The 115,105-nt window shown below is 63.5% G+C and carries 105 protein-coding genes (2 of these 105 cut by a window edge); 59 read left to right on the top strand and 46 right to left on the bottom strand.

Translation table 11 applies throughout. From position 1 onward, the window contains the following. A protein-coding gene (locus BLS26_RS20070; protein WP_092518295.1) for an SDR family oxidoreductase crosses the window boundary here: on the top strand, positions 1-47 show its end. Its footprint begins 751 nt before the window's first position; 47 of the gene's 798 nt are visible here — the last part of the coding sequence; the start codon falls outside the window, past its left edge; the stop codon is at positions 45-47. Between the two features lie 126 nt (positions 48-173). On the opposite strand, the gene boxB is transcribed toward BLS26_RS20070, so the two are convergent. The 5 genes from boxB to BLS26_RS20045 form a co-directional block, all read right to left on the bottom strand. Further along, positions 174-1,610, bottom strand: a complete 1,437-nt coding sequence (gene boxB / locus BLS26_RS20065; protein WP_092518293.1) for a benzoyl-CoA 2,3-epoxidase subunit BoxB — start codon at positions 1,608-1,610, stop codon at positions 174-176. A 168-nt stretch (positions 1,611-1,778) separates the two neighbouring features. Further along, positions 1,779-3,467 (bottom strand): 2,3-epoxybenzoyl-CoA dihydrolase, encoded by a 1,689-nt coding sequence (gene boxC / locus BLS26_RS20060; protein WP_092513970.1) that lies wholly within the window; start codon positions 3,465-3,467, stop codon positions 1,779-1,781. 97 nt (positions 3,468-3,564) lie between these two features. Next, positions 3,565-4,077, bottom strand: coding sequence for a DUF309 domain-containing protein (locus BLS26_RS20055; RefSeq protein WP_092513968.1), 513 nt, complete (start codon positions 4,075-4,077; stop codon positions 3,565-3,567). A gap of 24 nt (positions 4,078-4,101) precedes the next feature. Next, complete coding sequence (locus BLS26_RS20050; RefSeq protein ID WP_172804642.1) at positions 4,102-4,917, bottom strand: alpha/beta fold hydrolase; 816 nt, start codon at positions 4,915-4,917, stop codon at positions 4,102-4,104. Between the two features lie 183 nt (positions 4,918-5,100). Next, complete coding sequence (locus BLS26_RS20045; protein WP_092513964.1) at positions 5,101-6,672, bottom strand: benzoate-CoA ligase family protein; 1,572 nt, start codon at positions 6,670-6,672, stop codon at positions 5,101-5,103. A 122-nt stretch (positions 6,673-6,794) separates the two neighbouring features. Here BLS26_RS20045 and BLS26_RS20040 point away from each other — a divergent pair, with 122 nt between their 5' ends. The 3 genes from BLS26_RS20040 (at position 6,795) to BLS26_RS20030 (ending at position 8,422) form a co-directional block, all read left to right on the top strand. Then, positions 6,795-7,703, top strand: coding sequence for a helix-turn-helix transcriptional regulator (locus tag BLS26_RS20040; RefSeq protein ID WP_092513962.1), 909 nt, complete (start codon positions 6,795-6,797; stop codon positions 7,701-7,703). Between the two features lie 113 nt (positions 7,704-7,816). Then, positions 7,817-8,176: a PilZ domain-containing protein gene (locus BLS26_RS20035; protein WP_092513960.1), complete on the top strand. Its 360-nt coding sequence runs from the start codon at positions 7,817-7,819 to the stop codon at positions 8,174-8,176. A gap of 24 nt (positions 8,177-8,200) precedes the next feature. Continuing rightward, complete coding sequence (locus tag BLS26_RS20030; RefSeq protein WP_092513958.1) at positions 8,201-8,422, top strand: hypothetical protein; 222 nt, start codon at positions 8,201-8,203, stop codon at positions 8,420-8,422. A 110-nt stretch (positions 8,423-8,532) separates the two neighbouring features. Here BLS26_RS20030 and BLS26_RS20025 read toward each other — a convergent pair whose 3' ends face one another. Both BLS26_RS20025 and BLS26_RS20020 read right to left on the bottom strand, forming a co-directional pair. Further along, a complete protein-coding gene (locus BLS26_RS20025) occupies positions 8,533-8,895 on the bottom strand; it encodes a hypothetical protein (RefSeq protein WP_210186242.1) in 363 nt (120 codons plus the stop codon). A 104-nt stretch (positions 8,896-8,999) separates the two neighbouring features. Further along, entirely contained in the window at positions 9,000-9,791 is a 792-nt protein-coding gene (locus BLS26_RS20020; protein WP_092513955.1) for an IclR family transcriptional regulator C-terminal domain-containing protein, read from the bottom strand. A 102-nt stretch (positions 9,792-9,893) separates the two neighbouring features. On the opposite strand from BLS26_RS20020, the gene BLS26_RS20015 reads away from it, so the two are divergent. Both BLS26_RS20015 and BLS26_RS20010 read left to right on the top strand, forming a co-directional pair. Continuing rightward, positions 9,894-11,252: an aromatic ring-hydroxylating dioxygenase subunit alpha gene (locus BLS26_RS20015; RefSeq protein ID WP_092513953.1), complete on the top strand. Its 1,359-nt coding sequence runs from the start codon at positions 9,894-9,896 to the stop codon at positions 11,250-11,252. A gap of 111 nt (positions 11,253-11,363) precedes the next feature. Further along, the gene (locus tag BLS26_RS20010; RefSeq protein ID WP_092513951.1) at positions 11,364-12,800 is read left to right on the top strand and encodes a glutamine synthetase family protein; all 1,437 of its coding nucleotides are present in this window, start codon (positions 11,364-11,366) and stop codon (positions 12,798-12,800) included. Positions 12,801-13,022: 222 nt separating this feature from the next. Here the strand turns inward: BLS26_RS20010 and BLS26_RS20005 are convergent, their stop codons facing one another. The 5 genes from BLS26_RS20005 to BLS26_RS19985 form a co-directional block, all read right to left on the bottom strand. Next, entirely contained in the window at positions 13,023-13,757 is a 735-nt protein-coding gene (locus BLS26_RS20005) for an ABC transporter ATP-binding protein (protein WP_172804641.1), read from the bottom strand. Next, positions 13,750-14,517: an ABC transporter ATP-binding protein gene (locus tag BLS26_RS20000; RefSeq protein ID WP_092518289.1), complete on the bottom strand. Its 768-nt coding sequence runs from the start codon at positions 14,515-14,517 to the stop codon at positions 13,750-13,752. The genes BLS26_RS20005 and BLS26_RS20000 overlap by 8 nt, the downstream gene beginning before the upstream one ends. Before the next feature lie 4 nt (positions 14,518-14,521). Beyond that, positions 14,522-15,469, bottom strand: coding sequence for a branched-chain amino acid ABC transporter permease (locus BLS26_RS19995; protein ID WP_092513949.1), 948 nt, complete (start codon positions 15,467-15,469; stop codon positions 14,522-14,524). Continuing rightward, positions 15,466-16,383 carry a branched-chain amino acid ABC transporter permease gene (locus tag BLS26_RS19990; RefSeq protein WP_092513947.1) on the bottom strand — a complete coding sequence of 306 codons (918 nt, stop codon included), beginning with the start codon at positions 16,381-16,383 and terminating at the stop codon, positions 15,466-15,468. Before BLS26_RS19990 ends, BLS26_RS19995 begins: the two co-directional genes overlap by 4 nt. Positions 16,384-16,648: 265 nt before the next feature. After that, positions 16,649-17,821, bottom strand: coding sequence for an ABC transporter substrate-binding protein (locus BLS26_RS19985; RefSeq protein WP_092513945.1), 1,173 nt, complete (start codon positions 17,819-17,821; stop codon positions 16,649-16,651). 423 nt (positions 17,822-18,244) lie between these two features. On the opposite strand from BLS26_RS19985, the gene BLS26_RS19980 reads away from it, so the two are divergent. Beyond that, positions 18,245-18,784 (top strand): hypothetical protein, encoded by a 540-nt coding sequence (locus BLS26_RS19980; RefSeq protein ID WP_092513943.1) that lies wholly within the window; start codon positions 18,245-18,247, stop codon positions 18,782-18,784. An 8-nt stretch (positions 18,785-18,792) separates the two neighbouring features. On the opposite strand, the gene BLS26_RS19975 is transcribed toward BLS26_RS19980, so the two are convergent. Together BLS26_RS19975 and BLS26_RS19970 are read right to left on the bottom strand one after the other, a co-directional pair. Continuing rightward, positions 18,793-19,692, bottom strand: a complete 900-nt coding sequence (locus BLS26_RS19975; RefSeq protein WP_092513941.1) for a sigma-70 family RNA polymerase sigma factor — start codon at positions 19,690-19,692, stop codon at positions 18,793-18,795. A gap of 22 nt (positions 19,693-19,714) precedes the next feature. Next, positions 19,715-20,023: a hypothetical protein gene (locus tag BLS26_RS19970; RefSeq protein ID WP_092513939.1), complete on the bottom strand. Its 309-nt coding sequence runs from the start codon at positions 20,021-20,023 to the stop codon at positions 19,715-19,717. Positions 20,024-20,196: 173 nt separating this feature from the next. On the opposite strand from BLS26_RS19970, the gene BLS26_RS19965 reads away from it, so the two are divergent. The 3 genes from BLS26_RS19965 (at position 20,197) to BLS26_RS19955 (ending at position 24,008) form a co-directional block, all read left to right on the top strand. Then, positions 20,197-21,603: a DHA2 family efflux MFS transporter permease subunit gene (locus BLS26_RS19965; protein ID WP_092513937.1), complete on the top strand. Its 1,407-nt coding sequence runs from the start codon at positions 20,197-20,199 to the stop codon at positions 21,601-21,603. Positions 21,604-21,742: 139 nt separating this feature from the next. Continuing rightward, on the top strand, positions 21,743-23,017 hold the full coding sequence (locus tag BLS26_RS19960; RefSeq protein ID WP_092513935.1) for an NAD(P)/FAD-dependent oxidoreductase: 1,275 nt from the start codon (positions 21,743-21,745) through the stop codon (positions 23,015-23,017). A 52-nt stretch (positions 23,018-23,069) separates the two neighbouring features. Then, complete coding sequence (locus BLS26_RS19955) at positions 23,070-24,008, top strand: Abi-alpha family protein (protein WP_092513933.1); 939 nt, start codon at positions 23,070-23,072, stop codon at positions 24,006-24,008. A 159-nt stretch (positions 24,009-24,167) separates the two neighbouring features. On the opposite strand, the gene BLS26_RS19950 is transcribed toward BLS26_RS19955, so the two are convergent. Both BLS26_RS19950 and BLS26_RS19945 read right to left on the bottom strand, forming a co-directional pair. Further along, positions 24,168-25,394, bottom strand: a complete 1,227-nt coding sequence (locus BLS26_RS19950) for an ABC transporter substrate-binding protein (protein ID WP_092513931.1) — start codon at positions 25,392-25,394, stop codon at positions 24,168-24,170. A gap of 23 nt (positions 25,395-25,417) precedes the next feature. Then, the gene (locus BLS26_RS19945) at positions 25,418-26,641 is read right to left on the bottom strand and encodes a cytochrome P450 (RefSeq protein WP_092513929.1); all 1,224 of its coding nucleotides are present in this window, start codon (positions 26,639-26,641) and stop codon (positions 25,418-25,420) included. Between the two features lie 101 nt (positions 26,642-26,742). Here BLS26_RS19945 and BLS26_RS19940 point away from each other — a divergent pair, with 101 nt between their 5' ends. Beyond that, positions 26,743-27,261, top strand: coding sequence for a MarR family winged helix-turn-helix transcriptional regulator (locus BLS26_RS19940; protein WP_092513927.1), 519 nt, complete (start codon positions 26,743-26,745; stop codon positions 27,259-27,261). Positions 27,262-27,455: 194 nt separating this feature from the next. Here the strand turns inward: BLS26_RS19940 and BLS26_RS19935 are convergent, their stop codons facing one another. Further along, complete coding sequence (locus tag BLS26_RS19935) at positions 27,456-29,318, bottom strand: feruloyl-CoA synthase (RefSeq protein ID WP_172804640.1); 1,863 nt, start codon at positions 29,316-29,318, stop codon at positions 27,456-27,458. 296 nt (positions 29,319-29,614) lie between these two features. Between BLS26_RS19935 and atzF the strand changes: the two genes are divergently transcribed. After that, a complete protein-coding gene (atzF, locus tag BLS26_RS19930; RefSeq protein ID WP_092513925.1) occupies positions 29,615-31,423 on the top strand; it encodes an allophanate hydrolase in 1,809 nt (602 codons plus the stop codon). A gap of 56 nt (positions 31,424-31,479) precedes the next feature. Here the strand turns inward: atzF and BLS26_RS19925 are convergent, their stop codons facing one another. From BLS26_RS19925 to BLS26_RS19880, 10 genes are all read right to left on the bottom strand, one after another. Beyond that, positions 31,480-32,424, bottom strand: a complete 945-nt coding sequence (locus tag BLS26_RS19925) for an IS110 family transposase (RefSeq protein ID WP_092513248.1) — start codon at positions 32,422-32,424, stop codon at positions 31,480-31,482. A gap of 237 nt (positions 32,425-32,661) precedes the next feature. Continuing rightward, complete coding sequence (locus tag BLS26_RS19920; protein ID WP_092513923.1) at positions 32,662-33,396, bottom strand: GntR family transcriptional regulator; 735 nt, start codon at positions 33,394-33,396, stop codon at positions 32,662-32,664. 2 nt (positions 33,397-33,398) lie between these two features. After that, positions 33,399-33,788: an oxalurate catabolism protein HpxZ gene (hpxZ, locus tag BLS26_RS19915; RefSeq protein ID WP_092513921.1), complete on the bottom strand. Its 390-nt coding sequence runs from the start codon at positions 33,786-33,788 to the stop codon at positions 33,399-33,401. 2 nt (positions 33,789-33,790) lie between these two features. Next, positions 33,791-35,167, bottom strand: coding sequence for an AtzE family amidohydrolase (locus tag BLS26_RS19910; protein ID WP_092518285.1), 1,377 nt, complete (start codon positions 35,165-35,167; stop codon positions 33,791-33,793). 28 nt (positions 35,168-35,195) lie between these two features. Next, on the bottom strand, positions 35,196-35,378 hold the full coding sequence (locus BLS26_RS19905) for a DUF4089 domain-containing protein (protein WP_092513919.1): 183 nt from the start codon (positions 35,376-35,378) through the stop codon (positions 35,196-35,198). A gap of 55 nt (positions 35,379-35,433) precedes the next feature. Then, a complete protein-coding gene (locus BLS26_RS19900; RefSeq protein WP_092513917.1) occupies positions 35,434-37,149 on the bottom strand; it encodes an ABC transporter ATP-binding protein in 1,716 nt (571 codons plus the stop codon). Between the two features lie 111 nt (positions 37,150-37,260). Beyond that, a complete protein-coding gene (locus BLS26_RS19895; protein ID WP_092513915.1) occupies positions 37,261-38,160 on the bottom strand; it encodes an ABC transporter permease in 900 nt (299 codons plus the stop codon). Positions 38,161-38,169: 9 nt separating this feature from the next. Beyond that, positions 38,170-39,183 (bottom strand): ABC transporter permease, encoded by a 1,014-nt coding sequence (locus BLS26_RS19890; protein ID WP_092513913.1) that lies wholly within the window; start codon positions 39,181-39,183, stop codon positions 38,170-38,172. Between the two features lie 192 nt (positions 39,184-39,375). Beyond that, positions 39,376-40,998 carry an ABC transporter substrate-binding protein gene (locus tag BLS26_RS19885; RefSeq protein ID WP_092513911.1) on the bottom strand — a complete coding sequence of 541 codons (1,623 nt, stop codon included), beginning with the start codon at positions 40,996-40,998 and terminating at the stop codon, positions 39,376-39,378. Positions 40,999-41,289: 291 nt separating this feature from the next. After that, positions 41,290-42,690 carry a caspase family protein gene (locus BLS26_RS19880; protein ID WP_244541631.1) on the bottom strand — a complete coding sequence of 467 codons (1,401 nt, stop codon included), beginning with the start codon at positions 42,688-42,690 and terminating at the stop codon, positions 41,290-41,292. Between the two features lie 211 nt (positions 42,691-42,901). Between BLS26_RS19880 and BLS26_RS19875 the strand changes: the two genes are divergently transcribed. Both BLS26_RS19875 and BLS26_RS19870 read left to right on the top strand, forming a co-directional pair. Beyond that, positions 42,902-43,504, top strand: a complete 603-nt coding sequence (locus BLS26_RS19875) for a hypothetical protein (protein ID WP_157676504.1) — start codon at positions 42,902-42,904, stop codon at positions 43,502-43,504. A 45-nt stretch (positions 43,505-43,549) separates the two neighbouring features. Next, complete coding sequence (locus BLS26_RS19870; protein ID WP_092513905.1) at positions 43,550-43,990, top strand: hypothetical protein; 441 nt, start codon at positions 43,550-43,552, stop codon at positions 43,988-43,990. Positions 43,991-44,018: 28 nt separating this feature from the next. Here BLS26_RS19870 and ugpB read toward each other — a convergent pair whose 3' ends face one another. Beyond that, positions 44,019-45,329 (bottom strand): sn-glycerol-3-phosphate ABC transporter substrate-binding protein UgpB, encoded by a 1,311-nt coding sequence (gene ugpB / locus BLS26_RS19865; RefSeq protein WP_371360650.1) that lies wholly within the window; start codon positions 45,327-45,329, stop codon positions 44,019-44,021. A gap of 271 nt (positions 45,330-45,600) precedes the next feature. On the opposite strand from ugpB, the gene BLS26_RS19860 reads away from it, so the two are divergent. The 13 genes from BLS26_RS19860 (at position 45,601) to BLS26_RS19800 (ending at position 59,233) form a co-directional block, all read left to right on the top strand. Next, the gene (locus BLS26_RS19860; protein WP_092513901.1) at positions 45,601-46,596 is read left to right on the top strand and encodes a TRAP transporter substrate-binding protein; all 996 of its coding nucleotides are present in this window, start codon (positions 45,601-45,603) and stop codon (positions 46,594-46,596) included. 94 nt (positions 46,597-46,690) lie between these two features. Further along, positions 46,691-48,682 (top strand): ATP-binding protein, encoded by a 1,992-nt coding sequence (locus BLS26_RS19855; RefSeq protein WP_092518283.1) that lies wholly within the window; start codon positions 46,691-46,693, stop codon positions 48,680-48,682. Then, complete coding sequence (locus BLS26_RS19850) at positions 48,652-50,397, top strand: DUF3369 domain-containing protein (protein ID WP_092513899.1); 1,746 nt, start codon at positions 48,652-48,654, stop codon at positions 50,395-50,397. Before BLS26_RS19855 ends, BLS26_RS19850 begins: the two co-directional genes overlap by 31 nt. After that, positions 50,394-51,128, top strand: coding sequence for a response regulator (locus BLS26_RS19845; protein WP_092513897.1), 735 nt, complete (start codon positions 50,394-50,396; stop codon positions 51,126-51,128). Before BLS26_RS19850 ends, BLS26_RS19845 begins: the two co-directional genes overlap by 4 nt. Positions 51,129-51,380: 252 nt before the next feature. Further along, positions 51,381-51,992, top strand: coding sequence for a sigma-70 family RNA polymerase sigma factor (locus BLS26_RS19840; protein ID WP_092513895.1), 612 nt, complete (start codon positions 51,381-51,383; stop codon positions 51,990-51,992). A 177-nt stretch (positions 51,993-52,169) separates the two neighbouring features. Then, complete coding sequence (locus BLS26_RS19835; protein WP_092513893.1) at positions 52,170-52,373, top strand: hypothetical protein; 204 nt, start codon at positions 52,170-52,172, stop codon at positions 52,371-52,373. Between the two features lie 248 nt (positions 52,374-52,621). Beyond that, complete coding sequence (locus BLS26_RS19830; RefSeq protein ID WP_157676503.1) at positions 52,622-53,596, top strand: hypothetical protein; 975 nt, start codon at positions 52,622-52,624, stop codon at positions 53,594-53,596. Positions 53,597-53,715: 119 nt separating this feature from the next. Further along, positions 53,716-54,699, top strand: coding sequence for a hypothetical protein (locus BLS26_RS19825; RefSeq protein WP_092513889.1), 984 nt, complete (start codon positions 53,716-53,718; stop codon positions 54,697-54,699). Between the two features lie 84 nt (positions 54,700-54,783). Further along, positions 54,784-56,193 (top strand): cytochrome ubiquinol oxidase subunit I, encoded by a 1,410-nt coding sequence (locus BLS26_RS19820; protein WP_092513887.1) that lies wholly within the window; start codon positions 54,784-54,786, stop codon positions 56,191-56,193. Continuing rightward, positions 56,190-57,200 (top strand): cytochrome d ubiquinol oxidase subunit II, encoded by a 1,011-nt coding sequence (gene cydB / locus BLS26_RS19815; RefSeq protein ID WP_092513885.1) that lies wholly within the window; start codon positions 56,190-56,192, stop codon positions 57,198-57,200. Before BLS26_RS19820 ends, cydB begins: the two co-directional genes overlap by 4 nt. Continuing rightward, a complete protein-coding gene (locus BLS26_RS19810) occupies positions 57,197-57,331 on the top strand; it encodes a DUF2474 domain-containing protein (protein ID WP_092513883.1) in 135 nt (44 codons plus the stop codon). The genes cydB and BLS26_RS19810 overlap by 4 nt, the downstream gene beginning before the upstream one ends. Before the next feature lie 178 nt (positions 57,332-57,509). Then, complete coding sequence (locus BLS26_RS19805; protein WP_092518281.1) at positions 57,510-58,109, top strand: L,D-transpeptidase; 600 nt, start codon at positions 57,510-57,512, stop codon at positions 58,107-58,109. An 83-nt stretch (positions 58,110-58,192) separates the two neighbouring features. Further along, positions 58,193-59,233, top strand: a complete 1,041-nt coding sequence (locus BLS26_RS19800) for an amino acid ABC transporter substrate-binding protein (protein ID WP_092513881.1) — start codon at positions 58,193-58,195, stop codon at positions 59,231-59,233. A 144-nt stretch (positions 59,234-59,377) separates the two neighbouring features. On the opposite strand, the gene BLS26_RS19795 is transcribed toward BLS26_RS19800, so the two are convergent. Further along, a complete protein-coding gene (locus BLS26_RS19795; protein ID WP_092513879.1) occupies positions 59,378-60,517 on the bottom strand; it encodes an acyl-CoA dehydrogenase family protein in 1,140 nt (379 codons plus the stop codon). Between the two features lie 129 nt (positions 60,518-60,646). Further along, positions 60,647-61,831, bottom strand: coding sequence for an acyl-CoA dehydrogenase family protein (locus BLS26_RS19790; RefSeq protein WP_092513877.1), 1,185 nt, complete (start codon positions 61,829-61,831; stop codon positions 60,647-60,649). 159 nt (positions 61,832-61,990) lie between these two features. Between BLS26_RS19790 and BLS26_RS19785 the strand changes: the two genes are divergently transcribed. Then, positions 61,991-62,536, top strand: a complete 546-nt coding sequence (locus BLS26_RS19785; protein WP_092513875.1) for a carboxymuconolactone decarboxylase family protein — start codon at positions 61,991-61,993, stop codon at positions 62,534-62,536. Between the two features lie 66 nt (positions 62,537-62,602). Further along, a complete protein-coding gene (locus BLS26_RS19780; protein WP_092513873.1) occupies positions 62,603-63,097 on the top strand; it encodes a VOC family protein in 495 nt (164 codons plus the stop codon). Positions 63,098-63,168: 71 nt separating this feature from the next. Here BLS26_RS19780 and BLS26_RS19775 read toward each other — a convergent pair whose 3' ends face one another. The 5 genes from BLS26_RS19775 to BLS26_RS19755 all read right to left on the bottom strand — a co-directional run bounded on the left by BLS26_RS19775 (position 63,169) and on the right by BLS26_RS19755 (position 67,532). After that, positions 63,169-64,404, bottom strand: coding sequence for an MFS transporter (locus BLS26_RS19775; RefSeq protein WP_092513871.1), 1,236 nt, complete (start codon positions 64,402-64,404; stop codon positions 63,169-63,171). 127 nt (positions 64,405-64,531) lie between these two features. Further along, complete coding sequence (locus tag BLS26_RS19770) at positions 64,532-64,900, bottom strand: nuclear transport factor 2 family protein (protein WP_092513869.1); 369 nt, start codon at positions 64,898-64,900, stop codon at positions 64,532-64,534. 77 nt (positions 64,901-64,977) lie between these two features. Continuing rightward, a complete protein-coding gene (locus tag BLS26_RS19765; RefSeq protein ID WP_172804639.1) occupies positions 64,978-66,225 on the bottom strand; it encodes an MFS transporter in 1,248 nt (415 codons plus the stop codon). Between the two features lie 176 nt (positions 66,226-66,401). Continuing rightward, positions 66,402-67,109, bottom strand: coding sequence for a DUF938 domain-containing protein (locus tag BLS26_RS19760; protein WP_092513865.1), 708 nt, complete (start codon positions 67,107-67,109; stop codon positions 66,402-66,404). A 60-nt stretch (positions 67,110-67,169) separates the two neighbouring features. Further along, positions 67,170-67,532 (bottom strand): helix-turn-helix transcriptional regulator, encoded by a 363-nt coding sequence (locus BLS26_RS19755; protein WP_092513863.1) that lies wholly within the window; start codon positions 67,530-67,532, stop codon positions 67,170-67,172. A gap of 154 nt (positions 67,533-67,686) precedes the next feature. Between BLS26_RS19755 and soxC the strand changes: the two genes are divergently transcribed. The 13 genes from soxC (at position 67,687) to BLS26_RS19690 (ending at position 77,062) form a co-directional block, all read left to right on the top strand. After that, positions 67,687-68,988: a sulfite dehydrogenase gene (soxC, locus tag BLS26_RS19750; RefSeq protein ID WP_092513861.1), complete on the top strand. Its 1,302-nt coding sequence runs from the start codon at positions 67,687-67,689 to the stop codon at positions 68,986-68,988. Further along, on the top strand, positions 68,972-69,670 hold the full coding sequence (locus BLS26_RS19745) for a c-type cytochrome (protein WP_092513859.1): 699 nt from the start codon (positions 68,972-68,974) through the stop codon (positions 69,668-69,670). The genes soxC and BLS26_RS19745 overlap by 17 nt, the downstream gene beginning before the upstream one ends. A 63-nt stretch (positions 69,671-69,733) precedes the next feature. Further along, positions 69,734-70,057, top strand: a complete 324-nt coding sequence (gene soxX, locus BLS26_RS19740; protein WP_092518280.1) for a sulfur oxidation c-type cytochrome SoxX — start codon at positions 69,734-69,736, stop codon at positions 70,055-70,057. A gap of 43 nt (positions 70,058-70,100) precedes the next feature. Next, positions 70,101-70,592 (top strand): thiosulfate oxidation carrier protein SoxY, encoded by a 492-nt coding sequence (gene soxY, locus BLS26_RS19735; protein ID WP_092513857.1) that lies wholly within the window; start codon positions 70,101-70,103, stop codon positions 70,590-70,592. 77 nt (positions 70,593-70,669) lie between these two features. Next, the gene (soxZ, locus tag BLS26_RS19730) at positions 70,670-70,981 is read left to right on the top strand and encodes a thiosulfate oxidation carrier complex protein SoxZ (RefSeq protein WP_092513855.1); all 312 of its coding nucleotides are present in this window, start codon (positions 70,670-70,672) and stop codon (positions 70,979-70,981) included. Beyond that, positions 70,978-71,838, top strand: a complete 861-nt coding sequence (soxA, locus tag BLS26_RS19725) for a sulfur oxidation c-type cytochrome SoxA (protein ID WP_092513853.1) — start codon at positions 70,978-70,980, stop codon at positions 71,836-71,838. The genes soxZ and soxA overlap by 4 nt, the downstream gene beginning before the upstream one ends. Beyond that, positions 71,835-72,143 (top strand): hypothetical protein, encoded by a 309-nt coding sequence (locus tag BLS26_RS19720; RefSeq protein WP_371360649.1) that lies wholly within the window; start codon positions 71,835-71,837, stop codon positions 72,141-72,143. The genes soxA and BLS26_RS19720 overlap by 4 nt, the downstream gene beginning before the upstream one ends. A 35-nt stretch (positions 72,144-72,178) precedes the next feature. Continuing rightward, positions 72,179-73,924: a thiosulfohydrolase SoxB gene (gene soxB / locus BLS26_RS19715; RefSeq protein WP_092513851.1), complete on the top strand. Its 1,746-nt coding sequence runs from the start codon at positions 72,179-72,181 to the stop codon at positions 73,922-73,924. A gap of 11 nt (positions 73,925-73,935) precedes the next feature. Then, the gene (locus BLS26_RS19710) at positions 73,936-74,382 is read left to right on the top strand and encodes a hypothetical protein (RefSeq protein ID WP_092518278.1); all 447 of its coding nucleotides are present in this window, start codon (positions 73,936-73,938) and stop codon (positions 74,380-74,382) included. A gap of 164 nt (positions 74,383-74,546) precedes the next feature. Beyond that, positions 74,547-74,993, top strand: coding sequence for a DsrE family protein (locus tag BLS26_RS19705; RefSeq protein WP_092513849.1), 447 nt, complete (start codon positions 74,547-74,549; stop codon positions 74,991-74,993). Positions 74,994-75,266: 273 nt separating this feature from the next. Next, positions 75,267-76,307: an MBL fold metallo-hydrolase gene (locus BLS26_RS19700; protein ID WP_092513847.1), complete on the top strand. Its 1,041-nt coding sequence runs from the start codon at positions 75,267-75,269 to the stop codon at positions 76,305-76,307. 210 nt (positions 76,308-76,517) lie between these two features. After that, positions 76,518-76,775 (top strand): hypothetical protein, encoded by a 258-nt coding sequence (locus BLS26_RS19695; RefSeq protein WP_092513845.1) that lies wholly within the window; start codon positions 76,518-76,520, stop codon positions 76,773-76,775. 5 nt (positions 76,776-76,780) lie between these two features. Next, the gene (locus tag BLS26_RS19690; RefSeq protein ID WP_244541630.1) at positions 76,781-77,062 is read left to right on the top strand and encodes a hypothetical protein; all 282 of its coding nucleotides are present in this window, start codon (positions 76,781-76,783) and stop codon (positions 77,060-77,062) included. Positions 77,063-77,102: 40 nt separating this feature from the next. Here the strand turns inward: BLS26_RS19690 and BLS26_RS19685 are convergent, their stop codons facing one another. Next, on the bottom strand, positions 77,103-77,357 hold the full coding sequence (locus BLS26_RS19685) for a hypothetical protein (protein WP_092513843.1): 255 nt from the start codon (positions 77,355-77,357) through the stop codon (positions 77,103-77,105). Between the two features lie 166 nt (positions 77,358-77,523). Between BLS26_RS19685 and BLS26_RS36320 the strand changes: the two genes are divergently transcribed. Then, positions 77,524-77,679, top strand: a complete 156-nt coding sequence (locus tag BLS26_RS36320; protein ID WP_092513841.1) for a hypothetical protein — start codon at positions 77,524-77,526, stop codon at positions 77,677-77,679. Between the two features lie 141 nt (positions 77,680-77,820). Here BLS26_RS36320 and BLS26_RS19675 read toward each other — a convergent pair whose 3' ends face one another. After that, positions 77,821-79,071: a hypothetical protein gene (locus BLS26_RS19675; protein WP_092513839.1), complete on the bottom strand. Its 1,251-nt coding sequence runs from the start codon at positions 79,069-79,071 to the stop codon at positions 77,821-77,823. 170 nt (positions 79,072-79,241) lie between these two features. Here BLS26_RS19675 and BLS26_RS19670 point away from each other — a divergent pair, with 170 nt between their 5' ends. Further along, positions 79,242-80,450 (top strand): MFS transporter, encoded by a 1,209-nt coding sequence (locus BLS26_RS19670; RefSeq protein WP_092513837.1) that lies wholly within the window; start codon positions 79,242-79,244, stop codon positions 80,448-80,450. Positions 80,451-80,485: 35 nt separating this feature from the next. On the opposite strand, the gene BLS26_RS19665 is transcribed toward BLS26_RS19670, so the two are convergent. Both BLS26_RS19665 and BLS26_RS19660 read right to left on the bottom strand, forming a co-directional pair. Beyond that, on the bottom strand, positions 80,486-81,460 hold the full coding sequence (locus tag BLS26_RS19665; protein WP_092513835.1) for a tripartite tricarboxylate transporter substrate binding protein: 975 nt from the start codon (positions 81,458-81,460) through the stop codon (positions 80,486-80,488). Between the two features lie 42 nt (positions 81,461-81,502). Then, a complete protein-coding gene (locus BLS26_RS19660; protein ID WP_092513833.1) occupies positions 81,503-82,705 on the bottom strand; it encodes an FAD-dependent monooxygenase in 1,203 nt (400 codons plus the stop codon). Between the two features lie 235 nt (positions 82,706-82,940). On the opposite strand from BLS26_RS19660, the gene BLS26_RS19655 reads away from it, so the two are divergent. After that, positions 82,941-84,683, top strand: a complete 1,743-nt coding sequence (locus tag BLS26_RS19655; RefSeq protein WP_092513832.1) for an amidohydrolase family protein — start codon at positions 82,941-82,943, stop codon at positions 84,681-84,683. 107 nt (positions 84,684-84,790) lie between these two features. On the opposite strand, the gene BLS26_RS19650 is transcribed toward BLS26_RS19655, so the two are convergent. Further along, positions 84,791-85,450, bottom strand: coding sequence for a glutathione S-transferase family protein (locus BLS26_RS19650; RefSeq protein ID WP_092513830.1), 660 nt, complete (start codon positions 85,448-85,450; stop codon positions 84,791-84,793). A 4-nt stretch (positions 85,451-85,454) separates the two neighbouring features. Beyond that, positions 85,455-86,732 carry an MFS transporter gene (locus BLS26_RS19645; protein ID WP_092513828.1) on the bottom strand — a complete coding sequence of 426 codons (1,278 nt, stop codon included), beginning with the start codon at positions 86,730-86,732 and terminating at the stop codon, positions 85,455-85,457. Between the two features lie 259 nt (positions 86,733-86,991). On the opposite strand from BLS26_RS19645, the gene BLS26_RS19640 reads away from it, so the two are divergent. The 6 genes from BLS26_RS19640 to BLS26_RS19615 all read left to right on the top strand — a co-directional run bounded on the left by BLS26_RS19640 (position 86,992) and on the right by BLS26_RS19615 (position 94,562). After that, positions 86,992-87,747 carry a class I SAM-dependent methyltransferase gene (locus tag BLS26_RS19640; protein WP_244541629.1) on the top strand — a complete coding sequence of 252 codons (756 nt, stop codon included), beginning with the start codon at positions 86,992-86,994 and terminating at the stop codon, positions 87,745-87,747. A gap of 39 nt (positions 87,748-87,786) precedes the next feature. Beyond that, positions 87,787-88,440 carry an ABC transporter ATP-binding protein gene (locus tag BLS26_RS19635; RefSeq protein ID WP_092518276.1) on the top strand — a complete coding sequence of 218 codons (654 nt, stop codon included), beginning with the start codon at positions 87,787-87,789 and terminating at the stop codon, positions 88,438-88,440. Next, entirely contained in the window at positions 88,437-90,899 is a 2,463-nt protein-coding gene (locus BLS26_RS19630; RefSeq protein WP_092513825.1) for an ABC transporter permease, read from the top strand. Before BLS26_RS19635 ends, BLS26_RS19630 begins: the two co-directional genes overlap by 4 nt. Then, complete coding sequence (locus tag BLS26_RS19625) at positions 90,889-91,974, top strand: lipocalin-like domain-containing protein (RefSeq protein WP_092513823.1); 1,086 nt, start codon at positions 90,889-90,891, stop codon at positions 91,972-91,974. The genes BLS26_RS19630 and BLS26_RS19625 overlap by 11 nt, the downstream gene beginning before the upstream one ends. Positions 91,975-92,101: 127 nt before the next feature. Then, positions 92,102-92,494, top strand: a complete 393-nt coding sequence (locus BLS26_RS19620) for an MAPEG family protein (protein WP_092513821.1) — start codon at positions 92,102-92,104, stop codon at positions 92,492-92,494. Positions 92,495-92,975: 481 nt separating this feature from the next. Continuing rightward, entirely contained in the window at positions 92,976-94,562 is a 1,587-nt protein-coding gene (locus tag BLS26_RS19615; protein ID WP_092513819.1) for a porin, read from the top strand. 102 nt (positions 94,563-94,664) lie between these two features. On the opposite strand, the gene BLS26_RS19610 is transcribed toward BLS26_RS19615, so the two are convergent. The 3 genes from BLS26_RS19610 to BLS26_RS19600 all read right to left on the bottom strand — a co-directional run bounded on the left by BLS26_RS19610 (position 94,665) and on the right by BLS26_RS19600 (position 100,442). Then, a complete protein-coding gene (locus BLS26_RS19610) occupies positions 94,665-95,858 on the bottom strand; it encodes an ABC transporter substrate-binding protein (RefSeq protein ID WP_092513817.1) in 1,194 nt (397 codons plus the stop codon). A 226-nt stretch (positions 95,859-96,084) separates the two neighbouring features. Beyond that, entirely contained in the window at positions 96,085-99,234 is a 3,150-nt protein-coding gene (locus BLS26_RS19605; protein WP_092513815.1) for an efflux RND transporter permease subunit, read from the bottom strand. Then, on the bottom strand, positions 99,231-100,442 hold the full coding sequence (locus BLS26_RS19600) for an efflux RND transporter periplasmic adaptor subunit (RefSeq protein WP_092513813.1): 1,212 nt from the start codon (positions 100,440-100,442) through the stop codon (positions 99,231-99,233). The genes BLS26_RS19605 and BLS26_RS19600 overlap by 4 nt, the downstream gene beginning before the upstream one ends. A gap of 774 nt (positions 100,443-101,216) precedes the next feature. On the opposite strand from BLS26_RS19600, the gene BLS26_RS19595 reads away from it, so the two are divergent. The 5 genes from BLS26_RS19595 (at position 101,217) to BLS26_RS19575 (ending at position 110,567) form a co-directional block, all read left to right on the top strand. Continuing rightward, complete coding sequence (locus BLS26_RS19595) at positions 101,217-108,230, top strand: cadherin domain-containing protein (protein WP_092513811.1); 7,014 nt, start codon at positions 101,217-101,219, stop codon at positions 108,228-108,230. A 223-nt stretch (positions 108,231-108,453) separates the two neighbouring features. Further along, on the top strand, positions 108,454-108,954 hold the full coding sequence (locus BLS26_RS19590) for a phage tail protein (RefSeq protein WP_092513809.1): 501 nt from the start codon (positions 108,454-108,456) through the stop codon (positions 108,952-108,954). A 12-nt stretch (positions 108,955-108,966) separates the two neighbouring features. Then, positions 108,967-109,470, top strand: a complete 504-nt coding sequence (locus BLS26_RS19585) for a phage tail protein (RefSeq protein WP_092513807.1) — start codon at positions 108,967-108,969, stop codon at positions 109,468-109,470. A gap of 9 nt (positions 109,471-109,479) precedes the next feature. Beyond that, positions 109,480-110,004, top strand: coding sequence for a phage tail protein (locus BLS26_RS19580; RefSeq protein ID WP_092513805.1), 525 nt, complete (start codon positions 109,480-109,482; stop codon positions 110,002-110,004). Between the two features lie 8 nt (positions 110,005-110,012). Beyond that, positions 110,013-110,567: a GNAT family N-acetyltransferase gene (locus BLS26_RS19575; RefSeq protein ID WP_092513803.1), complete on the top strand. Its 555-nt coding sequence runs from the start codon at positions 110,013-110,015 to the stop codon at positions 110,565-110,567. Here the strand turns inward: BLS26_RS19575 and BLS26_RS19570 are convergent. After that, the gene (locus tag BLS26_RS19570; protein ID WP_092513801.1) at positions 110,560-110,862 is read right to left on the bottom strand and encodes a hypothetical protein; all 303 of its coding nucleotides are present in this window, start codon (positions 110,860-110,862) and stop codon (positions 110,560-110,562) included. The genes BLS26_RS19575 and BLS26_RS19570 overlap by 8 nt on opposite strands. Positions 110,863-111,111: 249 nt before the next feature. On the opposite strand from BLS26_RS19570, the gene BLS26_RS19565 reads away from it, so the two are divergent. Next, positions 111,112-112,884: an acyl-CoA dehydrogenase family protein gene (locus BLS26_RS19565; RefSeq protein WP_092513799.1), complete on the top strand. Its 1,773-nt coding sequence runs from the start codon at positions 111,112-111,114 to the stop codon at positions 112,882-112,884. Between the two features lie 4 nt (positions 112,885-112,888). Here the strand turns inward: BLS26_RS19565 and BLS26_RS19560 are convergent, their stop codons facing one another. Then, the gene (locus BLS26_RS19560) at positions 112,889-113,551 is read right to left on the bottom strand and encodes a glutathione S-transferase family protein (protein ID WP_092513797.1); all 663 of its coding nucleotides are present in this window, start codon (positions 113,549-113,551) and stop codon (positions 112,889-112,891) included. 64 nt (positions 113,552-113,615) lie between these two features. Between BLS26_RS19560 and BLS26_RS19555 the strand changes: the two genes are divergently transcribed. Both BLS26_RS19555 and BLS26_RS19550 read left to right on the top strand, forming a co-directional pair. Next, on the top strand, positions 113,616-114,770 hold the full coding sequence (locus tag BLS26_RS19555) for an iron-containing alcohol dehydrogenase (protein WP_092513795.1): 1,155 nt from the start codon (positions 113,616-113,618) through the stop codon (positions 114,768-114,770). A gap of 16 nt (positions 114,771-114,786) precedes the next feature. Beyond that, positions 114,787-115,105, top strand: the start of a protein-coding gene (locus BLS26_RS19550) for an AMP-binding protein (RefSeq protein ID WP_092513793.1). It continues 1,232 nt past the right edge of the window; the window shows 319 of its 1,551 coding nt (coding positions 1-319); its start codon is at positions 114,787-114,789; the stop codon falls past the right edge of the window.

Here is a 115,105-nt window from a genome sequence, read left to right as displayed (position 1 = left end):
ATGGCGGCGTGGTGTACGCGAATGCCGGGATGGAGATTTCGGGTTAGTTCAAAGCTGTCATCACCCGCGAAGGCGGGTGATCCAGTAAACGCAGGCGCACATTAAAGAAACGCCGCGGCCAACTCACGCTGGCCGCGGCGTACTGGATACCCGCCTTCGCGGGTATGACAGCCTTAGGTATCTATCTTCACGTATTCGAAATCGCCGGGCTTGTTGTCGATGCCGACCTTGGGCGGCGAAATCCACGAAGCGTACTGACCGGTTTCGGTGACCGGCTTCATCAGCGAAGCGATGAAGTCACCGTCGGCGGATGACGGCAGCCATTCGCCCTTGCGCTTGTTCCAGGTGGCGTCGTCGATCAGCAGGCCCTCGGGCGTGGCGTGGATATCCCTGAACTCGCCGATCTGGCGATGGAACGCGACGTTCGGCAGCGTCAGCTTGAAGTGGAAGCCGGCCAGCGAAATGATCTTGTTCCAGCGCAGCATGCCCTTTGCGCAGTCCTGCGTGTAGTCGTCGCGCAGCCGCATGTTGAGCGCGGTCAGCGCCGGCTCGTCGACGCGCTTGATCACGCCGTCGACCAGCTTGAGCACCGGATAGGTCGCGCTCTTCAACTGATGATCGTCGTCGATCTGGGTTTCCTTGTAGCGGCCCTTGATGCCGGCATTGAAGGCGTTCGCCGCATTGGTCGAGACTTCCGAACCAAAGAGATCGAGTGACAGCGAGTAGTGCAGGTGCAGCTTCTTTTGAATCGTCGGCAGATCGATGACCCCCAACGCGCGGACCTTGGCGATATCGTTGGGATCCGTGATGCCGGCTTCCTTCATCGCCTCGCAGGTGCGCTGCACGACGCGGCTGATGCCAGTCTCGCCGACGAACATGTGATGCGCCTCTTCGGTCAACATGAAGCGGCAGGTGCGCGACAGCGGATCGAAGCCGGACTGCGCCAGCGAATGCAGCTGCATCTTGCCGTCGCGGTCGGTGAAGTAGGTGAACATGAAGAACGACAGCCAGTCCGGCGTCGCTTCGTTGAAGGCGCCGAGCATGCGCGGTGAATCCGCATCGCCCGAACGACGCCGCAACAAATCATCGGCTTCCTCGCGGCCGTCGCGGCCGAAATATTTCTGCAAGAGATAGACCATCGCCCAGAGATGGCGGCCTTCCTCGACATTGACCTGGAACAGGTTGCGCAGGTCGTAGAGCGAGGGCGCGGTCTTGCCGAGATGACGCTGCTGTTCGACCGAGGCCGGCTCGGTGTCGCCCTGGATCACGATCAGGCGGCGCAGCGTGGCGCGATGTTCACCCGGGACTTCCTGCCAGGCCGGCTTGCCGTAATTCTCGCCGAAGGGAATGACGCGGTTCTCTTCCTGGGGCGCCAGCAAAATGCCCCAGCGATATTCCGGCATCTTGACGTAGTCGAACTTGGCCCAGCCGCGCGGATCGACCGAATAGGCGGTGCGCAAATAGACCAGCGACTGCTGAAAACCTTCCGGCCCCATGTCGCTCCACCAGTCCATGTAGCCGGGATGCCAGCCCTCCAGCGCCTTCAGCACCTGGCGATCTTCACTGAGATTCACGTTGTTGGGAATCTTGGTTGAGTAGTCGACGTTCATGAAGTTCATGGCGTGCTCCTTGCTCGCTCTCGTGTCCCGGACGCGGTGCAGCGCGAAGCGTTGCGCCGCAGAGCCGGGACCTAGTTCTTCGTCGTTTCCTTGGTCGTCACGTGGGTCCCGGTTCTGCGAAGCAGCGCAAGCGCGCTGCATCGCGCCCGGGACACGAAATCACACCCGCGTCATATCGAACTGCGCCTTTTGCCCGGTGCCGTAGCGGCGCAGGGCGCCGTTTTCGCCGACCGCGTTGGGGCGCTGGAAGATCCAGTTCTGCCACGCCGTCAGGCGCGAGAAGATTTTCGATTCCATCGTTTCGGGCCCGACGAAGCGCAGATTGGCTTCCATGCCGGTGAGGCCGTCGGGCGAGAACGATGTGCGTTCTTCGAGGAACACCCGCACTTCGTCGTCCCAATCGATATCGTCGAGCGCGAAGGTGACGAGGCCGAGCTCCTCGGCCTCTTCGGCATCGAGGCTGGTGCCGATGGTGGCTTCGGCGCGGTCCATATCGGCGGGATCGGCCTGGAAACGCGACTGCAGCCGGGTCAGGCCATGGCTCATCGGATAGGGACCGAAATTCATCGCCGTGAGTTCGATCGACGGCGGTTCGCGGTTGTCGCCCTGCTTCTGGCCGATCAGCATGTAGGAGCGGTCGGCGGCGAACACGAGTTCGGCCAGCGTGCCGACAAAGCATGAACCGGGCTCGACCAGGGTCACCAGCGTGCGCGAGGTGACGTCGATGCGCTTCAGCACCCGCTTCCAGTACTGCCTGATCTCGTTGACCAGCCAGTGCGCCTTGTTGGCTTCCAGGAAGGCGTCGGCAGCGATGACATTGGCGCGATCGCCATGCGACTTGAACAGCAGCATCGCGATTTCGAGTTCGTTGATGCGCAAGTGAAGAATGGCGTCGTCAAGCTCGCGCGCGACCTGCAGCGGCCAGAACGCGGCCCCCTGCGCGATCAGGCCGTCGATATCGGCCGGGGGTGCGGCCTCCGGCGCCTTCATCGAAATGGTCGCGATCCGGGTCGCGCGATCGATGTCGACGCTGACGAAACCGTAGCGGATTGAGGTGTCGTCGATGATGCGATGAAGCGGCGTCAGCGCGATGCCCTTGCCGCTGCCGTTGCGCTTCGAGAGGCCGGCGAATTCTTTTACGCGTTCGGCGATTTTTGCCTCTAACTTGCTGTTCGGCGCGATCTCGTCGACGAGGCGCCATTGCACGGCGCGCTTGCCCTTGATGCCTTCCTCGATGGTGCAGAAGAAATCGGCATGGTCGCGGCGCACCTTGCGCTTGTCGACCACGCGGGTCAGCCCGCCGGTGCCCGGCAGCACTGCCAGCAGCGGCACTTCCGGCAGCGACACCGCGGCGGCGCCGTCGTCGGCGAGGATGATGTGATCGGTGGCGAGCGCCAGTTCGTAACCGCCGCCGGCCGCCGTGCCGTTGACCACGGTGATGAAGCGCTGTCCGGAATTCTCGCTAGAATCCTCCAGACCGTTGCGGGTCTCGTTGGTGAACTTGCAGAAATTGACTTTATGGGCGTGGGTGGAGCCGGCCAGCATGCGGATATTGGCGCCGGCGCAGAACACCCGGTTCTTGCCCGAGCGCATCACCACGACCTTCACGTCCGGATGTTCGAAGCGCAGCCGCTGCACGGCGTCGGCGAGTTCGATGTCGACGCCGAGATCGTAGGAATTCAGCTTGAGCTGATAGCCTTCGAACAACCCGGCATTCTCATCGACGTCCATGGTCAGCGTCGCTGTGTCGCCATCGACGGCGACCTTCCAGTGCCGGTAGCGCGACGGATCGGTTTGGAAATCGATAAATTTTGCGCCTCCCGCGAGGACGCGATCTTCGCCAGCCATTGGGCCACCCTGACGCTTTTGTTGGCTTATCTGATATGCACAATAATGCAGGTAATCGACCGCGTCCAGCCTAAAACGCGCCAACATGCATTTTATTTCATGTCCGGCTGAGGGCCGAAAAGGCCACCCAATCGGCCTTGGCGAGCAGCGGCTTCTCCAGTTTGGCCTTGATCAGGCCCGCCAGCACAGCCACCGGAAAGCCATCCGCAAAACCGTCGCCGCCGGCGCTGCGGCTGCCGAGGGCTGCGAGTTCGCCGAGCGCCTCGCGGAACAGCCGCGCCGCGGCGTGCGGTTTCTGCATGCGCAGCCGCAAATTCGCGGTCGCGATCAGGATGCAGGCGCGTAGCAAAATCCGCTCGCGGCCGCCCTGCGGCGCCGCCGCCCATACCGCTTCGAGGATCTCCTGCGATTCCCAGAAATAGCCACGGTCGTTCAGCGACATCGCATAACGCAGCGCCGGATGACGCGCCGGCACATAGCCCTGGAAGCGCGACGGCACCAGCAGGGTTACCTGCGCCAGCGTTTCGTAATCGGCATTGGCTTCGTCGGTTTCGCCGGGCACATAGGCCCATCGCGGCAGCGGCAGATTGGCGGCCGGCGATATCGTCATCAGGGCATAACCCCGATCAGCAGACTACGCGGCACGCCCCTGCGAACCGTGGACACGCAACACCGCGTTGGCGAATTCCGTGATCGCATCCAGCGTCGGCCCCGGCGCCTCCCGATGCGGCTGATGTCCCGCCCCCGGGATAACAGTCACATCGACAGGACAATAGCACTCTTCCTGGGCGATCTCGACCTGACGCATGGTCCCATACACGTCATCCACACCCTGCAGGATCGCTGTGGGCACGCGGATGTAAGCGAGATATTCGGAAATATCCCAGTTGCGGAAAGCCGGATCGAGCCAGGCCCCGTTCCAGCCGTAGAAAGCGTTGTCGACATCCTTGTGCCAGCGCGCCAGTTTGTCTTTCAGGTCGGTGGTCTCGTAGGCGGTCCTGATGGCGGCGATCGAGGCCACCGAAACGTCCTCGACGATGAAGTGCGGCGCGATCAGCGCGATGCCTTCGACCCGATGATCCTGGTGCGAACCGGCATAGATCGCCGCGATCGACGCGCCGTCGGAGTGACCGACCAAGAGGCCGCGGCGGAAGCCGATTTTATCGAGCAGTTTCGGCAGCACCTCGCGCGCCTCGATGTGCATGTAGTCGACCGGCCGCGGCAGCTTTGCGGGTGTCGAGGCGCCGTAGCCCGCGCGCGAATAGGCGAACACACCGGCACCGGTCGCAGCCTGAAGTTTTTCCGGAAAATCGCCCCACAGCCCGGCCGAGCCGAGCCCTTCATGCAGCATGATGATGGTGGGCGCGTCCGCCGGCTGCGGCCCGATCATGCGGTATTCGAGTTCGGAGGTGCCGACGGTAAGGAAGCCGGTGGGGGAGAGGGTTGTCATTGTAACCGCTCCCATCGCAACACGGCGCGGTGAGCTCTCTCCCCCCTTGCGGGGGAGAGTTGGAGAGAGGGGTAGCCACGGGCACCGCCGTTGCGGCTTACCCCTCTCCCTAACCCTCCCCCGCAAGGGGGGAGGGAACGAGCGTGTTTCATGGCGACACCTCGCATATCAACCACGCTCGCATCATGACTTGACCGTATCGCCATCCCGCAACTTGAACCGCTGAATCTTCCCGGTCGCCGTCATCGGCAATGAATCCACCACGTCGATCCAGCGCGGATATTTCCACGGCCCGATCGTCTGCTTGACGTGTTCCTTCAGCGCCTCATACAGGCCTTCGATCTTGCAATCCGGGCGCAGCACCACGAACGCCTTCGGTTTCAACAACCCCTCGGAATCGGCGTGCGGCACGACGGCGGCTTCCAGCACCGCAGGGTGCGCGATCAGCGCGCTCTCGACTTCGAACGGCGACACCCAGATGCCGGAAACCTTGAACATGTCGTCGGCGCGGCCGCGAAACGTGTACCGGCCGTCGGCGTCGCGGGTGTATTTGTCGCCGGTGTAGGTCCAGTGGCCCTGGAAGGTGCGACGGGTTTTGCTGCGCTGGTTCCAGTAGCCTTCAGCGGCCGAAGGCGCCTCGACCAGGAGCTCGCCGACCTCGCCGTCCGGCACGTCGCCGCCCTCGTCATCCACCAACCGCACCTTGTAGCCCGGCACGGCACGGCCGCAGGAGCCGTACTTGATGTCCCCGGGCGCATTCGACAGGAAGATGTGCAGCAGTTCCGTCGAACCGACACCGTCGAGGATGTCGACACCGAAACGCGCCTTCCAGGCATTGCCGACCGATTCCGGCAACGCTTCGCCGGCGGATGCGCAGATGCGCAGACGCGCGCCGGCGCGCTCGCTCTTCGCCGCCTCGTCGTTCAACATCGAGGCGAACAGCGTCGGCGCGCCATAGAAGATGGTCGGATTGTACTTGTTCAGGAGCCCGTACATCCGCGCCGAGGTCGGCCGCTCCGCATTCAGCACCGCGCTGGCGCCGACCGACATCGGGAAGGTCAACGCGTTACCAAGCCCGTAGGCAAAGTACAGCTTTGCCGCAGAGAGACACACGTCGCTCTCCCTGATGCCGAGCACCTGCTTGCCATAGGTTTCGGCGGTCGCCTGCAGATTGGAGTGCAGGTGGCGGACACCCTTGGGCATGCCGGTCGAGCCCGATGAGTAGAGCCAGAACGCAGGTTCCTCGGCATGCGTCGCCACCGTGGCGAAGGAATCGCTTTCCTTCGCAAGCTCCTCGGACAGCAGCCTGTGGCCGAACGCCTTTTCGCCGGACACCACAACGCATTCGAGGTCCGGCATCCGCCCGACGATGTCCTTGACGGTCGGATACAGCGCCTCGGAGACGAACAGAACCCGTGCGCGGCTGTCGGCCAGGACGTAGGCGTATTGATCGGTCGTCAGCATCGTGTTGAGCGGCACCGGCACGACGCCGGCGCGGATCGCGCCGAGGAACACGCAGGGGAAATCCACCGTGTCGAGCATGATCATCGCCACCCGCTCTTCGCGGCGGACGCCAAGCCGGCGCAGCATGTTGGCGACCCGGCAGGATTGCTTCTGCAAGTCGCCGTAGGTGAGTTCGGAGACGGTATCGGTGAAAGCGAGCTTGGCGCCGCGGCCTTCCTCGACATTGCGGTCGAGCAGCCACGTCACCGCATTGTAGGAACCGGCACTGTTGGAACCGGAGTTGCCACTCACGACGCTTCTCCCCAGATTTTAAGAATTATAATTCATATAAAGCCACTGTACGCGCTTGCTGTCAATCTTCTTCGGCACTATCCTTCCAAGACGTGCATATCCTTGGACGTTCTTGGGCGGAAATGACCGACACCAGCGATCCCGAAACCGGCTTTCTCGAAGCGCTCGGCCAGCGTGTCCGCACCATGCGCGCGCTGCGCGGCATGTCGCGCAAAGTGCTGGCGAAAGTATCGGGGATTTCAGAGCGCTATATCGCGCAACTCGAAGGCGGCAAGGGCAACGTCTCGATCGTGCTGTTGCGCCGGGTGTCGAATGCGATGGGCGCGCATCTGGAAGATCTCATTCCCGCGGCAGAACCGGCGCCGGACTGGGCCGTGATCCGCGATTTGCTGCGCAAGGCAACGCCGGCCCAGATCGCGCAGGCCAAAGACGCGCTCGCCGGCAGCAGCCATTCGACGCAACGGCGCAGCTCGTTCTCCGGCATCGCTTTGATCGGCCTGCGCGGCGCCGGCAAGTCGACGCTCGGCAAGATGCTGGCGAAGAAAATCGGCTGGAGCTTCGTCGAGCTCAACAAGGAAATCGAGGCGCAGAACGGCCTCTCCGTCGCCGAGATCATCGCGCTCTACGGCCAGGAAGGTTTTCGCCGCATGGAGCAGGCAGCACTTGGGCAATTGCTGTCGCGGAAAGAGCTGATGGTGCTGGCGACCGGCGGCGGCATCGTCTCCGAGCCTTTGACCTTCGATCTGATCCTGTCGTCGTTCTACACGATATGGGTGAAGGCCGATCCGGAAGAGCACATGGCGCGCGTGCGTCGCCAGGGCGACCTGCGCCCGATGGCCGACGATCGCTCGGCGATGGCCGAGTTGCGCAACATTCTGATCAGCCGCGAGCCGCTGTACGCACGCGCGTCCGCTGTGGTCGATACCGCAGGGCTGAGCGTGGACGCCGCGGCGGCGCGGCTTAGCGATGCGGTGGCACCGGTGCTGCGCAGCGACGCGCAGGCGTTCGGCCTGCGCAGCGCGGCTTCCTGATCAGATATCCGCGATCTGCCTGCCGTTAACCACCCGCCCAGATCGTGCGAGCGGTCGCAACAATGCAGCCTCAAATAGTGTTATCGAAACGTTAAGCGAACGGAGGACAGATCATGCTTGAGCGGCGTCGGCTGCCCCGAAGCCGTGTCTATTACGGCGGAATAATCGCATTTAACGGCCGTAACTCGACGCTTGCCTGCGTGGTGCGCAACTTCAGCACATCAGGCGCGAAGATCGAATTTGAAAACCCGGCCCTCGTCCCCGACGAGGTGGACTTCACCATCGCGCGCAAGGGGCTCGGGTGTCGGGCGCGCCTTGCCTGGCGTGATCGTGACTCGGCAGGCCTGGTGTTCTCCGATTTGCCCGAGGCCAACGGTGTCATTCCGCTGGAGTGGGCACGCAAGCTGCACGCTAGCGAGCGAATCAACCGACAACTGCAGTCACGTCTCGATCAGCTTCGCTCCGAACACTGAACAGCGGCAGGCGAAATTTCGCATATGAGCACCGTTGAAGACGAAGACGTTCTGTTGCTGACAGCCGCAAAGCCGCCGAAGGCGCGGCCGCGCCGTCTTCGCGCGATATTTCTGGCGGTAGCCACGGCGCAATACACGATTGTCGCGATCTGCGTCAGCCTGTCGGTCGCAGGCATCCTGCGCTATCTGGTGGCGCCGCAGATCGTCGCCAGGTTCGAAGCGATAGCAGCGGCACTCAAGCACTAGGGCCGCTTCGGTTCTGATTGAATCAGAACTGGACCCTACTCTTTTGTTTTGACGCGTTTTCTTTACGCGAACCGGCGTCCACTTCGCTCGAAAACGCTATAGGCGCCTGATCAGATATCCGCGATCCGGCAGACTTCCTCATGGAAGATCAGATAGCGCCGTGGCGCGATCAAATGCGGCGTGTTCTCGCGCCACCACATCGCGGCCTCGGGGCTCTTCACGCCGAGAATGCCGACCGCCGGAAGCGCCTCCACCGCATAGCCCGCAACCAGTTCGGCGCGGCCTCTGGCGACGGCGAACCATTGGCCGAGCCATGACCGCGGCATCGACAGCACGCCGAGCCCGAGAAACCTGCTTTGGCCGGAATAGCGCGCCACCGGCAAATCGAGGCCGACCCATTTCTGCCGCACCCATAATGGCGCTTCGCCGGGCGGCGCTGCGATAATACGGATGGTCCAGTCAGGTCTGTTCACGATGACTCCCACCAAGGGTGCATCGTCTTCGTGCACGCCGCGGGGAAATGCGTTCATGGCCTATCGAGAAAAATTCGGCGACAGGCCTCCGACCGAGGCAGGTCTCACACCAGCAACGATTTGACCGAGGCCGCCGCCTCGCGAAGTGGCGGCAGAAAGCGTTCGATCATTTCATCGGCGGAAACGCGATCAACATGGGCGCCCATGTTGATCGCGGCGACGATGGTGCCGTCATAGCGCCGCACCGGCACCGAGATCGAACGAAAGCCCGGCTCGGCCTCGCGATCGACCAGCGAATAGTCCTGCGCGCGATCGCTCTTGATGGCCTGCAGCAGGCGCTTCTTGTCGGTCACGGTGAACGGCGTCAGCGGCGCGAGATCCATCGCGTCCAGCGCCTTCGTGAGTTCATCGTCTGACAGTCGCGACAGCAGCACGCGGCCGACCGAGGTGCAGAAGGCCGGCAGCCGGTAGCCGATATCGATGCCGGAGGAGAACACCCGCGTCGGGCTGGCGCGCGCGATGAAGACGGCGTCAAAGCCGTCGAGGATCGCCATCGAACTGATTTCCTGCGCATCGGCAGACAGCTTGTCGAGCGCCGGCTGCAGCACCGACACGACATGGTTGGAGGCGAGATAGGCCGAGGCCAGCACCAGCACGCGCGGCGTCAGCCGGAACAGCTTGCCGTCGCTGGCGACGAAGCCGGCGCGCTCAAGCGTGAACAGAATCCGCCGCGCGGTGGCCCGCGGCAGATCGGCTGCCTTGGCGAGGTCGCTTAGGGTCATCGGCTGTTGGCCGTCGCCGAACAGTTCGAGCACGCGCAAGCCGCGGTCGAGGCTTTCGATGAAATCGGTCGCCCCGCGGTGGTCCGCCTCACCCTCGCGCTTCAGCTTTGGCATGCTCCGCCTCCAAAATCCGCTTGCCTAAAACCGAACATACGCTAAAATCGCCCATATGTTCAATAGGCGAACAAATTCCGCCATCATCGAGGATTTCACGCCATGATGAGCCAGGAAGCGAACGACCTGATCACCCGCACCGGGCCAAAGAATCCGTGCGGGAAACTGATGCGGATGTACTGGCAGCCGGCGGCGCTGGTCGACGAGTTGCAGGGGCCGCGCGCGGTCAAGGCCGTCAAGCTGCTCGGCGAAAATCTCGTGCTGTTCCGCGATGAGCAAGGCCGTTACGGCCTGATCGACCGCCATTGCGCGCATCGCGGCGCCGATCTGGCGTTCGGACGGCTCGAGAATGGTGGGTTGCGCTGCGCCTTCCATGGCTGGCTGTTCGACGTCTCCGGCCAGTGCCTGGAGACGCCGGCCGAGCCGAAGGATTCGAAGCTGTGCCAGGGCATCAAGCAGCGCTCCTATCCCGTGATCGAGAAGCGCGGCATCCTCTGGGCCTATCTCGGCGAAGGCGAACCGCCGGCCTTTCCGGAGATCGACTGCTTCGTCGCGCCCGACAGCCACACCTTCGCCTTCAAGGGCCACATCAACTGCAACTGGCTGCAGGCGCTGGAAGTCGGCATCGATCCGGCGCATGCGTCGTTCCTGCATCGCTTCTTCGAGGACGAGGACACTTCCACTGCCTACGGCAAGCAGTTCCGCGGTGCGTCTGCCGGCTCCGACATGCCGATGACCAAGATTTTGCGCGAATACGACAATCCGATCATCAATGTCGAGCATACCGAATACGGCATGCGGCTGATCGCGCTGCGCGAGATCGACGAGGAGCGCACCCATGTGCGCGTCACCAACCAGCTTTTCCCGCATGCTTTCGTGATTCCGATGAGCACGGAGATGACGATCACGCAGTGGCACGTGCCGGTCGATGACCAGAACTGCTACTGGTACGCGATCTTCACCAGCTATGCGGCGCCGGTCGACAAGAACAAGATGCGCGAGCAGCGGCTCGAACTCTACGAATTGCCCGACTACACCTCGCGCAAGAACAAGACCAACGATTACGGCTTCGATCCGCACGAGCAGGCGACCGAGACCTATACCGGCATGGGCAGCGACATCAACGTTCACGACCAGTGGGCGGTGGAATCGATGGGCCCGATCCAGGACCGCACCAACGAACATCTCGGCACCTCCGACAAGGCGATCGTGCAGTATCGCCGGCTGCTGCGGCAGGAGATCGAAAAGGTGGTGGGCGGCGAAAAACCGTTCATGTTCCTCGACGCGGCGCATGCGCGCTCGATCCAGGGCCCGGCGACGATGGACGGCATCGGGCCGACCCGCGGCTGGGAAATCTACTGGATGGAAGTCGACGTCAAGCGCCGCCGCGGCGCGCCCTGGGCCGCTCCGGTGCCGAGCGAGATCGCCGGCAAGATCCGGCATTTGTCGGCGGCGGAGTGATGGTGGCGACATCGTCATTCCGGGGCGATGCGCCAGCATCGAACCCGGAATCTCGAGGTTCCGGGTCTGGTCCTTCGGACCATCCCGGAACGACAGCGGGGGAATAACGCGTTGAGTTTCGTCGAACGTCACGGACTTTGGTCTGCAGAGCAGAAAGAGGCGGCGGGCCGCCTTCGGAAGATCGTCGAGGAAAAGAAGCTCGAAGTGATCCGGCTGTCGTTTCCCGACCAGCACGGCATTTTGCGCGGCAAGACCCTGGTCGCCAGTGAAGCGCTGGCTTCGCTGGAGAGCGGCTGCTCCATCACCACCACCATGCTCGCCAAGGACACTTCGCACCGCACGGTGTTTCCGGTGTTCACCTCCGGCGGCGGTTTCGGCATGAAGGAAATGGAGGGCGCCGCCGACGTGCTGATGGTCGCGGATCCCACCACGTTTCGCGTGCTGCCGTGGGCGCCGGAATCCGGCTGGCTGCTGTGCGACCTTTATTTCAGCGACGGCCGCCCGGTGCCGTTCGCGACCCGGCAGCTCTATCGCGGGGTGCTCGATCAGCTCGGAGCGCGCGGCTACGATTTTGTCGCAGGCCTCGAGGTCGAATTCCACATCTTCAAGCTGGAAGATGCGCGGATGGCGCCGGAGGATGCCGGCCAGCCCGGCACGCCGCCATCGGTGAGTCTCCTTTCGCACGGCTATCAGTACCTGACCGAGCAGCGCTACGACCAGATGGAGCCGGTGCTGGAGATCATCCGGCGCGACGTGCTGGCGCTCGGCCTGCCGTTGCGGTCGGTCGAGGTCGAGTTCGGCCCGAGCCAGTGCGAGTTCACGTTCGCTCCCACCAACGGTCTGACACCCGCCGACAACATGGTGCTGTTTCGTTCTGCGGTGAAGCAGATCGCGCGCCGACATGGTTTTCACGCCACCTTCATGTGCCGGCCGAAATTGCCCAATGTATTTGCCTCCGGCTGGCATCTGCATCAATCAATCGTATCGCGCACCAGCGGCGACAATGCCTTCATGGCGAGCGACAAGGGCGAAGCGCTGAGCTCGTTCGGCCGCGCCTACCTTGCCGGACTGTTGGCGCATGCCCGCGCGTCGACCGTGTTCACGACGCCGACCATCAACGGCTACAAGCGCTACCGCACCTATTCGCTGGCACCGGATCGCGCGATCTGGGGCCGCGACAACCGCGGCGTCATGATCCGCGTGCTCGGCAGCGCCGGCGATGCCGCCACACGACTGGAAAACCGCATCGGCGAACCCGCCGCCAATCCCTACCTCTACATGGCCTCGCAAATTCTCTCCGGCCTCGACGGCGTCGACCGCAAGCTCGATCCCGGCCCGTCGGCCGATACGCCGTATGAGACCAAGGCCGCGCTGCTACCGAAGAGTTTGCGCGAAGCGGTGTTCGCACTGCAGGACGATCCGTTCTTCCGGCAGGCGCTCGGCCCGGAGTTCGTCGACTATTACGTCCACATCAAGAACGCCGAGATCGAGCGGTTTCAGGCCGAGGTATCGGACTGGGAACATCGCGAATATTTCGAGATGTTTTGAGAGGTGATGCGGCACTCTCAGTTCGTCATGCCCGGGCTTGACCCGGGCATCCACGACTTTGCCCGACACAAACAAGGAAGACGTGGATGGCCGGGACAAGCCCGGCCATGACGGAGAAAAATCGCCGCCGTCATTGCGAGGAGCGAAGCGACGAAGCAATCCACACTTGAGCTTTCCGCACTATGGATTGCTTCGCGCGGAATGACGGTGGAGGAGCCTCGGTTAAATCCCCAGATACCGATGCTGCAGATCCGGCTCGGCGATCAACTGCGCTGAAGTGCCGCTCCATACCGTGCGGCCGCGTTCGATGATGTAGTGGCGGTCGGCGATGCGTGACAAATTGCCGACGTTTTTGTCGATGACCAGCACCGACTGTCCGCGTGCCTTCAGCATCGACAGGCAGTTCCATATTTCCTCGCGGATCAGCGGCGCCAGGCCTTCGGTGGCCTCGTCGAGAATCAAGAGTTTCGGATTGGTCATCAGCGCACGGCCGATTGCCAGCATCTGCTGTTCGCCGCCCGACAGCGTCACGCCCATGTTGCTGCCGCGCTCGGCGAGACGCGGAAACAGCGCGTGGATCTTTTCGATGGTCCAGGGATCGGATGCGCCCAGGCGATTGCCTGACGCCGCGACCAGATTTTCGCGCACGGTGAGATTGGGGAAAATCTGGCGGCCTTCCGGCACCAGGCCGATGCCGAGTTTTGCGATCTTGTACGACGGCAGGCTGCGCACTTCCTCGCCGCCGAAGCGGATGGTGCCGGCGCGCGCCCGCGTCATGCCGAGGATGGAGCGGATGGTCGTGGTCTTGCCCATGCCGTTGCGGCCCATCAGCGCGACCATTTCGCCTGATCGAACGGAGAGCGTCAAACCGAACAGCACCTGGCTCAGCCCATAGCAGGTCTCGATCCCATCGACTTCGAGCAGCGGCGCGGTTTCAACCAAATTCTTGTCAAGCATGGCTGGTCACCGCATGCTGGTCGCCGAGATAGGCGCGCTTGACCTCATCGTTGTTGCGGATCGCGTCGGGCAGACCTGACGCGATGACACGCCCGTAGACCAGAACCGTGATGCGGTCGGCGAGTGCGAACACCGCTTCCATGTCGTGCTCGACCAGCACGATCGTGACTTCGCGCCGCAATTCCTTCAACAGCGCCACCATGCGCGCGGATTCGGTGACGCCGAGGCCCGCCATCGGCTCGTCGAGCAGCAGCAATTGCGGCTTGGTCGCGAGCGCCACCGCCAGTTCGAGTTCGCGCTGCTCGCCATGGCTCAGCTCGGACACCGGCACGTCGGCGCGCTTTTCGAGGCCAACGCGCTTCAGCGCCGCCTGCGCGGCGTCGCGCAGCCTCGGCTCCTTGCGCGCGGCGCCCCAGAAGCGGAACGAGTGGCCGTCATGGGCTTGCGCAGCCAGCGCGACATTGTCGCAGGCAGTGAAATCCGGCAGCAGCGAGGTGATCTGGAACGAGCGCGCCAGCCCGAGCCGGCTGCGCTTGTAGGACGGCAGCTTGGTGACCTCGCGGCCGGCAAAATGAATAGCGCCGGAATTCGGCATCACTTGCCCGGTGAGCTGGCTGATCAGCGTGGTCTTGCCGGCGCCATTGGGGCCGATGATGGCGTGCAGTTCGCCAGGAAGGACATCGAGCGACAGGTTATCGGTCGCAACAATGCCGCCGTAACGGCGCACGAGATTCTCGACGCGGAGCAAGGGCTCAACCAAAGAATCAGCCACGGCTCATCCTCCCGAGCAGGCCCATGATGCCGCCGCGCGCGAACAGCACGATCAAGAGCAGCAGCGGCCCCATGATCAGCGCCCAGTATTCGGTGAATTGCGACAGCACTTCTTCCAGCACCAGATAGAGGATGGCGCCGATCACAGGCCCGAACAGCGAGCCCATGCCGCCGAGGATCACCATCACCATCAGGTCGCCGGAGCGGGTCCAGTACATCACGGCCGGGCTGATGAAGTCGGTATTGTTGGCGAGCAGCGCGCCGGCAAGGCCGCAGATGGTGCCGGAGATGACGAAGCAGACGAGTCGATAACGATTGGCGTGAAAGCCGATCGCCTGCATCCGTTGCTCGTTGGAGCGCACGCCCTGCACCACCATGCCGAAACGCGAATTGATGATGCGCCAGATCAGATAGAGGCCGCCGAACAGGCAGCCGAGGCACAGATAGTAGAATTGCACGCGGTTCGACAGGTTGATCAGGCCGCCGAAATCGCTGCGTTTGTAGATGGTGAGACCATCGTCGCCGCCATAGCGCGAAAGGCCCGAGGCGATGTAATAGGCCATCTGCGCAAAGGCCAGCGTGATCATGATGAAGTAGACGCCGCGGGTGCGCAGACTGAGCGCGCCGATCACCAGCCCGTAGAGCGCCGACACCGCGAGCGCGACCGGCCACTGAATGAAGCCGGAGCCGATACCCTCAAAAGCTGATATGCCGACCGCGTAGCCGCCGATGCCGAGATAGGCGGCGTGGCCAAAACTCATCATGCCGCCATAGCCCATGATGAGATTGAGGCTGGCGGCGGCAAGCGCGAAGATGACGATGCGGGTGAACAGCGTCAGGATGAAGATGTTGCCGGAGAGCGCGGAATAAAGCGGCAGCAGCGCCAGCCCGAGCAGGACCAGCGCCACCACGGCGTTGCGGGCGTTGAAGGAAAAATTCATCGCTTGGCGGCCGGAAACAGCCCCTCCGGCCGCACCACCAGCACGATCGCCATCAGGAGGTAAATCAGCATCGATGACAGAGCGGGCGCCGCGGTCGAGGCGGCGGCGGAACTCAGCACCTTGCGCAAGAGATCCGGCAGGAAGGCACGGCCGAGCGTATCGATCATGCCAACGAAGATCGCGGCCAGAAACGCGCCGCGGATCGAGCCGATGCCGCCGATGACGATGATGACGAAGGCGAGAATCAAAATGTTTTCACCCATGCCGATCTGCACGGTGAGGATCGGCGCTTGCATCAGCCCGGCAAGGCCGGCCAGTGCGGCGCCGAGGCCGAACACCAGCGTGAACAGCAGTTTGATGTTGATGCCGAGCGCGCCGATCATCTCGCGGTTGGAGGCGCCGGCGCGGATCAGCATGCCGATGCGGGTCCGCATCACCACCAGATAGAGCATCGCGGCGACCGCGAGCGCGACCGCGATGATCGCCAGCCGGTACGCCGGATAGGACACGCCGGGCATGATCTGCACCGGTACCGTGAGCCAGGGCGGCAGCGGCAGCGCCAGGCCGGCCGGGCCCCAGATCAGCCGCACGGCATCGTTGAAAAACAAAATCAGTCCGAAGGTCGCCAGCACCTGGTCGAGATGGTCGCGGCCGTAGAGATGTCTCAGCGCGACATATTCCAGCACAATGCCGAGCAGCAGAGTGGCGCCGAGCGCCAGCACGATGCCGAACACGAAGCTGCCGGTCCAGGCCACGAAGGTCGCGGCGAAATAGGCGCCCATCATGTAGAGTGAGCCGTGCGCCAGATTGACGAAATCCATGATGCCGAACACCAGCGTCAGCCCGGCCGCCAGCAAAAACAGCAGCAGCCCGAACTGCAATCCGTTCAGCGATTGTTCGACAAAGACCAGCATGGTTCCCCAACCCGGATCATGATCGCATCAAACGCAAGCGCGATCCACTCTATTTCTTTAAGCATAAAGTATTCGGAAAATCCGGATTATGCTGCTTATCTGGGCATCGCCGTGCCCAAAAAGCCGGATTCCCGTCTTCCGTTTCATACTTTGTTTGAGCAGATCTTCTGCGGAAAAACCGACTTCCAGTTTTCCGGATCATGCTCGGGCTTAAACAGAACAGCGGCAGCGCTGATGCACCGCCGCTGTACGTGTCACGCCTCGGTCACTTCATCGCGCACTTGTCGTGGAAGCGGTCCTGGTCGTCCTTGACGATGGTGGCCACCGTCTTCAGCGAGAGCTCGCCGTCGGGCCCCTTGACCACGTCCTGCAGGTAGAAGTTCTGCACCGGAATGTGGTTGTTGCCGTATTTGAACGGGCCGCGCAGCGACTTGAAGTTGGCCTTCTCCATCTCCGCCTTCATCGCGTCCTTCTTGTCGGTGTCGCCCTTGACCGCGACCACCGCGCTGTTGATCAGCTGGGCCGCGTCATAGGCTTGCGCGCCGTAATAGGTCGGGCGGAGGCCGGTGTACTTTTTGCGATAGTCTTCGACGAAGCGCTTGTTCTCGGCGTTCGGCAGGTCGTTGACCCATTCCTGCGCGCCGGGAATGCCGATCGCGTTGTCCTTCTGGAGCGGCAGCGACAATTCGTCGATGGTGAAGGCGGTGTAGAGCGGGATCTGCGCCTTGATGCCGGCCTGCGTGTACTGATTCAGAAACTGCACGCCGGCGGCGCCGGGATAGAACACGAAGATCGACTCGGCCTTGGAGTTCTTGGCTTTGGTCAGTTCGGCAGAGAAGTCGAGCTGGCTCGGCCACACCGTGTATTCCTCGCCGACCACCTCCCCCTTGAAGGTCGACTTGACGCCGGCCAGCATGTCCTTGCCGGCGGCATAGTTCGGGCCGATCAGGAACACCGACTTGACGCCCTTCTGGTTCATGTAGAGGCCCATCGCCTGCGGCGTCTGGTCGTTCTGCCAGGAAGTCGAGAACACGTAAGGCGAACACAGTTCGCCGGCGAGCTGCGACGGACCGGCATTGGCCGAAATCAGGAAGGTTTTGGCGTCGACCGCGGTTTTCAGCGAGGCCAGCAGCACGTTCGACCAGATATAGCCGGCGATGAAATCGACCTTGTCGGACTGAACAAGCTTTTCGGTCTTCTGCTTGCCGACATCCGGCTTCTGGCCGTCGTCCTCGTAGATTACTTCGACCGGCTTGCCGCCCATCTTGCGGCCGAGATGGTCGAGCGCCAGCTCGAACGAATTGCGCATGTCGTTGCCGATCACAGCGGTCGGGCCGCTGAAGGTCGAAACGAAGCCGATCTTGATGGTGTCGCCAGCCGACGCGGGCTGCGCCAGCGCCAAAGCGGTGACGCCCGCCAGCCAGAATGCCGTTTTCATATTCAATCCCCTCCTCAAATATTCGAACCAGTCCCGCCCAGCCGGGTGGCGGGCAGCGCTTGTCCCGCGCGCCTCTTATAGGTGAGGTGTTTTGTGCGCGAAATCGCAAGCCAGCAGCAAGCACGAACCGCCGGCCCCGTTTAGAACCTTCGGCTCATACCCCAGCGGCCTGCACCATAATTCGCTGATGGAGGGGATGGCAAGAATTATAGTTCAGGTTGGCGGGCCATGATTGTCGCAGAAGGCTGCCCGGGCCACGGCGGAGCCCAACCGAAGGTTCGGGCAGACTTACCCCCCGTGTTGCAGACAATTTTAGGGATCCCGTAAAGCGTGTGTAAGCCAGCATTCGCTATCGCCCCGCCAGATGCACCGCCCGGAAATCTTCCTGTGGCCAACTGCTCCCAAAACATGACCGGGTGTTCCATGCTGGGTTTCCTGTTCGGGTTCAATGCGCGCCTTGGCCGGCTGCATTTTTTCCTCGCCACGATCGCGGTCGCAATCCTGATGACGGCGATCTGCTTTGCGATCGCTGGTTACGCGATTCAGAACATGCCAAGGGGAACGCTCCCAAGCCTGGCCGCGTGGCCGGTCCTCGGCGCCGCAGTCCTGTTCGGGTGGCTAACCTTCACGCTGTACGCCATGCGGATCAGGGATATCGGCTGGGATCCGGTCTGCGTCATTCCCGGATGGTTCGCGGTCATGATCATCGACTACTTGATCGCCATGAAATTCCCGGCGATGTCGCTCGGACCCGGACATCATGGAACGGTCGTCGGCGGTCTCGTCAATCTCGCGCTCACGCTTGCGTTGCTGTTCTGGCCGAGCGGCCGTTACGAAGATCCGGCGCCGGGTTCCGGCGAGTCGTTTCGAAACCTTGAGAATCCCTTCCGGGGTCGCGAGACGGCATCGGTCACCACCTCGCGGATCGCGCGGGTGGCCAATGGAGAATTCGGCCGCCGGTGAGGCTTCGGTCAGACCTGATACTCCGCTCCCTCGATGACGTAAGACGCGTGGCGGAAATCCCGGATGGTTGCGATCTTGCCGGCCGCCCAGCCCAGCAGCATGAAATATTTCGGCCCCGCATCACGGTCGTTGGGATCGAATACCAGGATGGCGGGACGCCCCTCGAGCACGCCCGGCACCAGGTGCCAGTCGCTGATCTTTGAATAGTTGCCAAAGTAGCGCGACACCTCGGCCTTGCCGTTCAGGCGGGTCTTGCTGACGAGTTCGAGACGCACGTCGTCCGCGATCATGGCGCGGATGGCGTCGAAATCGCGTGCATTGAAATGGGCGACATAGACGCCGAGCCGCGCGCGATCGGCATCCGACAGCGACTGTTGCGGCGCATCTTCCGGCTCCTCGGCATAGGCGCGCAACTGCGTTCGCCCGCGGTGCAGCGCGGCCTTGGCTGCCGGCAGGCTGCACTCCATGACCTCGCAGACTTCGCGCAACGAGCAGCCGAGCACGTCCATCAGGATCACGCTGGAGCGTTGCGCCACCGGCAGCCGCATGAAGGTGCGCAGGCTGGCGGTGGCGATCTGACGGCTGGTCACGGCATCGAGCTGGTCCACGATCATCTCCACCTCCTCGGCCGACCGGAGCGCCTCCTGCCGGTTGCGCCGGCGCAGAAAATCCAGCGCGGTATTGTGCGCAATGCGAAACAGCCAGCCCTCAGGATTTTTAATGGGGTTGCCGATCTCACCGGCGGCGGCGTGCGCCTCCACCGCCTTGATCAGCGCATCCTGCAGCACGTCCTCGCCGTCGATCACCGAGCCGACCATGCGCGCGCAATAGCGATGCAGCTTTGGCCGCATCGCGACCAGAAGCGCAGCCATGTCGACGGTCGCTGCAGCCTGAGAGACCTCTGTCATTCTGCCTCCCGCATCCGAGCCCTTAAGTCTCGCCCAGCATCCGATAGTTACCGACAACTGTAGCACCACGCGGCATCGGCGGCTCGACGCAACGATCCCGAATGCCGCTCTGGAACGCCTGGAAGGCCGCCAGTTTCGGCAGCGGGCTGGAGCCGTCATCCGTAGCGCTCTCGACGAAATGGATGAACGTATCGTCTTCCAGCCGTAGCGTCATATAGCGGACACCGTCCAGCTGCGCCGCTTTCAACTCGGCAAACACCGCCGCCACCAGTTCGGCATTCTTTTCGGCCATTTCCGGCTTGGTCTTGTACCTGATCAGGGTCCGTTTCATCGCGTTCTCCTTGTTCACACGCTGCGAAAGCAGCGCGTCTCGACCCCAAGGACGTTGGGGGTCGGCCAAAGGATGCGGGCCCGGCAAATATATTTTCGACCGCATCCTTCCCTTCTCCCGGTTCGTCTTTGCAACGGAAGCGCCATCAGGCGCAGCAGAGATGGAGAACGGGAATGCAGGAACCTTACAACGGAAACGACAAGAACTGGGTGCTCGCCATCACCTCGCTGGCCTCGTTCATGGTCGCGCTCGACACCCAGGTGCTGACCGCCGCACTTGCCACCATCCGCACCCAGTTCGGGGGGCCGATGGAGACGTTGCAATGGACCGTGAATGCCTTCAATCTCAGTTTCGCAGTGCTGCTGTTGACCGGCGCAGCCCTTGGCGACCGGTTCGGACGACGACGGCTGTTTGCCGCAGGGATCCTATTGTTCGTGGCGTCATCCGTCGCCTGCGCGCTGTCGACCGGCATCCTCTCGCTGATCGTGGCGCGGACCGCGCAAGGCGCGGGTTCGGCACTGATCATGCCGCTCGGCATGGCGCTGCTGAGTACGGCATTTCCAAAGGAAGAACGCGCCCGCGCACTCGGTATCTTCAGCGGTGTCGTGGGTGTTGCCGTGCTGGCGGGGCCGGCGATCGGTGGCGCCATCACGGAAACCCTGGGATGGCCGTGGATCTTCTGGATCAATCTCCCCATCGGGCTGTTCGCGACCTTCATGGTCACGACGCGGCTGCGAGAGAGTTTCGGCCCGGCGGCAAAGCTGGATATCACCGGACTGCTGCTGGTCGCGGTTTCGGCCTTTGCTCTGGTCTGGGGCCTGTTGCGCGGCAACGGCGCCGGATGGACCAGCCCCGAAGTGGTGACGGCGCTTGCGGCCGGATTGCTGCTGGCGGTGGCTTTTGTCGTTTGGGAATTGCAGACGTCCGCGCCGATGGTCCCGATGCGGCTGTTCCGGTCGCGGGCGCTGTCGTCGGGCGTCGCCGCGGCATTTTTGCTGTACGGCGCGATGTACAGCGTGCTGTTCCTGCTGCCGCAATTCCTGCAGTCCGCGCTCGGCTATGGACCGCTCGGCGTCGGCCTGCGGTTGTTGCCCTGGACCGCCACCCTGTTCGTGACCGCACCGATCGCCGGCAACATCGTCAACCGGATCGGTGAACGGCCGCTGGTGGTGACGGGACTATTGATGCAGGCGATCGGCCTGTTCTGGATCGCGGCGATCATCGCGCCCGATACGGCCTATGCGACGATGATCGCGCCGCTGATTGTGGCCGGCATCGGCGTGTCGATGTCGATGCCGGCGGTTCAGAACGCGGTGCTGAGCTCGGTCAACCCGGTCGAAATGGGCAAGGCATCCGGCGTCTTCAACATGTCGCGCTTCCTCGGCGGCATGTTCGGCGTCGCGCTTCTGGTCGCGGTGTTTTCCGGCACCGGCGCCATCGGCTCGGCCGCGGGCTTCAGCACCGGCTTCGCTTCGGCCATGCTGGTTGCGGCAGCTCTCTCCCTGCTCGGCGCGCTGGCTGGAATCTTCCTGCCTGCACGCAAGCGGGTCGCGACCGCGACCGCACCGCAGAATGCCTGACAGCGCGACGATAGGCTTTCGCTATCGATCGATTGGCAAACACGCCTTGAAACTTGCCTTGAAACTTGTCTTGGACCGGAGCTGCGAATGACTGCATAATGCAATGCGACAATAGAACTGAAACCGAGATCGTGATCCCATGACGACAGCGCCGAACAAAGCCCATCGCGTGGTGATCGTCGGCGCCGGTTTTGGCGGGCTGGAAACCACCTTTGGCCTCGCCGGCGCGCCGGTGCAGATCACGCTGGTGGACCGCCGCAACCATCATTTGTTCCAGCCATTGCTGTATCAGGTCGCGACCGCGTCGCTGGCGACGTCGGAGATTTCCTGGCCAATCCGCTACCTCGTGCGCGGACGCCCGGAGGTGACGACGTTGTTCGCCAATGTGAATGGCATCGATGCCGCGCAAAAGCGCGTGCTGCTCGACGACGGCGATGCCCTGCCCTACGACACGCTGGTGCTCGCCACCGGCGCACGCCACGCCTATTTCGGCCACGACGAATGGGAGCCGTTCGCGCCGGGCCTGAAGACGCTGGAAGACGCCACCACGCTGCGGCGGCGCATTCTGGTCGCGTTCGAGCGCGCCGAGCGCGAGACCGATCCGGCGCGGCGCGCGGCGCTGTTGACCTTCGTCATCATCGGCGCGGGACCTACCGGCGTCGAAATGGCCGGCACCATCGCCGATCTCGCCAAGGACACGCTGGCGCCGGATTTTCGCAACATCGACACCAGCAAGGCCCGCGTGGTGCTGGTCGAGGCCGGCCCGCGCGTGCTCGCCGGCTTTCCCGAAGATCTTTCCGCCTACGCGCAGCGTTCGCTGGAGCAACTCGGCGTCGAGGTGGTGCTGGGCCAGCCCGTCACCGAATGCTCGGCCGACGGTGTCGTCTATGGCGGCAACCGGCTGGAGGCCCGCACCATCGTCTGGGCCGCCGGCGTCCGCGCCTCGCGCGCCGCGGAATGGCTGAATGCGCCCGCCGACCGCGCCTATCGCCTGCAGGTCAAGCCGGACCTCACCGTCCCCGAGCATCCCGACATCTTCGCCGTGGGCGATACCGTGACCATCGCCGATTCCGCCGGCAATCCGGTGCCCGGCATCGCGCCGGCCGCCAAGCAGCAGGGACGCTATGTGGCAGCATCGATCAAGGCGCGCCTGAACGGCGGCACGCTGCCGCCATTCAGGTACAAGCATGCCGGCAGCCTGGCGCAGATCGGCAAGCGCAAGGCGGTGATCGATTTTGGCCGCATCAAGCTACGCGGCAACCTCGCCTGGTGGATCTGGGGCATCGCCCATATCTACTTCCTGATTGGCCTGCGCAACCGCCTGTCCGTGGCGCTGAGCTGGATGTGGATCCACGCCCGCGACCAGCGCGCCGCGCGATTGATCACGCAAGGCAGCAGCAAGGTGGTGACGTGATTATCCCGATCCGCCCTGGCAATTAGACGATCTATAGAGGAACTCTGCGATCATGTCCGACGATTCCGAAATGATCAAGGAAAGCGCAAAGGCAGCGCAAGAGATCGCAAAGGCCACCGGTAAAGCAATAGACGCCGGACAAAGTGCCGGCGGCTGGCTCGACCGGATATTTGGGCGAGCGATAGAAGATACAATTGGACGCTACTGGACGGACAGGATCGCCGCGCGTCGCGTCGAGGCTGCGATCTTTGATTGGGAACGGCTTACAACACTATTGCACAACGTTGACAAGAAGCTCCAGAAGAAAGGCGTTCGAACGACCCGCACCTTGGCTCCGAAGATCGCACTACCGCTCCTGGAGCATGCGACGATGGAGAACGAGGACGATCTACACGTTCTGTGGGAGAACTTGTTGGCAGCTGCGCTCGATCCCGCGGAAAGCGAGATCAAGCGGACTTACGTGTCGGTATTGGCAGAGTTGAGCGCGAGTGATGCTCACGTTCTTCACAAGATGTACGCGGAATGGTGGTATTGGGAGCAGCAGTCCAACGCTCCATGGAAAACAAAGGAACCACACCGTTACTCGTCGGGGATAGGGACTGCGAATGATGAGTCTGCAGTGCAGTTCTACAGACTCGGATTGATCTTGCCGGTCCACATTTCGGTTGAGCAGTATCGAGATCAAAGTGCCGTGACGGAGAATACCTGGTCTCGCGGCGATCCTGGTCTTTATGTCGAGGGCGGCGATAAGACAGAAGTCTTGGGAGATCTAAGCGTTGTAGGCTTCACAGTATTTGGAGAGAAATTCTGTAAAGCCGTCATTGGCGACGTTAATGGCTTCTACCACCCTCCTGATTTGCGCAAGGCAAAATGGACTACGTGCTCGATGACCGACCGCGCGCTACTTAACCCTTCACTTCACCAGTTGACACCTGCCATCCCCGATCGGGTAGAGCGCTTGATTGGCCCGGATCGTCGAGATCAATCGTAGGGTGGGCAAAGACGCGACAGCGTCGTGCCCACCATCCATCCGCGTCGACGCTTTGATGGTGGGCACGCTGCGCTTTGCCCACCCTACGCACTCGACGGTTGAATATGCTGCGGCACCCCCACCCCAGCCCTCCCCCGCAAGCGGGAGAGGGAGCACATCTCACTTCACCAGCGAGCAGCCGCCATCGGCGATCGGGCGAAACGCCTGATCGGCCGGAATCGTCGAGACCAGCTTGTAATAATCATACGGATATTTCGACTCGTCCGGTTTCTTCACCTCGAACAAATACATCGGGTGGATGACGCGGCCGTCCTGGCGGATGGTGACGTCGCCGAACAATTTGTCCTTGCCCTTGAACTTCTTCATTTCGGGCACGACGTCCTTGGCCTGATCGCTGCCGGTAGCAGCCACCGCATTCAGATAAGCGAGCGTCGAGGCATAGACGCCGGCCTGGTTGCCGCTCGGCATCTTGCCGTTCATGCCCGGCCGCGCCGCGAAGCGTTTGGCGAAGGCGCGGGTGTCGTCGTCCATGTCCCAGTAGAATGCTTCCAGCAGTTGCAGGCCCTGCGCCACCTTCAGACCCATGCCGTGGACGTCGTTGACGAACAGCAGGAACGCCACCATCGTCTGCCCGCTTTGCTGAATGCCGAATTCGGCGGCTTGTTTCACCGCGTTGATGGTGTCGCCGCCGGCATTGGCGAGCCCGATCACCTTGGCCTTGGAGTTCTGCGCCTGCAGCAGGAACGAGGCGAAGTCGGAAGTGCCGAGCGGATGCTTGCTCGATCCCAGCACCTTGCCGCCGTGCTTCTCGATATAGTTGGTGGCCTCGGCCTCGATGCCCTGGCCGAGCGCGTAATTGACCGTGACGAAATACCAGTCCTTGCCGCCGCGCGCCATCATCGCCGCCGCCGTGGTGTTGCCGGTGGCCCAGGCGTCGTTGACCCATTGAATGGTGTTCGGCGAACAGGCCTTGCCGGTGAGATCGGAACTCGCCGTCGACGACGCCAGGAACGTCATCCTTGTATCGCGCAACAGCGAGTTGACGGTGAGGCCGACGGCCGAGTTGGGTACGTCGACGATGGCGTCGACGCCGTCGACATCGAGCCATTTGCGCGCGATCGCCGAGCCGACGTCGGCCTTGTTCTGGTGGTCGGCATAAACGATCTCGACCTTGATGTTTTTGCCGCCGCCGTTGAAATCTTCCGCCGCCATCCGTGCGGCCTCCACCGAACCCATACCGTTGGTGTCCTGGAAAATGCCGGAGATGTCGTTGAGCACACCGACCCTGACCACATTGTCGGAAATCTCGGCACGCGCCGCGCCTGTAAAGGCCAGCGACGCCACGCCGGACAGGGCCAGCGCCAGATACCGTCCAAAACTTGTCATGACTCTCTCCCTTGGATTTTCTGTCAGGCCGCCGTGATGGTGACCGGAAGGCTGTCGAGCCCGCGCAGCGTGTTGTTGTAGCGGCGCTTCACCGGGCCGGTGATTTCGATCGAGGCAACCTTGCGCGCCAGCGCCGCCATCATGGTCTCGCCTTCAAGCCGCGCTACCAGCTGGCCGACGCACATATGGATGCCGGAGCCGTAGCCGACATGGCCGCTGGTGCGGCGCGTCACGTCATAGGTGTCGGGCTTGTCCCAGCGGCGCGGATCGCGATTGGCGGCGCCGAGGAACATCAGGACTTTTTCGCCTTCGCCAATCGTGTAGCCGCCAATCTCGACCTCGCGAGTCGTGGTGCGGAAGAAGGTCTGCACCGGGCTCTCGAACCGTACCGCCTCCTCGAACGCATTGCGCGCCAGCGTCGGGTCCTGACGCAGTTTTGCGAACTGATCGGGATAGCGTGCCAGGCAATAGACCGCGGCGCCGATACCGTAGACGGTGGTGTCGAGGCCGGCCGACAGCAGCGAGCGCACCAAGAGCGGCGCTTCCGTTGCGGTAATATTGCCGGAATCGACGTGGGCATGAATGCAGGCGCCGAATCCGCCGGGCGCCAGATTTTCGCGCTGGCACTGTTCGGCGACATAGGCCTGATGCGGCGCCGAACGCTCGATGGCGTCCTGCCGCAGCTGGTTCGGCGGACCGAAGGCGTTGAAGACGAGGCCCGCATAGGGCAGCAGATTCTCGCGGCCCTCCTGTTTCAGCCCGAGCGCGTCGGGAAAGATCGACAGCGGATAGGCCTCCGCGAGATCCGCGATGGCGTCAAAACTCTTTCGCTGCAGCAACGCGTCGACCTTGGCTTCGGCGGCGGCGGTAAAACGACCGCGAAGCTGCTTCAGCGCGGTCGGCGACAGCACGTCGCTCAGCACCGCCCGCGTCCGGGTATGCGCCGGCGGATCGGCCTCGAGGATGATGCTCTGCGGACGCCACGGCTTCTCCTTGGCGAAGTCGCTTAAGCCAACCCCGCGGCTCGAACAAAACGTGGCCGGGTCGTTCAGGACGGCATGCACTTCGGCGTGGCGGGCCACGCCATAGACCTTCCATTTGTCGAGATAGACCAGCGGGCCTGCCTCGCGCAGTTGGTGCTGGGCCGGATGGAGATCGTCGAAGAACTCAATCGAAAACGGATCGATATCCAGATGGGGGACGCCGGCACCACTGTCATCCGTTACGGAAGAACCCGTTGCACTCATCGATACCTCCCGAAGTTTATCCTTGTCACGCCCGGGCCCAAGCCTCTATCCCTTGCCAAGCCTCTATTGCTCCGCCGGCAATTCGCAGCGATGATCCGAAAATGAGCCCCAGTCCCCTCCCAAGGAAACCGCGCCGGCCAAAGCCCGCGGAATTCGCCGCCGCCGACGATGGCCCTTTGCTCGATCTCGACCGCTACGTTCCGGCTTTCATCACCTTCATCGCCAACAAGCTGTCGAACAGCGCGACCGTGTTCTATCAGCGCAATTTCGGCGTCAACGTTACGGAGTGGCGGATCATGTCGCTGCTCGCGATCGAGCCTGGCATTCCGGCCTCGCGCATCTGCTACGTCATCGGTTTCGACAAGGCGCCGGTCAGTCGCAACCTGGCGATGCTGCAGAAGCGCGGCCTGGTCATCATCCGGACCGCGCCCGACGACGGCCGTACCCACGCGATCTCGCTCACCGCACGTGGCCGCGTGGTCCACGACAAGGTCTACGCCGCGGCGATCGAGCGCGAACGCCGGCTGTTGTCGTGCCTGAAGAAAGAAGAACGTGAAGTGCTGATCGACATGCTGCGGCGGCTGCACGAGAATCTCGGCGCCGTCACCGGACATAGCTGATCGCAAGGCCGCATCGCGCCCCAAGGCGCCAATCCTCCCGGACATCCGTCCCTCCCCGTGCGGCTGGCAGTTGAACTGCTCTGTCGGTCGCTGCGCTACCGGAGAAAGCTCTCACAAATTAGTTGCCGTAGCAACAAAATAGTCGAGAGCGGGTTTTGTCCTTGCCGATCAGCAATTTGGGAAGGGGCTCTGCCCTATTTCGCGCAGCCGATCCATTCGGCCGACGCGTCGTCATCCAGCATCGCCACCGCGCCGCCGCGCCGGGTCAGCACCGCGCGCTGGTTGATGTAGCCCTTGTCGGTGATCTCGCCGCCGTCGACGGAAGCCGGCTCGGCCAGCAGCAACGCGCGCGTGGCGTGAGCGGACGAGTTGCCGCCTTGCGCTTTGAGCTTTGCGAGGCCTTGCGCGATGCCTGATCGAACCTTGTCGTGACCGATCACGTGCTTCACCTCGGCGCTGTCGGGCAGGCCGGCATGCGCGCGGCAGGCCGCGATGTTCGGAAATACCAGGAAGCGGACCTCGTCGCCGCCATGGCCTGACACGACGATGTCCTGCGCCAACGGCGCCAGCGCGGCGATCCCTGCGACGCGCAGATTGCCGACATTGACCCAGGTGCCGGAATTGAGCTTGAAATCCTCCGCAACGCGGCCGTCGAAGAACAGGCCGAGTTCGGGCCGCGCCGGATCGGCAAAAGTCACGGCGTCGCCGATCAGGTAGAATCCTTCAACGTCGAACGCCTGCGCGGTCAGTTCCGGCGCCTTCCAGTAGCCCGGCGTAACGTTGGGCCCGCGCACTCGCACTTCGAGCTTGTCGCCTGACGGTACCAGCTTCAATTCGGTGCCCGGGATCGGCACGCCGATATTGCCGGAGCGTTTGGCCTGGAAATGGCAGTCGGTCGCCAGCGGCGAGGTCTCGGTCGAGCCCCAGGCCGACACCATCGGCAATGCGCGGCCACTGGTCTTGAGCGACAGTTCTTCCAGCGCGTCCCAGAGATTCTGCGGCAGCGCCGCGCCGGCATAGAACGCGAACTTCACCTCGCTGAAGAACTTTTGGCGCAGTTCGTCGTCGCCGCGCAACGCCGCGATCAGCATGTCGAAGCCGCGCGGCACGTTGAAATACACCGTCGGCATCACGCTGCGCAGATTGGCCAGCGACGTCGCGAACAATCCCGGCGCCGGCTTGCCGCCGTCGACATAGAGCGTGCCGCCATTGCGCAGCACCAGATTGAAGTTGTGGTTGGCGCCGAAGGTGTGGCTCCAGGGCAGCCAATCGAGGATCACGAGGTCTGTGATGCCGTCGAGGAACGACCAGGTCTGCGCTTTGGCCTGCTGGCTCGAGGTCAGCATGCGCTGGGTGTTGATCACGGCCTTTGGCGTGCCGGTCGAGCCCGAGGTGAACAGGAATTTTGCGATGGTGTCCGGCGTGATCGCGGCGAATGCTTTTGCGACATCAGGCGTTTCAGGCGTTGCGGCAACGTCGCGGAACGCAATGGCATCATGATCGCGGGCGCCGCTACTGACGATGCCGGCCGAATGCAACGGCGCAATGGCCGCCAGCGCCGGCGCAAACGGCTTGGTGCCGGAAACGTAGATCGCGCCGGGCTCGAGCAGCGTGATCATGCTCCTGAGCTTGTCGAAATCCCGAGACATCAGCGAATAGGCCGGCGAGATCGAGGCCGCGGGCACACCGATATGCTGGGCGGCCAACGCGAACAGCGCGTGCTCGACGCTGTTGTCGGACAGGATCACCAGCGGACGCTCGGCGCTTAGGCGTTGCGCGAGAATCCACGCCGCGGCACCGCGCACCCGCTTCAACGCATCCTTGTACGTGACGGTCTGCCACGGCGCATCGACGCTGGCGCGGTCGCCGAGAAAGATCCGGTCCGGCGTCTGCCGCGCCCAATGCTCCAGCCAGTCGCCGACGCATCGCGCGCTTTCGCGCAAACGCTCGGTCGACTTCAGGACAATGCTGCCGTCGGCCCGGCGATCGGCCACGACCGACGGGGGTGCGAACAGTGTCTCGGATTGGTCGCGGCTGGTGGCGGCGGCTGACGTCATCGGTTTCCTCCGCTGCCTCTCTGTCGGAGGCAGGCGGTTCCCTCTACGCGAGATCAGCGCCGTCCGGCAACGTGTCATCGCGCCCAAACGACGGTTGCCGGCCAAGGGCTAGACCTGCCTAATTCTTAATCATACACGGCGCATCGCGCTGGCGCATGGGGCCTGCAGCATTTCGCAATAACTTACGTAAGTACCTGAATATACGCATCCATTTCTGTATCTCAGGCTGCACCTATAATGTACACAATGGCACATCGCTTGCTTCGTTCGAGATGAATTAATCAGCCAACCCAAAGATGGGGCATCCCTTGACTGAAACCGTTGCTGCGATCGTCGCCGCCCACCGCTCAGGCCACATGACGCCGGCGCAAACCGTGGCGCGCAGCTATCAGCGTATCCGCGACTACAACGATCCCGCCGTGTTCATCAGCCTGCGCGACGAGAAGGCGGCGATCGCGGAGGCCGAAGCGCTGACCGCGAAAGGCGGAAGTGCGCTGCCGCTACTCGGCGTCCCCGTCGCGGTAAAGGACAATATCGACGTACTGGGCTTGGCGACCACCGCGGCCTGCCCGGCCTTTTCCTATTCGCCGGCGCAGGACTCGACGGCGGTGGCGAAATTGCGCGCCGCCGGCGCCATCATCATCGGCAAGACCAATCTCGATCAGTTCGCCACCGGCCTGGTCGGCGTCCGCTCGCCCTACGGCATCCCGGTCAATCCGATCCGCGCCGACCTGGTGCCGGGCGGATCGAGTTCGGGATCGGGTGTCGCGGTGTCGGCTGGCCTCGTGCCGCTGGCGCTCGGCACCGACACCGCCGGCAGCGGCCGCGTGCCGGCGATGCTCAACAACATCGTCGGATTGAAGCCGAGCCTCGGGTTGATCTCGACCGCCGGGCTGGTGCCGGCCTGCCGGACGCTCGATTGCATCTCGGTGTTCTCGCTCACCGTCGACGACGCCATGACCGCGCTTGCGGCGATGGCCGGACCTGATGGCGCCGATCCGTTTTCGCGCGACCGGCCGCTCGGCCAGATCTCGGCGTTTCCCGAAAAGCTTCGCCTTGGCGTGCCGCGCAAGGGACAGTTGATCTTCTTTGGCGATACCGCGTCGGAAAATGCCTATGGCGAAGCGCTCGAACGATGGACCTCGCTCGGCGCCACGCTGGTCGAATTCGATCTCGAACCGTTCTACGAGACCGCGCGGCTGCTCTACGAGGGACCGTGGGTCGCCGAACGCTATCTGGTGATCCGCAATCTGCTGGCGTCGTCGCCGGACTCGATCCATCCGGTGACACGCGAGATTACGGCTGCGGGCGCACGCCTGACCGCCGCCGACACATTTGCGTCGCTCTACCGCCTGCAGGGACTGCGGCGCATCGCCGAGCGCAGCTTCGCCCATCTCGACGCGATCGTATTGCCGACGGCGCCGACCGCCTATTCGACCGCGCAGGTGCTGGCCAACCCGATCGAGCTCAACAGCCGGCTCGGCACTTACACCAATTTCGTCAACCTGCTCGACCTCTGCGGCCTGGCGCTGCCGGCGGCGATGCGGCCCGACGGCATTCCCTTCGGCATCACGCTGCTCGCGCCGGCCGGACATGACGCGCAGCTCGCCAGCATCGGCCGCGCCTTCCATGCCGATACCAAACTGAAAATGGGGGCCAAGGGCTTGACGCAGCCGCCACTGGCGGCGCCGTCCACCAGCCTGACCGGCGACGAGATCGCCATCGCCGTGGTCGGCGCGCATCTCTCCGGCATGGCGCTCAACGGCGAACTGCAGGCGCTCCATGGCCGCCTGCTGGAGACGACCACCACGTCGCCGGACTACAAACTCTACGCCCTCGACACCACGCCGCCGAAACCCGGCATGCTGCGCGTCGATGCCGATACGGGAACCGCGATCAAGCTGGAGCTGTGGGCGCTGTCGGCGGCCGCATTCGGAAAATTCGTTGCCGCGATCCCGCCGCCGATGGCGATCGGCACCATCCGCTTGGCCGACGGCCGCGACGTGAAGGGCTTTATGGTCGAGCCGATCGCCGCCGAGGGCGCGCGCGATATTTCCGCGTTCGGCGGCTGGCGCGCGTTCATGGCGGAGAGGGCGGCGGAATAGCTCCGTGTCCCGGACGCGGTGCAGCGTGCAACGCTGCTCCGCAGAGCCGGCAACTGTTATGAAGGCCGTGGTGCGAGGTAGGCTTTCCGGTCTCGCACCATGGCGTTGAGGGTCGTGAGGAGTTTTCGGGCTACGGCGATCAGGGCAAGTTTGGCGGGTTTACCGGCGGTGCGGAGCTTTTGGTAAAAAGCTTTAACCGAACCATCGCGGCGTACGGCGTTGAGAGCGGCCATGTAGAGAGCGTCGCGGACCCGCTTGCGGCCGCCACCGATGGCTCGTTTGCCGCGATATAGGCCGCTATCGACGTTAAGCGGAGCCAGACCAGCCAACGCAGCCACCTGCTTAGGCCCGACGCGACCGAGTTCGGGCATCTGGGCGATGAGCTGCATACAGGCGACAGGCCCGACGCCTGGTGCCGATCGTATCAGACGCGCGTCGTCGGATATCGTCGGCTCGGCCTTGATGAGGGTTTTGATCCTGGCCTCGATCGCCTTGACCTCGCCGTTGAGGAAGTCGATGAGGCGCGCAATGCTTTCGATCATGGCGGGATCACGCGTCTCGCTGCGCCGGTTCTTCTCCTGAGCCCGCATGTGGACCAGTTGATCGCGGCGTTTTGCGAGGAGTGACAGGGCGTTCCGGGCTGGATCTGGCGCCTGTTCGGAAGCCGGCGCCATCGTCCGCGCAAAGCCGGCGAGCATGTGGGCGTCAATCGCATCGGTTTTAGCCAGCCGTCCTCGCGCGCGGGCAAAGTCGCGAGCGCGGGCGGGATTGATGCGGGCAAACCGGATCCTGGCCCGATGCAACGCTTCGGCAAGTTCTCGGTCGTAGACGCCTGTGGCTTCGAATACGACAAAGACATTGCCGCATCGCCAACGCGCCACCTGCTCCGTGATGGCCTGTAGCGCGTTGGCGATGCGCTCGGGTTTGCCGACGGCATCATCAAAAATGTCGAGCGTATGCTTGGAGACGTCGATTCCGACGCAGCGAAGGGATAAGATCATGGGGCCTGTCCCTGTGATGCGAGGTCTGTTGGCGCAGCCTCGTGCAACTGTTCAGGTTAATGGTCGAAACGGGCGGGAGACCGAGCCGGCTTACGGCGTCATGCGCCAGGGACCCAACGGCTTCCCGCCCACCCCATCATGACAGACCCTGCACACACAGGGACCCAGAACTGGACCCCGGCTCTGCAACGCATCACTTCGTGCTGCATTGCGTCCGGGGAACGCAGTCATGCCCGCCTACAGCGACACCGCGTACAGTTCGTACTCGCCGCGCACCAGTTCGATGTGCGCGCGCATCGCGGCCGCAGCGCCGACCTTGTCGCCGCGGAGGATCGCGACCACGACGCGGTCGTGCTCGGCCTGCGATTTCGCCAGCCGGCCGAGATTGCGGAACTGGGCGCGTCGAAATGGCTGCACCCGCACCCGCGTTGCCAAGGTCATTTCGGCGATGTAGGCGTTTTGCGAACCGGCATAGATCGCGTTGTGAAAGCGTTCGTTGACTTCGTGAAAGCGCTCGGGATTGCCGGCATGGCTCAACACCCGCAACTCGTCGTGGATCGCCTCGAGCCTCTGGCGCTCCGTGGCCGTCATCCGTTCGGCGGCGAGCCCCGCGCACAAAGCTTCCAGCTCCGCCATCGCCTCGAACATGCCGGTCAGGCGTTCGAGCGAGGGCTGCGCGACCACGGCGCCGCGATGGGCCCGGGCCTCGACCAGGCCGCTCGCCACCAACTGGCGCAGCGCCTCGCGTACCGGCGTTCGCGACACGCCGAAGCGGCGCGCGATATCGGTTTCGTCCAGCGGCGAACCCGGCGCCAGCACGCCACGCACGATCTCGTCGGCGAGTTGCAGCCGCAGTTCCTCCGCGCGCGTCACCTTGTCCGCTTGCGGCCCGGCCCGGTCGATGCGCCGAACCGGCGTCTCGGGCTCGGAGCCGGACGGCGGAACACGCGAGGAGAGATCATCAAGACTCATGCCTATGATCCCGGTTCATTGATGATGCTGACATGGGCGGCGACGATTCTCCAGCCCTCGGGAAAACGTACCCAGGTCTGCATCTGCCGACCGACCTTGCCGGCCATCGTATCGCGGTAGAACAGCGTCGAGGCCACGGCGGTGCCGCGGCCATAGGTCGAGATCACCGTCTTGTCGGTTTTGCGCATCAGCCCGACCGGCGAGCGCGCGGCGCGGAAGCCGCTGATCGCGCCGTAGCCATAGAGATTCTCGGCAATGCCGTAGCGCAGCGTGCGGGAATCGTTGCGGAACAATTCGTCGAGCACCGCGACGTCGTTCGACACCAGCGCCTTTTCGTAGCGTTCGAATTGCGCGGTGACTTCGGCCAGCACGTCGGGAAGATCGATATCCATCGTTAGATTCCTCTCGGCGCGGGTGCGGCGGCAACGCCCATTTTTTCCAAAGCATATGCTGTGCGCAGCGCGATATCTTCGCGCCACGGTGCGGCGATGATCTGGACCCCGATCGGCATCGGCTCCAACGGCACCGGCACCGCGACCACGGGCAGGCCAATGAACGAAATCGGTTGGGTGTGGATGCCGATATTGGCCCGCACCGGCAGATCGACGCCGCCGAGATTGAACATCACCTGGCCGAGTTTCGGCGCGATGCAAGGCGTCGCCGGCGCGAGAATGACGTCCACGGTCTTGAACAGCTCCAGCACCTGCGCGCGATACCAGCGGCGGAATTTCTGTGCGCGATCGACCAGTGGCGCCGGCACCATCGCGCCGGCGATCAGGCGGTCGCGCACCGCGGGATCGAAATCGTTCGGCCGCTTGCGCAAGCGGTCGAGATGTAGCGACGCGCCTTCGGTGGTGGAAATCACGTAAGCCGCGGCACGGGCGCGCGCGGCCTCGGGAATTTCGACCGCGCGTGTAGCGTTCAGCGCTTTCGCCACCCGCGCCATCGCCTCGACCGCTTCGGGGAAGACGTTGTTCTGGAAATAGCCGCCGGCGATCGCGATCCGCAGGCCCGAAATACCCTGCGCCAGCAGCGGCATCACCGGTTCGACCGGCCGCGTCGTACAGGCGGCATCGTCGGTGTCCGGCCCCTGCATCGCGTCATAGGCCAGCGCGAGGTCGCCGGTAGAGCGCGCGAACGGGCCGAGATGATCGAAGCTCGCCACGAACGGAAACGAGCGCGCGCGCGACAGCCGGCCATAGGTCGGCTTCAAACCAAAAATGCCGCAGAACGAGGACGGCACCCGGATCGAGCCGTTGGTGTCGGAGCCGAGCGCGATCGGCACCAGTGCGCCACCGACGGCGCTGCCGGAGCCGCCGGAAGAGCCGCCGCTCATGCGCGTCGGATCGTGCGGATTGCGCGACGGGCCGTCATGAATGTTTTCGCCGGTGAAGTCATAGGCGTATTCGCCCATGTTGAGCGCGCCGACCAGCACCGCGCCCTGCGCTTCCAGCCGCTCGATCAGCGTCGCGTCACGCGACGACGGCGCAAGATCGCGGTTGATCTTCGATCCGGCGCGGGTGGCAAGACCCTTGACGTCGAACAGGTTCTTCACCGCGAACGGCACGCCGGCGAGCGGGCCGACTTTTTGCCCGGCAGCAATCGTGGCATCGACGGCGCGCGCCCTGGCGCGGGCACGATCGGCGGTGACGTCGGTGAAGGAATTCAGCACGGAATCATGCTTCGCGATCCGCGCCAACGCGGCTTCGGTCACCTCAAGCGCGGAAATTTCGCGAGCGGCCACCGCTTGCGCAATGGCCTCGGCGGTCATCCCGTCGGTGTTCACGGTCATGGTGCGGTCAGGCTGTATAGACACTGGCCGGCTCGGTTTCATCGGGCAACGGGAATTCGTCGACCAGCCGCGCCAGCCTCAGCGATACTTCGAGATTGGCCCGCACGGCGGGACGCCAGGCGTCCTCGACCGGCAAAGCCAGCGCGTTTGAAACGGCGTCGATGTAGACGTCCAGGTGGTCAGCAGCCATTTCACTCCCATCTCTCTTGTCGCGACATGACCGGCTTTGATGAGCCGATCATGCCCTAGTGTACCGGCAACGGCGGATGCGGAATCGCCGTCAGCAGTTCCCTGGTGTAGGCGTCTTGCGGATTGCCCAGAACCTGTTCGGACGAACCTTGCTCGACGATCCGTCCCCACCGCATCACGATGACACGATCGCACAACAAACGTACCACATTCAAATCGTGCGACACGAACAAATAGCTCATGCCCATCGAGGCCTTGAGGTCCTGCAGCAGATTGAGCACCACGGCCTGCACGGAAACGTCGAGCGCCGCCGTCGGTTCGTCGAGGATCACGAGTTTGGGATGCAGCGCAATGGCGCGTGCGATGCCGACGCGGGCCTTCTGGCCGCCGGACAATTGATGCGGAAAGCGATCCAGCAGATTGACCGGCAGGCCGACCAGGCCGGCGAGTTCCTCGCAGCGGGCGCGCAACGCGTCGCCGCCCTTGATGTCGCCCATCTGCATGATCGGATCGGCGATGGCGCGGGCCGCGGTAAAGCGTGGATTGAGGCTGTCGGTCGGATCCTGGAACACCATCTGGATGCTCTTGCGCAGCGGTGTCCGGGCAAAATTATTCGGCAGCATGCCGCCGATCTCATCGCCGTCGAACAGGATGCGGCCCGAGGTCTGGTCCAACAGCCGCATCACCATCATCGAGGTCGTGGATTTGCCGCAGCCGGATTCGCCGACCAGGCCGACGCTCTCGCCATGGCCGACGGAAAAGCTGATGCCGTCGACGGCGCGGAACACTTCGGCCTCCACCGGCGGCTTGCGGCCGAACAGTTTGCCGAGCGTGGCGGTGGCGCCCTGCCGCGGATATTCCTTCACCAGCTTCTCGACCAGCAGCAGCGGTTTGGCGTCGGCGGCCGGCGTCGATGCCGGTGGCGGCGCCGGCAGCGCGGCGGCTTCTTCCTCGGGCAGCAGATCGCGCAGGGAGACGCCGAGCCGCGGCGTCGCGCGCATCAGCTTCTTGGTGTAGGCGTGTTCGGGATTGGCGAAGATATCGGATGATTTCGCGGTCTCGACCACGCGACCCTTCTCCATGACGATGACCCGGTCGCAATAGGCGGCGGCGAGACCGAGGTCATGCGTGATGAGAATGGTCGACATATTCCGCCGCTTGGTCAGCTCGACAATCAAGTCCATCACCGCCTTCTGCGTGGTGACGTCGAGGCCGGTGGTGGGCTCGTCCGCAATCAGGAGCTGCGGATTGCAGGCCAGCGCCAGCGCGATCACGACGCGCTGGCACATGCCGCCGGAGAGTTCGAACGGATAGGCGTGATAGCGCTCGCGCGGGCGGGCGATCTTGACCTGCTCCAGCGCCTCGATCGCCTTCTCGCCGCGATCGGTGACCTGGGACTGCTGTACGTGCTGGCGCAGCACGTCCTCGATCTGGTCACCGACTTTACGGATCGGATTGAGCGCCGCGCGCGGATTCTGGAAGATCATCGAGATTTCACGGCCGCGCAGGTCGCGCATCTGCTCTTCGGTCGCAGTCTTGACGTCGATGCCGGAGAATACCACCGAGCCCTCGGCGATCTTGCCGGCGCGGTCGAGAATCCGCATCACAGCATAGGATGTCACCGACTTGCCGGAACCGGATTCGCCGACGATGCCGAGCGTCTCGCCCTTGGCAACGGTGATGTTGACGTGCTGCACGGCCTTGACGATGCCGCGCCGGGTGGCGAATTCGACCGTGAGATCGTTGACGTCGAGCAGTGGCTGCGCGGTCATGAGGATATCCTCCGCGAATTCCGATCCCGATCCACGCGTACGGGAGCAGGCTTGAGCGACGGCACGATCAGCGCATGGAGCATGCGGAGGATGGCGCGGATGCTGTTCATGTCACGTCCTCCGCTGCGGATCGACGATGTCGCGCAGACCGTCGCCGAGCAGGTTGAAGCAAAACACCGCGATCATCAGCGCCAGGCCCGGGAATAGCGCGATCCACCATTCGCCCGACACCATGAAGCCAGCGCCCTCCGCGACCATGATGCCCCACTCCGCGGTCGGTGGCCGCACGCCGAGGCCGATAAAGGAAAGACCGGCGGCGTTCAAAATCGCGTAGCCCATGGTCAGCGACATCTGCACGATCATGATCGGCATGATGTTGGGTAGGATATGCACCAGCAGGATCCGAAACTCGCCGTTGCCCGACAGCCGCGCGGCCTGCACGAAGCCGGCATTGCGACGCACATTGGCTTCGGCGCGGGCGACGCGGGCATAGAGCGGAAAGTTGACGATCGCGGTGGCGATGATGATGTTCTGCACGGTATTGCCTAGCGCTGCGACGATGCCCATCGCCAGCACGAACAGTGGAAACGCCATGATGGTGTCGGCGATACGGCCGACGATGCGGTCGGTCCAGCCGCCGAAATAGCCGGCGGCGATGCCGGCAAGGCCGCCCATCAAAAACACCAGCACCACGGACGCGACAGCGATGAAAGTATCGAGCCGGGTGGCGACGATGACGCGGCTGAAGATATCGCGTCCCAACTGATCGGTGCCGAACCAGTGCGCCGCCGAAGGCGGTTTCAGCGCAGCCACGGTATCGCTGGCGAGCGGATCGTAGGGCACCACATAGGGGCCGAAGATCGCCGCAAACAGGATCACGACCAGCAGGCCAAAGGCAAAGCCGGTGACCTTGTTTTCGCCGAGCACATAGCGGGTGTGTTCGAAGATCGCCAGAAATCCCGACGTGCGTGCGGGACCGGCGGGTTCAACGGCAGGCGCAACGGTGCTCATGCTTACCCCTTACCCTTCGAGACGAACTCTGGGATCGATGACGCCATAGAGAATGTCGATGATCAGATTCAGCAGCACGTACATGACCGCCATGGTCAGCACGAAACCCTGCACCGGTGCGAAGTCCGACGAGATCAGCGCTTCGACCGCGTAGGAGCCGATGCCGGGCCAGGCGAACACCTTTTCCACCAGCACGTTGGCACCGAGCAGGAACGAGAACACCATGCTGAGCGTGGTGATGACAGGCAGCATCGCATTGCGGAACGCGTAGGTGACGATCACGGTGGCCGGCGACAGTCCGCTGGCGCGCGCGGTGCGGACGAAGTCGGAGGCCAGCACCGCCAGCATCGAGGCCCGCGTCATGCGCGCGATCGGCGCCAGCGAGAAGATCGCCAGCGTCATCGCCGGCAGGATCAGCTGACTGAGCGCGGAGCGGAAGGTCTCGAAATCGCGCGCGATCAGGGCGTCGATCAGATAGAAGCCGGTGACGGCGTTCGGCGCGCTGTAGAACACGTCGAGCCGCCCGAGTGGCGCCGGCGACCATCCAAGCCTGAAATAGAACACATAGACCAGCACCAAACCCGTAAAGAACACCGGCAGCGAAACGCCGGCCGTGGTCGTGATTCGACAGAGGTGGTCGATCCACGACCCCGGCCGGTTGGCGGCAAGCACGCCGAGCGGGATCGCGATCACGATGGAAACGATGAGGCCAAGCAGCGTCAGCTCGGCCGACGCCGGCAGGCGATTCTTGATTTCGGTCGCGACCGGCTGGCCCGTGGTCAGCGAGTTGCCGAAATCGCCATGCGCGAGATCGTTGGTGTAGCGGAAGAACTGCTCGATCAGCGGCTTGTCAAGGCCGAGCTTCTTGCGGATCTGCTCGACCGCTTCCTTGCCCGCCGCCGGACCCGCGAAATATGCCGCGGGATCGCCGGGCAGCGCGCGCGTCAGCAGGAAGGTCACGATCACGACCCCGATCAGCGACGGGATCGCAAACAGCAGCCGCTTGCCGATCATGGTCAGCATGGCACAGGCCCCGCAATTTTCGTTTTGAGCTTTGACACGCACTCCGCTCGGCTCCCTCCCCCCTTGCGGGGGAGGGTTGGGGAGAGGGGTAAGCCACACACACCGGACTCGCGGCCACCCCCCTCCCTAACCCTCCCCTGCAAGGGGGGAGGGAATGAGAGAGTGAGTGTGTCGCGAGCACGCATCACGGCGTTACCCCTTCACCAGCGCGCGGTAATCGAGACGGCGGTGGAACCAGTATTGATAGCCCGAGATGTTCTTCTGCATCGCGACGTTGACGAAGGGCTGATACAGCGGAATCCGCGGGATGTCGGTGAAGGCGAGATCGACCATGCCCTTGACGTCGGTGTCGTAGGTCGCCTTGTCGCCGGCCGCGGCCGCAACGCGGGCGCCGTCGATGAACTTGTCCATCTCGGGCGACTTGTAGCTCATGGTGTTGAAGACGGAATTGTTGCCGTGATAGCACCAGTAGAAGAAGTATTCGGGGTAATCGAGCCAGCCCGAGAACACGTTGGTGTAGAGCGGCATTTCCTTCTTGTTCAGTTCGGTGCGCCAGTTGGCGCCGGGCACCTTGTTGATCGTGGTCTTGATGCCGATCTGGGCAAGGCTCTCCTGCACCAGCACGCACAGCGGCTCGTTGATTCCCGCGAAGTTGAGGTCGAATGAAATCGTGGTCTCGAAACCGTCGGGATAGCCGGCCTCGGTGAGCAACGCCTTTGCCTTGGCCATGTCGGTGAAATATTTGGTTGGCTGCGGCCACGCCACTTCGGTGGCCTTGCCGGCTGATGCACCGAACATCGGATTGGCGAGGCCGAACAGCACCACATCCATGATCTTCTGGTACGGCACCGCATAGGCCATCGCCTCGCGCACCTTCGGATTGTTGAACGGCGGCTTGGTGACGTTCATCCCGAGGTACTGGATGCCGTTGGAGAACGGCAGCGACACGATGTTGAGCTTGCCGGCCGCCTTCAGTTCCTGAAAATCCTTGTTCGGCAGTTCATAGGAGATGTCGGCGTCGCCGCGCTCCAACAGCGCGCGGCGGTTGCCGGCCTGCGGCACCATGCGCCAGATCACGCGCTTGATCTTCGGCAAGGGACCACCGACCCACTCGTCGTTGCGCTCCATGATGACTTCGGTGCCCGCGGTCCACTTCGTCACCTTGTAGGCGCCGGAGCCCGCGGTCTGCTGTTTGGTAAATTCGAGACCCCACGGATCTTTCTCGGAAGCGTTCTTCTTCACCAGTTCGGAATTGACGATGCAGGGCACGATCACGGCGAGATCGGGGATCGTCAGCTTGTCTTTCTTGGCGAAGTCCACCCGCACCGTGTTGTCGTCGACGACGACGAACTGTTCGGGCTTGGTCAGCGAGCCCGCGCTCATCTGGAAGGTTGGAAAGCCGCCGACGCTGACCGCGCGATCCAGCGACCATTTGGCGTCCTTGGCCGTCACCGGCGTGCCGTCGTGGAATTTCGCATTCTTCTTCAGCTTGAAGGTCACCGACATGTCGCCGATGTTCATGTCCTCGGCGAGTTCGGGCTTGAACTTGTCGCGGTCGTAATACGGAACGCCGCCGGGACCTTCCTTCATTTCGTGGCTGATCAGGCGGTCGTAGCAATTCCACGAAACTTCATAGCCGGGCACGTTGGTGCCGACGCCGTGGATGTCGAGATTGTTGGGACCGCCTTCCGAGACGATCAAAAGCGTCTCCGACCGGGCGTCGGCCTTGGCCGCCGACCAGATCGCCGGCGCCGGCGTGAGCGCGCCGGCAGCAGCCAATCCGGACACGGATTTGAGGAAATCGCGACGCTTCATGGGATGCTCCAACGCCTGAGGGACAACGGCATTGGAGCTGGAATCGCAAGGTTCGTGCCAAACCTTAAAGGAACCCTAATATGCTGTTAAGATACTGATATTTAAACGTGATATCTGGATCTAGCCGATCCGGCACACGTCATCGCATCTGTCACATTGCATACAAAGAGGATATTTTGCTCAAAAAATAATCAGTAAATTCCAAGGCTCATTTCTTGAGCGGCGCGCCTCGCATCAACACCCGAGGATGCACGAGGCCAGCCAATCGGAGCCGAAGCAAACGCAAGGCTGCTATTGGCAATAGTCCTCATCGTTGATGCGCAGGCAGCGCGGCGCGGCAATCTGCTTTTGCCGGCCGCAACCTTCCTTGGCATCGATCTTCTTCAAGGCTCGCAGCGCGGCCATGGTCGGGCGATACCAGAGATAGCGCTCGTCGGTGAGTTGCGAAGCACGGCGCAGGCCCTGAATGGTCGTCGTCTCGAATGCGCCGCTACGCTCGCCCGTCATGCAATCGAGCCGCAGCAACTGATCCTGGATCGCCTGCACGAGTTCGCGGCCCTCATAGGCCGGCCCGGCACTGTCGAGCACGGTCACCTCGCGCAACCGCGACGCCGCCGCGCGCGCTTCTTCCGCTTCCGGCGTATCGGGAAACAGCGAAGCCACCAGATCGTACGCTTCGGGCGTCTGCGTCTGTTTCGCCCGCGCCAGCACCGGTGCGGCCGCCGAGGCGGTCGCAGCGAGCACGGCATTCGCGGGTGGCTGCCGGAGATTTGCCGCGATCGGTCGGGCCTCGGCGGCCTCGCGGCTGTCCGGAAACCGCTCGATCAACAGCTGATAGAGCGCCGGATTGCCGGTTTCCTTCGCCGCCGCGAACAGTTGCTCGGCCGGCGTCGGCACCGGCGGCGGCGGAACGAAGTAGAAATCGAGTTCGACCGAGGTGGATTCCCAAGGGATCTGCTGCTCGCCGGTCGCCAGCCTGACCTGGCGGCGAACGCTCTTGAAAACGTCTTCCAGCTTTTCACCTGGCGTTGTGAGCGCCTCCGCCAGCGCCCGCGTGTAGGGGCTGTGCCCATCTTCGCCGTCAAACGCGATTTTGCCCGAACCGGTCGAGGACGCAATGAACACGCCGTAGACCGCGCCCATCGGCACCAGACCCTGCGTCGCGGCCGGCGCCACGCCGGGCGGAAACGGATTATCGCGGCAGGCATCGACGATCAGGATGTTGAGTGCGTTGCCGGCGCCCGACAGCCGGTCGGCGACGCGCTTGACGCTGAGCGATTGCGCCGCGACGTCCGCGCGCTTTTTGATGTCGGCGCTGACAGGCACCAGGTAGTTGACGGAGTCGTTTTCCAGTCCATGGCCGGCATAATAGAGCAGCGACACCGTCCCCGGCCCCCGCGCTTTGATCTTGCGGGCAAAATCCTCGACATCCGACGTCATGCCCTTGAGGTCGCGATCGCCGACCTCGGTAACGTCAAACCCGAGCTGGCGTAATTTCTCGGCCACCAGGCGCGCGTCCCGGCCCGGATTACTGAGCTTTCCGAGCTTGATGTAGTTGGCGTTGCCGATGACCAGCGCCAGACGCGGCGCGGATGCCGGCACAGTCTTGCGCGCTTCACCGGCGGCTGAAGATGGCGAGCCCGGCAAGATCGCCGACATCGCCAGTCCGGCGATCAGCAACAGCGATTTCACCCCACCCCCTCGCATCCGTGCCGTCCATCACATCGGAATCGTGGACGCGACGTTACGCGAAGCCATGTCGGCTGTCATTCTCTCAACTGCTTTCATCGTCGGCATGAACAAATCGCCTGTCATTAAATTGACCGCCAATCGCTTGTATGATTGGATTTTGAAATTGCTTCAGCGATTGCGACTGCCCCCTCACGCCCCGCAGATTTGTGCGATGCCCTATCAGAATTGGCCTGTCGAGCCTGGGAAGCGCTGGCTGCCCTTCGTTGCGGCTGCGGCGCTGCTGATCGGCCTGTCCATGCCGACGGCAGCCGGCGTGCTGAGCGGCCGTGAATTCCAGAATCTTTTGGCCGGCGGGCCCGAGGGCACCACCATCGTGTTTCAGGGCGGCACCGACAAGATCTTCTATTCGCCGAACCTGAAGAACAGGCTGCGGCTGAGCCGGGAGCTCGGGCCGGAATTCCTCAAGCAAAAGATCCTGCAGAACACCGTCACCGAGGGCGTGTTCATCGGCGCCACCATCACAGGCGGGAAGTGGCGCACCATCAGCGGCATCGCCGGCATTGCTGCCGACACCGAAAGCGGTCACGGCGTGCTGACCCTGCTGCAGACCTTTCCGGAAGACACCAACGTCAAGGCATTTCAAAAACGCGACCGGCTCTATGCCGTCGTCATCGTCGAGGACACACCTACGGGCGTCGTGTGCCGCAGGTCACAGTGGGAGAGACTGTTCGGGCTTAAAGGTGTGCCGCGGATGACGACGGTGCCGTGCGAATTCACGGTCGGCAACAGCGTGACACCGGCAGGGGCACAGTAAGCGGATCAGGCCTGCCTGAAGCTGCGGACTAAGGGGGACTGGGCGATGCAATCACTGACGATTGGAATCGGAAACTACCGTGGAAGGCTCGCGGGATTCTGGGTCCGCGGCTTCATCCTGGCGGCTTTGATCGCCTTCGGCGCATTGCTGGCCGACCGGCCCGCCACGGCGGGGTCGTGCGGCGCCATGACCGGCAAGGCCTTGTACGACTGCCTCGCCACTTCACTCGACCATGTGAGCGACCGAGTCTCGCGCTCCAGAGGAGATCCGGAGGCCCCGGTGGCGGCGCGGGCGCTGCAGACCGCCGCCTCGCAATTGCGGTCCGCGACCAGCAAGGCTCAGGCTCTCTCGGCAATCACGCTAGCCCGGTCGGCGATATCGGGGGTCATTCAGCAGGCCAAGGCGGGCGGCAGGGACAGCCAGGGATACGGCGCCATCATCGGCGCGCTCTCGCGGATGGCAACGCTGATTCAGCAGAAGGGATAGCGGAAGGCGTTCGCGGGGCCAGCCTGCGTCAACGATCCGGGTTGGCTCGCTCGAACTGGCGCAGCAAGCGGTTGCCACGCTCGGCGGCGTAATCGAGCGCGGCCTGGGCCGTTCGTTTGCCGCTAAAGGCCTGTTCGAGCTCTTCGTCGATGACGTCGCGGATCAGGACGAACGAGCCCAGCCGGATTCCCTTCGAATTGTCGGTCGGCGGCTTCAATGTCATCTGCTCGATCGAGATCGACGCCCCCGGATTGCGGTCGTAGAACCCCTGCGCGCGGGTGAGGTCGAAGGCCGCACGGGTGATCGGCAGATAGCCGGTGTTCTGGTGCCAGGCGGCCTGGATCTCCGGCCTCGAAAGATAGGCAAAGAATTTTGCCACCCCGGCGTATTCGGCGCGCGGCCGGTCGCGCAACACCCACAACGTGGCGCCGCCGATGATGGTGTTTTGCGGGGCGCCCTGCACGTCGGGCCAGTACGGCACCATGCCGTAGCCGACCTCGAATTTCGAATTGGCCTTGATATCGGCACGGGTCGCCGACGAGCCGATGAAGATTCCGCATTCGCCCTTCTGAAAGCGCGGTTCGGCCGATTGCCCGCGGCCGCTATAATCAAACACCTTCGTGATCTGCCATTCCGCCAGTTGCGCGATGTGACGCACCACCAGCGGATTATTGAAGACCAATTCGGCATCAAGGCCGCCGAAGCCATTGGCCCGGGTAGCCAGAGGCAGATTGTGGAATGCCGAAAAATTCTCGACATTGATCCAGGACGGCCAGGATGTGGTGAGGCCACAGACCGCACCCGCCGCGCGCAGCCGCTTCGCGACCGTGCCGACCTCGGGCCAGGTCTTCGGCGTCGCTTCCGGATCGAGGCCCGCGGCGCGGAACAGATCCTTGTTGTAGTAAAGGATCGGCGTCGAGACATTGAACGGAAACGACAGCATGTTGCCGGCAACGTCGGAATAGTAGCTGGTGACGGCCGGCAGATAGGCGCCGGGAGAGAACGGCTCCGACTGGTCGCGCATCAGTTCGAACACGGGATAGATCGCCCCCTTCGCCGCCATCATGGTCGCGGTCGCGATCTCGTTGACCTGAACGATGGCGGGCTGGCTGCGCGAACGAAAGGCGAAGATCGAGGCCGTCACTGTTTCGGTGTAGCTGCCCTTGTACGACGGCACGATCCGGTAATCGGATTGCGAGGCGTTGAAATCGGCCGCGAGCTTTTCGAGCTGCTTGCCGAGTTCGCCCGACATGGCGTGCCACCACGCGATCTCGGTGGCGGCTTGCGCGGGCGACACCAGCGCGATGGCCGCGAGCGCCGTGAGCTGCAGGAATCTCAAGGCCAGTTTCACTGATGAACCACTCTGCTTCGCCGCTGCCGACGATGAATCTTGGTTGAGCCGCCCTCTTAAATCGCCGGGACGGCGGTTTCAATGCGACTTTCAATCCACCCTTCGGTCTATCCGGCGCTGTCGCAGCGCACAATCCAGGATTGCAGCCGGCCGGCACCCCTCTAGCCAACACCCCTTGATAGCCAACTCTTGGAAAGTTCTGCTAAAAAGCACTGAACCTTTTCGTTCCGCCGCAGACTCTATCAACAAGGGGAATTTGTTGCCAGTGTACCGCCGCGCCGACCTTTCGCGGACCATCAAACTCGTTGTCGCGCTGTGTCTGACAGCCGTCTCAACGGGCGTTTTTGCGCGCGAATTTCGCGCCGCCGATACCCAGAACGAGGATTATCCGACCGTCCAGGCGCTGGGCTACATGGGCAGCCTGGTCTCGGAACGCAGCGGCGGCCGCCACCAGATCAAGGTGTTCCATTCCCGCCAGCTCGGCGAGGAGAAGGAAACCCTCGAACAAACGCGAGTGGGCGCGATCGATCTCAACCGGACCAACGTCGCCTTGATCGGCACGATGGTGCCGTCGATGAACGTGCTGGCGATGCCGTTTTTGTTTCGCTCGATCGAGCATCTGCAGAAAGTGCTGGATGGCCCGATCGGCAGCGAGCTGCTGAACAGCTTTGAGCCCTACGGATTCGTAGGCCTGGCGTTTTACGATTCCGGCGCGCGCTCGATCTACAACAGCGTCCGGCCGATCCGCTCGATCGATGACCTCAAGGGAATGCGGCTGCGGGTGCAGCAGTCCGAGCAGATGTCCGCGACGATCCGCGCGCTCGGCGCCGAGCCGGTCGAACTGCCGTATGGACAGGTGCTGACCGGGCTCTCCACCAAGCTGATCGACGGCGCCGAAAACAACTGGCCCTCCTTCGTCACCACCGATCACTACAAATTCGCCGGTTTCTATACGCTGACCGAACACACGATGAGCCCCGAAGTGCTGGTGATGTCGCAAAAGGCATGGTCGAGCCTGACGCCTCAGGACCAGAAGATATTCCGGGAAGCGGCGCTGCGATCGAGCCGCTTCATGCGCGAGAAATGGCGCGATCTCGAGGAGCACTCGCGCAAGCAGGCGGAAGACGCCGGCGTCAGGATCATTACCGATATCGACCGCAAGCCGTTCGAGGCGGCGATGGCCGGAATCTACGCCAAGGCACAGCGCGACCCCGCGATGGCCGGATTGATCGAACGCATTCGCAAGGTGGAGTGAGTTGGCCGAGACGCCGCAACAGAACGGAGCAGTGGAACGGCCGGCGGGCTTCGCCGCGCGCGGCCGTTTCCGCATCGTTCAGGTACTGCGGGCGGTGCCGATCCGCTGGCGCATCCTGTCGATCGCGGGGTTGAACTCCGCGGTCGTCGTGGTGCTGGCCGCGCTGATCTGGAACGGCGCGACCGTGCTGGGATCGGCCTGGGAGGACGTCCGCCAGGTGCGCGAATCCGACAAGATCCTGGCGCTGCTGGAAAGCGAAACCAGCCGCCTGCAGAACCTGATCCATCGCTACATCAACCAGCCGAGCCCGGAACTGTTCGCCGAAATCCTGCTGCTGCGCGAGGCCGTGCTGGGCACGCTCACCACGCGCGCCTCGACCGACCCGATGCTATCAGGATCGGTCGAGCGGCTGGAGCACGTCACCGACCGCTTCCTCAACGGCTTCGGCGAATTGCGCGGGGTGCAGGCGACCATCACCAAGACCTACGAACAGCAGGTGCTGGGGCCGGCCAAGGAGATGGCCGGGCTCTATTCCATCATCGAGGGCGCCACCGGCCACCGCGATGCGCTGATCTGGCCATCACTCGGCAAATCCCGCGAGGCGTTCACGGCAATGCTGGTCGCCGCCAACTCCTATTATCTGTCGCTCGCCTCGGCCTCCGCCGAAGAGGCCCGCCGCAATACCGAGACGATCGAAAAAACCATCCCTGTGATGACCGACCTCGCCGACAACGACCTGCAGCGGATGGCGCTGACGCGGCTGAACGCGCGGACGCTGGCGCTGCGCGAGGGCTTTGCCAAGCTGACCGAGCAGCTCGCCAACCGCACCGAACTGTTGCGCAACACCATCGACGCCAGCCAGGCCGATGCGATCGGCGCCATCGATGAACTCTCGATCAAGATGCGCGCGCGCGAGCAGAAGGCGCAGGAGACCTTCGACCGGACGTTGTCGGCGATTTCGCGCCGGGTGCTGTCGATCGCGGTGATCTTCCTCGGCATCATCCTGTCCGCCGGCGTCCTGATCGCGTTGTCGATCCGCCTGCCGTTGCAGCAGATCATGGCGGCGATGCGCGCGATCACGTCGGGCGACTACGATCGCGCCGTGCAGGGTACGACCGCCAAGGACGAGGTCGGCGCGATGGCGCGCGCGGTCGAGGTGTTCCGCGAGAACGCCATCGCCAAGCGCGCGACCGAGGACGAACTGCGGGCCTCCAAAGAGAAAGCCGAGGGCGCGCTGCTCGAACTCAACACCGCGCAGCAGAACCTGATCGATGCCGAACGGCTGGCGGCGCTCGGCGGCCTGGTCGCCGGCGTCGCCCATGAAGTCAACAACCCGATCGGCATCAGCCTGACGGTTGCTTCCAGTTTTGCGCGGCGCGTCGAAATGTTCGACCAGGAGCTGCGCACCGAGCCGTTGCGGCGCTCCAAGCTCGACGAGTTCGTCAAGACCTCGCGCGACGCCGCCGGGCAACTGGTGGCGAACCTGCATCGCGCCGGCGAGCTGATCCAGTCGTTCAAGCAGGTCGCCGTCGACCGCTCGCATGCCGAGCGCCGGCAGTTCTCGCTCGGCGAAGCCACCGACCAGATCGTCGCCAGCCTGCGGCCGGTGCTGAAGAAGGCCGCGATCGCGCTGTCTGTGGACGTGCCGGAGGGCCTGATGATCGACGGCTATCCCGGCTCCTACGGCCAGATATTAACCAATCTTTTCCTCAACGCCGCCAATCATGCCTTCGCCGACGGCCGTTCCGGCGCGATCACGATCACGGCGCGGGGGCGCGGCTCTGACGATGTCGAGATCATTTTCGCCGACAACGGGGCCGGAATGACGCCGGACGTGCAGCGCCAGGCGTTCGACCCGTTCTTTACCACGCGCCGCAACGAAGGCGGCACCGGACTGGGCTTGCATATCGTCTATAATCTTGTCACTCAACAGCTCGGCGGCCGGATGATGCTGGAGTCAAGACTGGGACAAGGCACCACATTCCGCATTATCATGCCCAAAGTCGCCAAGGGCAGCCCCACACCAACAGACGCAGCAGCCGACGGAACTCCTCAATGGCCGAACAGGACGATGTCCTCCACCTGATCGACGATTCCGGAACGGTTCCGGAGGATTCGTCCGTACGCAAATGGAAGATCGCCGTCATCGACGACGATGCCGCGGTGCATGAAGGCACCCGCTTTGCGCTGAGCGACTACAATCTGCACGGCGCGACGCTGGAAATCCTCTCGGCCTATTCCGCGGCCGAAGGCCGCACCCTGATGCGCGACAACCCCGACATCGCGGCGGTGCTGCTCGACGTCATCATGGAAACCGACGTCGCCGGTCTCGAACTGGTCGAATACATTCGCAGCGAACTCAAGAACGAGACCGTCCGCATCATCCTGCGCACCGGCCAGCCCGGCCAGGCGCCGGAGCGCCGCGTCATCGTCCAGTACGACATCAACGACTACAAGGCCAAAACCGAACTGACGGCCGACAAGCTGTTCACCTCGCTGACCGCGGCGCTGCGCAGCTACCAGCAGCTCGAGCGCATGGTGCAGACCCGACGTGGGCTGGAAATCATCATCGACGCCGCCTCCACCTTGTACGACTTCAAGTCGATGCAGCGCCTCGCCGAGGGCGTGCTGACGCAGCTCGCCTCGCTGCTCAATGTCGATTGCGCCGGCATCCTGGTGCTGCGCGACGACGGCAACGCCGACAGCGATTTCTCGGTGCTGGCGGGCTCCGGCTGCTACAGCCGCTTCATCGGCACCACCAGCTCGAAAGCGCTCGATCCGGATTTGCGGCAGATGGTGGAAGCCGCCTTCCAGCGCCGCAAGAACGAATTCGCCGACCACCGCAGCGTGCTCTATCTGCGCACCGGCAGCGGGCGCGAAGTCGTGGTACTGCTGCAGGCCGAGCGGCCGCTCTCCGACACCGACCGTTCGCTGGTCGAAATCTTCTCAAGCCGGCTCTCGATCGCGTTCGACAACGTCATCCTTTATCGGCAACTGCACGAGGCCAATACCCAGCTCGAGGACCGCGTCGCGCAACGCACCCGCGCGCTGATGCAGGCCAACCGCCGGCTCTCGGCGCAGTGGCTGCGGCTGCAGCGTGCCAACGGCTTCAAGAACGAAATTCTCGGCACCGTCGCGCACGACCTGAAGAACCCGCTGGGCGTGATCCTCGGCCGCACCGAAATGCTCACCGAGCTGATCGGCGCCGGCTCGCCCAAGGAAAACGTCACCGCGCAGGTCGAGCATATCCGCGACGCCACCAAGCGCCTGACCTCGATGGTCGATCATCTGATTTCGGATGCGATGGCGGATGCCTTCGACATCACCATCCGCCGCGAGCCGGTCGATGTCGCAGCCCTGGTCGCCGAGGTCGTCGACGCCAACCTGCCGTCGGCGGTCAACAAGCAGCAGACGCTCAGCGTGTCGGCGCCGCCGAATTTCGTCACCATGTGCGACGCCGACCGGATCCGCGAGGCGATCGACAACCTCGTCAGCAACGCCATCAAATATTCGCAGATCGGCGGCAAGATCGCCGTCGCCGTCACCCATGAGGGTCACGACACCGTCATTCGCATCGCCGATCAGGGCGCGGGCCTGTCGCCGGAGGACCTCGGCCGGCTGTTCGGCCGCTTCCAGCGGCTGTCGGCCAAGCCGACCGCCGGCGAAAGTTCGACCGGCCTCGGTCTATCGATCGTCAAGCGCATCATCGACATGCATGGCGGCCATGTGACCGCGGAAAGCGCCGGGCCCGGACAGGGCTCGACGTTTACGGTTACACTGCCCGCAACAGAGACGACATGACCCAGAGCCAACACATCATCATCGTCGACGACGAGGCCCCGGCCCGCGAAATGGTCGGCGATTACCTCAAGATGCACGGCTTTTCCGTGACGCTGTGCGACGGCGGCAAGAGCCTGCGCGGCGTGATCGAGACCAACCTGCCCGACCTCGTGGTGCTCGACCTCAACATGCCCGAGGAAGACGGGCTGTCGATCATCCGCGACCTCAAGAGCCGCATCAACGTTCCCGTCATCATGCTGACGGCGACCGCAAGCCCGATCGACCGCGTCGTCGGCCTCGAACTCGGCGCCGACGATTACATCGCAAAGCCCTGCGAACTGCGCGAACTGATGGCACGGATCCGCTCAGTGCTGCGCCGGACCGCGCCGGCCAAGGCCGCGGCGCCCGAAGCGGCCGCGAAGGCGGAGAAGGAGCAACTGGTGCGGTTCGGCACCAAATGGCTCGACCTCGAAGCCCAGGCGCTGCGCGACGACGAAGGCAACGAGCATCCGCTGACGGCTTCCGAATTCGGCCTGCTGAAGGTGTTCGCAGCCAACCCCAAACGGGTGCTGTCGCGCGAGCGGCTTTTGGAACTGGCCAATGCGCGCGACGCCGAGGCCTTCGACCGCGCCGTCGATCTCCGGATCATGCGGATCCGGCGCAAGATCGAAATCGACCCGACCAAGCCCGCCGTGATCCGCACCATCCGCGGCGGCGGCTACCTGTTCTCGCCGACCGGCGACAAGGGTTGAGTCACAACCCCAGTGTCGTCCCGGCGAGTTTTGTTCCCCACCTTGCAGTCAATCAGCGGCCGTCCCTTCCAATTTTCCGCATATTGAAATTACTGGCATTTCGTCCCCGAATGTTTCGTCGTGGGCCCCGCGACGAAACAATTCTCCCCGGCACGAAACCATTTTTCCCTTTTGGTGCAGACGTCCCGAAACGTTGACTATCTATCAATCCTCCCAACGAACCGCCGCCAAGCGGCGAATTGGGAGCCTGTCATGCCGAACGTCATCGCCATCAACGCTGCAGCCCGCAAGTCGATCGTCGCGGCCCGCGCGACTTCTGATGAGATGCTGCTGGAGAGTATTGCCGAAGGCGGCCGTACCGCGATGCATGTGCTTTACTCCCGTCATAACGTCCGGGTTTACCGCTTCGTGCTGCGGATGGTGCGCGACACCACGCTGGCCGAAGACCTGGTCAGCCAGGTGTTCCTCGACGTCTGGCGGACCGCCAGCCAGTTCGAAGGCCGCTCCCAGGTTTCGACCTGGCTGTTGTCGATCGCCCGCTTCAAGGCGCTGACTGCACTGCGCCAGCGCAAGCATGAGGATATCGACCAGGACGACGTGCTCGAGATCGCCGATGGCGCCGACACGCCGGAAGCGTCGCTCGACCGCAGCAACACCAGCGCGATCCTGCGCGCCTGTGTCGCCAAGCTGTCACCGGCCCACCGCGAGATCATCAACCTCGTCTACTATCACGAGAAGTCGGTCGAAGAGGCCGGCGCGATCATCGGCATCCCGCAGAGCACGGTGAAGACCCGGATGTTCTACGCCCGCAAGCAATTGGCCGACTTGCTTAAGGGCGCCGGCGTCGACAGCCTCGCTGCATAAAATACAGCAATTTCAATCGATTAATTGGGTATCGGGAGCGGAGAACGGGCAGGTTTCGACGGACAAAGATTAATTCCGACGAAACAAATGAAACAATCGACGACATCAGGCGGAAAAACTCAGCCCCTATACCCTTAACTCAACAACGCAACACCAACGCCGAACAGGAGAGCGAACATGCTGAAGCCGTCCTTCCGCCTCTTCATTATCCCGCTCGGCGCCGTCTGCACCCTCGCCTCGCTGTCTGCCCAGAACGTCTCGCCCCGCGCCCAGCGCGATGCCGGCGTCACCGTGGTCCATGAGCAGGTGATCGACTGCAGCACCAAGAGCCCCCAGGAGGTCTGCGTGATCTCCGCCGACAGCGGAACCAACCTCCGCTGAGACCGTTTCTACTCTGAAATTCTGACTGACCGATCTTCAACCTCCCAAGTTACCTCCAACGACCCGGCCGGGATGCCCCCCAGCCGGGTCGCTTTGCGTTTGGGGACAACAACCGAATAAGCCACAACGAATGATCCTTGAATCGCTGCGAGCTTGAGGCCTGATCCAGCAACTCCGGCTTGTTACATTTCCGCCGTACAATTGGTCGCTTGACGCGACCGGGCCGATCATGATGCTTGCGGCCGAAGATGGATGCTCCGGTTAACAGAAACGAAATAAGGCTGACCAAGGGCAAATCGCTCCGCGACCGGCTCGTCCTCGCGGGTTTTGCCGGATTGATCTGTTTGTTTTCCATACCAGACCTTGTTGCCGTGACTCACGGTCAATGGCCCGGGATCGGCGGCATCGTTGCGCTGCTATTTGGATGCGCCTTGCTCGGTGCCGTCATTCTCGAACGCCACGTCGTCTGGATTATTACGCCCGGCGAAATCTTGATTGACGAGCAGCGCCCTTCAGGACCGCTGCACAGACGGCTGATCCGAAGCGATGAAATCTCGGAGATGCACCTCCAAAAACACGACATCCCGAGCTTTCTTCTCGCATTCAAACTCCATTCGGGCGACATATTGACTTCGCCGCCTATTCCTGACGTCACCCGGGTGCACGAAATTGGCAGCAGCATCGCCCGCCTGCTTGCCCTTCCCGATCTCGATCCGGCGGAGAACCCGCTCGATGCCAGCAATGCCGCCATACGCCTCGGCCAGCCGGTCGAGTCGAGAAGGGGCGCCGGCCACAGGGTCTTGATCGTGCTTCTTACCCTCGTCCTGAGCTTTCCGTTCGTCCATGCACTCTGGAACGGAGAGCTGTCTGCTCTCGGAATAGGCGTCTGGTCGCTCGGCCTCATCGTGGCGGCTGTGTTGTTCAGGTACGCCTATCGGATGGCCGGAACGTTCTGGATTGTCCGCGACGGCGAAATCAGGGTCGAGCGGCTTTCATTGTGGGGCGAGCCGGAAGCCGAGACGCTTCGTGGTAGCGATGTCGAGACGATTACGGTCGAGAGCGGCTATACCGAAGATAATCGCCATGTCGTCGCGGTCAGACTTCGTAACGGAAAGAAAATCCGGAGCCCGGAATTGGCCGGCAGAGATGAAGCCGAAGCCTTGCGCGCCGAGATCGCGCGGCGATTGAGCGCCTCCAAGGTCGTTACGGTTTCGACCGGGTAGAGCGCCTCTGTCGAAAAGGCGAAGCACTATCTACACACGCGGCTTTGACTTGCCGCGTTGCTACCGCACGCTTTTGCCGCTTGACGTGGTCGAGCCGGCCGTGATGTTTGCCGCAGACAATGGATGCCGCGACAAACCCACATGAAGTTCGGCTGCGCAGGGGATCCTCGCTCAGCGAAAGGCTGGTCTGGGCGGGCTCCGGCGGCGCGGTGCTGCTGATCGTCGTTCCAGGCCTTGTGACCTGGGCTTCGGGCGGGCCGCCACTCGCCGCTGCGTTCTGGGCGGTGCCGCTTGGGGTATTCCTGATCGGCGTTGCCGCACTCGAAAGCAACGTGGTCTGGATCGTTACGCCCGACGGCATCGCGATCGGCGAGCAGCACCCGATGGGACAGGTCCGCAAGCGACTGATCGGCATTCACGACATCGCCGATGTCAGCGTCTGCAAGAGCAGATTCAGCTATCCCAAAAGTTTCAGCCTGCGATGCACGCTTGCATCAGGAGACGTTCTGGTCTCGCCGCCGCTGCCCGACATCACGCGCGTCAACGAAACCGCCGCGATGGTTGCGCGGTTGCTTGACCTTCCTGACACCGCATTCGTCGACAATCCGTTCGATGCCGCCAACACCGAGATCGTTCTTCGCTCGCCGGTCAGTCTCGATGTCGGTTGGCTCATTCGAATGGCCGTGCCGCTTCTGGCTACCCTTTGCAGCCTCCCGTTTCTCGTCGCGTTCGGGATCGGCGAGTCGGAACTGGCGCTCGGACTGCTTTTGCCGCTCGGCCTGATCGTTGCCATTTCGCTCTATCGCTACACGCACCGGCTTTCCGGCACGCGCTGGATCGTCCGGCATGGCGATATGCGCATCGAACGGATTTCGTGGAACGGCCGGCTATTTGCCGAAACGATCAGGTCAGGCGACGTCGCCGGCATCGATGTCGACAAGTCCAGTACCAGGGGCCAGACTTTTACCGTCAAGATCCGCCTGCACACGGGCCAGACCTTCCACAGCCCAACCAGGCACGATGAAAACGGCGCACAGGCCGTGCGCGCAGAAATCATTCGGCGTCTCAAAAGCCCTCCGGATGCCGGAATACCGACCGGATAGCGGACCTCTGCTGCAAAAGGCGCGGTACTGTTGCCGCATCCCCCATGCTAGGCTGCACGCTGGGGCTACGACGGACGGTGCGCGATGTTCGAAGGTTGGGATGCGGTCGTATTGGCCCGGGCGCAGTTCGCCTTCACGATGTCGTTCCACATCATATTCCCCGCCTTCTCGATCGGGCTCGCCAGCTATCTGGCGGTGCTCGAAGCGCTATGGCTCGCGACCAGGCGCGAGGTCTTCATCAACCTCTTCAATTACTGGCTCAAGATCTTCGCGGTGGCCTTCGGCATGGGCGTGGTGTCGGGCATCGTGATGTCCTACCAGTTCGGCACCAACTGGTCGGCCTTCTCGGACAAGACCGGTCCGGTGATCGGTCCGCTGATGGCGTATGAGGTGCTGACCGCGTTTTTCCTGGAAGCGGGCTTCCTCGGCGTCATGCTGTTCGGCCTCGAACGGGTCGGCCACCGCCTGCATTTCCTGGCGACGCTGATGGTCGCGATCGGCACGCTGATTTCGGCGTTCTGGATTCTGTCCGCCAACTCCTGGATGCAGACGCCTACCGGCTACGCCATCAATGCCGACGGGCAATTCGTCGCCGCCGACTGGTTCAAGCTGATCTTCAACCCGTCATTCCCGTACCGGCTCGTGCACATGGTGCTGGCGGCCTACCTCACCACTGCGCTGGTGGTCGGCGCAGTCGGCGCGTTTCATCTGCTGCGAGACCGCCACCTCGCCGGCGCCCGCGTGATGTTCTCGATGGCGATGTGGATGGCGACGTTAGTGGCGCCGATCCAGATTCTGGCCGGCGACCAGCACGGGCTCAACACGCTGGAGCATCAGCCGACCAAGATCATGGCGATGGAGGGTCATTTCCAGAGTCACAAGGACGGCGCGCCGCTGATCCTGTTCGGCTGGCCCAACCAGACCGCGGGCAAGGTCGACTATGCCATCGAAGTGCCGAAGCTGGGTTCGCTGATTCTCAAGCATTCGCTCGATGCGCCGCTCGCCGGCCTCGATACCGTGCCGCGCGAGAACTGGCCGCCGGTGCCGATCACGTTCTGGTCGTTCCGCGTCATGGTCGGGTTGGGATTCCTGATCATGGGGCTCGGCCTGTTCAGCCTGCTGATGCGCCTGCGCGGCAAACTCTATGAAACGCGGCTGCTGCATATGTTCGCGATGGCAATGGGCCCCGCCGGCTTCATCGCCGTGCTGGCCGGGTGGATCACCACCGAGACCGGACGGCAGCCGTTCACGGTGTACGGCCTGTTGCGCACGGTTGAATCGGCTTCCCCGCTGGCGGCACCTGCGGTGGCATCGTCGCTGATCGCCTTCATCATCGTCTACTTCGCGGTGTTCGCGGCCGGCGTGATCTACATCCTGCGCCTGATGGCCTCCCCGCCGCATCACGGCGAACAGGGACCGCGCAGCGACATCCCGGCGCGCGCCGCCGGCATCACGCCCGCCGCGGGCGCCGTTCCCGAAGGAGCCGCGCGATGATCCCGATCGATCTTCCCACCATCTGGGCCTTCATCATCGCCTTTGCCGTGTTCGTCTATGTGGTGATGGACGGCTTCGATCTCGGCCTCGGCATCCTGTTTCCGCTGTTTCCGCAAAAGGCCGACCGCGACGTCATCATGAACAGCGTCGCGCCGGTCTGGGACGGCAACGAGACCTGGCTGGTGCTCGGCGGCGGCGGCATGATGGCGGCGTTCCCGCTGGCCTATGCGGTGCTGATGCCGGCGCTGTACACGCCTGTCATTGCGATGCTGCTCGGGCTGGTGTTCCGCGGCGTCGCCTTTGAGTTCCGCTGGCGGACGTCGCAAACCGGCCGCAATCGCTGGGACATCGCCTTTGCCGGCGGGTCGCTGCTGGCGACGCTGGCGCAGGGCATCGCGCTCGGCGCCATCCTGCAGGGTGTGCATGTCGACGGACGGCATTATGCCGGCGGCTGGTGGGACTGGCTGACGCCGTTCAGCATCCTGACGGGGGCTGCGCTCGTCATCGGCTATGCGCTATTGGGCGCGACGTGGCTTGTCATGAAGACCGAAGGCGCGTTGCGTGATCGCGCCTATCACCTGAGCTGGCTGCTGCTGCTCGCGATGCTCGGCGCGATCGGTGCCGTCAGCATCGCCACGCCGTTCCTGCACGTTCAGTACACCCAGCGCTGGTTTGCCTGGCCGAATGTCATCCTGACCGCACCGGTGCCGATCGCGGTGGCCGGCGTCACGGTGTTGCTGCTGCGCAGCCTCGCCAACAAATACGACTACCAGCCGTTCTTCCTGACGCTGGCGCTGTTCGCGCTGTCCTATGCCGGCCTCGGCATCAGCATGTACCCCTATATCGTGCCGCAGAGCATCACGATCTGGCACGCGGCCTCGCCCGAGAACAGCCAGATCTTCATGCTGTTCGGCGTCGCCGTGCTGGTGCCGTTGATCCTGGGCTACACCGCGTGGGCCTATTGGGTGTTCCGCGGCAAGGTGAAGCCCGAAAGCGGCTACCATTGACGCCGCCACCGGAGCCAAATCCGCGCTCGCTGGCGCAGCGCCTGCTCTGGCTCGCAGCCCTCTGGCTCGGCGGGGTCGGCACCGTCGCCCTGATCTCATTTGGCCTGCGGCTGTGGATCGCGCCGAAATGAGCGGATCGTGACACCCCCATGAAATCAGTGGTTCGACAAAAATAGAAGGTATTTCAGCGACCTATCCGCCACATTCGCCCTAAACTTGCCATCAAGCTGGCCCTGAGATTTGATGGTTCCGCTGATTTGGCCAAACTCGGCTGGTTGGGCCCAAACCGCCACGAAGGAGAACTCCGCGATGACGAAGTTTCGGCACCTGATCTGGATGTTGATCGCAACAGCCGGTCTGATCCTTTCGGCCTCGCAGAGTCAGGCGCAATTGCGCCAGCCCGACGTTGGCGACCAGCCGGGGTTGCTGGCAGACGACTCGGTCGAGCTGGATCCGGAGTACAGGAAGACGGCCGTGCTCTATCGCACCAACGAACCGGCCGGCACCATCATCATCTCCACCGCGGAGCGCCATCTCTATCTGATCCAGGGCAATGGCCGCGCGCTGCGCTACGGCATCGGCGTCGGCCGCGACGGATTTACGTGGCAAGGGCTGGTGAACATCACGCAGAAGAAGGAATGGCCGGACTGGACGCCGCCGCCGGAAATGATCCAGCGCCAGCCCTATCTGCCGCGCTTCATGGCCGGCGGACCGGGCAACCCGCTCGGCGCGCGCGCGATGTATCTCGGCACCACCGTCTATCGCATTCACGGCACCAACCGGCCCGACACCATCGGCACGGCCGTCTCCTCCGGCTGCTTCCGGCTGGTCAATTCCGACGTCGCCGACCTCTATGAGCGCGTTCCGGTCGGCACCAAGGTGATCATCCGGCAGAAGCCGGAACTGTAACGGCGACGCCAGCGCTCTGCTGGCCGATCTCTTCCGATCCATCTGTTAGCCGATCCATTTCCCTGAAATTGGTGAGTTAGAAAATGCTACGTACATTTCGAGGCGGCCTCCTGATTGGTCTGGCGGTCGCAGCCGCGATCCTGGCCGGCGCCATCACCTATGAGCGCTATGACACCAAGACCCTGAAGCGAACGCTCCGCCGCGGCGAAGTGCTGTGCGGCGTCAACAGGGGCCTGCCCGGCTTCTCGGCCCCCGACGACAAGGGCGACTGGGCCGGCTTCGACGTCGATTTCTGCCGCGCGGTGGCGGCGGCGATCTTCGACGATCCGAAGAAGGCGAAGTTCGTGCCGCTGGACGCCAGCGAGCGCTTCAAGGAGCTGCAGAACCGCACGGTCGACATCCTCTCGCGCAATTCGACCTGGAGCATGTCGCGCGAGACCAATTATGACCTCTATTTCCCCGCGGTCGCCTATTATGACGGCCAGGGCTTCATGCTGCCGCAGTCACGCAAGATCGATTCCGCGCTGGACCTGAACGGCAGCAAGGTTTGCGTCCAGGACGGCACCACCACGCTGCTGAACCTTGCGGACTATTTCCGCGCCAACAACATGAAATACACGGAGATGAAGTTTCCGAAGCTGGAAGAGGTGGTCAAGGCCTACGAGTCCGGCAAGTGCGACACCTTCACCGCCGACATTTCCCAGCTCTACGCGCTGCGGCTGAACCTGACCCAGCCGGCCGACCACGCCATCCTGCCGGACGTCATCTCCAAGGAGCCGCTGGCTCCCGTGGTGCGTCAGCGCGACGACGACTGGATGATGCTGGTGAAGTGGACGCTATATGCGATGATCAACGCCGAGGAGCTCGGCGTCACCTCGAAGAACATCGACGAGGCGCTGAAGTCGAAGAAGCCGGACGTGATGCGGCTGGTCGGCACCGAAGGCACCTACGGCGAAGACCTCGGCCTGCCCAAGGACTGGGCCGTCCGCATCATCCGCCACGTCGGCAATTACGGCGAGGTCTACGAGCGCAACGTCGGTTCGGGATCGCGGTTGAAGATTCCCCGCGGCCTGAATTCGCTGTGGAGCGCCGGCGGCATCCAGTACGCCCCGCCGATCAGGTAAGGCTGCCGCCACCCGCACAACTCGTCATCACCCGCGAAAGCGGGTGATCCAGTACGCCGCGGCCGTTCGGTTCGACCTCAGACGTCTCTGGAATACTGGGTCGCCCGGTCAAGCCGGGCGATGACAGCGGTGCTTGACGCGGCCTCAATAGCTCTTCATCCGCGCCAACTGATCGGCGTGGTAATTGCTGTCCCCGAACAATTCCTGGCAGACCCGCGCGCGCTTCATGAAGAAGCCGATGTCGAACTGGTCGGTCATGCCCATGCCGCCATGCATCTGCACGCCTTCCTGCACCGCCCGCGTCGCGGACGTGCCGGCGCGGGCCTTGGCGACCGCGACCGCAGCACTGGCGTGATCGAAATCGCCGTCGAGCGTCTGCAGCGCCTTCAACACCGCGGCGCGCGTGATCTCGATATCGATATAGAGCTCGGCGGCGCGGTGCTGCAGCGCCTGGAATTCGCCGATCAATTTGCCAAATTGCTTGCGCTCTTTCAGATAGGTAACGGTGCGGCCGAACACTTCTTCGCTGAGGCCCACCATTTCCGACGCCACCGCGCCACGGCCGATATTGAGCAGGCCTTCCAGCAGCACCCCGCCCTGATCGACCTCGCCGAGCACGTGATCGGCGTTGACCTCGACATCAGCGAATTCGATCCGCGCCGCATTATGCGAGTCCACCATCGCAGTACGTTCGATCGCAATGCCCTTGGCCTTGGGATCGACCAGGAACAGCGTCAGCCCGTCGCGCTCGCCGACGGCGCCGCCGCTGCGCGCCGCCACGATCAAGAGATCGGCGGTGTGGCCATCGACCACGAAGGCCTTGGCGCCGTTCAACTTGAACCCGTTGCCGGAACGCACCGCCTGCAACTTGATTTGCAGCGGGCGATGCTTGGCGCCTTCGTCAACCGCGAACGCGGCCAGCAGCGAGCCGTCGGAAATTTTCGGCAGATGCTGAGACTTCTGCGCCTCGCTGCCGCCGCGCGACAGCGCGGAAGCGGCCAGCACCGCGGTCGACAGAAACGGCGACGGCATCAGGGTGCGGCCGATTTCCTCCATCACCACGCCGGCCTCGACGCAGCCGAGCCCGCTGCCGCCGAAATTCTCCGGCACCAGCAGGCCGGCAAAGCCCATCTCGGCAAATGCCTTCCAGAGGTCGCGGGAGAATCCCGTAGCGTCCTTGGCGTCGCGCAGTTGCCGCAGATGCGACACCGGCGCCTTGTCGCTGATGAGGCCGCGCGCGCTGTCGCGCAGCATGGATTGTTCTTCGGTGAGGACGAGTGCCATTGGTGGGATTCCGGTTCAGACGTTACGTAAATTTATTTGGTCGTCATTCCGGGGCGCGTCGAAAGACGCGAACCCGGAATCTCGAGGTTCCGGGTTCGACGCTTCGCGCCGCCCCGGAACGACTGATGCCTACGCCCCCGGCAAATCGAGGATGCGCTTGGCGACGATACCGAGCATCACCTCTGAGGTGCCGCCCTCGATCGAATTGGCCTTGGTGCGCAGCCAGGCGCGCGGGCGGGCGCCGCCGCGCGAGCGTTCGCTTTCCCATTCCAGCGCATCGGCGCCGCCGGCCGACATCAGGATTTCGTAGCGGCGCTTGTTGAGCTCGGTGCCGTAATACTTCATCGCCGAGGAAAACGCCGGATGCGACTGGCCGGCCTTGGCAAGATCGACCGCGCGCTCCGCCGCTGCCGACAGCGCCGCCTCGTCGATCTCGAAAGTCGAAATCTGGCTGCGCAGCATGGAATCCTCCAGCCGGCCCTGCTCGTCGGTGCCGACGGAGTCGGCGGCGACCTGGCCGAGCGGCCGGCCGACGCCACGCTCGCCCATCCCCGAGATCATCGCGCGTTCGTGCTGCAGCAGATACTTTGCGACATCCCAGCCGCGGTTGACGGTGCCGACCACATGCGATTTCGGCACGCGTACACCGTCGAAGAAGGTTTCGCAGAACGGCGAGTAGCCGGAGATCAGCAGGATCGGCTTGGTCGTCACGCCTTTCGACGTCATGTCGAACAGGATGAAGCTGATGCCGTCGTGCTTCTTCGCCGACGCATCCGTACGCACCAGGCAAAAGATCCAGTCGGCATGGTTCGCATACGACGTCCAGATCTTCTGGCCGGTGATGACGAAATCGTCGCCGTCGCTCTCGGCGCGGGTCTGCAGCGAGGCGAGGTCCGATCCGGCATTCGGCTCGGAATAGCCCTGGCACCAGCGGATTTTTCCCGCCGTGATATCGGGCAGATAGGCTTTCTTCTGCGCCTCGGTGCCGTAGTGCAGCAGCGCCGGCCCGAGCATGGAAATCCCGAACGAGACCAGCGGCTGCCGCGCGCCGATCGCCGCCATCTCTTGGCGCACGATCTTGGCCTGCTCGGGATCGAGGCCGCCGCCGCCATATTCTTTTGGCCAATGCGGCACGGTCCAGCCCTTGTCGCGCATCCGCTCGAACCAGACGCGCTGCGGCTCGGACGAGAACTTGGCGTTGCGGCCACCCCAGAAGGTGTCGCTTTCCGACGTCATCGGCTTGCGCATCTCCGGCGGGCAGTTGGCCTCCAGCCAGGTGCGGGTCTCACGGCGAAAATTTTCCAGATCGGACATATCGGCGTTTCCATGTGGGAATGTTGGATCGACCTTAGCCATCGCATTGCGGAATTCAATACGTCTCTGCGCCGCGCCATGCTCTGGCCGCGGTGGTCACGATGGCTGATCGGGTGTATCGCAGGGCGCGCAACGATTGAAAAACAAGGGGAAACGGACATGCGGCTGAAGTTGCTTTCGCCAGGCGAAATGAACGCCGAGCAAAAAGAAACCTACGACGAGTCGATCGCCGGCAAGCGCGGCGCCCCGCCGGCGCCGATGATGGCCTGGCTCAACAGCCCCCCGATGGCCAAGCATGCCACCCGGCTGGGCGAGCAACTTCGCTTCAACACCATCTTTCCGGCGAAACTGTCAGAGATCGCGATCCTCGTCACCGCCCGGCACTGGACCTCGCATTACGAATGGTTTGCGCACAAGCGGCTGGCGCTGAAAGGCGGCATGGACCCTGACATCATCGACGATATCAGGGATCGCCGGACGCCTGACTTCGACGATCCAAAAGGCCAGCTGATTTATGAGGTCGCCAAGTCGCTGCACGAAGGCCACGGCATCTCCAACTCGCTGTACGACGAGGCCGTGAAAGTGCTGACCGAACGCGGCGTTGTCGAAGTCATCGGCCTGTGCGGCTATTACACCATGGTGTCGATGACGCTGAACACGTTCGAGTTCGGGCTGCCCGAGGGCGAAGTCTCCGACCTTGCGTGAGGGATGAACCCTGCATAGATCGCGTTCAGGCGCGATCTATGCCCGCAAGAGAGATAGAGAGACACCATGTCCGAAAATCCACCCATCATTGCCGGTACGCGGATCGGGCATGTTCACCTCAAGGTCGCCGATCTCGATCGCGCGCTGGGGTTTTATTGCGGCGTGCTCGGCTTCGAGGTGATGCAAAAGATGGGCTCGGCCGCAGCGTTCATTTCGGCCGGCGGCTATCACCACCACATCGGTCTCAACACCTGGGAGAGCAAGGGCGGTCATCCGCCGCCGCCGGGCACCACCGGGCTGTTCCACACCGCGATCCTCTACCCCTCGCGCCCGGCGCTTGCGGATGCGCTGCACCGGGTGATGCAGGCCGGCATCCAGCTCGACGGCGCCAGCGACCACGGCGTCAGCGAGGCGCTTTACTTGCGCGACCCCGACGAGAACGGCGTCGAGCTCTATCGCGATCGCCCGCAGGAAGAGTGGCCGCGCACGCCTGACGGTGTGCTGTCGATGTTCACGAAGCGGCTGGATCTCGACGATTTGCTGCGACAGAGGGAAAGCTAATCCTTCCGTCATTGCGAGCGCCGCGAAGCAATCCAGTCTTTCTTCGTGCAGCAAGATGGATTGCTTCGTCGCTACGCTCCTCGCAATGACGGCTTCCTTCCTCTCATCATAACCAGCACCGCAGCCGTCAACTCGACCCCGATGCAGCCGTAGAACGGCAGTGCGTAACTGCCGGACATATCGCGCAGCAGTCCGACCACGCCAGGGCCGAACGCGTAGGTGATCTGGTTGATCGCCGTGATCAGGCTGACCAGCACGCCGAACGAACGCGGGTCGAACTCGCGCTGCACGATCAGCGACGGCAGCGTGATCAGGTTGCCGACCGAAAATCCGAACACCGCGCAGGCCGCGATGACGGCAATATCATTGTGCACGTTGATCAGGACCAGCAGCGCGCCGGCCTGGCTGATGAACGACAGCGACGACGCCAGCCGCTGATGGAGCCGGTCGATCACAAAGGAAAACAATACGCGGCCGACCACCGCCATCGCGGTCAGGACGGCTACCGCTAGCGCTGCCTTCTCGCGCCCGATCCCCGAGTCCAGAAACGAGATCAGGTGAACGATGAAACCGACCTGCGCGAACAGCACCAGCGCGAACGCGATCGACACCGAGAGGAAGCCGATATCGCGAAACGCCCGCGCCCGGATCTGCGTCGGCGACGGCGCATCGGCCACGGCTACGGCACTCATATAGGCGTGGACCGGCGGTCGTCCGACGAAAATCAGGATCACCGGCACCATCAGCGCGACCATCACCACGGCGGCCGCGATCATCGCGCCGGAAAAGCCGAAATAGCCGATCGCCGCTACCAGCAGCGGCACGCCGACGATGCCGCCAAAGCTGGCGCCGTTCAGGGCCAGGCTGATCGCCATGCCGCGCTTCTTGTCGAACCAGAGCCCGAGCGTGTTGTTGATGATGCTGAGGCTGGTGCCGGCCCAGCCGAACGCCAGCACCGCGTTGGCGAGAAAAAGCTGCCACGGTTCTTTGACCTGACCGATCGCGACCGCGGCCGCGGCCATCGCGAAGGTGCCCGCGATCAGGCACTTGCGCGGCCCGAACGCCTTGATCGCCTCGGCGACAAAAGCGACCAGCGCCGCGCCGAACAGGTAGAAGAAGGTCGTGCCGGACGAGATCAGCGACGCCGGCCAGCCGTGCAGCCGATGCAGTTCGGCGACATAGACGCTCTGGCCGTAGAAGCCGAGCCCCCAGCCGAACGTCGCCAGCAAGAAGCAGACGACGACAATGCGCCAGCCGTCATAGCGGATGGAGGTTTCGTCCAACGTGATGTGACTGGAAGCGTCCAACGATCAACCCTCTTGAGCAGCGATCACACGCGAAGATGTTCTTCGCGCTTCTACTGCAGCAAGTCGATAGCCACCCTCAAAGGTGCAAGGGTCATCGCTTCGACGCGCATCGAACTGTCAGCAGCTGTCAGCTATCCGCCTTTGGCTTCGCCGGTTCATAGAAGAACCGCTCGCGGAAAATCCGGTCGCCACGCCATTCCTGCAATGCGACTTCATCGAACCGTCCGGTCTTGCCGGAATGATAGACGAATTCGAACACCCAGTTGATCGCGACCCGGTCGCCCTCGACCACCGACGCCACGCAGATCGAGGTCACGCTCTTGGCGCGCGCGAGTGCGGCGCGCTCATGCGCCACCAGCACGTCGCGGCCGACCCTGGGCGGGGCGGCGTTCTCCTGCATGCTGGCGTCTTCGGTGTAATAGCGCTCGATGGCGCCGTCATGGTCGCCGGAGACGACGGCCGCAATGAACTCATCGAGACGGGCGCGCGTCGGCATGGAACCTCCTGGCTTCTATGTTTGACGCGTTTCCTTCACGCGAACCGGTCCCCACTTCGCTTGGAAACGCTATGGAATCAATCGAATGCCGGCTCGGGAATTTCCTCGACCGCCTGCACGCTCGCCCGCCGCCTGGCGAACGACGCAAACAGCAAGATTCCGAGCCCGAGCAGCACCGGCGGGAACACCACCATGTTGACGGCGGACCAGCCGTAATGGGCCAGCAACTGGCCAGACGAGAACGAGCCCACCGCCATCATCCCGAACACCAGAAAATCGTTGAAGGCCTGCACCTTGTTGCGTTCCTGCGGCCGATGAGTCTCCAGCACCAGCGCGGAAGCGCCGACAAAGGCGAAATTCCAGCCGATTCCGAGCACGAACAGCGTCGCCCAGAAATGCATCGCGGTGATACCGGATAGCCCGATCGCCGCCCCCGTCGCCTCGAGAACCAGGCCGAGCGCAACGATTCTCGGCGCACCGAAGCGCGCGATCAGCGAACCCGTGAAGAAGCTCGGCCCGTACATCGCCACGATGTGCCACTGAATGCCGAAGTTGGAATCGCTGACGGTCAGTCCGCACATCTTCATCGCCAGCGGCGCCGACGTCATCACCAGGTTCATCATGGGATAGGCGATCACCCCGCACATGGCAGCGGCGATGAAGCGCGGCTGGCGCGCGATCTCGAACAACGGCCGGCCACCGTGCATATCGGCAGCCGCCGGCTTCGGCGCGTCAACGCCCGACAGCACCGCCATCGCCACCAGCGCGACCAGCGCCTGCATCACGAAACTAAAGGCGAACAGGTACGGCGGCCAGATATCCATGGTCCACTGCACGAGTTGCGGACCAAGCACACCGGCGAACACGCCGCCCGCCATCACCCACGATACGGCCTTGGGCCGGAACGCGGCGCTGGCGCCGTCGGCCGCCGCGAAGCGATAGGACTGCGACACCGCGCCATAGAGCCCCCCGAGGAACGTCGCGCCGCAAAACAGCCAGAACGATGCATGCAGGATCGCGAATGCGCCGAGCGCGCCGGTCAGCACGCCACAGAAGGTACCGATGATGAAGGCGACGCGGCGGCCATAGGCGCGCGAGATCGCGCCGGTCGGCAGCGTGCCGGCGGCAAGGCCGAGCACGTACATCGACAGCGGCACGGTCGCGAGCGAGATCGACGGCGCCAAGGTCGCGCCGACGATCGAGCCGGTGGCGAAAATCACCGCCGAATTGGCGCCGGTCAGCGCCTGCGCCGCGGCCAGCCGCAACACGTTGGCGCGCGCCCGCGCGTCGTCAGCGATCTCTTGCGTGGCTGTCGTATCCAACATCGGCATTCCCGCCCGGCAGGCCTTCCACGAAGGAAGCCTTGAATCATTTCCGGCACTATGAAGACGCGCGGCGAGCCGATCAACCGACGCAAACGGGCGCGCGCTATGCACCGGCGTCACCCTTTGGTGAGCGTCACCCTTCGGTGATCGAACGTCACCCTTCGGTGATCGCAGCGTCACCCCTCGGTGATCGCCCCCGCGTCACCCTTTGGTGGTCGCGCAAACACCAGAATCATGTTGTTGGCGGGCATTTGCACGGTTTCGACCAGCGCGAGGCCGACACGATCGGCCAATGCACCGAGCTCTCCGATGTCGCGCACACCCCATTCGGCATCGCGCTGGCGCAGGCTGGTGTCGAACACGGCGTTAGAGAGCGCGGTGTGCTTGCCGTCACGCTTGAACGGCCCGTAGAGATACAGTCGCCCGCCCGGCCGCAGATATCGCGCCGCACCGGCAAACAACCCCTGGGCCACGCGCCATGGCGCGATGTGAACGACGTTGGCGCAGAACACCGCCAGCAATTCACCGGGACCGCTGCCGTCCTGCATTGCTGGGCACCACGCAGGATCCGACAAGTCGATCGGCATGGGCGGACGAATGTTCGGCAGGCCTGCATGCGCACGCCAAGCCGCGATGCTACTCAGATGGCGCTCGTTGGTATCGCTCGGCCACCAGGTGATATCAGGCGTGTGCGTCGCGAAATGAACCACATGCTGGCCGGTACCGCTGCCGGCCTCCAGCACATCGCCGGATTTGCCGGCGAGGAATTTCTGCAGCACCGCCCAGATCGGCCCATGGTTGCGATGGAACGCCGCCGCATCCAGCCGCCCATCGGGCTCGACTGGCCGGCCATCCTTGCCGAATTCAACGACATATTCCGCCATGCCGGTCTTATACCGTATCCGCGGGCGATGGCCGCAACCAAAGTCGCGCCAGGCGGCGCGTCATTTCAGATCCCCGCAATAGATTTCCTTCAGCAATTGCAAGACGCGCAAGGCACGCTGGTCGACGACGCGGTAATGCAGCGTCTGCGCCGCCCGCCGGAATTCAACCAGGCCGTCGGCGCGCAATTTTGCAAGGTGTTGAGACAGCGCCGACTGGCTGAGCTTGGCGACGCCGACGAGTTCACCGGCGGTCATCTCGCCACGAACTGCCAGAAAACAAAGAACCAGCAGACGCTTCTCGTGACCCAGCAATTTGAGAAGTTGCGCGGCCGCACCAGCCTGCTTGGCGAGTTTCTTCAGTGAAGCCGCGTCGTCAGCGCTGGTCTTGGTGGGTGTCGTGCCTTTTGCCGCAGCCGCTCGCATCGCTTCATTTCCAGTCGGTACCAGCGCCGACCAAGGCGCCTGTGCGAGTTTACCGCGCCCACGGTTATTTAGCATTGACTAAATTAGCAAATGCCGATACGCCTGAAAAAAAGCAATAAATGATGCGGCGATGTGCCCGCGGAGGGAAAGAAACATGCGGCCCAGCGGCTGGCGCAGCATATCTGTATCGTCGAACGTTGCCGGCACGCCGCTCGGACGACGCTCCTTTCTGGGTCTCGGCGCCGCCTTGACCGGCAGCCTCGCGATCGGTGCGAGGCCAGCCCTTGCTGAGCCCGCGGCCGCCTCCCCGCCCGCGGATGCGCCCTGGTCGCAATCGATCGGCGCAGGCGTGGTCGATCGCCCCTATGGCAGGCCCGCCGACACCGAGGCCGGCGTGATCAGGCGCAACGTCCCGTGGCTGACCGCAGGCGCCGAATCTTCCGTCAGCTTTTCACCGTTGCAGGACCTGCACGGCATCATCACGCCCAATGGCCTGTTTTTCGAACGCCATCATGCAGGACGGCCAGACATCGATCCCGACCAGCACCGATTGATGATCCATGGCCTGGTCGAGCGTCCGCTGGTCCTCACCATGAAGGACATCGTGCGCTTTCCATCAACGTCGCGCATCCATTTCATCGAATGCCCGGCCAATGGCGGCATGGAATGGCGCGCCGCGCAGGTCAACTCGCTGCAGTTCAATCATGGCATGATCAGTTGCGCGGAATGGACCGGCGTGAAGCTATCGACCCTGCTCGACGAGGTCGGGGTCAGGAAGGAAGCGAAATGGGCGATGGTCGAGGGCGCCGACGGCGCGCACATGAACCGCAGCCTGACGCTCGACAAATGTCTCGACGATTGTCTCGTGGTCTACGCACAAAATGGCGAAGCGCTGCGGCCGGAACAGGGTTACCCATTGCGGCTGGTCGTGCCGGGCTGGGAAGGCAACGTCAACATCAAGTGGCTGCGACGGATCAAGCTTGGCGACAAGCCCTGGTTTTCCCGCGAAGAAACTTCGAAATATACCGACCTGATGCCGGACGGCACCTCACGCGGGTTCACCTGGCTGATCGACGCCAAGTCGGTGATCACATTCCCCTGTCCGGAAAAGCCGCTCAGTGGCCCAGGCCTCTATGAGATCAGGGGATTGGCGTGGACCGGCAATGGCAAGGTCAAACGTGTCGACGTCTCGACCGACGGCGGCGTCAACTGGCAGACCGCACGGCTGCATGAACCGGTACTGTCGAAGGCGCTGACAAAATTCACGCTACCCTGGCACTGGGATGGCCGGCCCGCGCTGCTGGAATCGCGGGCGATCGACGAAACCGGCTACGTGCAACCGACCATTGCGCAGCTGCGAACGCAGCGCGGGACGAATTCGGTCTATCACAACAATTCGATCCAGACCTGGCAGATCAAGCCTGACGGGAGCGTGTTCGATGTTCAGCTCGCGTGAGCATTCCTTCCGGGTCGGCTTTGGCCTGGTCTTTGGCTCGGTCTTGGGCCTGATCCTAGCCACCGACACCTTCGCGGGCGCAGCAGAGCCCGGGCGGTATTTTTATGGCAGCAAAGCCACGCCCGAACAGATCGCCGGATGGGAAATCGACGTGCGCGGAGACGACGGCGTCGGCCTGCCCGCCGGCAGCGGCACCGTCGAACGGGGCGCGGAGGTCTTTGCCGAGCAGTGCGCCGCCTGCCATGGAACCTTCGGCGAAGGCGAAGGCCGCTATCCCAAGCTCGTCGGCGGCCAGGGAACGCTCAGGGGGGAACGGCCCGAGCCGACGGTCGGCAGCTACTGGCCGTTTGCGCCGACCTTATGGGATTACATTAACCGCGCCATGCCGATGCCTGCGCCCCACACATTGTCAGCCGATGACGTTTATGCTTTGACAGCCTATGTTCTGAACCTGAACGACATCGTTCCAAATGAATTCGTTGCCGACAGGACCAGCCTGCCCACCGTCAAAATGCCCAATCGCGAAAGTTTCATCTGGACCGATCCAAGACCTGATACGATGGCCAAGCCATGCATGAACGCCTGCATCGATCCCGCGGAAACAAGGATTGTGTCCACGGCCGAAGGCAAGCAATTGACGCCGCGCACGACGGGACCGCTCGATACCATGCAGTCAAAGTAGAAAACGGAAACGCCATTGACCAAGCGCCTTTCAACGAAGCCCGTCACTAGTCCGGCGCTCGTCCTGCTGTTGCTGGCTGGTATCGTGGCATTCGCAAATCCTGCCCATGCGCAGTCGGCGGCCGCCGAAGGCCAGAAGATCGCCTTCGACCGCGGCAAGGGCAATTGCCTGACCTGCCATGTCATCAAGGGCGGCGACCTGCCCGGCTCGATCGCGCCGGAGCTGGTCGACATCAAGCACAAATATCCCAATCGCGCCGATCTCGTCGCCATTCTGACCGACGAAACCCTACGCAATCCGCTGACAGTGATGCCTCCGTTCGGACGAAACCGGATCCTGACCGAACAGGAGATCAACGCAGTGGTGGATTTCCTGCAGACGCTGTGACGCAAAGCCGTGGCGCGCGAGCGCACGCGTGAGGAGACTTTGGATGGACAGGACTGATACAAGGTTTTCGGCCACGCGGCGGCTGATCCTGCAAGGCGCCGGCGCGGTAGCCGTTATCGGCCTCGGCAACATTCCCTTCGTGAGCGGCGCGTTCGCCGCCGCCAACGACAAATATCCGGAAGAGGCGTTCAAGGCCAAAACCGAGGCGGATGCGATCAAGGCGCTCTACGGCAAGACCGCGGAGGCTTCCGACAAGGTCAAGATCGATGCGCCCGAGATCGCCGAGAACGGCGCCGTGGTGCCGGTATCGGTGACGACAACGCTTCCCGACGTGACCTCGATCTCGTTCCTGGTCAGCGAAAATCCGGTCGTGCTGGTGGCGTCCTACAGGATTCCGGCGGGCACGATGCCCAGCGTCGCCAACCGCATCAAGATGGCCAAGACCAGCAACGTCACCGTCGTCGTCGAAGCCGGCGGCAAGGTCTACAGCACCACCAAAGAGGTCAAGGTCACCGTCGGCGGCTGCGGCGGCTAGCGCGCATGATCCGGAAAAGTGGGAACCGGTTTTCCGACCAGATCATGCGCAAACTATAAAGCCAGGAGAATAACCAGATGGCATCGACCATTCGCGCGCGCGCAACTTCGAACGGCGACACCACCGAGGTGCAGGCGCTGATCCAGCATCCGATGGATTCCGGCTTCGTCAAGGACGCCAAGGGCGAGATCATTCCGCCGCATTTCATCCAGCAGCTGACGTTCGAATATGACGGCAAGAACGTTTTTGCGGCCGACTGGGGCGGCGGGGTTTCGAAAGACCCTTACGTCAAGTTCGCTTTCAAGGGCGGCAAGAAGGGCGACGATCTCAAGATCAGCTGGGTCGACAACAAGGGCGCGACCGACACCACCACGGCGAAGATTCAATGAGGCTCATGTCCGCGATCCCATTTGCCTCGGCAGCACTTGCGCTGGCTGTGCTGGCATTCGCTGCGCCGGCGCCTGCCGCCGACACCGTCGATCCGGTCAAGGATGCCAAGGCGTTCCAGAAATTCTTCACCGACAAGTTTCCCAAGGTGAAGCCGGAAGACTTCGTCAACGGTCCCTATTCGATGAACGAGGACCTGCACAAGCAATGGGAAGAGAAGGAACAGTTTCCGCCCTACGAGTTCTCGCTCGAAATGGGCAAGGAGATGTTCACGAAACCGTTCAAGAACGGCAAGAGCTATGAGGATTGCTTCCCGAACAAGGGCATCGGCATCCGCCAGAACTATCCCACCTTCGACGAGAAGGAAGGCAAGGTCGTCACGCTGGAGCTGGCGCTGAACCGCTGCCGCGAGGCCAATGGCGAGCCGGCGTTCTCCTATGTGAAGGACGAAATGGCGGCGCTGACCGCCTATATGGCCTTCACCTCGCGCGGCAAGCCGATGGATATCAAGATCCCCAACGATCCGCGCGCGCTCGAAGCCTACGAGAGCGGCAAGGAATATTTCTACACCCGCCGCGGCCAGCTCAATTTCTCCTGCGCCACCTGCCATGTGCAGAGCCCGGGCGAGCGCATCCGCGCCGAAGTGCTGGCGCCCGCGCTCGGCATTCTCAACGCGATGCCGATCTACCGTTCGGAATGGAGCGGCATGGGCACCACCAGCCGGCGCTTCACCACCTGCAACAGCCAGATCCGCGGCGTGCCGCTCAGTCCGCAGGACGACGAGTATCGCAACGTCGAATATTATCTGTCCTATGTCAGCAACGGACTGCCGATTTCCGGTCCGGGAGCGCGGCCATGAACATGCTTAAACCGGTTTTGGCTTCGATGCTTATGCTCGCAGGTTTAGCTGGCGCGTTCGCGGCCTCCGAGGACGACTACAAGGCGGCCTACGCCGCGGCTGAAGCGGCGAACAAGGAAGCAGCGGCCTTGCGCAACCAGTGGACCACGACGGCGGCAACGCTGGCCGCGGCGAAAAAGTCGGCCGAAGCCGGCGATTTCGACAAGGCCACCGCGGCAGCCAAGGAAGCCGAAGCGCTCGCCAAGGCCTCGAGCTTCCAGGCCACCAGCGAGAAGACCCGCTGGAAAGACCTGGAAATACGCTGAGCGGCGAGCAGAATGAGCCACGCGCGGAGAGACGCATGACCATCCGCCGCCGGGATTTCCTGACGCTTGCGGGCGCTGCAACGCTCACCGGCAGCCTGCCGCGGCTCGCGCGCAGCGCCGACAGCGCCTACGATCTCGACCGCTTCGGCAATGCGCGCATCCTGCACATGACCGATGCGCATGCGCAGCTCAAGCCGGTCTATTTCCGCGAACCGAGCGTCAATATCGGCATCGGCTCGATGCAGGGCAACCCGCCGCATCTGGTCGGCAAGGCTTTTCTCGATCGCTTCGGCATCCGCCCTGACAGCGCCGATGCCTACGCCTTCACCTTTATCGAATTCGAGAAGGCCGCCGCCCGGTTCGGCAAGCTCGGCGGCTTCGCGCATCTGAAGACGCTGATCGACCGGTTGCGCAGCGACGTCGGCGCGGGGCGCTCGCTGCTGCTCGACGGCGGCGATCTCTGGCAGGGCACTGGACTTGCCAATGCCATGCAGGGCGCCGACATGGTGGACGCCGCCAACCTGCTCGGCATCGAGGCGATGACCGGCCATTGGGAATTCACCTATGGCGAAAAGGTGCTGCGCGACAATCTCGAGCGCTTCAAGGGCGAGTTCCTGGCGCAGAACGTCTTCCTCACCGAGGAAGCCGCCTTCAACGACGCCAAGGCGTTCGATCCGGCCTCAGGCCGCGTGTTCAAGCCGTCCGTCATCAAGGAAATCGGCGGTCACCGGGTGGCGGTGATCGGACAGGCATTTCCGTACGTGCCGATCGCCCATCCCAAGCGTTTCACACCGGACTGGAAGTTCGGCATCCGCGACGAGGAACTGCAAAAACTCGTCGACGGACATCGCAACAATGACAAGGTCGATGCGGTGATCCTGCTGTCGCACAACGGCATGGATGTCGACCTCAAGCTCGCCAGCCGCGTCACCGGCATCGACGTCATCCTCGGCGGACACACCCATGACGCCGTGCCGCAGCCGATCACCGTGACCAATGCGGGCGGCGTCACGCTGGTCACCAATGCCGGATCGTACGGCAAATATCTCGCCGTGCTCGATCTCGATATCGCCAAGGGCAAGGTCGCCAATGTGCGCTACCGGCTGCTACCGGTGTTCGCGGAATTGCTGAAGCCCGATCCGGCGATGCAGGCGCTGATCGAGAAAGCCCGCGAACCCCATGCGGCCGCGTGGGGCGACAAGATCGCCGCCGCCGACCGCCTGCTCTACCGCCGCGGCAATTTCAGCGGCACCATGGATCAACTGATCTGCGACGCGCTGCGCGGCGAGCTCAACGCCGAGATCGCGCTGTCGCCCGGTTTCCGCTGGGGCACCACGGCGCTGGCGGGCCAGCCGCTGACGATGGAAGACGTGCTGGCACAGACCGCCATCACCTATCCCGAGACCTACGTCGCGACCATGACCGGCGCCCAGATCAAGGACGTGCTCGAAGACGTCTGCGACAATCTGTTCAACCCCGATCCCTATTACCAGCAGGGCGGCGACATGGTCCGCGTCGGCGGGCTTTCCTACGCCTGCACGCCCGCGGAGACCGTGGGCAAGCGGATCTCCGAACTGAAGCTCGACGGCGGCCGCACACTGGAGGCCGGCAAGAGCTACAAGGTGGCGGGCTGGGCCTCTGTCAACGAACAGAAGGGCGCGCCGGTCTGGGACGTGGTTGCCAACCACCTCAGATCGGGCAAACCGCCGAACCGAAACGCGCCGGGCGTCACGCTCAAGGGCGTCGACGACAATCCCGGCATCGCGGGACTTCATCAGTGAGGGGCTTTTCGATCATCCTTCGTCTGCTGGCCGCGGCGCTGTTGATCGCCACGTCGGCGACGCTGGCGCGCGCCCAGCAGGTGCCGCTGCAGGACAAGCCGTTCGCCGAGCACAAGGTCGTGCTGCAACTCTCCGACAATGACCCGAAGAAGCAGGGCATGGTGATCAGCGTCGCCAATAATCTGATGAAATTCTACGACCCCGACAAGGTGGCGGTCGAGATCGTGGCGTTCGGCCCCGGCATCGAGCTGCTGCGCCCGGAAAATCCCAACCGCAAGCTGGTCGAAAGCCTGGTCGCGCAGGGCGCGCGGGTCGATATCTGCCTCAACACCGTCGATACGCTGGAGCGCGAAACCGGCAAGCGCCCGGACTACATCGCCGCCGCCACGCCGGTGCAGGTCGGCGTCGCCCAGATTCTGTTCCTGACCGAAAACGGCTACACACTGGTGCGGCCCTGACCGTCAGCCCCACCGTCATTGCGAGCGAAGCGACTTGTCCGCCGAAGCTCAACGAGCGAAGGCGGAAGCAATCCAGACTTCCTCCGCGAAGGTCTGGATTGCTTCGTCGCTTCGCTCCTCGCAATGACGGGGAGAGATACTCATTTCATCTCGGAGAATACGTAATGTTCTACCGTTTCTTGACCGCCGCCCTGCTCTCGATCGCCTTCGCCTCGGGCGCGCTGGCCGCCGATACCAAGCCGCATCGCGTCACGATCCAGATCGACCAGAACGATCCGCAGGTGATGAATCTCGTGCTGAACAACGCCACCAACGTCATCGAGCACTACCGGGCCAAGAACGAGGACGTCGATATCGATGTCGTGGCCTACGGTCCCGGCCTGCACATGCTGCGATCGGACACCTCCCCGGTGCAGGACCGCATCAAGCGGCTGAAGGACATGGTGTTTCCCGGCAAGATCCAGTTCTCGGCCTGCAATAATACCAGGCAGGGCATGGAAAAGACCGAAGGCCACGAGATTCCCATGGTCCCCGACGCCACCATCGTGCCGTCGGGTGTGGTCCATTTGATGGAATTGCAGGAGCAGGACTGGAGCTACGTCCGGCCCTGAGGGCTCTGCCGGTCCAATCGGCGGCACACTCCGCTCGTCATGCCCCGGGCAGAAGCGCGAAGCGCGTCTTCGCGCTAGATGTCCCGGACATCCACGTCTTAGCTGCGTCGCAGCAAGAAAAGACGTGGATGGCCGGATCATAGGCGAGCGGAAGCGACGCCGTCCTTCGGACGGCTACGCCCGGCCATGACCGGACATGACGGGAGAAGGGATCGTTTGAGTACGCGGCCCTGATAGAATATCATGCTCCGGAATCAACATCCGGCAGTAGCCATGATCTTTCGTCAGCTCTTCGACAGCGTCTCGGGCACCTACAGCTACCTCTTGGCCAGCCGGCCCGGCGGCGAGGCGCTGATCCTTGATCCCGTGCTGGAAAAGGCCGATCGCTACTGCAAGCTGTTGCAGGAGCTCGATCTGCGGCTGGTGAAGGCGGTCGACACTCACCTGCATGCGGATCACGTCACCGGCCTCGGTGAACTCCGCGACCGCACCCAATGCATCACCATCATGGGCGAGCAGAGCAAGGCCGACGTGGTGTCGATGCGGGTCTCCGACGGCGACAAGGTGATGATCGAGGGGCTGAGCCTCGACGTCATGTACACGCCCGGCCACACCGACGATTCCTATAGTTATCTGATGGGCGACCGCGTCTTCACCGGCGATACGCTGTTGATCCGCGGCACCGGCCGCACCGATTTCCAGAACGGCAGCGCGCGATCGCAATATGATTCGATCTTCAACCGGCTGCTGAAACTGCCCGACGAGACCATGGTATTCCCCGCCCATGACTACAAGGGCGATACGGTTTCCACCATCGGCGAGGAGAAGCGCTACAATCCGCGCCTGCAGGTGCGCTCGATCGACGAATATGTCGAGTTGATGGGCAATCTCAATCTGCCGAATCCCAAATTGATGGACGTGGTGCTGCCGGCCAACATGCATGTCGGCCTGCATCAGGAGGACCTCGCCAAACAGGGACTGGCGCTGAGCGCACGCGACGCCATCGCGAGCCTGGGCCGGCCCGATATCCTGCTGGTCGATTTGCGCGAGAACAACGAGCGCGCCAAGCACGGCATGTTGCCGGGTGCGCTGCATGCACCCTACCCCGGAATCTGCGAAAGCCTGCGGCCGGGCGGCATGCTGCGCGAAGTCGCGGCCGCGACCGGACGCCGCGTGGTGTTCTTCTGCGCCTTCGGCGAGCGCTCGGCGATGGCCGTGGCTGCCGCCAAAAGCGCAGGGCTCGCCAACACCGCCCACATCGAGGGCGGCATCGATGCCTGGAAGAAGGCCGGCGGCCCGGTGGTGCACGGCTAGAGCGTTTAGCGCCGCTCCGATTCCATCGGAACAGGGCTATAGCCGGAACCGTGGCCGGCGCCCGACGGGGGCGCCGCCCTTCACCATGATGGCCAAATCCGCGCGATAACGCGGCTTTTGGAGCCTAAAATAACGCCCTAGACCCTGCGATCCGTGGTAACAGTCTCACAGATCGTTCGACGATATCGGTCGTGATTTCAGAGGTATAAGATGAACGATGAGCCCAAGAGTCCCGCCGAAATGAAGGAAATTCGGCTCCACCGCAAACGCAGCCAGGAAGTCGAAGGCATCAAGGCGATGGCCGAAATAGCGGCCGCCGACATTGCGATCCGGAAGCGGACCGAGCAGTTGCGTGCGCTGCGTCTGGCCAGGGAAGCCGCCGACCTCGCAAACCCGCCAGAGCCGAAGGTCAAGCCCAAGCGCGTGACCAAAGCCAAAGCCGCAAGCAAGACCGCGAAAAAAGGCTGAGCATCATGACCAAAGAGGATCGTGATCGCGCCCAGGCGCGCATGGACAAGCAAACGAGGGCCGCCCAGGACGCAAGATCCGGGAAGGCCGATCGCGACTCGGCCAACAAGGCCGTGCTCGACAACATGGCGAAGCTGAGGGCGTTGCGGCTGGCGCGCGAAGCCGCCGAGCCACCGCGCGTGGCCACGGCAAAGAAGGCGGCCCCGAAAAAGAAGAAAGCGGACGAACCGGCTCCGGCGCTGTCCGACTGGCTGGCGAGCCAGCAAAGCGGCGGCCGGCGCACGTAGAGCCTTACCGGTTCTGATTGCATCAGAACCGGGCTCTATTTCAGGCTGACGTTACGCCGGGGCCCGGCCAATCGATCATCGATCGCGTCTTGGTCTCGGCATCGTAAACCTGCACCTGCAGCATCTGGAACTTGTTCTTCAAGGCCATGCCCGCCTCTTCGGCGGCTTCGACCGTGTCGTGGTGCGACTTGAAATGGCCGTCCACCACCAGCGAGTAACCACTGACTGGCGCCTTGTCGGCCCGGATGATTTTACGCGACTGCGGTTCTTCCGCCTCGATGCGGGGCTTCTTCATGCTGGCTCCGTGAAAACGCCCTTGGGGCTCTAACGCCGCAAAAAGGGCAGGAAAATTACTCTGACCGGCGCTAGGATGAACATCAAAGTCGGCCAGATTGATGTCATGCCGTTACTCTGAATCGACCCGCAGGGCAAATGCCGATTGATGCGGCAAAAGGGATCAAATGGGCGGAATTGGCAAGAAAAGCGAACCTCCGAAGAAAACCGACGATAAACCGCCGAAGCCCCCGCGGATTCCGGTTGAGGACGATGATTACGAGGACGGCGACATCGCCACGCCGAAACGCGACCGCTCGGGCAATGACGACGAGCCGTTGTGAGTGACGGTTTGAATCACCTCTCCCCGCTTGCGGGTGGGGGAAGTCTCTCCGCGAACTCGAGCACCGATTATGCGGAAGCACCCCCACCCCAACCCTCCCCCGCAAGCGGGAGAGGGAGCGCGGCACCGTTGACGTCACGCTTCACCACCAAACCCCCTTACCCTCAATCACCCGAATAGTCCCGATATCCAGCAGATGCGCGCCAAAGCCGCCGCGCGCGAGCTTGATCGCGAAGGCCGGCGAGGCCAGCAGAATGCCTGTCGTGACAGCCAGCGGCACGGCGCTGATCCAGTCGAGGCCAACCGGCGTGAGTTCTTCGCTACTGCCGGCGTAAGGCCCGCTCGCCGCCGCGAGTTGTCCACATTCCCTGATGATGTCGAACCGCGTTCCGCCGCGCGAGGCGGATCCCAACAGCGCCTGCATCGCCAGATGCGTCAGCACACCCTCGCGGCTTTCCGGCAGCGGCGCCGGCGTCTCGCCGAGCGAAAGACCAAGCAACAGGCCGACGAGGTCGACGCCTGCGCGATAGGCATTCATCGGCTCGACCAGCCGCGGATTACAGTCGATCAATAGCGGCGTCGCATCGTCGTGCGGCATGATGTAGTCGACCGACAGCGCGCCGTGCCAGTCGAGCGCTTGCCCGATCGCTTCGACATAGCCGCGCAGCTGCGGCCGGCGCACGCTCTGCTTGATCGCCTCGCCGCCGCCGACGCCGGGCGCGACCTGACGGTAGCCATGAAAGCCGACCATCCGGCCGCGGCAAAACACCGACTGCGCTTTCTCGGTGGTGCCGGCAACGAGGTCCTGCACCAGTACCTCGTCGGTGAATGCATTGGTTGCCGCGAGATCGCGCAACGCGTCTTCGAGATCGTCGGCATGGCGCACGAACCAGATCCCGCGGCTGGCGGTGCCGACCGAGGTTTTGACGACCGCCGGAAAGCGGATGGCTTCGCGCAGCGCCTGCGCGGAAGCGACAATCCGCGTCGGCGGCTGCGGCAGCTTCAATTGATCGAGGAGCCGCGAAAACCCGGCCTTGCTGTGCGCGGTGCGGTAGCTTTCAAAACCCGGCAGCGCCAGACCGATACGGCCCTCCAGACGCTGTCTTACCCGCGCGAACAGAAATCCCTGCTCGTGCGTTGGGAGCAGCACATCGAAACGGCCGGTCTCGAGCAGCCGTTCGACAAAGGCAAGATAGCCGGCAGGATCCGTCCGCAGCCCCGGGCAACGGTGAAATTTGCGCACGAAGCGCGAGAACCGCGAAAGGCACCAGGCTGAGGGATCGCAGACCTCGACGTGATGGCCCGAGATTCCCAAAATCGAGATGGCTTCGCGGGCCGAGGTACTGGAACCCTCGGAGACGAGCACGCGGAGCGGTTTCACCGGATCAGGCATGCCGGATCATGGCCGCGCCGGGCCATTCTTGTCTCTGGTTTTAATGACGCATTTGGCGCATCCGGCACCGCGCCGGGGCAGCCATGCAGCGGCATTCATGGACAAATAACGTCCAGCCTATATTTTCAGCGCACCCTGCCGGGCCGCTAATCACGGGATTCTGAGCTGAAATGGTCGATATTCTCGCCGCACCGCAGCAGACAAAGACGGACAGTTCGCTGCGGACCCTGACGGCGATTTCGATCGCGCATTGGGTCAGCCATTTCCATTTGTTCGTGCTGCCGATGCTGTTTCCGTACCTGAAGGCGCAACTCGGCGTCGGCTATATCGAGCTCGGTTTCGCACTCACTGTATTTGGGGTTGTCTCGGGCCTGACGCAGGCCCCGATCGGTTACCTCGCCGACCATATCGGCGCCCGAAAAGTGCTGTTGATCGGCCTCACCGTCGGCGGCCTCGCGCTGATTCTGCTCGGCATGCATCTGAGCTACACGTCGCTGGTTCTCTGCGCCGCGCTGCTCGGGCTCGCCAACAGCGTCTATCACCCGGCGGACTACGCGATCCTGTCGGCGCATATGGACGTCAGGCGGATGGGCCGCGCGTTTTCGATCCACACCTTTGCAGGCTTCGTCGGCGGCGCCGTCGCGCCCGCCATCATGGCAGCCCTGGTGGCAACGGTCGGCGGCCTCGGCGCCCTGATCGTGGCAGGCGCGGTAGGTCCTGCGGTGGCGCTGCTGTTAATTGCCGTCGGACTTCCCGACGCCAGTTCGGCCGATCGCAGCAGCGATGGCGCTGCGGCGCCGAAGCAAAGTGTCATCACGCCCGCACTTATGGTGCTGACGATCTTTTTCATGCTGCTCGGCCTGTCGAATGCCGGCATCAACAATTTCGGCGTTGTCGCGCTGATGACCGGTTACGGCGTCACCTTCTCGGCCGCCAATATCGCCCTGACCGCGTTTCTCGGCGCAAGTGCTGCCGGCGTGCTGGCCGGCGGTTATCTGGCCGACCGCACCAGCCGCCACGGCAGCGTCGCCGCCGCCTGCTTCGGCATCAATGCCGTGATCATTACCATCATTGCAACGGTCAACCTGCCGTCAGTGGTGTTGACGGTCGCGATGGGACTAGCCGGGTTCCTCGGCGGCGTCATCGCACCTTCGCGCGACATGCTGGTCCGCAACGCCGCGCCTGCGGGTGCGGCCGGCCGCGCCTTCGGCATCGTCTCGACTGGCTTTAATTTCAGCGGCATCCTGAGCCCGCTGCTGTATGGCTGGATCATGGACCAGAGCATGCCGCACTGGGTGTTCGGTGCCTCGGTCGTATTCATGGTGCTGACCGTGCTGCTGGCCTTGGTCACCGATCGCAAGCCGACGGGCAAGACCTAGGGCGTATTTCCAAAACACTCGGCTTCCCGAACAAGCTATTCGATCTTGGCGATCCCGGCCTTGGTGATAACGTCCCGATATTTCACCACCTCGTCCGCCAGGAATGTCCTGGCTTTGTCGAGCCCGAGCCCGATCGGCACGGCGCCGATCTCTTCGAATCTGACCCGTACTGCGGGATCTCTGAGCGCTTCGTTCAGTGCGGCGTTCAATCGTTCCAGGATTTCCCTCGGCACGCCGGCGGGCGCACCCAGGCCGAACCAGCCGTCGAACGTATATTGCGGCAGGCCTGCCTGCGCCGTCGTCGGCGTATTCGGCAGCACCGGCAGTTGGGCATCGCCGGCGACAGCGAGAGGGACCGCTCCATCGGCTGCCAGCGGCCCGGACACGTTCGGATACCAGGCAAAGCCGAGTTGCACCGTGCCGGCGATCAAGTCCGGTCCGAATTGTGCGATGTTGCGATAGGGAACATGGGTCAGTTTCACGTCGGCGACCTGGGCAAAATATTCCCCGGCCAAATGCTGTGACGAGCCGATACCAACCGAACCGTAATTCAACGCGCCCGGCTCTTTCTTCGCGCGCTCAATCAGCTCCTTGATCGTAGTGACGCCAAGCTTCTTGCTCGCCGCAACCACGATGGTGAAGCTGGCGAACGGCGAAATCAGGACAAGTTCTTGCGGATCGTAACCAAGCTCCTTGTAGAGCGTCAGATTGGCGGCCAGCGGGCCCGAAGCCGCGCCGACCAGCGTATACCCGTCGGGAGTGGCCTTGGCCGCCATCGCAGTGCCGAGATTTCCGCCGGCGCCCGGCTTGTTTTCCACCACGATCGGCTGCCCGAGCAGGGTCGCCATCTTGTTGAAGAGAACGCGGCTGACCACGTCGCTGGCGCTGCCGCCGGCAAACGGCATGATCACCGTAATCGGCCGGGTGGGAAAGCTTTGCGCGTTGGCGGCATGGGAGACCAAGGTGGTCGCGATCGACAACGCAATCGCCCACGATTTACTGAACTTCATATTTCCACCTGAATCTGAATCGCGTCGATGCGCGGAATTCGGTCAGCCGCTCTTTTGCAATTCGAGTTCAGCGTCGTAACCGTAAAGCCGCTCCTGTTCCGGCGGAAACGTCGCCGTCTCGGGGATCCGGTTTGCACGCATGCGATCGTTGCGCGCCCTGATCGCCGCGACGTCGTTCATCTGATATAGTTCCTCCTCGCGCCGGGCGAGGCCTTGCATCCATGCGGTGCGCGGCTGCCGCAGCCTGACGAAGCGCGCGAGCGCATCGAGTGGCCGCCCCTCGGCTTCGGCGATGCAGCCGGCCAACACATAGGCGTCTTCGATACTTTGAGCGCCGCCCTGGGCGTAAAACGGCATCATCGGATGCGCGGCATCGCCCATGAGCACGACACGGCCAACCTGCCAGTCTGGCAGCGGTTCGCGGTCGTATAGAGCCTGGCGCAGGATTTTCGGCGTCTCCGCGATGATCGTTCGAATGGTCGAATGCCAGCCGTCATATTCGGCCAACGCATCCTCCGTCCTGCCCTCCGCCAGCCAGGATTCCTGCGCCGGCTGCGATGAGCGGCTGATCCCGATCCAGTTGAAGGTCTTGCCGGCGGAGACGTAGTACTGGACGATGCTGCGGTTCGGCCCCATCCAGACGCCGACGACACTGCCAAGATCGAGATGCGCGACGCGTTCGGCAGGAACCAGGCCGCGCCACGCCACGTTGCCGGTGTAGCGCGGCAGTTCCTTGCCGAACAATTGCGCACGCACGGTCGAGTGAATTCCATCGGCGCCGATCAGAATATCGCCTTGCGCCGTCGACCCGTCGGCGAATGTCAGCGAGACACCGCCTTGATCCTGATCGACGCGATCGAGGCGCGCGCCGTGCCGGAACCCGTGCTCGCCTAATCCGCTCAACAGCACGTCGAGCAGTTCGGCCCGGTGGGCGGCATAGTACGGTGAGCCAAAATGCGCCTCTGCCTTCTGCCCGAGCGGCGTGTAATAGAGCCGCTCAGCCGTATCCCAACCGCGATAGTCGCGGCCGTCCGGATAGGTCGCCACGCGCTTGAGCGCCTCACCAAGCCCAAGCTTGAGCAGGATACGCGCCGCATTTGAAGAGACCTGGAGGCCAGCGCCGACCTGTCCGAATGCAGCCGCCTGTTCGAACAGTTGGACCTCGATACCGCGTTGTCGTAGCGCCAACATCGCGGTGATGCCGCCGATACCGCCGCCGGCGATGAGAACTTTCAAACGAGCCATTGACGCGTCCTCCCGACGGCTTCTGAAGTTTTCTCTAAGATTTTCTTGGGCCGCATTGTGCCGTTTTTTCGTGGTCCGGCAATCGAAGCGTTATGCACCTCTGCCGCGACAGCGCCGACGGGCAGCCAAAGCACCCCAAAGCCCTCTAATGCATTCCAGAACCTCATCCCGGGCGGTTGACAGCCTGCCCGGACGTCCGATGATGCGGCAACAAACCGATTTGGGATGGAAAGCCATGACCTCGACCCCTGACCTCGTGATCCGCGGCGGCAATATTGCCGATGGCAAGGGCGGCGAAGTGTACGAGGCTGATGTCGCCATCGTGGGCGGCCGCATCACCGAAGTCGGCAAGGTCGCAGCCAAGGGCAAGGAAGAGATCGACGCCAGGGGCAAGCTGGTCACCCCCGGCTTCGTCGACGTTCACACCCATTACGACGGCCAGGTCGCCTGGAGCCAGGACATCACGCCGTCGTCGCAGAACGGCGTCACCACCGCCATCATGGGCAATTGCGGCGTCGGCTTCGCGCCATGCAAGCCGGCCGACCATGTCCGGCTGATCCAGTTGATGGAAGGCGTCGAGGATATTCCGGAGCCGGTGCTGAGCGCCGGCATTCCCTGGGCCTGGGAAAGTTTCCCCGATTACATGGAGTGGCTTTCCAAACGAAATTTCGACATCGACATCGGCGCGCAACTGCCGCACGCGGCGTTGCGCGTCTACGTGATGGGCGAGCGCGGCGCGCGCCGCGATCCGTCCACGCCCGAGGACAACAGAGCGATGGCGGCATTGGCGGCTGACGCAGTCCGCGCCGGCGCGCTCGGCTTCTCGACTTCGCGCACGCTCAATCACCGCACCTCGACCGGCGACTTCACGCCGACGCTGAAAGCCGGTGAAGATGAGTTGACCGCGATTGCGGCTGCGATGCATGCGCAGGGCCGCAGCGTGCTGCAGTTCGTGCTCGATCTCTCCACCATCAACGAAGATCTTCCGATGATGCTGCGGGTCGCCGAGAACACCAAAATCCCGGTAACGTTCTCGATCACGCAGAACGACAAGGAGCCGCAGCGCTGGCGCAAGACGTTCAACATCATCAGCGAGGCTTCCGCGCGAGGCCTGAACATCACGGCGCAGATTCCCGCCCGCCCGGTCGGGCTGATGCTCGGGCTGGAATTGTCGCGCAACCCGTTCCAGACCCATCCAAGCTACCAGGCGATCGCCCACCTGCCGCTGGCGGAGCGCTTGAAGCGCCTGCACCAGGCTGAAACGCGCAACGCGATTTTGAGCGAGCACGCCACCGCGACCGACGATCCGCTGTTCTTCCGGCCGAACTACGACAAGATGTATCTGCTCGGTAATCCGCCGGACTACGAACAGCCGACGGAAAATACGCTGGGCGCGCAGGCCCGCCGCCAGGGCCGGCAGCCGGAAGAACTCGCCTATGAAGCAATGCTGACCGACGAAGGCCGCGGCATGCTCTATGTGCCGTTCCTCAACTACTCCGAAGGCAATCTCGATGCGACCCGTGAGATGCTGCGCGATCCGCATTCGGTGCCGGGGCTGAGCGACGGCGGCGCGCATTGCGGCATCATCTGCGACGCCTCTTTCCCGACCTATCTCCTGACGCACTGGACCCGCGACCGCAGCCGCGGCGAAAAGCTGTCGATCCCGTTCGTGGTCGCTGCCCAGGCGCGCAAGACCGCGCTGTCGGTCGGCCTTTACGATCGCGGCGTGATCGCGCCGGGCTTCAAGGCCGACGTCAACGTGATCGACTACGACAAGCTGCACCTGCATCCGCCGAAAGTGCATTACGACCTGCCGGTCGGCGGCCGTCGGCTGCTGCAGCAGGTCGACGGCTACGACGCCACCATCGTCTCCGGCGTGGTGACGCAACGCGGCGGCAGCGCCACCGGCGCCCGTCCGGGCAAACTGGTGCGCGGCGCGCAAGGCAGCAACAGCGAGTTCGGCGCGGCGGCGGGTTAGGCGCAGCTCCACACATGTTGTCGTCCCCGCCTGGTGCGCAATTGCGCACGGGCGCGGGGACGACGAGGGAGTTGTTACTCCCCCTCACACGAACCTCGCCGGCGCCGCTACGCGGGCCGAAGCATCGAAGTCCGCAGGTCCGATCCCACCGGCATCATATCATAGGGCGGCTTCCAGCCCGGCAGCGCTGCGAGGCGCTCGCGCCAGGCGTGGAGCGCCGGATAATCCGCTGCGATATCGAAGCCGGTCTCTTCCTTGGGGTAGTACACGTACCCGGCCAGCGAAAAATCCACGATGCTCGGCCTGTCGCCGAGCATGAAGGCACGATCGGCGAGATGCTTGTCGGCGACCGCAAAGCTCGCCTCGGTACGCGCGCGCAGGAACGTCAGGATCGCCGGATGCACCGGCTCCGGCATGAACGACTTTTGAAACCGGTGCATGGCATGGTTGTTCGTGAACTTGTGGTTATCGAACATGATCCAGCGCAACGCCTCGTAGCGCTGGTCGGCGCCGGGCGCGAAGTGACCGGTGGTTTCCGCGAGCCAGATCAGGATCGCGCCCGACTGCGACATCAACTGCCCGTCGACTTCGAGCACGGGCACCTCGCCCATCGCGTTCATGGCGGCGCGCCAGCCGGGATCGCGGGTCTGGCCGCCGGCAAAGTCGACGCCGACCGGCTCCCAGTCGAGGCCGGCGCAGTTCATGTAAAGCGCCAGCTTGTAGGAATTGCCGGACGCGCCGATGCAATGCAGTCTGTACCGGGCCATTACCTCACGCGAATTTCGCCTGAGCCTCTTCCTGCCCTGCAGCCAGCCTGGCGCGCTCGGTGTTGGGCCACAGCAGCGCCAAGCCGAGCAGTCCCGACACCACCAGCACCACGGCATTGATGGTGAAGCCGGTCATGTAGCCGTCGAGCGGTGCTGCCGCGTTCTGGATCACGGCGCCCATCACATAAGGTGCGAGGATTCCGGCGAGCGTGTAGAGCGCGCCATAGATCGAAATGATGGCGCCGCGCTGCGACACCGGCGTGAACTCACCGAGCATCGGCGCGCAGACCACGTAGATCGATCCGCACAACCCTGATCCGACCACCAAGAGGGCAATCATCAATCCGCCGGGCGCCACGTGAGGCAGCACGGCGAGAATTAGGCCGCCGACGATCAGCGGCACCGAACCGAGCACGCCGCGGGCGCCGCGGGTGGTGAAGCCCCGCGTCAGCATCACCTGCGATATCCAGCCGGTGAGCAGCACGATCACGGCGCCGAACACCCATGGCAGGATCGAGATGAAGCCGGCTTGCTGCTGCGAGAAGCCGAGTCCCTTGACGATGAAGGGCGTAAACCAGGTCAGCCCCAGCGACAGCGCCCAATAGGCGCCGAAGGTGGCGGCGACGCAGCCGATGAAGGTTCGCGAGGTCAACAACTGGAAATAGGGAATGCGCGACTCATTAGCAGCCATCGCCGCGGTCTGCACCAGCGGGCCCTCCTTGCCGAGGATCGCCCACGCCACCACCCACATCAAACCGACGACACCGAGCACGCCGAAGGCGTAATGCCAGCTATAATTGATGATCACCCAGTTCAGCGCGGGTACCGCGAGAATCACCCCGAACGCCGAGCCCTGCGACAGGATCGCAATCGGCAGGGTTCGCTTCTCATCCGGAAACCACTTGAAGATGGCATGCGCCGCGACCGACCCCGCGGGGCCCTCGCCGGCGCCGAGGATGACGCGGCAGACCAGAAGCGTGGTGAAGCCGATCGTGCCGACCATCGGAAACTGTGCCAGCGACCAGATCACCGCCATCGCCAGCAGCACCCAACGGGTGTCGATGCGATTGACGATGAAGCCTACAATGATGGCCGCTATCGAGAACAGCAAGAAGAACGAGGAGCCGAGCAGACCGAAGGACTCCGGCTCGAGCTTCAGTTCGGTCATGATCGGCACACCGGCAAGACCGACCACGATCTTGTCGGCGAAGTTCACCAGCATGAACAAGAACAGCAGGAACGTGATTTTCCAGGCGCCTTTGGGCGTCGGTTGCGTGGTCATGGCTTCTCCCCGTGATATCTTTGTATCTTTGCTGCTTTATCGTGTCCGGTCGAGCCGGACTTGCCCGATGCTAGCCATGGCTTTCCCGGCAACGCAACCGCGGATTTTGGCTGGGCCAGCGTGCACTGCAACTGCAAGCCGCCCCCTGACGTTGTCCGGATCGGTCCGTCAACCGGATCACGATCGCGTCGCAGCCGGATTGAGGTCGTGATCTGATACCGCTGCCCTGATATGTTGCCGGAAACAAAAGGAAATGCTCATGTCCGGAACGGTCTATCGGCGTACTTTGCTCATCGGCGCGCTTGTCTCGCTGGCGATATCAGCCCCATCAGGCGCTTGGGCGCAAACACCTGATTATGAGGCCATCGTCGCCTCCCCCGACCGGACCGATGCCGATCGCCAGGCCGACCAGCGCCGCCAGCCGGCCAAGATGCTGGCCTTCGCCGGCGTCCAGACCGGGATGAAGGTTCTGGATATGGAGGCCAGCGCCGGCTACAGCACCGAGCTGCTGGCCCGCACCGTCGGCCCAACAGGCACCGTCTACGCCCAGGATTCCGCCGCCGTGATCGAGCGCTTCGTCAAGGACAAGTTCGACATCCGCGCCCAGAAGCCCGCAATGAAGAACGTCGTCCATGTCGTAAGAAACTTCGACGATCCGATCCCGCCGGATGTTTCCAACCTCGACCTGATCACGTTCTTCTTCGCCTATCACGACATCACCTACATGGAGGTCGATCGCGGCGCCATGAACAAGAAGATGTTCGCGGCGCTGAAACCCGGCGGCTTTCTCATCATCGCCGACCACTCGGCCAAGCCGGGCGACGGCGTCAACGTCGCCAAGACGCTGCACCGGATCGAGGAGACGACGCTCAAGCAGGAGATCGAGGCCGCCGGTTTCAAGCTGGTCGCCGAAGCTGATTTCCTGCGCCATCCCGAGGATCCCCGGGACGCGAAAGTGTTCCAGCCGACGGTGCCGAACGACGAGTTCGTGCTGAAATACCAGAAGCCGTTATGAGGCGCGGCCATCGTGGCCATCCCCAACGGCAATCCCGTCGTGCTTGATGTCACCGGCCTGACCAAGAGTTACCGCGCCGCCGGCGAAGAAATCGCCGTGCTGCGCGGGGTGAATCTGACGGTCCGCGCCGGCGAGAGCGTGGCGCTGACAGGCGAGTCCGGCAGCGGCAAGAGTACGCTGCTGCATTTGATCGCCGGCCTCGATGCCGCCGACGGCGGTGCGATCAGGCTGGACGACGCCTTGGTGTCCGAGCTCAGCGATGCCGGCCGGGCCGAATTGCGGCGCGACCGGCTCGGCCTGGTGTTTCAGCAGTTCAACCTGATCCCGAGTCTTTCGGTGGAAGACAATCTCGTGTTCCAGTCGCGCATCGCCGGCCGTCACGATCCCGACTGGCATCGCGAACTGGTGGAACGGCTGGGACTGGCGAATCTTCTCAAGCGCTATCCCGAGCAACTATCCGGCGGCCAGCAACAGCGCGTTGCGATCGGCCGCGCGCTGGCGACAAAGCCGTTGCTGCTGCTGGCGGACGAGCCGACCGGCAATCTCGACGAGGCCACCGCCGACGAAGTGCTGGCGCTGGCGCGCGATCTGGTGGCGCGTTCGGGCTGCGGCTTCCTGATGGTGACCCACAGCGCGCGGCTCGCCGCCACGCTCGACCGCCAGGTCAACCTTCATGCCGGGGTAATCGCATGAGGCGCGCGCTGTGGACGCTGGCCGTATTGCTGAGCCACTGGCGGCGGCATCCGATGCAGCTCGCGACGCTCCTGATCGGATTGATTTCGGCGACCGCGCTGTGGAGCGGCGTGCAGGCGCTCAACCAGCAGGCGCGCAATTCCTACGATCGCGCAGCCGCCACCTTCGGCGGCACCCGCACCGCCATGCTGGTCGCCAGGTCAGGCGCGACTTTCCCGCAACAACTCTTTGTCGACCTGCGCCGCGCCGGCTGGCCGGTATCGCCGGTGCTCGAAGGCCGCATCCAGATCGACGGCCGCTCGCTCCGCCTGCTCGGCATCGAGCCGGTGACGTTACCGGCGGAAGTCGGCAGCGCGCCCGCCATCGGCAGGACCGACCTGCAATCCTTCATGACGCCGCCTGGAGAAATGCTGGTGGCGCCGGAGACGCTCTCCGATCTCAAGCTCGCCGAGGGCACGCGACATCAGGCCAATGGCGGCGCGCTGCTGCCACCGCTGCGCGTGCAGCCGCAATTGGTGCCCGGCGTGCTGGTGGTCGACATCGGCGTCGCACAAGCTCTTTTGAAAATGCCGGACCAACTGTCGCGCCTGCTGATCGGTAAGTCCGCGGGCAAGCGTGCGCCGCTGGAAAGCATCGCGGGCGACAAGCTCCGCCTGATCGAACCCAGCGCGGAGAGCGATCTCGAACGCCTCACCGACAGTTTTCATCTGAATCTTACGGCATTCGGGCTGCTGTCGTTCTTTGTCGGACTCTTCATCGTCAATTCGGCTGTTGGCCTCGCCTTCGAGCAGCGCCTGACGATGCTGCGCACCTTGCGCGCCTGCGGCGTCTCGGCGCGGATGCTGAACGCGGTGCTGGTCGGTGAACTGGTGTCGCTGGCGCTGGTCGCGGGATTGATCGGGCTGGTGTGCGGCTATTTCATTGCGGCCTCGCTGTTGCCCGACGTCGCCGCCTCCTTGCGCGGGCTCTATGGCGCGCAAATTCCGGGACAACTGACGCTCAAACCGGAATGGTGGATCGCCGGCATCGCCATCAGCATCTTGGGTGCGCTGGCCGCCGCAGCCGCCAGCCTCGCCAAGGCACTGCGGCTGCCGCTACTCGCCACCGCGCAACCCCAGGCCTGGCAACAGGCGCAGCGCCGCTGGCTGGTGTTTCAAAGCATCGCGGCATTGGCCGTGTTCGCGACCGCCGGCGGCCTGCTGTGGTTCGGCGATTCCCTCATCGCCGGCTTTGCCGTGCTCGCCGCCCTGATGCTGGGCGCGGCGCTGATCCTGCCGATGTTTCTCGAAGCCGCGCTTTCGCTCGGTCAGCGCTACGCCAAAGGTCCGCTTAGCATCTGGTTCTGGGCCGACAGCCGCCAGCAACTGTCGGGATTGTCGCTGGCGCTGATGGCGCTGCTGCTGGCGCTCGCGGTCAATGTCGGCGTCGCCACCATGGTCGAGAGCTTCAGCCGAACCTTCCTGGTCTGGCTCGACGGGCGGCTGGCGGCGGATGTCTATGTCAGCGCGGCCAGCGATCAACAGGCGACCGAAATCAAGGCGTGGCTGCGCGAGCGCCCCGAGGTCGAGGCCATCCTGCCCGGCGGCCGCGCCGATACCCAGCTCGCGGGCGCGCCGATCGAGGTGCTGGGCCTGCCCGATCATCCGACCTACCGGGACAACTGGCCGTTGTTGCAATCGGTCGACAAGGCCTGGATCAGGCTGCGGCCCGGCGATACCTGCCTCGTCAGCGAACAGTTGTCGCGCCGTCTCCATATCGGCCTCGGCGATCGCATCGACGTGCCTGCGCCTGGTGGCAACTGGCCGCTCGAAGTGGTCGGCATCTACGCGGATTACGGCAATCCGAAAGGCCAGGTCGCGGTCAATTTTGCAGCATTGACGCGGCACTTTCCGGAAATCCCGCTGACGCGAATGGGCTTGCGCGTCGCACCGCCAAAGATTCCGCCGCTGATCGCAGCGCTGCAGGAAAAATTCGGCCTCGATGACCGCAACGTCGCCGATCAGGCGACCATGAAGGCGGAATCGAAGCGGATCTTCAGCCGCACTTTTTCCGTCACCGCCGCATTGAATGCCTTCACGCTCGGCGTCGCCGGCATCGCGCTGCTCACCAGCCTGTTGACGCTCGCCAATTCGCGGCTGCCACAACTGGCGCCGCTATGGGCCATCGGCATCACCCGACGAAAATTGGCCGTCATCGAACTTCTGAAGACGATGTCGGTGGCGCTGATCACCACGCTGCTGGCGCTGCCGCTCGGTTTGCTGGTGGCGTGGTGCCTGCTGGCGATCGTCAACGTCAAAGCGTTCGGCTGGCGGCTGCCGTTCCAGGTGTTTCCGCTGCAATTGCTGGGGCTCGTCGTCGTCGCGATGGCGGCGGCGCTGGCCGCATCGGCTTTGCCGGTGATACGATTGGCGCGGATGCAGCCGGCGAACCTGATCCGGATCTTTGCCAATGAGCGGTAGCGGCACCATCACCCGCCGCAGCCTGATCGCCGGCGCGCTGCTCTCAGGCCTCGGCAGTAAGGCGTTGGCGCAAGGCTTTGCCGGGCTCGGCGAAAGCACAGGCGGATTTGGAGCTGTCGTCCCCGGCAAAACGTTTTCGTTTCCCGGAGATCACGGCCCGCATCCGAAGTTTCGCATCGAGTGGTGGTACGTGACCGCCAATCTCGTCGACAGCGGTGGCACCGCCTACGGCGCGCAGTGGACGCTGTTTCGCCAGGCAGTCGCAGCCGGCGGACCGCCGGAAGGATGGGCTAACCAGCAAATCTGGATGGGGCACGCCGCGGTCACCCGCGCCGATACGCATCGTTATGCGCAGACTTTCGCGCGCGGCGGTGTCGGCCAGGCCGGGGTTGAGACCACTCCGTTTCATGCCTGGATCGATGCCTGGGAGATGCGCGGGCGCGATGCGACGGATGACAACACTATCGCGCCTCTCGACCTCAGCGCCGCGGGCACCGATTTCAGCTACACGCTGCGCCTCGATGCGGAGCGTCCGCTGGTGCTGCAAGGCGACGGCGGCTACAGCCGCAAATCCCTGCGCGAGCAGGCCTCGTACTATTACAGCCAGCCGTACTATCAGGTGAAGGGCAGCATCGTCATCGACGACAAGCCTGCCGAAGTCACAGGACAAGCCTGGCTCGACCGCGAGTGGAGCAGCCAGCCGCTGGCGCCGGACCAGTCCGGATGGGACTGGCTGTCGCTGCATCTTGCCGGCGGCGACAAGCTGATGCTGTACCGGATGCGCCAGACCGACGGCCAGCATTACGGCTCGGGCAAATGGTTCGCGCGCGACGGCAGCACGACGCTGCTCGCCACATCGGACATCACCATGACGCCGCAGATCTTCACCGAGATCGAGGGACGAAGGATCCCGACTGCGTGGCGCATCACCATTCCCCGACTTGCGTTTGCGATCGACTGCGCGCCACTCAATCCACGGAGCTGGATGGGCACCAGCTTTCCCTATTGGGAAGGCCCGATCAGCTTCGGCGGCAGCCATACCGGACTGGGATATCTGGAGATGACCGGATACTAGCGCGTAGTTCTGATTGCATCAGAACCACGCTCTACCTTTGTTTTGACGCGTCTTCTTTACGCGAACTGGTTTTCACTTCGTTCGAAAACGCTATAAGCCGACACAATCAGTGGGGAGGATTCTTTCGATGTACCATTTCACCGCGCTCGTCACCTGTCTGGCGATCCTGGTCTACGCCTACGCTTCGATTCTGGTGTCGCAGGCACGCGGCAAATTCGGCGTCAAGCTGCCCGCGATTTCGGGCACCCCCGATTTCGAGCGGGTGTTTCGCGCGCAGATGAACACGCTGGAATGGCTGCCGATGTTCCTGCCGTCGCTGTGGCTGTTCGCGATCTATATCGGCGACACCTTTGCGGCAGGGCTGGGCCTGGTCTGGGTGATCGGCCGCGTCCTCTACGTCCACGGCTATGCGCAGGCGGTCGAGAAACGCGGGCCCGGTTTCTTTATTCAGGCTCTCGCAAATACTGCACTTTGGGCTGGCGCGTCCGGCGCCATTATCTGGCGCATCGTTCACGTCTGACGATCATTTGGTTCAACGCAAATGGCCGCGATGAATCCGAAGCGGCCAATGATACCTTCGACAATGCGCGCTTATCACAGTCGCGCGAGCACGAAGGAATGTCGTCTTCCCTTCATGCATTTCGTGAATATCATGCAGCATGCATCGTACACGTACGCTGCTGTTGCTCTGATCTACCCCGTCCGTTGATCCCCAACGGGCGGGGTTTTCATTTGCGCGGTGTGAACGTCGCCGCTCGAATCTCGACCACGCATCGGCAGTTCCCTTCGGTTGGTATGATGGTATTCATATCAAGCGCCGAACGACCAATTGCATAACTTAATTAGCTTTCTAACTCATTGTTTCGTTGCGTAAAAACCACGATCGTCCCGTGAAATGCAGCGTATGACGCTGTTGTCATTCTAAACCTCCGGTTCTCCATTATCTCCCGGGTTAGTATCTACGTTCGAACCAGCGCGTAGATCATCACCGGAGAATAACGATGCATCTAACAAGAAAACTCATCCTCGGCTCGGCCGCCGGACTACTTGCCATCAGTGGCGCGCAGGCCGCCGATCTTCCCGTCAAGGCCAAGGCGGTCGAATACGTGCGGATCTGCTCGCTGTACGGCGCGGGCTTCTTCTACATCCCCGGCACCGACACCTGCATCAAGCTTGGCGGTTATCTGCGCGTCGATACCACGTTCAACGGCGGCATCCACGGAACGCCGGCGTGGTCCGGCGACATCGCGCAAGGCAATCGCTATCGCGACTACTTTGCTTCGCGCTCGCGTATGGCGTTGACCGTCGATACCCGCACCGCCAGCGAATATGGCGTGGTCCGCACCTTTGGTCAGGCCGACTTCCAGTTCAGCACGCAGGGCAGCACCACCGTCAATCCGGCCAACTTCACGGCCTCGCCGTCCGCCGGCACCAATACTTCGCTCTTGAACCAGCCCGGCGAAGGCTATGTCGCGGTCGAATATGCCTTCATCCAGTTCGCCGGCTTCACCTTCGGTAAGTCCTCGTCAGCCTACTCGACCCCATGGAACGGTTTCCCGGGCAACATCAGCTCGAACCTGCTGGGCGGCAACAACACCGATACCGGCGTCAACAACATCCAGTACACCGCGCAGTTCGGCAACGGCGTATCGGGCACCATCGGCCTCGACGACCCCACCGTCTGGGACCGCACCTCCGTATTCAATCTGTCGATCCCGCTCAGCGCCACGCTCGGTGGCAGCAATGCCTACGCGGGCGCCCATGCTCCCGACGTCGTCGGCAACATCCGGGTCGACCAGGCCTGGGGTTTGTTCCAGATCTCGGCTGCTGCGCACGAAGTCTCGGGCTCCTACAACGTCCTGAACACGGCCGCCGTGCCGGCCGGCGCGGTTGGCCCTGCGGGTGCTTCGCCGACCGGACTGTCCGAACTCTCCGGCCATCCCGACACCAAATGGGGCGGCTCGGTGATGGCTGCCTTGCAGATCAAGAACATCCCGACCGGTGCCGGCGACGACATCAAGATGGACGTGAGCTACGCCAAGGGTGAGACCAAGAACGTGATCGCCACCAGCAGCGCTTCGCCAAGCTTTGCGATGTTCGGCAGCACGTCCCGTGCCGGCGCCTATCAGAGCGTCGGTTTCGGTGCGACCACCGATGCTGTGTATCTCCCCGTTGCGAACGGCGGCGACGGGTCGCTGCACCTGACGGAGGCCTATGGCATCCGCGGCGCATTCAACCACAATTGGGATGCGTACTGGGCATCGAGCCTCTATGGCAGCTATTCGGCTGTCCGCTATGACGGCACCGCAAAAGCCTTCATCTGCGCCAACTACACGACGCTCGGCAAGGCCGTCAGCGCCGACTACAGCTGCAATCCCGATTACAACGTCTCGCAGATTGGTCTCCTCACCCGCTGGACTCCCGTCAAGAACCTGACGTTCTCGGCCGAAGTGCAGTGGTTCCACCTAGACCAGAAGTTCACGGGTGCAGCGACGCTCGGGCCGTCCTCGCCGAAGCCTTCGGCCATCTACGAGTTCAAGGACCAGGACACGGTGCATCTGCAGGTTCGCGCCCAGCGGAACTTCTGATCTCCGCCGGAACGAAAACTCTTCAGACCTGAACAGAAAACGCCGCGCTGGGTTCAAACCAGCGCGGCGTTTGCCTTGAGCGGCAGATGATCGGGTGATCGTTTACTTCGTCAGCGGGCAGCCGGAGTCCTTGGCCGTCGGGAACGCCTTGTCGCCCGGCACCACCGCGAGCTGCTTGTAGTAGTCCCACGGCTTCTTCGAGTCCGACGGCTTCTTGACCTCGAACAGATAGAGGTCGTGCACCATGCGGCCGTTTTCCAGCACCTTGCCGCCCTGCGCAAAGTCGTCATCGACGGGCAATTCCTTCAGCTTCTTGGCCACGGCATCCGAATCCTTGGTGCCGGCCGCCTTGACCGCCTTCAGATATTGCAGCGTCGCCGAATAGGTGCCGGCCTGGATCATGTTCGGCATCCGGCTCGTGCGTTTGAAGAAGCGTTCGGCAAAATTACGGCTCTTGTCGTCGCGATCCCAGTAATAGCCCTCAGTCAGCACCAGACCCTGGGCTGCTTCGAGCCCGAGGCCATGGACCTCGGCCAGCGTCAGCAGCAGGCCGGCGAGCTTCTGGCCGCCCTTGACGATGCCGAATTCGGCCGCCTGCTTGATCGAGTTGGTGGTGTCGAGGCCGGCATTCGCAAGCCCGATGATCTTGGCTTTGGAACTCTGCGCCTGCAGCAGGAACGAGGAGAAGTCCGACGAGTTCAGGGGGATGCGGACCGAGCCCACCACCTTGCCGCCCTTTTCCCTGACCAGGTCGCCGGTGTCCTTCTCCAGCGCGTAGCCGAAGGCGTAGTCCGCGGTCATGAAGAACCAGGTATCGCCGCCGGCCTGCACCAGCGCGCCGCCGGTCCCGACCGCCAGCGCGTGGGTGTCGTAGGCCCAGTGGAAACCATACGGCGTGCAGGCGTCGCCGGTGATGCGCGAGGTCGCCGCCCCCACGACGATGTCGATCTTCTTCTTTTCCTTCGACAACTCCTGGATCGCGAGCGCCACCGAGGACGTCGTCAATTCCGTGATCATGTCGACGTTCTCGACCTCATACCAGCGGCGCGCGATGGCGGTGGCGAGATCCGGCTTGTTCTGGTGGTCGGCGGAAACGATGTCGATCTTCTGACCCAGCACCTCGCCGCCGAAATCCTCGATCGCCATCTTGGCGGCCTCGAGCGAATATTTGCCACCGTAGTCGGCATAGACCCCGGACTGATCGTTCAGAATGCCGATCTTGACGCCCTGCGCCGACGCCGTCCCGGCCAGCAAAAGACCGCTCATCGCAACGGCCGCCAACAATCCCGATTTCATATGTGCCTCCCAGCAGTTTCTACCCAAGAAATCTCGCGCAACAATATTTCATAACCCTGCGGCTGCCCATCTATTTCAGATCAGCCAATAGTATTGGAGAGCTCGTTCCGTCATTCCCGGGCGCGCGCGAAGCGAGCGAACCCGGAATCTCGAGATTCCGGGTTCGATGCTTTGCATCGCCCCGGAATGACGCCGAGTTGACGGCGCATGCGGACTACCGCGGCGATCACGCCGCGGTAGGTTTGTTCCCGCCATCGGCAAGGTTGCGGACGATGACGTAGAAGATCGGCGTAAAGATCAGGCCGAACAGCGTCACCCCAAGCATGCCGAAGAACACGGCGACGCCGACCGCCTGGCGCATTTCCGATCCCGAGCCCGTCGAAATCACCAGCGGCAGCACGCCGAGAATGAACGCGAACGACGTCATCAGGATCGGCCGCAACCGTAGCCGGCAGGCTTCGATCACGGCCTCGAGCCGCGGCCGGCCCTCGAGCTCGATGTCGCGCGCGAACTCCACGATCAGAATCGCGTTCTTCGCCGCCAGTCCCACCAGCACCACGAAGCCGATCTGGGTGAGGATATTGAGGTCCTGTCCCATGATCCGCACGCCGATCGTCGCGGCCAGCAAACACATCGGTACGATCAGGATCACGGCGAACGGCAGGCTCCAGCTGCCATATTGCGCGGCCAGCACCAGGAACACGAACAGCACGCAGATCGGAAACACGTAGAGACCGGAATTGCCGCCGGTCACCTGCTGATAGGACAGATCGGTCCATTCGAAGGTAAAGCCGCTCGGCAGCGTCTGGTCGGCGAGCTGCTTGATCGTGCTGAGGGCGACGCCGGAGCTCGTTCCCGGCGTCGGCTCGCCCTGCAGTTCGGAGGCCGTATAGAGATTGTAGCGCGCGACACGGTCGGGGCCCGAGATGTCGCGGAAATCGACCACGCTGCCGAGCATCACCATGTCGCCCGCCGCATTGCGGGTGCGCAACCGCGCCAGATCGGGGGTCGCCTTGCGGAACGGCAGGTCGGCCTGCGCCGTGACGTGATAGGTGCGGCCGAACAGGTTGAAGTCGTTGACGTAGGTCGAGCCGAAATAGGTCTGGATGGTGTCGTTGATTCCAGAGATCGGCACGCCGAGCTTCTGCGCCTTGATGCGGTCGATGTCGACGAAGATCTGCGGCGTGTTGGCGGTAAAGGGCGAAAACACCGAGGTGAGGTTTGGCGACTTGCGCGCGGCGGCGACAAGCTCGTCGGTCGCGGCGGCCAGCAGCTCGGGCCCGCGGCCCTGCCGATCCTGGACGCGGATGGTAAAGCCGCCGCCGGTGCCGATGCCGGGCACCGCGGGCGGCGGGATCACGATGATGAAAGCGCCCTGGATCGCAGACAGCCGCTTGCGCAGCTCGCCGGTGATCGAGGTCGCCGTCAATCCCTTCTTCAGGCGCGCCTCCGGCTCGTCGAACACCGGGAACAGCGCCGCGGCGTTGCCAGCCTGCGTGCGGGTCGCGCCGGAAAAGCCGGCAAAGGCCGCGACGCGAACGATGCCCGGCGTGTCCAGCGCGATACGCTCGATCTCGCGCACCACCTTGGTGGTGCGATCCAGCGACGCCGCGCCGGGCAGTTGCGCCGAGATGATGACGTAGCCGCGGTCCTGCGCCGGAATGAAGCCCTGTGACGTCGTCACCAACAGCCAGCCGGCGCTGCCGATCAGCGCCAGATAGATCACGAGCATGACCGCCGTATGCCGGATCACGAAGTCGGCCGCGCCCGCATAGCCGTGCGAGAGCCGGTCGAACACGCGGTTGAACACGCCGGTAAAGGCCGCCCAGCCGCGGGCGATGACATTCCAGCTTGCGGGCGGACGCTTGTCCTCGTGCGGAACCAGGATCAGCGAGGCCAGCGCCGGCGACAGCGTCAGCGAACAGAAGCAGGAGATCGCGGTTGCCACCGCGATGGTGACGGCGAATTGCTGGAAGAATTGCCCCGAGATGCCGCCGATGAACGCGGTCGGTATGAACACCGCGCACAGCACCAGCGCGATCGAGACCAGCGCGCCGCCAACCTCTTCCATGGTCTTGAGCGCGGCGTCGCGCCGGCTCATGCCGTGCTCGAGATGCCGCTCGACATTTTCCACCACCACGATGGCGTCGTCGACCACGATGCCGACCGCCAGCACCAGCCCGAACAGGGTGAGGTTGTTGATCGAGAAGCCGAGCGCAGCCATGACCGCGAAGGTGCCGACCAGCGACACCGGGATCGCAATGATCGGGATGATGGCGGGCCGCCAGCCCTGCAGGAACACCAGCACCACGATGACGACGAGCGCCATCGCCTCGTAGATGGTCTTGATCAGCTCATGGACGGATTGCGCGATGAATTCGGTCGGATTGTAGCCGATATTGAAGTCGAGCCCTTTCGGAAAACTCTCCTTGAGCCGCACCATCGTGTCGGAGATGTTCTTGGAGGTGGCCAGCGCGTTCGATCCGGGACGCTGGGTCACCAGCAGTGCGACCGCCGATTTCCGCAGCAGGAAGCTGTTGGTGGCGTAGGACAGCGCGCCGAGTTCGATGCGGGCGACGTCGCGCAGGCGGACGACCCGGCCGTCGGAGCTGGCCTTGATCAGGATATCCTCGAACTGCCGCTGGTCTTTCAGGCGGCCGGTAAAGACGAGGTTGGGCTGGAAAGCGCGGTCCGCGATCGGCGGCTCCGCGATCTGCCCGCCCGCGATCTGCACGTTCTGCGATCGGATCGCCGCCAGCACTTCGGCCGACGTCAGGCCGAGATTGGCGATGCGGTCGGGATCGAGCCACAGCCGCATCGAATAGTCGCGCGCGCCGAACATCTGGATATCGCCGACGCCGTCGAGCCGCAGCAACTGGTCGCGGACCTGCAGCAGCGCATAGTTCGAGATGTAGAGCTGGTCAAAACTGTCGTCGGGCGACAGCATGAACACGACCATCAGGATGTCGGGGCTGTTCTTGCGCGTCGTCACGCCGTTTTGCTGCACTTCCGCCGGCAGGCGCGGCTGCGCGATCGCGACGCGGTTCTGCACCAGCACCTGGGCCTTGTCGAGATCGGTACCGAGCTTGAAGGTGACGGTGATGGTGAGCTGCCCGTTCGAGGTCGCCTGGCTGTAGAGGTACAGCATGTCCTCGACGCCGTTGATCTCCTGCTCGATCGGTGCCGCGACGGTGTCGGAGACGGTCTGCGCCGAGGCGCCGGGATATTGCGTGGTGACGACGACGGTCGGCGGCACAACTTGCGGATATTCCGAGACCGGCAGCGTGGTGTAGGCGAGCGCGCCGACAATCAGCAGCACGATCGACAGCACCATCGCGAGGATGGGCTGGTTGATGGAAAGCCTTCCGAGATTCATGGCTTGGCACCCGCCGGAGCTTTGGCGGTCTGTGGGGTCACCTTGGCGCCGACGCGGGCGCGCTGCAGGCCGTCGACGATGACGCGGTCCTCCGCCTTGAGGCCTTCGCGGACCACGCGCAGGCCTTCGTCGAGCGGCCCCAGCACCACCGGCTTGGCCTCGACGGTGTTGTCTTCCTTGACCACGAACACGATCTTGCGCGACTGGTCGGTGGCAACAGCGGAATCCGGCAGCAGCAGGGTCTCATAGGGCGAACTGCCGATCAGCCGCACACGGCCGAACTGGCCCGGCAGGATCGACAGATCCTGGTTGGGGATGACAGCGCGACTGCGCAGGGTCGCGGTCGAAGAATCGAGGCGGTTGTCGATGAAGTTCATCTTGCCCTCATGCGAGGGCTTGGTCTCGCCGGTCAACGTCACCTGGACCGGGTTGGGCGTATCGCGCGAACTCGGCCGCTTGCCTTCGAACCAAAGCTTGCTGTTGCGTTGATAGGTCGCCTCGTCGACATCGAAATAGATGTAGATCGGATCCATCGAGACGATCGAGGTAAGCAACGTCGAACCGCCTTCGCTGCCCTGCACGAGATTGCCGGCGCTGACGAGATGGCGGCTGACGCGGCCGGAGATCGGCGCCATCACATGGCTGAACTCGATATTGAGCTGCGCCGCTTTCAGCGCGCCCTCGGCCACGGTCTCGGCGGCGTGCGCCGCCTGCAAGGCCTGGCGGCGCTGGTCGACGACCTGTTCGGAAACGGCACTGGTCTGGACCAGGGACAGGCCGCGGTCGAGATCGCGCTTGGCAAGCTCCGCCTTGGCGCGCGCATCCGCGAGCTGACCGGACGCCTGTTCGGCGACCGCCTCGAACGGTCGGGAGTCGATCACATAGAGCAGATCGCCGGCCCGAACGATGTCGCCGTCGCGGAACTCGACCGAGGTCACGAAGCCGCCAACGCGCGCGCGAACCTGGACTTCCTCGACCGCCTCGAAGCGTCCGGTGAATTCATCCCAGTCGGTGACGGTGCGTTTCACCGGCTGCGCCACCGTGACCGGCGGCGCGGCGGCGGCCGCAGGTGCCGGCGGCTTGTCGCCGCAGCTCGTCAGCGCCAGCGCGAGCAGCGGGATCAACGGCCGCAGACCACGAAGCGAAAGAATATTATGAAGGCTCTTGCCCGGCGCCCCAGATTTAGATGGCTCAATCTCGCCCAACATCCAATTCCCCTGCACTTCTCGACATCGTCATTGATCGAGACCGCTGCCGCGCAACTATCCGCGGCGGAGGTCACAGATGTGAACGGTTCCTAGTCTGTGCAAGAACCCCGCGGGAGCAAGCAAAATCGTTATGCAAATCCGGCCCTGGGGCGATCAGCGGTCAGGCGCTTTGCGCGTGGAACACGCCGGCGGGACGCGGCAACAAGGGGACGCAGGTTCCCCTGCAGGCATGAATTCCTTGGCGAATTCCGGGGCCAATTCAGGCTCTCGGCATCTGATGACGAAAACGTGACATCACACAAGTGTCGTCCGGCCGGGGCCAGGCCGCGTCACGCCGAAAATTCTGTGCCGACGCAGGGAGGCCGCGTTGCCGGGCGCCGGCCGGGACGCATCCCCCACGCGTCAACCATACCCGAACGCCGATATAGTTAACAATTCGGAAACATTGACTCAGGGTTGTGCGACTCATACGCTCATGGTTGCCAAAAGGTTAATTTTCTGTCGGCCGCATTTCTTGAACATTCATTTTCTGTCGTCGCGGTGTGAGTGGGGCGTATCCGAAATGACGAGCGAGATTGCATTCGCTGGTGATTTGCCTCGCAGACCAACGTTCGCCGCCGGCCGCTCCACCAGCGGACCCGGCCTGCGCGGACATTGCGCGCTCTATCCATCAAAACATCAGACGCGTTCACGCATCGCGCTTGCCGCGCGACGTCCGAGGCCTTCGCGGCCCGGATTGGCGTGACGCATTCGACCTAGTTGGGAGTTCTGTTAATGGCGTCCGACCTGCCTGCGTTCCCCGGTTTTCCCTCTCCGCCGTCGCCGCCATCTCCGCCGCCCGGCGGTGGTACGCCGGGCCTCATCATCGCGCTTCCGTTTCTGGATACGCCGCCATCGCAAGCTACCGACTCGAACGGCGCCGCCAACGCCGTTGCTGAGGGTGCTGCCGTCAACACGCTGGTCGGCATCACCGCGCACTCGGTCGACGCCGAAGGTCAGACCGTCACCTATTCGCTCGGCGCCGATTCCTCCGGCGGCGGTTTCAAGATCGATCCGGCGACCGGCGTGGTGTCGGTCGCCGACTCCGGCAAGATCGATTTCGAGACCGCCCCTGGCCACGCCTACACGATCACGGTGAATTCGAGCGACGGATTCATATCCGGTTCGCAGAACTTCACCATCGCCGTCACCGACGTCGCGCCGACGGCACCCGTCGACAGCAACGCCGCCGCCAACGCCGTCACGGAAGGCGCGGCTGCCAATACAACGGTCGGCGTCACCGCCGCCTCGACCGACATCAATGGTCCGGCTGTCACCTACAGCCTGACCGCCGACACCTCCGGCGGTGGCTTCAAGATCGACCCGGTGACCGGTATCGTCACCGTCGCCGATGCCACCAAGATCGACTACGAGAGCGCGCCCGGCCATGCCTATACCGTCACCGCACAGGCCAGCGATGGCACGCTGACGAATTCGCAGACCTTCACCATCGCTGTGAATGACGTGCCGCTGTCGACACCGGTCGATACCAACGCCGCCGCCAACAACGTGGCGGAAGGTGCGGCCAACGGAACCGCCGCCGGCATCACCGCCTTTGCGTTCGATCCGAACGGACCGGCGACCACCTATTCGCTGACCGGCGACACCTCGGGCGGCGGGTTCACGATCAATGCCGTGACTGGGGTCGTCACCGTCGCCGATTTCACCAAGATCGACTACGAGAGTTCGGGCGCCGGCCACAGTTATACCATCACCGTACAGGCCAATGACGGCCTGCAGACCACGTCGCACGGCTTCACGATCGGCGTTGCCGACGTCGCGCCGTCGACCCCGGTCGACAGCGACGCCGCCGCCAACAGTGTCCTCGAAGGCGCAGCCAACGGCTCGACCGTCGGCGTCACGGCCTCGTCCACCGACGTCAACGGCCCGGCCGTGACCTACAGCCTGACCGGGGACACTTCGGGTGGCGGTTTCACCATCAATGCCGCGACCGGCGTCGTCACCGTCGCCGATTCGACCAAGATCGATTACGAGAGTGCGCCCGGGCACGCCTATACCGTCACCGCGCAGGCCAGCGACGGCACCCTGACGAATTCGCAGACCTTCACCATCGCCGTTGCCAACGTCCCGCCCTCGACCCCGGTCGATAGCAATGCCGGCGCCAACACCGTGGCTGAAGGCGCGGCCGCCGGCTCCACGGTCGGTGTCACTGCGTCATCCACCGACATCAACGGTCCGGCCGTAACCTACAGCCTGACCGGCGACACTTCCGGCGGCGGCTTCACCATCAATGCCGTGACCGGCGTCGTCACCGTCGCCGACCCCACCAAGATCGATTACGAAAGCGCGCCCGGCCACGCCTATACCGTCACCGCACAGGCCAGCGACGGCACGGCGTCGAGTTCGCAGATCTTCATCATTGCGGTCACCGACGTCGCGCCCTCAACACCGGTCGACAGCGATGCCGCCGCCAACTCCATCGCCGAAGGTCCGGCCAACGGCTCGACCGTCGGCGTCACCGCCTCCTCCACCGACGTCAACGGCCCGGCGGTGACTTACAGCCTGACCGGCGACACCTCCGGCGGCGGCTTCACCATCAATGCCACGACCGGTGTCATCACCGTCGCCGATTCCACCAAGATCGATTACGAAAGCAGCGGCGCCGGCCATAGTTACACCGTCACCGCGACGGCCAGCGACGGCACCCAGTCCAACTCGCAAGCGTTCGTCATCGACGTCACCGACGTCGCGCCATCGACCCCGGTCGACAGCAATGCCGCAGCGAACCAGGTGTCGCAGGGCGCTCCCGTCGGGACCGTTGTCGGGTTGACCGCGTCCTCGACCGACGTCAACGGACCGGCGGTGACTTACTCGCTGATCGGCGACACGTCGGGCGGCGGCTTCACCATCAATGCCGCAACCGGCGTCGTGACGGTGGCCGATCCCAGCAAGGTCATCTTCAATGCCGGCAGCCCGAGCTTCGACGTTAGGGTCGATTCCAGCGACGGCACGCTGCATAACCAGCAGACCTTCACCATCAACGTGCTGCAGAACACCCCGCCGGTGGCGAATGACGATTCCCTCGCCGCTACCGAAGCCGGCGGCCTCAACAACTCCATCGCGGGCTCCAATCCTGCAGGCAACGTCATCCTCGGCACCGGCTCCGCCGGCGCTGTGCAGGACACCGATGCGCAGGATCCGAGCAACGCGCTGACGGTGGTTGCGGTCCATACCGGTCCCGAAGGCGCCTCGACCGGCACCGGCACGGTCAACTCTGCAACGGTCGGATCACACGGAACGCTGACGCTGAACAGCGACGGCTCCTATACCTATCTGGTGAACCAGACCGACGCCCAGGTGCAGGCGCTGCACACTTCGGCCGAAACGATCACCGATGTCTTCAACTACACGATCCAGGACACTGGCGGCCTGCAGGACACGGCGACGCTGACCGTCACCATCCACGGCGCCGACGACCTGCCGCAGGCGGTCGCCGACACCGGCACCATGACCGAGGACGATGCGCCGACGTCCTTCAACGTCATCGCCAACGATACCCAGGACCCCGATCATACCGCGTCCAACACCATCACGCTCGGGCCGGGCGGCGTCACGGTCACCGGCCCGGGGGGCGAGACCTTTGCCAATACCGACGCCACGGCGTCGATCGTCGCCAACCAGATCCAGATCACGCTCAACAATGCGCATTTCCAGCAGCTCGCACTCGGCGAACACGCCACCATCACCGCGCCATATACCCTGACCGGCGACGCCGGCGAGACCTCGAGCGCCAACCTCGTCGTCACCGTCAACGGCGTCAATGACGTGCCGGTCGCCGTCGACGACACCGGTACGATGACCGAGGACCAGTCGGGCCACGCCTTCACGGTGCTGGCCAACGACACGCTCGACGCCGATCATGGCGCGCCGAACAACGTGACGGTCAATGCAGCCACGGCGGTCACCAATCTGTCCGCGCCTTCCGGCGAGGGCATCACCGCCTCCGACATTTCGGTCAGCGTCAACGGCTCCAATCAGGTCGTGGTCAATCTCGGCGCCAACTTCCAGCATATGCAGGACGGCCAGAGCTCCACGTTCGACGTCGCCTACACGCTGCACGGCGACCAGCCGGGCGATACCTCCACTGCCGAATTGCACGTGACGGTGACCGGCGCCAACGACGCGCCGGTCGCGGGCAATTTCACCTTCAACGGCGTCAACAGTGCGATCGGCAATACCGATCTCGTCGTCAACGACCCCGCCGACACCGCGCAGACCGCCACCGGACCCGCCAAGACCATCAGCGCCAGCCTGCTCAGCGGCGCCAGCGACGTCGACGGCCCGGGACCGCTGATCGTGGTCGCCGGCACCATCGCCACCGCGCATGGCGGCGCCGTGACCATGCAGTCGGACGGCGACTTCATCTACAAGCCGCCGGTCGGCTATACCGGCTCGGACTCCTTCAACTACCAGGTCTCCGACCAGAACGCCGGCGCCTCGGGCGTCGGCCTCGGCACCGGCACCGTGACCATCAACGTCGCATCGCCGCACGTCTGGTACGTCAACGCCGACGCGGCGACCGACGGCGACGGTTCGTCGGAGAATCCGTTCAACAGCCTTTCGCATTTTAACGGCGCCGGCGGCGTCGATGGTTCGGGTGACACCATCGTCCTCGAGACCGCGAGCGCTCATTATACCGGTGGACTGACGCTCGAGAACAACGAGCAATTAATCAGCCAGAGCGCGGGGGTGACCATCAACGGCACCACGCTGCTTGCCGCCAGCGGCGCCAACGCCGTCGTCGACGGCGGCGTCATTCTCGGCAGCGGCAACAACATCCAGGGCGTCGATTTCGGCGCCACCTCCGGATTCGCGGTATCCGGCTCGAGCGTCGGCACCGTCCACATCGACGATTCCAAGTCGGGCGTGATCAACAACGCCTCCGGCGGCGGTATCTCGATCGGCGGCTCGTCGAACGTGCTGAACGTCGACCTCTCCAGTGTCACCACCGGTGGCGGCACCAACGGCATCGTGATCAACGGCGCCAGCGGCAGCTTCCACGCCCATGGCGGCACCATCTCGGGCGCATCGGGTTCCGACGTGTCGCTGAGTTCGGGAACGCTGAATTTCACCGACGACGGCTCGATCTCCGACAACAGCGGATCGAACGTCTCGGTCTCCAGCATGACCGGCGGCACGCAGAGCTTCACCGGCGCGATCTCGGGCAACGGCAGCACTGGCATTTCGCTGACCAGCAACACCGGCTCGACCATCGACTTCAGCGGCGGCATCAATCTGTCCACTGGCGCGTCGAATGCGTTCACTGCCACCGGCGGCGGCACCGTCAATGTCACCGGCACCAATCACCTGACAACGACGACCGGCACCGCGCTTAACATTAACAACACCACGATCGGTTCCAGCAACGTCACCTTCCATGACATCTCGGCCAACGGCGCCGCCAACGGCATCGTTCTGAACAACACCGGGACCAGCGGACATCTCGCCGTCACCGGCGGCGGCAGCAGCGCGCTGGGCGGCGACAATTCCGGCGGCACCATTCAGAATACGACCGGCGACGGCATTTCACTGACCAACACTTCCGGCGTAACGTTCACCAACATTCACGTCACCAATACCAGCGGCGACGGCATCAACGGTACGACCGTCGGCGGCTTCACGCTGGCGAACTCGACCGTGGACGGCGCCAATGGCGGCAGCGCGGTCAACCAGGGAAGCATCTACTTCACCGGCCTCACCGGCACCGCGAATGTGACCAACGACGTCATCAAGGGCGGCCATCAGGATAACGTCAGCATCCTGACCTCAAGCGGAACTCTTGACCTGACGGTTTCGGGCAGCACGATCCGGGACACCGATACCGGCACCAACGGCAACGACAACCTGTTCATCGAGGCCAACGGCACCAGCACCGTCACAGCCCACGTCCAGAACAACACGTTTGCCGCCACCAACGGCGACCATCTGCAAACCGTCGGCGACGACAGTGCGACGCTGAACATCGTTGCGACCGGCAACACGCTGTCCGGCGGCGGTGGCGTGAATGCGCTTGGCGAGGGCATTACCATTTCCGGCGGGCACAGCAGCCCAAGTCCCAGCACCGAGCATGTGAATTTCAACATCTCGAACAACACGATGACCGGCACCATTCAGGGCGGTGCGATCAACGTGAACGAGGGCGCCGGCTCCGGCACGTGGCAGGGACAGATCAACAACAACACCGTGGGCAATCCGGCGATCACCGATTCCGGCGCCGCGCAATCCTCGGCGATCCGCGCCGAAAATCACAGCAACGGCGGCGCGCTCACCGTTCTGATCGACGGCAATAATCTCTCTCAATTCAACGGCGTGGGAATCAGTCTGCAGGACGGAGAATCCAGCACCAGCACTGCCACACTTAACGCGACGGTCACCAACAACGTCGAAAGCAACCCCGGCTCGACCTTCAACGGGGGACCAAATTACGGACTCCTCCTCAACGTAGGCGTCGCCAGCGGCTCTTCGAACGTCGCGCATGCCAATATCCACGACAACACGCTAGTGGCGAGCACATCGGGCGGCTTCGGCATTCGTGTGCGCGAGCGGTTTGGCGCCGATATCTTTCTCGACAATTATGCCGGTGGATCGACCGACCAGACCGCCGTTGCAAACTATCTGGTCGCCAAGAACCCCGGGAATACCGCCGTTGCGGCAATGAGCCTGGGTGGCGGCGCCACCCAGGGCGGGGGTTTCTTCAACGGCACAACGCCGACCCCTATTGTGCCGCTACAGCTGTTCGCGGCCGGCGGCGTGCAAGCGTCGCCGACGACGCCCGGTGAAATGAACCTCACCATGTCCGAGCTGAATGTGATCGTCGCGGCGGCGATCGCCGATTGGACCGCCGCAGGCGCTTCAGCAGCGCAGATCGATGCCATGCACGCCGCGAGCTTCAGCATTGCCAACCTGTCCGACGGCGTGCTCGGACAGGAAACTCCGGGCGCGATCCAGGTCTCCAGCAATGCCGCGGGCAACGGCTGGTTCGTCGATGCGACGCCCGCCGGCAACTCGGAGTTCCCCCACGCCGCAAACCCCGCCGACACAGACCTGCTGACCGATCCAAGCAACGCAGCGGCTGGCCATGTCGATCTGCTCACCGTGGTGATGCATGAACTCGGCCATATCATTGGCATCGACGACACCACGGCTCCGGCCGACATCAACGACCTGATGTTCATGTATCTCGCCGACGGCGAACGCCGGCTGCCGACTGCGTCCGACGTCGGCAAGGCCGACCCGATGTCCTCGTTCCAGGCTGTCGACCCGCTCGCACCGCCGCCGCCCGCTCCGGCCTCGACGACGACGGTCGCGGCCCCTGCTGGAAGCCAGACCTTCGATGCCGGCCATGGCGGCCAGACGCTGGTCGCTACCGCGGGCCCGGACACTTTCGTGTTTGCCAATGTCGACGTCCACGCGCCGGCCCCGCCGCCGGTCACCCTGATCGAGAACTACAGTTTTGCGCAGGGCGACAAGTTCGACTTCTCCGCGATCACCTCGCAGTTCCACGCCTCCGGCTTCGGCGACGCGCTGATCGTGCGCGCGGTCGAGGACGCCGGCGGCAAGTTTGCAACCCTGCAGGTCGACACCCTCGATCCGCACGGACTGCCGGGCATGGCGAACTGGGTCAACGTCGCGCAGCTTGACGGTGCCCATGCCGGCGATGCCGTGAATGTGTTGATCGATGGCCAGGCCGTGCACCTGGCGCAGATTCACGTCGGCCTGCTGGCCTAAGGCCGGCCTGTCGCGCTGGTGACGAAGCGCTGCCCCGGCTGGCGGGCAGCGCTGCCAAAAATCTGACATTGAGCAAAAATCTGACACTGAGAACGTGTATGAATGCAGAAACATCCCTGCGATCTTTGCGTGTATTTTGTGTCTAGCCTACCTTAAGATTTTTATCGACTACGGTGTGCCGTGGCATACTAACTATCTCTAATAGCAAAGGGATGGTGGACCGATGGCTGAACCGTTTCTTTCCGAAATCAGGATGATGTCGTTCGGCTTCGCGCCGAAGGGATGGGCGCTCTGCAACGGCCAATTGTTGCCGATCAATCAGAACCAGGCGCTGTTCTCGTTGCTCGGCACCACCTATGGCGGCGATGGCCGCGTTAATTTCGGCCTGCCCAATCTGCAGGGACGGGTGCCGAACCATACCGGCGGGATCGGACATTTTCTTGGCCAGATTGGCGGCGAGCAGACGCACACGCTTTCGGTCGGCGAGTTGCCCATCCACATCCATACGGCGCAGGCTTCGCCGACAGACGGCGATCAGGTTATCGCAACCAACAATTATCTGGGGCCGGTGAACCAGCTTTATGGAGCGCCCTCCAACACGACATCGATGATTGCGACCGAAATCGGCACGGCTGGCGGCGGGCAGCCCCATCCCAACATGCAGCCATTCCTGACCATCAATTTCAGCATTGCCCTGCAGGGCATTTTCCCGTCGCAGAACTGAGGAGACACATCCGTGGCACAGCCTTTTGTCGGCGAAATACGCATGTTCGGCGGCAATTTCGCGCCGGTCGGCTGGAATTTCTGTGATGGGTCGCTGCTTCCGGCCTCGGAATTCGAGACCTTGTTCAACCTGATCGAAACCACCTACGGCGGCGACGGCCAGTCGACATTCGCGGTGCCGGACATGAGGGGCCGTCTCCCGATCCACATGGGCGGCGGATTCGCGTTGGCCCAGACCGGCGGTGTCGAAGAGGTAACGCTGACGACCCAGCAGATGGCCACCCACAGCCACCCCTTCATCGCGACGACGAATATTGGCGGGGCGAGCAGCCCCGGCAACAACGTGCTGGCGCAATCCTCCACCGTGAAGGTCTATTCAACGCTCGCACCGAGCGTCGCGTTGGGCCCGCTGTCGATCACCATGACCGGCGGCAACCTGCCTCACACCAACTTCCAGCCCTATCTCTGCGTCAATTTTATTATCTCGCTGTTCGGCATCTTTCCGAGCCCGACCTAGGAGCGAAGCATGGCCGATCCGTTCCTTGCGGAGATCCGCATTTATCCGTTCAACTTCGCGCCGAAGGGCTGGGCCTTCTGCGACGGGCAGTTGCTGCCGATCTCGCAGAGCACCGCGCTGTTCTCGCTGCTGGGAACCACTTACGGGGGCGACGGCAAGAGCAACTTCGCACTGCCCAACATGCAGGGAAATGCGCCGATGGCGCCGGGTCAGGGCCCCGGCCTTTCGCTGCACGATCTCGGCGAGACCGGCGGCACGGAAACCGTCACCCTGATCGAGAACGAGATGCCGCAACACAATCACGGACTGATGGCCGCCGTCCCGCCCGCGCTGCTGTTCGCACCGAGTTCCTCGACGGGACTTGCGCGTTCGGCCGGCGGATCGGCCTATCAAACAAGCAATGCCGGTTTGGTGGCGATGAACATCCAGGCCGTTACCCAGAACGGCAATAACCAGCCGCACAACAATATGATGCCCTATCTTACCCTGAGCTTCTGCATCGCCATGCAGGGCGTCTTTCCGGCGCGGCCCTGAAGTCGGCCATGTCCAACGTGCTGGCCCGGTCCGTACAAGCTGCATCGTTTGGCTGGCGACGCGCAACCGATGCAAGCCTGACCTTTCGGTCGATCGCCGAAACCGATCTGCGGTTTCTTGGGCAACTCTACGCCTCGACGCGGATCGAGGAACTGAGCGTCACCGGTTGGTCCGAGGCGCAGACGGCCGATTTTCTGGCATCTCAATTTCAGGCGCAGCACGCCCATTACCAGCGCTATTATCCCAAGGCCGACTGGCTGGTGATCGTTCATGCCGGCGAGGACATCGGCCGGCTTTACGTCGAACGCTGGCCGAGCCAGGTCCGCATCATCGACATCGCGTTCCTGCCGGCGCATCGCGGCAAGGGATTTGGCACGGCGCTGTTGCGTGACCTGATGGACGAGGCGGCCGCCACCGGCAAGGCGGTGTCGATCCATGTGGAAAAACACAATCCGGCGATGCGGCTGTACCGGCGCCTCGGCTTCACGACCGTCGAAGACAAGGGTGTTTACGACCTGATGCGGTGGGAGACGACGTCGGCCGGCGTCACGGCCGCTACGTGAAGGTTGCGTGATAACCGTTGCCGCCGGGCACCGGTCCGACGGGCACCAGAAAGATCTCCATCACTCCAAGCACGGGATGTTTGACCGGATAGATCGCTTGCGGCAGCCATGGGCCCGCAAGTGCAACAAACAGCAGCGAGAACGCCCCGCCAGCCCTGCCGCTGGCGCCGGCCGGCGAAACCTGTGTGAGCTTCAACGGCACAACACCGCCCGCCGTCTGCATCTCGAACACGCTATCGCAATGCGGTGCGAAGTCCTCGATTCGAAGTGTCGCGAGGTCAGCCGACGAAACCATCTAACTATCCTTCCGGTTGTGTCCTGGCTCTAGTATATCGCGGTTACGCGCGTGAAGACCATTGCCGGCGCGCGACGGGCTGCTGAGGTAGGATGGGTGGAGCGCAGCGATACCCATCGTCCCACGGGTGGTATTGATGAGTATCGCTTCGCTCCACCCATCCTACGGGGTTCGCAATGGCGTGGATGGCTCTGGAACAACCGTCCCTAAGGCGGTAAGCATCGGGAAAACCCGACAGGGAGATCAGCCATGGACGCGCTTTCACGCCGACATCAGCCGGAGGCGGGCTTGCGCCGCGGCGCCGACCACATCGCGCCCGATGCTGCCGGGCAAAACTTCTACGCCATCGACCGCGGCTTGCGTGATCTGCTCGCGCACTATCTGTCACCTGCCGACTTCCAGAACCTGGAACCGCACTTCGACCGGCTCGGCGCGCTCGCCGGCGGCAGGCTCGACGAACTGGCGCGGCTTGCCGACAAGCATCCGCCGGTGTTGCAGCCGCGCGACCGTTTTGGTCGCGACGAGGACTGGATCGACTATCACGCCTCCTATCGCGAGATGGAGCAGATCGCCTTCGGCGATTTCCAATTCCACGCCATGAGCCATCGCGCCGGCGCGCTCGGCATGGACAGGCCGCTGCCCGCGGTGGCGAAATACGCGCTGCAATATCTGTTCGTGCAGGCCGAGTTCGGCCTGATGTGCCCGATCAGCGTCACCGACACCTCGACCCACCTGATCCGGAAGTTCGCCAGTCCCGAACTGCAGGCCTACCTGCTGCCGAAAATGCTGTCCGGCGATGTCGCCACGATGTGGAAGGGCACGCAGTTCATGACCGAACGCGCCGGCGGCTCCGACGTCGGCACCATCGAAACCACGGCACGTCTGGAAGACGGCGAGTGGCGTCTGTTCGGCGACAAATGGTTCTGCTCGCACGCCGACGCCGACGTGGCGCTGCTGCTGGCGCGGCCCGAGGGCGCACCATCAGGCACCAAAGGGCTCGCGCTGTTCGCGATGCCGCGCCGGCTGAAGGACGGAAGCCGCAACGCCTATCGCATCGTTCGTCTCAAGGACAAGCTCGGCACCCGCTCGATGGCGTCGGGCGAAATTTTGCTCGAAGGCGCTGTCGCCTACCTGGTCGGCGAGGCCAGCCAGGGCCTCAAGCAGATGATGGAGCAGGTCAACCTGTCGCGGCTGTCGCATGGCGTGCGCGCGGCGGCGATGATGCGGCGCTGCGTCAACGAGGCCATGGTGTGCGCGCGCACCCGGCAGGCGTTCGGCAACACCATCATCGACTATCCCCTGCTCCGCCGCCAGCTCCTGAAAATCACGCTGCCGGCGGAACAATCGCTGTCGATGTTCCTGTTCGCGGCCGATGCGATGGACCGCGCCAATGCCGGCGACAACGATGCCCGGAATATCCTGCGCATCCTGACGCCGCTTTTGAAATTCCGCGCCTGCCGTGACAACATTCCGGTGGCGACCGGATCGATGGAGGTGCGTGGCGGCAACGGCTACATCGAGGAATGGGTGCACGCCCGGCTGGTGCGCGATGCCCATCTCGGCGTGCTCTGGGAGGGCACCAGCAACATCAACGCGCTCGACATCATCACCCGCGCCGTCGGCAAGAGTTTTGCGCACAGGGCGTTGCAGGCGGCGCTGGTGACATTGCTGGACGAGGCCGCGTCGATTCCGCTCGTCTTCAGCGATCGCCTGCGGCAGATGCTGGATCGTGTGGCTGCGTTTGCCGATCGCGTCGCCGCCGAGGCGGCGCTGGAAGGGCATGCGCGCCAAGCCGCCAGCGCACTCTATCACATCACCAGTGCGATCCTCATGGCCTCGGAAGCGGCAAGGCCCGGCGTCGACGCGCGGCGCGCGCTGTACGCCCGGCTCGTGCTCGAACACCGGCTGAGCACGCAGGATCCGCTGGCGCCGCGGGAGGCGGCGTGGGAACGCGCGGCAGCGGAGGTGTTGTTGTCGGAGCGGGTTGTTTCGGTTGAGGAGATCGCCGGACTGTTGGCTTAAGCCATCAGCCAAGCTCGCTCGCCAGCGTCTCCTTCTCCGGCAGCGTGGCCTGAAACGCCGGCGTGTCCTGCAACTTCTCGGCAAGCGCCTGTAACCTGCTGCAACCGAGCCCGCCAAAGAACGTCGGCCGCTTGCCGCGACCAAACAGCCAGAACACCGCGACCGTGATGTCGGCCTGCGTCATCTCGGCGCCCGTGAACCACGGCCCGACAAATTGCCGGTCGAGCCAGCCGAAGCCGTCGCGGACCTGCTTGTCGCAGGCATCAAGCCACGGTCTGTGCCAGGCCTCGCGCGGCCGGAAGTGACGCTCGTAGAGGCCGGCGACCAGCTTTTCATTGGCGCCGAGCGCTATCGCCACCAGCGTCAGCACGCGGCGGCGCGCGGCGCCTTTGGCCGGCGTCAGCGACCGCGCGCCCGCGACCTGGTCGAGATGATCGAGAATGACCGCGCTGTCGACCAGCATCTCGCCGTCGGCGAGCCTCAGGGCCGGCACCCGCGCGATCGGATTGAAGGCGGCCAGTTCCGCCTTGTCCGGACCGAACGGCATCAGCGGCACGTGGTCATAATCGATGCCGTAGAGCCGCAGGGTCACCGCCACGCGGCGCACGAACGGCGAGGCATGGCGGCCATACAACGCCAGCTTCGTTTCAACCTCATCTTCGGGCATGACGTCTTAAAATTCCTCGGCTACGCTGTATCAAACAAAGCCAAAATGTCCGGGGAGGACAAGCATGCATAAAGGGCGTGTGATATTCGGCGCCATGGAGGAGGTCGTGTTCGGGCGGCCGGCATCCGAGGCTGTCGTCGAGCAGATGAACCGGCTGGGCGCCAATCGTGCGTTTCTGATGGTCAGCGGAACGCTCAACCGCGAAACCGACGAAATCGAGAAAATCCGCCGCGCCCTGGGCGCGCGCCATGCCGCCACCTTCGACGCGATGCCGGCGCACACGCCGCGTTCGGCGGTGATCGCCGCCGCCGACCAGGCGCGCGCTGCCAACGCCGACCTCATCGTCACCGTTGGCGGTGGCTCGATCACCGACGGCGCCAAGGCGGTGCAGCTTTGCCTCGCCAACGATATCCGCACCGTCGAAGGCATTGACCGGATCAGAGCCGTCAAGGGCGCACCGCCGCCGATGAATGCGCCTGTTGTGCGCCAGATCAGCGCGCCGACCACGATTGCCGGCGGCGACTTCAGCCCCAGCGCAGGCGTCACCAACGAGACCACCAAGGTCAAGGAGGCGGTGCGCCATCCCTTGGCGATCCCGCGCGCGGTGATCCTCGATCCGGCGCTGGGATCGCACACGCCGGAATGGCTGTGGCTGTCGACCGGCATTCGCGCCGTCGACCATTGCGTCGAGGGCATCTGCTCCGGCCAGTCGCATCCCTACGCTGACGCGCAGATGCAGAAGGGGTTATCGTTGCTGACGCAGGCGCTGCCGCGGGTGAAGGCCGACGGCAACGATCTCGATGCAAGGATGGATTGCCAGATCGGAACCTGGCTTTCGATGGGCGGACTGTCGTCCGGCATACCGATGGGCGCCAGCCACGGCATCGGCTACGTACTCGGCGCCGAGTTCGGCGTACCGCACGGCTACACCTCCTGCGTGATGCTGCCGTTCGTGATGCGCTGGAACAAATCCGTCAATGCCGAGCGCCAGGCGCTGGTATCCGCCGCGATGGGCCATCCGGGCGAAGACGCCGGCGACGTGCTCGACAGCTTCATTCGCGGCCTCGGCATGCCGCGCAGCCTGCGCGAGGTCAAGGTCGGCCCCGAAAACTTCGACCGCATCGCGCAACAAGCGATGGCGACGCCATGGGTGCCGCGCAATCCGCGCAGGATCGAGGGGCCGGCGCAGGTGCGCGAAATTCTCGATTCCGCTGCATAAGAGGATTCCAGCTGCGATGTACACCGGCAAGCATGTTCATCTCCGCCCGCTGCAACCCGCCTTCATCATGGCGAGCACGGGCGAGATCGTCACCTATCGCGAACTCGACGCCCGCAGCAACCGGCTGGCGCACCTGTTTCGCAACCGCGGGCTGAAGCGGCTCGATCACTATTCGATCTTCATGGAGAACAACAACCGCTATCTCGAAGCCTGCGGCGCCGGCGAACGAAGCGGCCTCTATTTCACCTGCGTGAACTCGTACCTGACCGCAAGCGAGCTCGCTTACATCCTGACCAACAGCCAGTCGCGCATTCTCATCACCTCAAAGGCGAAAC

Source organism: Afipia sp. GAS231 (genome assembly GCF_900103365.1).
GTDB lineage: Bacteria > Pseudomonadota > Alphaproteobacteria > Rhizobiales > Xanthobacteraceae > Bradyrhizobium.
Note: the sequence above shows the minus strand (reverse complement) of the source record. Positions and strands in the feature narration are given on the sequence as shown.

Coding starts and splice junctions, on each gene's coding strand:
- boxB (WP_092518293.1), bottom strand. CDS start 1,610: ATGAACGTCGACTACTCAACCAAGATTCCCAACAACGTGAATCTCAGT.
- boxC (WP_092513970.1), bottom strand. CDS start 3,467: ATGGCTGGCGAAGATCGCGTCCTCGCGGGAGGCGCAAAATTTATCGAT.
- BLS26_RS20055 (WP_092513968.1), bottom strand. CDS start 4,077: ATGACGATATCGCCGGCCGCCAATCTGCCGCTGCCGCGATGGGCCTAT.
- BLS26_RS20050 (WP_172804642.1), bottom strand. CDS start 4,917: ATGACAACCCTCTCCCCCACCGGCTTCCTTACCGTCGGCACCTCCGAA.
- BLS26_RS20040 (WP_092513962.1), top strand. CDS start 6,795: ATGACCGACACCAGCGATCCCGAAACCGGCTTTCTCGAAGCGCTCGGC.
- BLS26_RS20035 (WP_092513960.1), top strand. CDS start 7,817: ATGCTTGAGCGGCGTCGGCTGCCCCGAAGCCGTGTCTATTACGGCGGA.
- BLS26_RS20030 (WP_092513958.1), top strand. CDS start 8,201: ATGAGCACCGTTGAAGACGAAGACGTTCTGTTGCTGACAGCCGCAAAG.
- BLS26_RS20020 (WP_092513955.1), bottom strand. CDS start 9,791: ATGCCAAAGCTGAAGCGCGAGGGTGAGGCGGACCACCGCGGGGCGACC.
- BLS26_RS20015 (WP_092513953.1), top strand. CDS start 9,894: ATGATGAGCCAGGAAGCGAACGACCTGATCACCCGCACCGGGCCAAAG.
- BLS26_RS20005 (WP_172804641.1), bottom strand. CDS start 13,757: ATGCTTGACAAGAATTTGGTTGAAACCGCGCCGCTGCTCGAAGTCGAT.
- BLS26_RS19995 (WP_092513949.1), bottom strand. CDS start 15,469: ATGAATTTTTCCTTCAACGCCCGCAACGCCGTGGTGGCGCTGGTCCTG.
- BLS26_RS19990 (WP_092513947.1), bottom strand. CDS start 16,383: ATGCTGGTCTTTGTCGAACAATCGCTGAACGGATTGCAGTTCGGGCTG.
- BLS26_RS19985 (WP_092513945.1), bottom strand. CDS start 17,821: ATGAAAACGGCATTCTGGCTGGCGGGCGTCACCGCTTTGGCGCTGGCG.
- BLS26_RS19980 (WP_092513943.1), top strand. CDS start 18,245: ATGCTGGGTTTCCTGTTCGGGTTCAATGCGCGCCTTGGCCGGCTGCAT.
- BLS26_RS19975 (WP_092513941.1), bottom strand. CDS start 19,692: ATGACAGAGGTCTCTCAGGCTGCAGCGACCGTCGACATGGCTGCGCTT.
- BLS26_RS19970 (WP_092513939.1), bottom strand. CDS start 20,023: ATGAAACGGACCCTGATCAGGTACAAGACCAAGCCGGAAATGGCCGAA.
- BLS26_RS19965 (WP_092513937.1), top strand. CDS start 20,197: ATGCAGGAACCTTACAACGGAAACGACAAGAACTGGGTGCTCGCCATC.
- BLS26_RS19960 (WP_092513935.1), top strand. CDS start 21,743: ATGACGACAGCGCCGAACAAAGCCCATCGCGTGGTGATCGTCGGCGCC.
- BLS26_RS19955 (WP_092513933.1), top strand. CDS start 23,070: ATGTCCGACGATTCCGAAATGATCAAGGAAAGCGCAAAGGCAGCGCAA.
- BLS26_RS19950 (WP_092513931.1), bottom strand. CDS start 25,394: ATGACAAGTTTTGGACGGTATCTGGCGCTGGCCCTGTCCGGCGTGGCG.
- BLS26_RS19945 (WP_092513929.1), bottom strand. CDS start 26,641: ATGAGTGCAACGGGTTCTTCCGTAACGGATGACAGTGGTGCCGGCGTC.
- BLS26_RS19940 (WP_092513927.1), top strand. CDS start 26,743: ATGAGCCCCAGTCCCCTCCCAAGGAAACCGCGCCGGCCAAAGCCCGCG.
- BLS26_RS19935 (WP_172804640.1), bottom strand. CDS start 29,318: ATGACGTCAGCCGCCGCCACCAGCCGCGACCAATCCGAGACACTGTTC.
- atzF (WP_092513925.1), top strand. CDS start 29,615: ATGGGGCATCCCTTGACTGAAACCGTTGCTGCGATCGTCGCCGCCCAC.
- BLS26_RS19925 (WP_092513248.1), bottom strand. CDS start 32,424: ATGATCTTATCCCTTCGCTGCGTCGGAATCGACGTCTCCAAGCATACG.
- BLS26_RS19920 (WP_092513923.1), bottom strand. CDS start 33,396: ATGAGTCTTGATGATCTCTCCTCGCGTGTTCCGCCGTCCGGCTCCGAG.
- hpxZ (WP_092513921.1), bottom strand. CDS start 33,788: ATGGATATCGATCTTCCCGACGTGCTGGCCGAAGTCACCGCGCAATTC.
- BLS26_RS19910 (WP_092518285.1), bottom strand. CDS start 35,167: ATGACCGCCGAGGCCATTGCGCAAGCGGTGGCCGCTCGCGAAATTTCC.
- BLS26_RS19905 (WP_092513919.1), bottom strand. CDS start 35,378: ATGGCTGCTGACCACCTGGACGTCTACATCGACGCCGTTTCAAACGCG.
- BLS26_RS19900 (WP_092513917.1), bottom strand. CDS start 37,149: ATGACCGCGCAGCCACTGCTCGACGTCAACGATCTCACGGTCGAATTC.
- BLS26_RS19895 (WP_092513915.1), bottom strand. CDS start 38,160: ATGAGCACCGTTGCGCCTGCCGTTGAACCCGCCGGTCCCGCACGCACG.
- BLS26_RS19890 (WP_092513913.1), bottom strand. CDS start 39,183: ATGCTGACCATGATCGGCAAGCGGCTGCTGTTTGCGATCCCGTCGCTG.
- BLS26_RS19885 (WP_092513911.1), bottom strand. CDS start 40,998: ATGAAGCGTCGCGATTTCCTCAAATCCGTGTCCGGATTGGCTGCTGCC.
- BLS26_RS19875 (WP_157676504.1), top strand. CDS start 42,902: ATGCCCTATCAGAATTGGCCTGTCGAGCCTGGGAAGCGCTGGCTGCCC.
- BLS26_RS19870 (WP_092513905.1), top strand. CDS start 43,550: ATGCAATCACTGACGATTGGAATCGGAAACTACCGTGGAAGGCTCGCG.
- BLS26_RS19850 (WP_092513899.1), top strand. CDS start 48,652: ATGGCCGAACAGGACGATGTCCTCCACCTGATCGACGATTCCGGAACG.
- BLS26_RS19845 (WP_092513897.1), top strand. CDS start 50,394: ATGACCCAGAGCCAACACATCATCATCGTCGACGACGAGGCCCCGGCC.
- BLS26_RS19840 (WP_092513895.1), top strand. CDS start 51,381: ATGCCGAACGTCATCGCCATCAACGCTGCAGCCCGCAAGTCGATCGTC.
- BLS26_RS19835 (WP_092513893.1), top strand. CDS start 52,170: ATGCTGAAGCCGTCCTTCCGCCTCTTCATTATCCCGCTCGGCGCCGTC.
- BLS26_RS19830 (WP_157676503.1), top strand. CDS start 52,622: ATGGATGCTCCGGTTAACAGAAACGAAATAAGGCTGACCAAGGGCAAA.
- BLS26_RS19825 (WP_092513889.1), top strand. CDS start 53,716: ATGGATGCCGCGACAAACCCACATGAAGTTCGGCTGCGCAGGGGATCC.
- BLS26_RS19820 (WP_092513887.1), top strand. CDS start 54,784: ATGTTCGAAGGTTGGGATGCGGTCGTATTGGCCCGGGCGCAGTTCGCC.
- cydB (WP_092513885.1), top strand. CDS start 56,190: ATGATCCCGATCGATCTTCCCACCATCTGGGCCTTCATCATCGCCTTT.
- BLS26_RS19805 (WP_092518281.1), top strand. CDS start 57,510: ATGACGAAGTTTCGGCACCTGATCTGGATGTTGATCGCAACAGCCGGT.
- BLS26_RS19800 (WP_092513881.1), top strand. CDS start 58,193: ATGCTACGTACATTTCGAGGCGGCCTCCTGATTGGTCTGGCGGTCGCA.
- BLS26_RS19795 (WP_092513879.1), bottom strand. CDS start 60,517: ATGGCACTCGTCCTCACCGAAGAACAATCCATGCTGCGCGACAGCGCG.
- BLS26_RS19790 (WP_092513877.1), bottom strand. CDS start 61,831: ATGTCCGATCTGGAAAATTTTCGCCGTGAGACCCGCACCTGGCTGGAG.
- BLS26_RS19785 (WP_092513875.1), top strand. CDS start 61,991: ATGCGGCTGAAGTTGCTTTCGCCAGGCGAAATGAACGCCGAGCAAAAA.
- BLS26_RS19780 (WP_092513873.1), top strand. CDS start 62,603: ATGTCCGAAAATCCACCCATCATTGCCGGTACGCGGATCGGGCATGTT.
- BLS26_RS19770 (WP_092513869.1), bottom strand. CDS start 64,900: ATGCCGACGCGCGCCCGTCTCGATGAGTTCATTGCGGCCGTCGTCTCC.
- BLS26_RS19765 (WP_172804639.1), bottom strand. CDS start 66,225: ATGTTGGATACGACAGCCACGCAAGAGATCGCTGACGACGCGCGGGCG.
- BLS26_RS19760 (WP_092513865.1), bottom strand. CDS start 67,109: ATGGCGGAATATGTCGTTGAATTCGGCAAGGATGGCCGGCCAGTCGAG.
- BLS26_RS19755 (WP_092513863.1), bottom strand. CDS start 67,532: ATGCGAGCGGCTGCGGCAAAAGGCACGACACCCACCAAGACCAGCGCT.
- soxC (WP_092513861.1), top strand. CDS start 67,687: ATGCGGCCCAGCGGCTGGCGCAGCATATCTGTATCGTCGAACGTTGCC.
- BLS26_RS19745 (WP_092513859.1), top strand. CDS start 68,972: ATGTTCAGCTCGCGTGAGCATTCCTTCCGGGTCGGCTTTGGCCTGGTC.
- soxY (WP_092513857.1), top strand. CDS start 70,101: ATGGACAGGACTGATACAAGGTTTTCGGCCACGCGGCGGCTGATCCTG.
- soxZ (WP_092513855.1), top strand. CDS start 70,670: ATGGCATCGACCATTCGCGCGCGCGCAACTTCGAACGGCGACACCACC.
- soxA (WP_092513853.1), top strand. CDS start 70,978: ATGAGGCTCATGTCCGCGATCCCATTTGCCTCGGCAGCACTTGCGCTG.
- BLS26_RS19720 (WP_371360649.1), top strand. CDS start 71,835: ATGAACATGCTTAAACCGGTTTTGGCTTCGATGCTTATGCTCGCAGGT.
- soxB (WP_092513851.1), top strand. CDS start 72,179: ATGACCATCCGCCGCCGGGATTTCCTGACGCTTGCGGGCGCTGCAACG.
- BLS26_RS19705 (WP_092513849.1), top strand. CDS start 74,547: ATGTTCTACCGTTTCTTGACCGCCGCCCTGCTCTCGATCGCCTTCGCC.
- BLS26_RS19700 (WP_092513847.1), top strand. CDS start 75,267: ATGATCTTTCGTCAGCTCTTCGACAGCGTCTCGGGCACCTACAGCTAC.
- BLS26_RS19695 (WP_092513845.1), top strand. CDS start 76,518: ATGAACGATGAGCCCAAGAGTCCCGCCGAAATGAAGGAAATTCGGCTC.
- BLS26_RS19690 (WP_244541630.1), top strand. CDS start 76,781: ATGACCAAAGAGGATCGTGATCGCGCCCAGGCGCGCATGGACAAGCAA.
- BLS26_RS19685 (WP_092513843.1), bottom strand. CDS start 77,357: ATGAAGAAGCCCCGCATCGAGGCGGAAGAACCGCAGTCGCGTAAAATC.
- BLS26_RS36320 (WP_092513841.1), top strand. CDS start 77,524: ATGGGCGGAATTGGCAAGAAAAGCGAACCTCCGAAGAAAACCGACGAT.
- BLS26_RS19675 (WP_092513839.1), bottom strand. CDS start 79,071: ATGCCTGATCCGGTGAAACCGCTCCGCGTGCTCGTCTCCGAGGGTTCC.
- BLS26_RS19670 (WP_092513837.1), top strand. CDS start 79,242: ATGGTCGATATTCTCGCCGCACCGCAGCAGACAAAGACGGACAGTTCG.
- BLS26_RS19665 (WP_092513835.1), bottom strand. CDS start 81,460: ATGAAGTTCAGTAAATCGTGGGCGATTGCGTTGTCGATCGCGACCACC.
- BLS26_RS19660 (WP_092513833.1), bottom strand. CDS start 82,705: ATGGCTCGTTTGAAAGTTCTCATCGCCGGCGGCGGTATCGGCGGCATC.
- BLS26_RS19655 (WP_092513832.1), top strand. CDS start 82,941: ATGACCTCGACCCCTGACCTCGTGATCCGCGGCGGCAATATTGCCGAT.
- BLS26_RS19650 (WP_092513830.1), bottom strand. CDS start 85,450: ATGGCCCGGTACAGACTGCATTGCATCGGCGCGTCCGGCAATTCCTAC.
- BLS26_RS19645 (WP_092513828.1), bottom strand. CDS start 86,732: ATGACCACGCAACCGACGCCCAAAGGCGCCTGGAAAATCACGTTCCTG.
- BLS26_RS19640 (WP_244541629.1), top strand. CDS start 86,992: ATGTCCGGAACGGTCTATCGGCGTACTTTGCTCATCGGCGCGCTTGTC.
- BLS26_RS19630 (WP_092513825.1), top strand. CDS start 88,437: ATGAGGCGCGCGCTGTGGACGCTGGCCGTATTGCTGAGCCACTGGCGG.
- BLS26_RS19625 (WP_092513823.1), top strand. CDS start 90,889: ATGAGCGGTAGCGGCACCATCACCCGCCGCAGCCTGATCGCCGGCGCG.
- BLS26_RS19620 (WP_092513821.1), top strand. CDS start 92,102: ATGTACCATTTCACCGCGCTCGTCACCTGTCTGGCGATCCTGGTCTAC.
- BLS26_RS19615 (WP_092513819.1), top strand. CDS start 92,976: ATGCATCTAACAAGAAAACTCATCCTCGGCTCGGCCGCCGGACTACTT.
- BLS26_RS19610 (WP_092513817.1), bottom strand. CDS start 95,858: ATGAAATCGGGATTGTTGGCGGCCGTTGCGATGAGCGGTCTTTTGCTG.
- BLS26_RS19605 (WP_092513815.1), bottom strand. CDS start 99,234: ATGAATCTCGGAAGGCTTTCCATCAACCAGCCCATCCTCGCGATGGTG.
- BLS26_RS19600 (WP_092513813.1), bottom strand. CDS start 100,442: ATGTTGGGCGAGATTGAGCCATCTAAATCTGGGGCGCCGGGCAAGAGC.
- BLS26_RS19595 (WP_092513811.1), top strand. CDS start 101,217: ATGGCGTCCGACCTGCCTGCGTTCCCCGGTTTTCCCTCTCCGCCGTCG.
- BLS26_RS19590 (WP_092513809.1), top strand. CDS start 108,454: ATGGCTGAACCGTTTCTTTCCGAAATCAGGATGATGTCGTTCGGCTTC.
- BLS26_RS19580 (WP_092513805.1), top strand. CDS start 109,480: ATGGCCGATCCGTTCCTTGCGGAGATCCGCATTTATCCGTTCAACTTC.
- BLS26_RS19575 (WP_092513803.1), top strand. CDS start 110,013: ATGTCCAACGTGCTGGCCCGGTCCGTACAAGCTGCATCGTTTGGCTGG.
- BLS26_RS19570 (WP_092513801.1), bottom strand. CDS start 110,862: ATGGTTTCGTCGGCTGACCTCGCGACACTTCGAATCGAGGACTTCGCA.
- BLS26_RS19565 (WP_092513799.1), top strand. CDS start 111,112: ATGGACGCGCTTTCACGCCGACATCAGCCGGAGGCGGGCTTGCGCCGC.
- BLS26_RS19560 (WP_092513797.1), bottom strand. CDS start 113,551: ATGCCCGAAGATGAGGTTGAAACGAAGCTGGCGTTGTATGGCCGCCAT.
- BLS26_RS19555 (WP_092513795.1), top strand. CDS start 113,616: ATGCATAAAGGGCGTGTGATATTCGGCGCCATGGAGGAGGTCGTGTTC.